Annotated in this window: 91 protein-coding genes and 3 pseudogenes (2 of these 94 cut by a window edge); 37 read left to right on the top strand and 57 right to left on the bottom strand. The window is 72.2% G+C overall.

Translation table 11 applies throughout. The annotated features are described in order from the left end of the window. From IE153_RS14770 to IE153_RS14710, 13 genes are all read right to left on the bottom strand, one after another. Positions 1–423 carry the 5' portion of a phage baseplate assembly protein V gene (locus IE153_RS14770; RefSeq protein ID WP_189590161.1) on the bottom strand. The gene continues 114 nt to the left of window position 1, outside the view, so the window shows 423 of its 537 coding nt (coding positions 1–423); it begins with the start codon at positions 421–423; its stop codon lies beyond the left edge, outside the window. A gap of 48 nt (positions 424–471) precedes the next feature. Beyond that, complete coding sequence (locus tag IE153_RS14765) at positions 472–1,611, bottom strand: hypothetical protein (RefSeq protein WP_189590160.1); 1,140 nt, start codon at positions 1,609–1,611, stop codon at positions 472–474. Beyond that, complete coding sequence (locus IE153_RS14760) at positions 1,604–1,975, bottom strand: hypothetical protein (RefSeq protein WP_189590159.1); 372 nt, start codon at positions 1,973–1,975, stop codon at positions 1,604–1,606. Before IE153_RS14760 ends, IE153_RS14765 begins: the two co-directional genes overlap by 8 nt. Before the next feature lie 8 nt (positions 1,976–1,983). Then, positions 1,984–2,691, bottom strand: a complete 708-nt coding sequence (locus IE153_RS14755) for a hypothetical protein (protein ID WP_189590158.1) — start codon at positions 2,689–2,691, stop codon at positions 1,984–1,986. Next, positions 2,688–3,377: a hypothetical protein gene (locus tag IE153_RS14750; protein ID WP_189590157.1), complete on the bottom strand. Its 690-nt coding sequence runs from the start codon at positions 3,375–3,377 to the stop codon at positions 2,688–2,690. The genes IE153_RS14755 and IE153_RS14750 overlap by 4 nt, the downstream gene beginning before the upstream one ends. Positions 3,378–3,415: 38 nt before the next feature. Further along, positions 3,416–10,231 (bottom strand): eCIS core domain-containing protein, encoded by a 6,816-nt coding sequence (locus tag IE153_RS14745; RefSeq protein ID WP_189590156.1) that lies wholly within the window; start codon positions 10,229–10,231, stop codon positions 3,416–3,418. Continuing rightward, positions 10,228–10,530 (bottom strand): hypothetical protein, encoded by a 303-nt coding sequence (locus IE153_RS14740; RefSeq protein ID WP_189590155.1) that lies wholly within the window; start codon positions 10,528–10,530, stop codon positions 10,228–10,230. Before IE153_RS14740 ends, IE153_RS14745 begins: the two co-directional genes overlap by 4 nt. Next, entirely contained in the window at positions 10,521–12,503 is a 1,983-nt protein-coding gene (locus IE153_RS14735) for an ATP-binding protein (RefSeq protein ID WP_189590154.1), read from the bottom strand. The genes IE153_RS14740 and IE153_RS14735 overlap by 10 nt, the downstream gene beginning before the upstream one ends. A gap of 32 nt (positions 12,504–12,535) precedes the next feature. After that, a complete protein-coding gene (locus tag IE153_RS14730; protein ID WP_189590153.1) occupies positions 12,536–13,432 on the bottom strand; it encodes a Pvc16 family protein in 897 nt (298 codons plus the stop codon). Between the two features lie 106 nt (positions 13,433–13,538). Then, positions 13,539–14,285, bottom strand: coding sequence for a hypothetical protein (locus IE153_RS14725; protein ID WP_189590152.1), 747 nt, complete (start codon positions 14,283–14,285; stop codon positions 13,539–13,541). Beyond that, entirely contained in the window at positions 14,278–15,012 is a 735-nt protein-coding gene (locus tag IE153_RS14720) for a T4 family baseplate hub assembly chaperone (RefSeq protein WP_189590151.1), read from the bottom strand. The genes IE153_RS14725 and IE153_RS14720 overlap by 8 nt, the downstream gene beginning before the upstream one ends. Positions 15,013–15,142: 130 nt before the next feature. After that, positions 15,143–15,667: a phage tail protein gene (locus IE153_RS14715; protein ID WP_067023001.1), complete on the bottom strand. Its 525-nt coding sequence runs from the start codon at positions 15,665–15,667 to the stop codon at positions 15,143–15,145. Positions 15,668–15,714: 47 nt separating this feature from the next. Further along, positions 15,715–17,580: a phage tail sheath subtilisin-like domain-containing protein gene (locus tag IE153_RS14710; protein WP_189590150.1), complete on the bottom strand. Its 1,866-nt coding sequence runs from the start codon at positions 17,578–17,580 to the stop codon at positions 15,715–15,717. Positions 17,581–18,269: 689 nt separating this feature from the next. On the opposite strand from IE153_RS14710, the gene IE153_RS14705 reads away from it, so the two are divergent. Then, complete coding sequence (locus IE153_RS14705; RefSeq protein WP_189590330.1) at positions 18,270–18,758, top strand: hypothetical protein; 489 nt, start codon at positions 18,270–18,272, stop codon at positions 18,756–18,758. Here IE153_RS14705 and IE153_RS41605 read toward each other — a convergent pair. Continuing rightward, positions 18,724–19,182 carry a hypothetical protein gene (locus IE153_RS41605; RefSeq protein ID WP_229829004.1) on the bottom strand — a complete coding sequence of 153 codons (459 nt, stop codon included), beginning with the start codon at positions 19,180–19,182 and terminating at the stop codon, positions 18,724–18,726. The genes IE153_RS14705 and IE153_RS41605 overlap by 35 nt on opposite strands. Before the next feature lie 340 nt (positions 19,183–19,522). Between IE153_RS41605 and IE153_RS14695 the strand changes: the two genes are divergently transcribed. Both IE153_RS14695 and adh read left to right on the top strand, forming a co-directional pair. Further along, positions 19,523–20,746, top strand: a complete 1,224-nt coding sequence (locus tag IE153_RS14695) for a sigma-54-dependent transcriptional regulator family protein (RefSeq protein WP_189590149.1) — start codon at positions 19,523–19,525, stop codon at positions 20,744–20,746. 104 nt (positions 20,747–20,850) lie between these two features. Then, positions 20,851–22,368, top strand: coding sequence for an aldehyde dehydrogenase (adh, locus tag IE153_RS14690; protein WP_189590148.1), 1,518 nt, complete (start codon positions 20,851–20,853; stop codon positions 22,366–22,368). A gap of 17 nt (positions 22,369–22,385) precedes the next feature. On the opposite strand, the gene IE153_RS14685 is transcribed toward adh, so the two are convergent. The 3 genes from IE153_RS14685 to IE153_RS14675 form a co-directional block, all read right to left on the bottom strand. Then, positions 22,386–23,780: a DEAD/DEAH box helicase gene (locus IE153_RS14685; protein ID WP_189590147.1), complete on the bottom strand. Its 1,395-nt coding sequence runs from the start codon at positions 23,778–23,780 to the stop codon at positions 22,386–22,388. Between the two features lie 207 nt (positions 23,781–23,987). Continuing rightward, the gene (locus IE153_RS14680; RefSeq protein ID WP_189590146.1) at positions 23,988–29,210 is read right to left on the bottom strand and encodes a family 43 glycosylhydrolase; all 5,223 of its coding nucleotides are present in this window, start codon (positions 29,208–29,210) and stop codon (positions 23,988–23,990) included. A gap of 228 nt (positions 29,211–29,438) precedes the next feature. Then, on the bottom strand, positions 29,439–29,993 hold the full coding sequence (locus tag IE153_RS14675) for a class I SAM-dependent methyltransferase (protein WP_229829003.1): 555 nt from the start codon (positions 29,991–29,993) through the stop codon (positions 29,439–29,441). 392 nt (positions 29,994–30,385) lie between these two features. Here IE153_RS14675 and IE153_RS14670 point away from each other — a divergent pair, with 392 nt between their 5' ends. From IE153_RS14670 to IE153_RS14655, 4 genes are all read left to right on the top strand, one after another. After that, on the top strand, positions 30,386–30,841 hold the full coding sequence (locus IE153_RS14670; protein ID WP_189590145.1) for a tellurite resistance TerB family protein: 456 nt from the start codon (positions 30,386–30,388) through the stop codon (positions 30,839–30,841). A 152-nt stretch (positions 30,842–30,993) separates the two neighbouring features. Beyond that, positions 30,994–31,209 carry a hypothetical protein gene (locus IE153_RS14665; RefSeq protein ID WP_189590144.1) on the top strand — a complete coding sequence of 72 codons (216 nt, stop codon included), beginning with the start codon at positions 30,994–30,996 and terminating at the stop codon, positions 31,207–31,209. 463 nt (positions 31,210–31,672) lie between these two features. Then, positions 31,673–32,452 carry a polysaccharide deacetylase family protein gene (locus tag IE153_RS14660; RefSeq protein WP_189590143.1) on the top strand — a complete coding sequence of 260 codons (780 nt, stop codon included), beginning with the start codon at positions 31,673–31,675 and terminating at the stop codon, positions 32,450–32,452. A 448-nt stretch (positions 32,453–32,900) separates the two neighbouring features. Continuing rightward, on the top strand, positions 32,901–33,938 hold the full coding sequence (locus IE153_RS14655) for an AI-2E family transporter (RefSeq protein ID WP_189590329.1): 1,038 nt from the start codon (positions 32,901–32,903) through the stop codon (positions 33,936–33,938). 54 nt (positions 33,939–33,992) lie between these two features. Here the strand turns inward: IE153_RS14655 and IE153_RS14650 are convergent, their stop codons facing one another. From IE153_RS14650 to IE153_RS14630, 5 genes are all read right to left on the bottom strand, one after another. Further along, positions 33,993–36,257: an ATP-binding cassette domain-containing protein gene (locus IE153_RS14650; RefSeq protein WP_189590142.1), complete on the bottom strand. Its 2,265-nt coding sequence runs from the start codon at positions 36,255–36,257 to the stop codon at positions 33,993–33,995. A gap of 23 nt (positions 36,258–36,280) precedes the next feature. Further along, the gene (gene ccrA / locus IE153_RS14645; protein WP_189590141.1) at positions 36,281–37,621 is read right to left on the bottom strand and encodes a crotonyl-CoA carboxylase/reductase; all 1,341 of its coding nucleotides are present in this window, start codon (positions 37,619–37,621) and stop codon (positions 36,281–36,283) included. Between the two features lie 64 nt (positions 37,622–37,685). Next, complete coding sequence (locus tag IE153_RS14640) at positions 37,686–38,021, bottom strand: antibiotic biosynthesis monooxygenase family protein (protein WP_037818769.1); 336 nt, start codon at positions 38,019–38,021, stop codon at positions 37,686–37,688. Between the two features lie 44 nt (positions 38,022–38,065). Next, a complete protein-coding gene (locus tag IE153_RS14635; RefSeq protein WP_189590140.1) occupies positions 38,066–39,556 on the bottom strand; it encodes an NDP-hexose 2,3-dehydratase family protein in 1,491 nt (496 codons plus the stop codon). 214 nt (positions 39,557–39,770) lie between these two features. Then, entirely contained in the window at positions 39,771–40,595 is an 825-nt protein-coding gene (locus tag IE153_RS14630; RefSeq protein WP_189590139.1) for an SDR family oxidoreductase, read from the bottom strand. A gap of 81 nt (positions 40,596–40,676) precedes the next feature. Here IE153_RS14630 and IE153_RS14625 point away from each other — a divergent pair, with 81 nt between their 5' ends. Continuing rightward, a complete protein-coding gene (locus IE153_RS14625) occupies positions 40,677–41,690 on the top strand; it encodes a helix-turn-helix transcriptional regulator (protein WP_189590138.1) in 1,014 nt (337 codons plus the stop codon). A 28-nt stretch (positions 41,691–41,718) separates the two neighbouring features. On the opposite strand, the gene IE153_RS14620 is transcribed toward IE153_RS14625, so the two are convergent. Together IE153_RS14620 and IE153_RS14615 are read right to left on the bottom strand one after the other, a co-directional pair. After that, entirely contained in the window at positions 41,719–42,369 is a 651-nt protein-coding gene (locus IE153_RS14620) for an FMN-dependent NADH-azoreductase (RefSeq protein WP_189590137.1), read from the bottom strand. A gap of 110 nt (positions 42,370–42,479) precedes the next feature. Next, a complete protein-coding gene (locus IE153_RS14615; RefSeq protein ID WP_097215199.1) occupies positions 42,480–43,193 on the bottom strand; it encodes a class I SAM-dependent DNA methyltransferase in 714 nt (237 codons plus the stop codon). 208 nt (positions 43,194–43,401) lie between these two features. Between IE153_RS14615 and IE153_RS14610 the strand changes: the two genes are divergently transcribed. Both IE153_RS14610 and IE153_RS14605 read left to right on the top strand, forming a co-directional pair. Continuing rightward, on the top strand, positions 43,402–44,379 hold the full coding sequence (locus IE153_RS14610) for an NAD-dependent epimerase/dehydratase family protein (RefSeq protein WP_189590136.1): 978 nt from the start codon (positions 43,402–43,404) through the stop codon (positions 44,377–44,379). Next, positions 44,376–45,494, top strand: a complete 1,119-nt coding sequence (locus IE153_RS14605; protein WP_189590135.1) for a DegT/DnrJ/EryC1/StrS family aminotransferase — start codon at positions 44,376–44,378, stop codon at positions 45,492–45,494. The genes IE153_RS14610 and IE153_RS14605 overlap by 4 nt, the downstream gene beginning before the upstream one ends. A 92-nt stretch (positions 45,495–45,586) precedes the next feature. On the opposite strand, the gene IE153_RS14600 is transcribed toward IE153_RS14605, so the two are convergent. The 3 genes from IE153_RS14600 to IE153_RS14590 form a co-directional block, all read right to left on the bottom strand. Further along, positions 45,587–46,729 (bottom strand): glycosyltransferase, encoded by a 1,143-nt coding sequence (locus tag IE153_RS14600; protein WP_189590134.1) that lies wholly within the window; start codon positions 46,727–46,729, stop codon positions 45,587–45,589. A gap of 65 nt (positions 46,730–46,794) precedes the next feature. Continuing rightward, positions 46,795–47,598, bottom strand: a complete 804-nt coding sequence (locus IE153_RS14595) for an ABC transporter permease (protein ID WP_031103238.1) — start codon at positions 47,596–47,598, stop codon at positions 46,795–46,797. Then, on the bottom strand, positions 47,595–48,578 hold the full coding sequence (locus IE153_RS14590) for an ATP-binding cassette domain-containing protein (protein WP_189590133.1): 984 nt from the start codon (positions 48,576–48,578) through the stop codon (positions 47,595–47,597). The genes IE153_RS14595 and IE153_RS14590 overlap by 4 nt, the downstream gene beginning before the upstream one ends. A 629-nt stretch (positions 48,579–49,207) precedes the next feature. Here IE153_RS14590 and IE153_RS14585 point away from each other — a divergent pair. Next, positions 49,208–49,705 (top strand): hypothetical protein, encoded by a 498-nt coding sequence (locus IE153_RS14585; RefSeq protein WP_189590132.1) that lies wholly within the window; start codon positions 49,208–49,210, stop codon positions 49,703–49,705. Positions 49,706–49,725: 20 nt separating this feature from the next. Here IE153_RS14585 and IE153_RS14580 read toward each other — a convergent pair whose 3' ends face one another. The 5 genes from IE153_RS14580 to IE153_RS14560 form a co-directional block, all read right to left on the bottom strand. Next, complete coding sequence (locus IE153_RS14580) at positions 49,726–50,139, bottom strand: nuclear transport factor 2 family protein (protein ID WP_229829002.1); 414 nt, start codon at positions 50,137–50,139, stop codon at positions 49,726–49,728. Further along, positions 50,136–51,065, bottom strand: coding sequence for an AfsR/SARP family transcriptional regulator (locus tag IE153_RS14575; protein WP_189590130.1), 930 nt, complete (start codon positions 51,063–51,065; stop codon positions 50,136–50,138). Before IE153_RS14575 ends, IE153_RS14580 begins: the two co-directional genes overlap by 4 nt. Before the next feature lie 372 nt (positions 51,066–51,437). After that, on the bottom strand, positions 51,438–52,217 hold the full coding sequence (locus IE153_RS14570; RefSeq protein ID WP_189590129.1) for an SDR family NAD(P)-dependent oxidoreductase: 780 nt from the start codon (positions 52,215–52,217) through the stop codon (positions 51,438–51,440). A 61-nt stretch (positions 52,218–52,278) separates the two neighbouring features. After that, positions 52,279–53,196: an MBL fold metallo-hydrolase gene (locus tag IE153_RS14565; protein ID WP_229829000.1), complete on the bottom strand. Its 918-nt coding sequence runs from the start codon at positions 53,194–53,196 to the stop codon at positions 52,279–52,281. Positions 53,197–53,198: 2 nt separating this feature from the next. Beyond that, positions 53,199–53,666 (bottom strand): SRPBCC family protein, encoded by a 468-nt coding sequence (locus tag IE153_RS14560; protein ID WP_189590128.1) that lies wholly within the window; start codon positions 53,664–53,666, stop codon positions 53,199–53,201. Between the two features lie 256 nt (positions 53,667–53,922). Here IE153_RS14560 and IE153_RS14555 point away from each other — a divergent pair, with 256 nt between their 5' ends. Together IE153_RS14555 and IE153_RS14550 are read left to right on the top strand one after the other, a co-directional pair. Next, positions 53,923–55,191, top strand: coding sequence for a beta-ketoacyl-[acyl-carrier-protein] synthase family protein (locus tag IE153_RS14555; RefSeq protein ID WP_189590127.1), 1,269 nt, complete (start codon positions 53,923–53,925; stop codon positions 55,189–55,191). Further along, positions 55,188–56,402 carry a beta-ketoacyl synthase N-terminal-like domain-containing protein gene (locus IE153_RS14550; RefSeq protein WP_189590126.1) on the top strand — a complete coding sequence of 405 codons (1,215 nt, stop codon included), beginning with the start codon at positions 55,188–55,190 and terminating at the stop codon, positions 56,400–56,402. The genes IE153_RS14555 and IE153_RS14550 overlap by 4 nt, the downstream gene beginning before the upstream one ends. Before the next feature lie 83 nt (positions 56,403–56,485). On the opposite strand, the gene IE153_RS14545 is transcribed toward IE153_RS14550, so the two are convergent. From IE153_RS14545 to IE153_RS14520, 8 genes and pseudogenes are all read right to left on the bottom strand, one after another. Beyond that, positions 56,486–57,697 (bottom strand): acyl-CoA dehydrogenase family protein, encoded by a 1,212-nt coding sequence (locus IE153_RS14545; RefSeq protein ID WP_229828999.1) that lies wholly within the window; start codon positions 57,695–57,697, stop codon positions 56,486–56,488. Continuing rightward, on the bottom strand, positions 57,694–57,951 hold the full coding sequence (locus IE153_RS14540; RefSeq protein ID WP_189590125.1) for an acyl carrier protein: 258 nt from the start codon (positions 57,949–57,951) through the stop codon (positions 57,694–57,696). The genes IE153_RS14545 and IE153_RS14540 overlap by 4 nt, the downstream gene beginning before the upstream one ends. Before the next feature lie 93 nt (positions 57,952–58,044). Next, positions 58,045–58,989 carry an aromatase/cyclase gene (locus tag IE153_RS14535; protein WP_189590124.1) on the bottom strand — a complete coding sequence of 315 codons (945 nt, stop codon included), beginning with the start codon at positions 58,987–58,989 and terminating at the stop codon, positions 58,045–58,047. Positions 58,990–59,194: 205 nt separating this feature from the next. Next, positions 59,195–61,153 carry a type I polyketide synthase gene (locus IE153_RS42890; protein ID WP_438817920.1) on the bottom strand — a complete coding sequence of 653 codons (1,959 nt, stop codon included), beginning with the start codon at positions 61,151–61,153 and terminating at the stop codon, positions 59,195–59,197. 150 nt (positions 61,154–61,303) lie between these two features. Then, positions 61,304–62,581: pseudogene (locus IE153_RS42885) on the bottom strand (SpnB-like Rossmann fold domain-containing protein); the annotation flags it as partial. Positions 62,582–62,740: 159 nt separating this feature from the next. Further along, positions 62,741–65,493: pseudogene (locus tag IE153_RS42880) on the bottom strand (type I polyketide synthase); the annotation flags it as partial. A gap of 333 nt (positions 65,494–65,826) precedes the next feature. Further along, positions 65,827–68,184, bottom strand: a pseudogene (locus tag IE153_RS14525) (type I polyketide synthase); the annotation flags it as partial. 98 nt (positions 68,185–68,282) lie between these two features. Then, positions 68,283–69,335 carry an acyltransferase domain-containing protein gene (locus IE153_RS14520; RefSeq protein WP_189590121.1) on the bottom strand — a complete coding sequence of 351 codons (1,053 nt, stop codon included), beginning with the start codon at positions 69,333–69,335 and terminating at the stop codon, positions 68,283–68,285. A gap of 178 nt (positions 69,336–69,513) precedes the next feature. Between IE153_RS14520 and IE153_RS14515 the strand changes: the two genes are divergently transcribed. The 5 genes from IE153_RS14515 to IE153_RS14495 all read left to right on the top strand — a co-directional run bounded on the left by IE153_RS14515 (position 69,514) and on the right by IE153_RS14495 (position 75,410). Beyond that, positions 69,514–70,560, top strand: a complete 1,047-nt coding sequence (locus tag IE153_RS14515; RefSeq protein WP_189590120.1) for a ketoacyl-ACP synthase III family protein — start codon at positions 69,514–69,516, stop codon at positions 70,558–70,560. Positions 70,561–70,708: 148 nt separating this feature from the next. Beyond that, entirely contained in the window at positions 70,709–72,166 is a 1,458-nt protein-coding gene (locus IE153_RS14510) for an alpha/beta fold hydrolase (RefSeq protein WP_189590119.1), read from the top strand. A gap of 34 nt (positions 72,167–72,200) precedes the next feature. Beyond that, positions 72,201–73,421 carry an FAD-dependent oxidoreductase gene (locus IE153_RS14505; protein ID WP_189590118.1) on the top strand — a complete coding sequence of 407 codons (1,221 nt, stop codon included), beginning with the start codon at positions 72,201–72,203 and terminating at the stop codon, positions 73,419–73,421. 28 nt (positions 73,422–73,449) lie between these two features. Beyond that, complete coding sequence (locus IE153_RS14500; protein ID WP_189590117.1) at positions 73,450–74,673, top strand: cytochrome P450; 1,224 nt, start codon at positions 73,450–73,452, stop codon at positions 74,671–74,673. Between the two features lie 11 nt (positions 74,674–74,684). Further along, entirely contained in the window at positions 74,685–75,410 is a 726-nt protein-coding gene (locus IE153_RS14495; protein WP_189590116.1) for a class I SAM-dependent methyltransferase, read from the top strand. Positions 75,411–75,461: 51 nt separating this feature from the next. Here the strand turns inward: IE153_RS14495 and IE153_RS14490 are convergent, their stop codons facing one another. The 3 genes from IE153_RS14490 to IE153_RS14480 all read right to left on the bottom strand — a co-directional run bounded on the left by IE153_RS14490 (position 75,462) and on the right by IE153_RS14480 (position 78,336). Beyond that, positions 75,462–76,448, bottom strand: coding sequence for an NAD-dependent epimerase/dehydratase family protein (locus IE153_RS14490; RefSeq protein ID WP_189590115.1), 987 nt, complete (start codon positions 76,446–76,448; stop codon positions 75,462–75,464). Between the two features lie 51 nt (positions 76,449–76,499). After that, complete coding sequence (locus IE153_RS14485) at positions 76,500–77,651, bottom strand: nucleotide disphospho-sugar-binding domain-containing protein (RefSeq protein WP_189590114.1); 1,152 nt, start codon at positions 77,649–77,651, stop codon at positions 76,500–76,502. 67 nt (positions 77,652–77,718) lie between these two features. Next, the gene (locus tag IE153_RS14480) at positions 77,719–78,336 is read right to left on the bottom strand and encodes a dTDP-4-dehydrorhamnose 3,5-epimerase family protein (protein ID WP_189590113.1); all 618 of its coding nucleotides are present in this window, start codon (positions 78,334–78,336) and stop codon (positions 77,719–77,721) included. A 162-nt stretch (positions 78,337–78,498) separates the two neighbouring features. On the opposite strand from IE153_RS14480, the gene IE153_RS14475 reads away from it, so the two are divergent. After that, positions 78,499–79,602 (top strand): winged helix DNA-binding domain-containing protein, encoded by a 1,104-nt coding sequence (locus IE153_RS14475; RefSeq protein ID WP_189590112.1) that lies wholly within the window; start codon positions 78,499–78,501, stop codon positions 79,600–79,602. A 46-nt stretch (positions 79,603–79,648) separates the two neighbouring features. Here the strand turns inward: IE153_RS14475 and rfbA are convergent, their stop codons facing one another. Beyond that, positions 79,649–80,527, bottom strand: a complete 879-nt coding sequence (rfbA, locus tag IE153_RS14470; protein WP_189590111.1) for a glucose-1-phosphate thymidylyltransferase RfbA — start codon at positions 80,525–80,527, stop codon at positions 79,649–79,651. 178 nt (positions 80,528–80,705) lie between these two features. Between rfbA and IE153_RS14465 the strand changes: the two genes are divergently transcribed. From IE153_RS14465 to IE153_RS14455, 3 genes are read left to right on the top strand one after another with little or no spacing between them, the layout of a single operon-like run. Next, positions 80,706–81,923 carry a class I SAM-dependent methyltransferase gene (locus IE153_RS14465; RefSeq protein WP_189590110.1) on the top strand — a complete coding sequence of 406 codons (1,218 nt, stop codon included), beginning with the start codon at positions 80,706–80,708 and terminating at the stop codon, positions 81,921–81,923. Between the two features lie 14 nt (positions 81,924–81,937). After that, positions 81,938–82,924: a dTDP-glucose 4,6-dehydratase gene (gene rfbB / locus IE153_RS14460; protein ID WP_189590109.1), complete on the top strand. Its 987-nt coding sequence runs from the start codon at positions 81,938–81,940 to the stop codon at positions 82,922–82,924. 54 nt (positions 82,925–82,978) lie between these two features. Beyond that, complete coding sequence (locus tag IE153_RS14455; protein ID WP_189590108.1) at positions 82,979–85,303, top strand: helix-turn-helix domain-containing protein; 2,325 nt, start codon at positions 82,979–82,981, stop codon at positions 85,301–85,303. Positions 85,304–85,313: 10 nt separating this feature from the next. On the opposite strand, the gene IE153_RS14450 is transcribed toward IE153_RS14455, so the two are convergent. The 3 genes from IE153_RS14450 to IE153_RS14440 form a co-directional block, all read right to left on the bottom strand. After that, on the bottom strand, positions 85,314–85,982 hold the full coding sequence (locus tag IE153_RS14450; RefSeq protein WP_189590107.1) for a DUF5701 family protein: 669 nt from the start codon (positions 85,980–85,982) through the stop codon (positions 85,314–85,316). A gap of 82 nt (positions 85,983–86,064) precedes the next feature. Continuing rightward, positions 86,065–87,126, bottom strand: a complete 1,062-nt coding sequence (locus tag IE153_RS14445) for an AraC-like ligand-binding domain-containing protein (protein ID WP_189590106.1) — start codon at positions 87,124–87,126, stop codon at positions 86,065–86,067. A gap of 113 nt (positions 87,127–87,239) precedes the next feature. Then, positions 87,240–88,076: an alpha/beta fold hydrolase gene (locus IE153_RS14440; RefSeq protein ID WP_189590105.1), complete on the bottom strand. Its 837-nt coding sequence runs from the start codon at positions 88,074–88,076 to the stop codon at positions 87,240–87,242. Positions 88,077–88,398: 322 nt separating this feature from the next. Between IE153_RS14440 and IE153_RS14435 the strand changes: the two genes are divergently transcribed. Beyond that, positions 88,399–89,337, top strand: a complete 939-nt coding sequence (locus IE153_RS14435; protein WP_229828998.1) for an aminoglycoside phosphotransferase family protein — start codon at positions 88,399–88,401, stop codon at positions 89,335–89,337. A gap of 25 nt (positions 89,338–89,362) precedes the next feature. On the opposite strand, the gene IE153_RS14430 is transcribed toward IE153_RS14435, so the two are convergent. Then, positions 89,363–89,815, bottom strand: a complete 453-nt coding sequence (locus tag IE153_RS14430) for an Lrp/AsnC family transcriptional regulator (RefSeq protein ID WP_189590103.1) — start codon at positions 89,813–89,815, stop codon at positions 89,363–89,365. Positions 89,816–89,926: 111 nt separating this feature from the next. Between IE153_RS14430 and IE153_RS14425 the strand changes: the two genes are divergently transcribed. Beyond that, complete coding sequence (locus tag IE153_RS14425; RefSeq protein WP_189590102.1) at positions 89,927–90,553, top strand: LysE family translocator; 627 nt, start codon at positions 89,927–89,929, stop codon at positions 90,551–90,553. Positions 90,554–90,670: 117 nt separating this feature from the next. Next, positions 90,671–91,039 (top strand): PaaI family thioesterase, encoded by a 369-nt coding sequence (locus IE153_RS14420; protein ID WP_435811878.1) that lies wholly within the window; start codon positions 90,671–90,673, stop codon positions 91,037–91,039. Between the two features lie 48 nt (positions 91,040–91,087). On the opposite strand, the gene purU is transcribed toward IE153_RS14420, so the two are convergent. From purU to glyA, 6 genes are read right to left on the bottom strand one after another with little or no spacing between them, the layout of a single operon-like run. After that, positions 91,088–91,945: a formyltetrahydrofolate deformylase gene (gene purU, locus IE153_RS14415; RefSeq protein ID WP_189590100.1), complete on the bottom strand. Its 858-nt coding sequence runs from the start codon at positions 91,943–91,945 to the stop codon at positions 91,088–91,090. Next, positions 91,945–92,571, bottom strand: a complete 627-nt coding sequence (locus tag IE153_RS14410; protein ID WP_189590099.1) for a sarcosine oxidase subunit gamma — start codon at positions 92,569–92,571, stop codon at positions 91,945–91,947. The genes purU and IE153_RS14410 overlap by 1 nt, the downstream gene beginning before the upstream one ends. Continuing rightward, positions 92,564–95,404, bottom strand: coding sequence for a sarcosine oxidase subunit alpha family protein (locus tag IE153_RS14405; RefSeq protein ID WP_189590098.1), 2,841 nt, complete (start codon positions 95,402–95,404; stop codon positions 92,564–92,566). The genes IE153_RS14410 and IE153_RS14405 overlap by 8 nt, the downstream gene beginning before the upstream one ends. Further along, complete coding sequence (locus tag IE153_RS14400; RefSeq protein WP_189590097.1) at positions 95,401–95,682, bottom strand: sarcosine oxidase subunit delta; 282 nt, start codon at positions 95,680–95,682, stop codon at positions 95,401–95,403. Before IE153_RS14400 ends, IE153_RS14405 begins: the two co-directional genes overlap by 4 nt. A gap of 13 nt (positions 95,683–95,695) precedes the next feature. Then, positions 95,696–96,916, bottom strand: coding sequence for a sarcosine oxidase subunit beta family protein (locus tag IE153_RS14395; protein ID WP_189590096.1), 1,221 nt, complete (start codon positions 96,914–96,916; stop codon positions 95,696–95,698). Further along, positions 96,913–98,211, bottom strand: a complete 1,299-nt coding sequence (glyA, locus tag IE153_RS14390; protein ID WP_189590095.1) for a serine hydroxymethyltransferase — start codon at positions 98,209–98,211, stop codon at positions 96,913–96,915. The genes IE153_RS14395 and glyA overlap by 4 nt, the downstream gene beginning before the upstream one ends. 95 nt (positions 98,212–98,306) lie before the next feature. Between glyA and IE153_RS14385 the strand changes: the two genes are divergently transcribed. The 4 genes from IE153_RS14385 (at position 98,307) to IE153_RS14370 (ending at position 105,049) form a co-directional block, all read left to right on the top strand. Next, positions 98,307–98,999: a GntR family transcriptional regulator gene (locus tag IE153_RS14385; RefSeq protein WP_189590094.1), complete on the top strand. Its 693-nt coding sequence runs from the start codon at positions 98,307–98,309 to the stop codon at positions 98,997–98,999. A gap of 115 nt (positions 99,000–99,114) precedes the next feature. After that, positions 99,115–101,520, top strand: a complete 2,406-nt coding sequence (locus tag IE153_RS14380; RefSeq protein WP_189590093.1) for a SpoIIE family protein phosphatase — start codon at positions 99,115–99,117, stop codon at positions 101,518–101,520. Between the two features lie 159 nt (positions 101,521–101,679). Beyond that, complete coding sequence (locus tag IE153_RS14375) at positions 101,680–102,990, top strand: ATP-grasp domain-containing protein (protein WP_189590092.1); 1,311 nt, start codon at positions 101,680–101,682, stop codon at positions 102,988–102,990. A 19-nt stretch (positions 102,991–103,009) separates the two neighbouring features. Then, positions 103,010–105,049, top strand: a complete 2,040-nt coding sequence (locus IE153_RS14370; RefSeq protein ID WP_189590091.1) for a CocE/NonD family hydrolase — start codon at positions 103,010–103,012, stop codon at positions 105,047–105,049. A 6-nt stretch (positions 105,050–105,055) separates the two neighbouring features. On the opposite strand, the gene IE153_RS14365 is transcribed toward IE153_RS14370, so the two are convergent. Then, entirely contained in the window at positions 105,056–105,979 is a 924-nt protein-coding gene (locus tag IE153_RS14365) for a phosphotransferase family protein (RefSeq protein WP_189590090.1), read from the bottom strand. Positions 105,980–105,992: 13 nt separating this feature from the next. Then, on the bottom strand, positions 105,993–106,529 hold the full coding sequence (locus IE153_RS14360) for a MarR family winged helix-turn-helix transcriptional regulator (RefSeq protein ID WP_189590089.1): 537 nt from the start codon (positions 106,527–106,529) through the stop codon (positions 105,993–105,995). Positions 106,530–106,651: 122 nt separating this feature from the next. On the opposite strand from IE153_RS14360, the gene IE153_RS14355 reads away from it, so the two are divergent. The 7 genes from IE153_RS14355 (at position 106,652) to IE153_RS14325 (ending at position 112,417) form a co-directional block, all read left to right on the top strand. After that, on the top strand, positions 106,652–108,106 hold the full coding sequence (locus IE153_RS14355) for an MFS transporter (protein ID WP_189590088.1): 1,455 nt from the start codon (positions 106,652–106,654) through the stop codon (positions 108,104–108,106). 54 nt (positions 108,107–108,160) lie between these two features. Continuing rightward, positions 108,161–108,538 carry a hypothetical protein gene (locus IE153_RS14350; RefSeq protein ID WP_189590087.1) on the top strand — a complete coding sequence of 126 codons (378 nt, stop codon included), beginning with the start codon at positions 108,161–108,163 and terminating at the stop codon, positions 108,536–108,538. A gap of 192 nt (positions 108,539–108,730) precedes the next feature. After that, entirely contained in the window at positions 108,731–109,972 is a 1,242-nt protein-coding gene (locus IE153_RS14345; RefSeq protein ID WP_189590086.1) for a cytochrome P450, read from the top strand. Positions 109,973–110,022: 50 nt separating this feature from the next. Beyond that, on the top strand, positions 110,023–110,220 hold the full coding sequence (locus IE153_RS14340) for a ferredoxin (RefSeq protein WP_189590326.1): 198 nt from the start codon (positions 110,023–110,025) through the stop codon (positions 110,218–110,220). Beyond that, the gene (locus IE153_RS14335; RefSeq protein ID WP_189590085.1) at positions 110,217–111,395 is read left to right on the top strand and encodes an NAD(P)/FAD-dependent oxidoreductase; all 1,179 of its coding nucleotides are present in this window, start codon (positions 110,217–110,219) and stop codon (positions 111,393–111,395) included. The genes IE153_RS14340 and IE153_RS14335 overlap by 4 nt, the downstream gene beginning before the upstream one ends. Before the next feature lie 136 nt (positions 111,396–111,531). Beyond that, entirely contained in the window at positions 111,532–111,936 is a 405-nt protein-coding gene (locus IE153_RS14330; protein ID WP_189590084.1) for a DUF779 domain-containing protein, read from the top strand. Positions 111,937–111,946: 10 nt separating this feature from the next. Then, positions 111,947–112,417, top strand: coding sequence for an SRPBCC domain-containing protein (locus IE153_RS14325; RefSeq protein ID WP_189590083.1), 471 nt, complete (start codon positions 111,947–111,949; stop codon positions 112,415–112,417). Positions 112,418–112,444: 27 nt separating this feature from the next. Here the strand turns inward: IE153_RS14325 and IE153_RS14320 are convergent, their stop codons facing one another. Beyond that, a complete protein-coding gene (locus IE153_RS14320) occupies positions 112,445–113,071 on the bottom strand; it encodes a chorismate mutase (protein ID WP_189590082.1) in 627 nt (208 codons plus the stop codon). 382 nt (positions 113,072–113,453) lie between these two features. Here IE153_RS14320 and IE153_RS14315 point away from each other — a divergent pair, with 382 nt between their 5' ends. Beyond that, a protein-coding gene (locus IE153_RS14315) for a glycosyl hydrolase 115 family protein (RefSeq protein WP_189590081.1) crosses the window boundary here: on the top strand, positions 113,454–115,343 show its 5' portion. The gene runs 972 nt beyond the window's last position; only the first 1,890 of its 2,862 coding nucleotides appear in the window; it begins with the start codon at positions 113,454–113,456; its stop codon lies off the right edge, out of view.

The raw sequence follows: 115,343 nt of genomic DNA, 5'->3' as shown, positions 1-115,343 counted from the left end.
GATGGAGGCGCCGCCCTGGGCCTGGAGGAGGATGCCCTGTTCGGCGCCGGGTGTGTCGTTCATGACGAGCTTGTGCGCCCCCGGCGTCTGCACCACGACCGGCTTGCTCGGCGAGCCGGCCTGGAGTTCGCGGCGCGCGTCGGGCGGCAGCTCGTCGGCGGCCCCGTACCAGCAGCCCGTCCACACCGGGAAGCTCGGATCGCCCTGCTCGAACTCCACCCAGACGCCCGCGCCGGGCGGCGGCACCACGAACTGTCCCGACTGCGGCCCGGTGAACGGCAGGCAGGGCAGCGCCCAGGTGGACGGCTCGTCGCCGAGCACGTCCGGGACCTCGACGGTGACGCGGCCGATGCGCAGGGGGTCGTCGTTGTCGACGACCCGGCCGCGGAACTTGCCGAGGTAGCGATTGCTGGGTGCCGCCATGCTGAACTGCTCCTGTTTTCCGTTGGGCCGGCTCCTAGGGGGAATCCGCTAGGGCCGGACGTAGTCGCTGCGGGCTTCGAGCCCCTCCCGGGAGAGGGTGAAGTTCTGCTGGAACGAGCCCGGCCGCAGGTTGTGCGTGACGGACTTGACGTAGTAGTCGCCGTCGTAGGCGCGCCCGGCGCCCCGTACGCCGACGAGCTGGCGCGGCTGGAGGATGTAGCCGTGCCGGTTGACGTCGAGGGAGCCGGAGCCGGAGACGACGTCGGCGGAGACGGCCGCGCGGGCGAGCAGCTCGGCCTCGGCCTGCTCGCGCTGCTGCTTGGCGGTGCCGGACAGCGTCCTGCGCTTCAGGGCCGGGGTGGGGCGGCGGCCGAGGGGCGGACGCAGCGGGCTGATCGGCGGCTGCGGCAGCAGGGTGGACTGCCGGGTCCCCGGGTCCTGCCAGCGGGCCTGCGGTTCCTCCCGGGCCGTCCCGTCGTAGGCGAACGTCATCTGGTCGACGGTGGAGTGGGCGTCCAGGTTGACGTTGAGCGCGTGCTGGCGGATGCCGAGCCGGACCTCGGGGCCCCAGCGTGCCGACGACTGGCCGGGGTTGGGGCCCGGCTCCAGGTAGAAGGTGTAGCCGTTGGCGCGGGCGAGCTCGGTGACGTACTGGAGGTCGGTGCCGGTCTGGTAGTGCACCCGCAGGTCCTGGTGCGGGGGCTGGGCGACCTTCTCGGTGTAGACGTCGGGCCGGATGCCGTAGTCGGAGTAGCGGCGCAGGATGGCGAGCACTCGCTCGGACGGCGGCAGGTTGGGGTAGCGGGCGGTGCGCTCCTCCAGGTCCATGAGGAGGGTGAGGTCCTCACCGGTGACCGTGAGGGTGGAGTGGCCCGGCCGGTTGCTGGCGCCGACCTCCTGCCGTACGACGAGCCCGTCGAAGAGCACGGCGGGCGTGCCCCGCACGGTGACGGTCACGATCAGCCGGGTCTTCGGGTCGAAGAACCCCTCGGGCAGCAGCCGGCGGCTGATGATGCCGTTCTTGGTGAGGTCGAAGGCGAGCTGGAAGCCGCTGCGTTCGCCCGCGGTGGCGGTGATCTGGGCGGAGAGCAGGGCCTCGGTGACCTCGGCGGGCACGGGACGGGCGAGTTTGGGCCCCATCAGGAGGGTGATGTGGACGGGGCCCTGCCCCACGGGCAGGTCAAACACGCCGGCCCTCCTGCGGGAAGCCGCCGGCGAGGGGGATGTCGATGACGCGCCCGGCCTCGCCGGTCAGCTCCCGCGGATCGAGTACGGGGTTGGCGTCGGCGATCCGCCACCACTGGCCCGGGTCGCCGAAGTACCGCTGGCCGAGCAGGTCGGGGCGCTCCCCGGCGCCGACGGCATGCGGTGCGGCGTCCTGCCCGGCGTCGTCGAGCGGGGGCAGCAACCGGCGCTTGGTGTAACGCACTTCGGTGCCGTCGGGCTGCCGGTGCACCCCGATCTCGGCGTCGTGGTAGCGGCTGGTGCGCGGGTACGGGTGAGCGCCGGGTATGGCGTCCAGGGCGTTCTCGTACGGTTCGATGTCGGCCATGGTGTGGCTCAGCCCCTCCTGATCGATGCGCTCGCGCCCGCCGCCGTGCCGAGGCCGCCGCCGAGCCCCAGGGCGCCGAGGCTGCCGCCCCGGGCCGCGGCGGCCAGCCGCTCCTTCTGCGCGAGGTGTGCCATGTACAGATCGGCGCCGCGGTGCCCGGCGGGCAGGTCGCTGACGGTGAGGATCTTCATCCCGATGCTGAGCGAGGCGCGGATCGGGTTGAGGTTCACGTCGAACGCGGACTCGTTCACGGACAGCTCCGTCAGCCGCACGGGCATGACCCGCTTGCTCCCCCACGTGAACAGCGTCAGCGGCATCTCGATCGGGCTGATCTCGATGGCGCCCTTCTGCGACAGCCTGCTCGCGGCGCGCAGTTGGGCGGTGGTGGGCTGCACGAGCATCTCCAGCGTGGCCAGCTGGGGATGGATCCCGTCGGGCGCGGCGATCTCGAACTGATCGGTCGCGTCGATCTCGGCGGTGAACTTCCAGGTCTCCTGCGCGGGCCCCTTGAGCCGCAACGCCTCGTTCCGGTCCCCACTCCCGGTCCCCCCGCCTCCGGCGTCACCGCCGTCACCGGCCGACTGGGGGCTGACACTGCGTTCGAGGGTGTCCGGGTTGAACTGGAGCACGATGATGCGCTGCGGGGTACCGGTGTCGGGGTTGACGACGACGATGCCGGAGCGGATGGGTTTGGGGATGTCGGCGTAGCGGGTCACGTGCGCTCCCGGAGGCGGGCCTGCAGGTCCGTGTAGTCGTGGTCGGGGAAGAGACGGGGGAAGACGTCGAGCATTTCTCCCAGCTCGTCCCCGAGACCCACGAAGTCGTCGTCCGCGAAGGAGACGTCGCAGAACAGGAACTGCCAGCCGAACGTCCCTTTGGTGAGCGTGAGGGCGTCGAGATAGCGGCAGTGGTCGAGGGCCATCCGGAAGCCGCCCAGGTTGTAGTGGAAGTCGTGGTACCAGATCTCCGGGGTGGGGGTTTCCGGGGTCAGGCGCAGCGCCGCGAAGGCGCCCGTCCCGCTCACCGGGTGATCGTCCAGCACCCTGAACTCCGCGTACCGCTGCCGTTCGTCCTGGGTCATCAGCTCGGTCGCCGTCGGCGGCGCCTCGGTGGCAACCACGGCCGGCAGGTGCACGACGCAGAACTCTCCGGAGAGGCCGTTCTCCGAATCCTCCATGCTCCAGCTGGCCGAGCACTGCTCGAAACGGACGAAGCAGTCCTTGAGCGCGCTGTCCAGGGAGATACCCGTGGACGCGGTGATGGCGGCGAATGCCGCGTCGATGTCCTCACACGCGGGGTCGACGACACCGGGCAGGGCGTCGTACACCTCGAATGCGGATGCCTCTCGCAGTTCGCTCATCATCATCCGCAGTCGTCGTTCTGCGGGGTTCAGGTCGGTCATGGGCTAGCTCCGTTCGTCGGGCGCGGGCGGCGCCGTGGTCAGTAGGAGATCAGTCCTTCGATATGCCGTGCGCGGATCTCCGCCTTGACCGTGCTGAACTCGCCCTGCAACGGACTGCTGGTCGCCTTCAGGTGTTTCTCGAGCCGCGTGGTGAGATCGCCGACGTTTCGGAACCGCCTCTGGCGGGCCAGCTTCCTGATCTCCGCGGCCATCTTGGTCGATGCCTTGAAGTACTTCGAGAACATGCGGTCCTCTTCGCTCTGCCGGTTCACCTCGATGAACTTCGGCAACGGAATGTTCTCGGTGAAGTGGTGCTTGGGCGCCATGGTCGGCGGCCTTTCCTTCCACGTGTTCCCGGACTTGTAGTGGTAGTTCCACCTGGTCATGACGTTCTCCGGGAAGAACTCGTGCGGATTGCTGCGGAACTTGACCCGGACCGTGTACCAGATCGCCTTGCCCGCCGCCGACCTCGCCGTGTTCGCTTCGTCCTCGACGCCGTAGTGGAATCGCGTGTTGATGTCGCCCGGCGCCGGTACGAGGTTCGATCCGGATGCCAGACCGCCCAGCTTGAAGGGCAGGAGGTGCATCTTGACGAAATGGTTCGGGGCCTGGGAAAGGGCTTGGCTCCACCCGACGGGGTTGGGTGGCTTCTTGTTGTGCAAGCCTGCCGGTTGCCCCTTCGGAATGCCCTGTTGCAGGTAGTAGGCCTTGAAGTTCCGTGCCCGCACGTTGTCCACGAACGGCGGGAACACCGCGGGCGGGATGTCGTTGTTGTTGCTGGTGTCGCGTTCTTCGAGGAGGCGGGCGAGTTTGACCATCGCCGCCTGGAGTCGCTTGTACTGCCAGGACCGGATGTTCGTGGGGATCGGACGGCTGCCGTAGTTGGCGGTCGTGTACCGGGGCGACATGCCGTTCTGCATTCCGTCGACGCTCTGAGCCAGTGCGTCCGCCTTGTTGAGGGCGGTCGTCTGGGCGTTCTTCTCGGTACCGGCGGGCATCGTCGCGATGTCCGACTGCCAGTCGGCGAAGAACGCGCTCATCGCCTGCTGCACACTGCGCACCACGAGGTCGGCGCTCTGCGTACGGCCGTTGAACAGCAGGGTGTGCCGCTCGCCGTCGGCCGTGCGGAAGCGCACCTGGGGCAGCGGCGGCGCCTGCTGTTGCCTGGTCTCCTCGCGCCGCCTGTCGTTGTCGCGGCGCCGCTTGCGGTCCCTGTCACGTGTGCGGTCCCGATCGTGCCGGCGCCGCCATCGGTCGCGCAGTCGGCGCAGCCGGTCGTTCAGCCGGTTGCCGAGCCGGCGGCGGGCCTTCCCGTAGAGCTTGCGCGCCGCCCGGCGGGCGCGGTTGACGGCCGCCTTGACCGTCTGGCGGGTGCGCCGGAGCGGGCTGCGGCGAGGCCGGTCACCGGGCTGACGGTCCCGGTCGAGCGAGCGGCGGTCGGGCGTGCTGTCGGTGTCCCGGCGGCGCTCGTCGGGGCGCCGCCTGTCGGCGGTGCGGCGGTCGCCGGGGCGCGTGTCACGGGCGTCGCGGTCACGGCCGTCCCTACGGTCGGCGCCGGGCCGGCGCCGGTCGCGGAGAGTGTCCCGGGCCGGGCCGCTGCGGTCGGTCTCGCGGCGGCGCTCGTCCCTGTCGTCGTCGCGCAGCCTGCGCTCGGCGTCCCGTGCCCGGCGCCTGGCCGCGTTCACCTCGCGGCCCTCCGCGCGGCGTTCGTCGTCGTCCCGGCGCTTCTTCGGGCGGGTGGCGTGCGAGGGGCGCGGCTTCTTGTCCGGGGAGGAGCGCTTGCCGGGGCGGGGCTTGGGCGAGGGCCGGGAGGTCTTGTCGGACGAGGGCTTGCGCGGGGTGGCGCGGTCGGCCGGCTTGTCCGTGTCGGTGTCGTCGTCCTTGGGCCTGTCGTGCTTCGGCTTGTCGTCGTCGGGCTTGCCCGGTGCCTCCGGGCGGTCCGGTCCGGGCTTGTCCTTCTTCGTGCGGAGCTTCTTCATCATGTCGCCGAGCCGGTCGGCGACCTTGCCCATGAAACGGCCCACGCCCTCGACCAGGAACGTGTAGACCAGCTCGAGCAGGGCGACGACACCGGCGGCGACCGCCTTCGCGAACGGCAGCGCACCGTTGCCGCTCTTGACGGACTTGAGGAAGTCCATGAACAGGCCGAAGGCGGCGAGGATCTCGCTGAGGGCGCCCCACGCGGTCTGGAGGGCGTCGATGATCGCCATGACCCAGCCGGCGCCGGGGATGAGCTTGGCGACGACCTTCTCGACGACCATCACGCCGATGATGACCGGGAGTTGGGGAAGGGCCTCGTCCCAGGCCATCTGCGCCATCTGCTCGACCGTGACGCCGCCGGAGATCAGCTCCTGGAAGTCCTCCATGGGGATGCCGATGATCTCCTGGACCTTCTGGTTGAACCAGGCCCGGACGGCGGTCTTGACCTCCTCGAAGAGGTGCTCCTTCGCACCCGTCTCCGCGGCGGCACCGGCCTTGCTGATCCAGTCGCCCGGGTCGGAGACGATGTCGTTGAAGATGGCCGCCCACTCGCCGAGCGCGGCGACGGCCGCGGCGCCGAACTCCAGCGCGCCGACGGTGACCGTCTCGGCGATGTCGACCGCCGCCAGCAGGCCGCCCTCCAGAGCGTCGAGCCCGGCCAGCAGCGCCCCGCACAGGCCGTCCAGGAGCTTGCCCGCGACCTCCTTCAGCGCGTCCGCGGCCTCGTTGACCTTCTGCACGGCCCAGTCACGGGCGCCGTCGATGGTGTTGCGCCACTTGTCGCGCATCGCCGGGTAGTCGGCGAGGAGTTCGTCGCCGAGGGCGATCAGCGCGTCGGCGAAGGTGTTGATCTGGTCGATGACCCAGTTGCGGGCGTCGTCGATGAGCTTGAAGACCTGCTGCTTGAACTTGTCGATGAGGTCGGTGACGACCTGGCGGGCCTTCTCGAACACGCTCTTGATGGCGTTCTTGAGGGTCTCGAAGAACTCCTTCAGCTTCTCGATGGCCTCTTCGAGCCAGTTGTCGGCGTCGTCCTTGCCGTCCTCCTGCTTCTTCTCCGCCTCCTTCTCGGCGCCCGTCTGCTCGTCGTCGATCTTCTTGTTGTCGTCCTCGGTCCGCTTGTCGACGTCCTTGTCGGTGTCCTCCTCCTTCTTCTTGATGTCGTCGCGGACCTTGTCGTACTTCTTGCCCTTCTTGCCGTCGATCTCCGAGACCTTGTCGTCCTGCTCCTTGCGCCACCGGTCCCGGGAGTCGGCGATGTCGGAGCGGCCCTTGTCGCGGGTGTCGGACTGCTTCTTGCCGCTGGCGGTGACCTCCTTCTGGAGGTCCCGGTCGTGCTGCTCGCGGTCGTCGGCCGCCTTCTTGTCCTTGGTCTGCCGCTCCTCGCCCATCTTCTGGCGGCCCTGGGAGAAGCCCGCCTGGATCTGCGGGCCCCGGTCGTGCTCGGCGACCGCGGAGGCCGACTCGATCGGCACGCCGCCGGACACCGAGCGCGTGCCGCCGCCCTTCGCGCCCTTCTTCCCGCCGGCCACCTTGCCGGTCAGGGTCTCCTTGGGCACGTCGGGGTAGATCTGGTCCTCGCCCATCGGGCGGGCGGCGTCCTCGCGCCCCGACCGGTGCAGTTCGTCCTTCCGCTCGTCGAGCTTCCTGCCCTGCTCGTCGGTGCGCTGCGGGTCGGAGTCGTTCTCCAGCGGAAGCCGCGGGGCGTCGCCCACACGTGCGTTCCGCAGACCCTCGTCCTCGGTCGGCAGGCCCAGGATGGAGTCGATCAGGTCGTCGAGCGGCAGGATCTCCTTCAGGAGCTTGCCGAACAGCTGGGCGCCGATGGTGACGGCGATGTCCCACCAGCTCGGCTCCGGTACGTTCGCGCCCGGAACCTCGCCCTGCGGCTTCTGCTCGCCCTTGATCTCGGGCGTCTTGCCCTGGGCCGCGTCCGTACGGGCGACCTTGGCGTTCGTGTACGTGCCCGGGGCCGCCGCCCGCGGGCCGCCGGGGACCGTGCGCGGGGAGCCGGAGGGCCGCTGCATCTTCGGCGGCGCCTTGCGCAGGTTGGTGCGCTCCTTGTCGACCGAGCGGCCGACCGCGCTGTCGACACCCTTGAGCGTCTCCAGGGCCTGGTGCGGCTTGAGCCCCGCGGCCGTCGACAGGCCGGACTCGGGGGTGGCGTTGGAAACGTCCGGGGGCGGGGTCTCCTTCTTGGCCCCGGCCTTGGAGCCGCCGGACGCGGCGGGGCGGCCTCCGCCACCGGCCCGGCCGCCGGAGCGAACGGCTGCGGGCGCCGGGGACTTGCGGCCGCCGCCTCCACCGCCACCACCGCCGCCACGGCGCGACGCGGTCTTCGCGGCCTTTCGTGCCGCCTGGCGCTTGCTGCCGGCCGGGCGCGAGCGCGAGCCCGTGGCACCGCCGGAGCCCGGGGACTCCGCGCTCCGGGAGGTGTTGGTCTTCGCCTCCGGGCCCGCGGCCATGGGTGAAGGCCCGTTGCCCGGTGCCAGTTTCGGCGCGCTCGCTGGTCCCGGCGTGGAGACCTTGTCCGGGCCGCTCGCCGTGCCGGGAGTGGTGGCCGGGCCCTTGCCTTCGGTGGTCTCCTGGCCACCGGCGGTCGTGTCAGGTGCGGGAGACGTGTTCCCCTGGTCACCGGCGGTGTCGCGTGGACCGGTCGACGCGCCGTCGGGCTTGTCGGCCTGCACGTCCTTGCCCCTGCCCTTGTCCGCTCCGGAGTCCCCCTCCTTGCCGCCACTGCGGTCGGGAGCTCCGGCTTCCGGTTTCCGGGCGGCACTCTGGCTCTGGCTCACGCCGTCCGTCCCGGCCCCGGTGCCCGACGGTGAACCGGCGCTCTGCGTACGGGCGTCCTCGTTCGCCTTGGCCAGCCGGTCGGGTGCGGCCGCCTCACCGGACTGCGGCGCCTCGCCCGACGTGGCGCCGTCGGCGGCCCGGGCCTCCTCGTCGCGCCGTCGGGCGTCGGCGTCCTGGGCGCGGTCCTCCGCCTGCTGCCGGTCCCGGTCGCCACCGGCCGCGGCAACGGCACGGGCGGCCCCGGTGTCCGCCCCCGCCGCCTCGGTGGGCCCGTCGGCCTCGGGCCGCTGCCCCGAGCCCGGTCCGAAGGTGACGGCGTCCGAAACCTCGTCACCCGCCGTCGTCTCCTCGGCGGACGACGGAGCGTCCTGACCGGTCCCGGGCCGTTCGTCCTGCCGCGCACCGTCCGACACCGAGGCGACGTCCGTGGAGGGAAGCGGGGGCCGGGGAGCCGTGCCCTTCTGCCGTTCCTCGACGAGGCTCGCGTTCCTGGCCGCGTCGGTGTGCCCGAGGAGGTCGGCTTCCGATGGGGGTGCATCCTCGGAAGCCGGCGCCTCGTCCGTCCGAGCGGGCTCATCAACCTCGTCCTGCTCGGACTCAGGTTCGAGTCCCAACGGCTCGTCGTCGGCGTCCTGTTCGTTGTCCGGGTCGCCCACCGCACGGGCCGGTCCGGTGCCTCCGCCGGTCCGGGACCTCTCGCCGGGCTCTGCTCCGCTGCGGTCGACGGTGCCCGGGGCGGGGGCCCGGCGGCGGGTCGCCTCGGCCGGAGCCTCGTCCTCGCGCCGTTCCTGTTCGCCGGCCTGCTTCTCGGGCTCCTGGGCCGCCTCGTCCTCGGGGCCGCCCTGGTCCTCCTCGGTGTCACGCTCGTCCTGCTTGTCCTGGTCCTGCTGGTCGCGTTCGGTGTCCGAGGTGTCCTTGCGTTCGTCGGCGGCGTCCTCCTCGGCGTCCCGGCCGGAGGCGTCCTTGTCGTCCTGCTGCTCCTGCGAGCGCTCCTGCTCCTCCTCGGTGCCCTTCTGCTGCCGCCCGGCCGCGCCGGCGCCGCCCTGGGCGTTCTCCCGGTCGGCCTCTGCGGAGGCGGACTCGCCGTCCTGGCTCCCGGCCTCCTCTTCCAGGTCGCCGCCGGGCGTGGGCCGGCCGTCCTGCGGTTTCCCGCCGGGCTCGCCGGGCTGGTTCGGCCGTGCGTCCTGTCCGGGGGCGGGCTCGGTCCCGGAGTCCTCGCGAGCGCGCTCCGCCTCGATCTCCTCCGTCGCGCCGGGCAGCGCGTGGGGAGCCACCGCGGCGTCCAGCGGCAGCGGGCCCGCGTCCTGGGTCTCCTCCACGCTCTCCAGGAGCCGGTCCACGACCGGCGCGGGCAGCCGCAGCTCAAGCCGGTCCAGGACACTGTCCTGCACCTCGGGTGCCATGCGGGCGAGTTGGACGCGCACGCGGCCCGACCGGTCCTCCGGGTCGCCGCGCAGCGAACGCAGCAGGCCGCCCGCGATGCGGTCGACGAGGGTCGCCGGGTCCAGCTGCTCCATGCGGCGGCGGTCGGCGTCGGCGGTCGCGTAGCGGAGCCAGCCGGGGGTGGCCTGCCCCTCCTCGACGTCCGGAGCCGCTTCGGCCGCGCCGGGACCCGTGTCGCGCACCAGGTCCTGCGCCGCCGTCTCCGCCTCCCGCTCGATGGCCTGCTGCGGCAGGCTCACCGCGCCCAGTTCCCGTCCGGCCCGCAACGCACCGAGGCCGTGCGGGTTCTGGACGGTGTGCAGGAGCTCGTGGGCGAGCAGTCGGCGGCCCTCGTCCGTGCCGGGCCGGTACGCCCCCTCGCGGAAGAGGATGTCCTGGCCGACGGCGACCGCGTCCGCCCCGAGCAGCTCGGCCAGCCGGCCGGCGTCCCGGCCGGTGTGCAGGCGTACGCGGCTCAGGTCGTGCCCGAGGCGCTCCTCCAGCTCCCGCCGTACGCCCGGGTCGAGCGGCTGGCCCGCGCCGCTGACGATGTCCCTGGGCTCGGGGGCGCGGGACCTGGCCGCCCGTTCCTTGCGCTTGCGGCGGCGCTGCTCGGCGGACTGCTCCGAACGACCGTCCTGGGTACGGGAGTCGCTCACGGGGTCACCTCCCCGCGGCCACTCAGGCCCTCGTGCACGGCACGCGCCAGTTCCTGGCCGAGCCGACGCGCGGACAGCCCGGCGGGCAGCGGCGGCAGGCCGGACAGGACGTCGGCCGTCCACGGTCCGTCGGCGGGCACGCCGCGCTCACGGACCAGCCGGGTCAGCTCGTGTTCGAAGGCGGCCGCCACCCGGTCGGGGTCGGCGCGGAAGCCGTCGAGGACCAGCTCGCCTATGTCCACGCGGATCTCGCGCGGGGCCGGGCCCCCCGCGGTCCCGCCGCTCTGCGTCACACCCATCCGCGGACCTCCGTCGGCGTCAAGGAGCGTTCCAGCTTGAGGTATTCGGTGCGGGCCGCGGCGAGCATGTGCCGCATCTGCAACGCCTCGCCCTCCTCCGCGGCGAGGAACGCCCCGGACAGGGCGATGTTGCGGATCGAGCCGCCCGCCACCGTCAGCCGCGCGAGCAGCTCCGGGTCGATGTCCTTCACCGGCGCCTGCGGCGGCAACACGCGACGCCAGATCTCGGCGCGCTCGTGCTCGGCCGGGAAGGGGAAGTCGACGACGAAACGGATGCGCCGCAGGAAGGCGTTGTCCAGGGCCTTCTTCATGTTGGTGGTGAGGATGGCGAGGCCGCGGTAGGCCTCCATCCGCATGAGCAGGTAGCTGACCTCGAGGTTGGCGTAGCGGTCATGGCTGTCCTTGACCTCGCTGCGCTTGCCGAACAGGGCGTCGGCCTCGTCGAACAGCAGGAGGGCACCGCCGCGTTCGGCGGCGTCGAAGACCCGGCGGAGGTTCTTCTCGGTCTCGCCGATGTACTTGCTGACGACCTGGGAGAGGTCGACGACGAACAGGTCGAGGCCCAGCTCCTTCGCCATCACCTCGGCGGCCAGGGTCTTGCCGGTGCCGGAGCCGCCCGCGAAGAGCGCGGTGACGCCGAGGCCCCGGCGCAGGGTCGCGCCGAAGCCCCACTCCTGGTGCACCACCGACCTCTGCCGTACGTGGGCGACGATCTCGCGCAGCACGCCCGTCTGCCGCTCGTGCAGCACGAGGTCCTTCCACCCGGCCTGCGGTTCGATGCGACGGCCGAGTTCGTCCATGCCGATGCGGGCCTCGTCCATACCGGCCCGCCAGGCGAGACCGGCGGCGTCGAGCTCCTCCTCGTGGGGCAGTTCACGCCGTACGGTCGCGGCGGCGGACCGCACGACGTGCGGCGGCAGCTGGAACTGGGCGATCAGCGACCGCAGTTCGCCCTCCTCCAGGTCGGCGACGTCGCTGAACGCATCGACCCACAGCGCCAGTTGCTCCTCGTCGCCGAGGCCCGGCACGGTCACCCGGGTGCCGTGCGGACGGTCCGTGCGGCGCGGGTCGGCGCTCGAGACGACGACCGGAACGGCGGCCCCGACGAGGAACGCCTCGGTGGCCGCCTGCTGCTCCCGGTCGGGTTCGCCGAACTCCACGAGCAGGGCGGCGGGCAGCAGGATCGCCTCGCGCTGCCACAGCCGGGCGAACCGGTCGCGCTCGGCGGGGTCGACGGGGATGTCCTCGGCGCTCATCGTGTACAGCCCGAGCCCGGCGCGGGCGGCGGCCGCGGCGGCGATGTCGGCGCGACTGCGCAGATCGCCGCCGACGAGTTCGACGAGCAGCGGCGCGTCGGGGCGGGCACCGTCCGTCCAGCCGCCCGCGACCCGGCTCGCGGCCAGGTCGTACGACGGCGGCAGCCGGTCCGGCACGGGAGTGCGGAGCGCCTGGCCGTGCAGCCTGGCGTCCAGGTAGGGCGAGCCGAGGAGGAAGTGCAGGATGCGTTCGTCTAGCCGGAGCCGGGTGGTCGTCAGCCGTGACGCGTCGTCCGGTTCCAGGATCCGCCAGCGCCGCAGCGGCGACACGGGCGGCAGCGCGCTCCAGTGCGGCTCGTCCAGAGCGGCCAGGGCGAGGGAGAACGTCGGGTGGGCCCGCTCCGGGTCGCCGCAGGCGGCGGCGCAGCGCGCGGCGGCGGTGGGCTCCAGCTCCTGCGCGGCCGTGAGCAGGACGAGGTCCCGCTCGAACGCGGTGAGCCCGAAGCAGGCGACCAGCGCGTCGAGGGGGGCGGTGCCGGGGCCGTCTGCGGGCTCGGGCACGGGGGCCGGCGCCTGGTGTTCCTCGGCCTTCGTGCCGCGCAGCGCGTGAGCGTCGACGCGGGCCAGGACACGCCGGATCTCCGCCGTGAGCGTGGTGCCGTCGCCCAGGGCGGCTGCGGTTCCGCTCTGCGCCGCGGCCGTCGCGTGCGTTCCCATGTCCTCACCTGCCCCCGTCGTTCCCATGTGCCTCAGTTCTCCGTGCCCTCACTGCCGTCCGTGTGCGCTGCCCCGTCCCCGTCCTTGTTCCTGGACGCCGGTGGCGTCCGCGCGGACTTGGCGGCCGTCTTCTTCGCGCTCCTGGCCGGCTGTGCCGCCTTACGGTTCCGGGCCGTCTTCGCGGGCGCCTTCGCCTCGGTCCTGGCCACGGCCTTCGTGGGCGGCTCGGCGGGCTGCTCGGCCTCTTTCGAGGGTGGCGGGGCCGGCTCTTCCCGGACCGGGCCGGGTGACGGCACCGGGCCGGGTGACGGCGCTCCCGGCGCCCCGAACGGCAGCACCCGTACCTCCGGCCGTTCCACCGGCTTCGCCGGCACCGGCGTCTCGCGCCCGTCGATGAGGACCAGCACGGCCTGGTAGACGACCGACAGCGCGTACGGCGTCTGGTGCAGCATCCCCCACAGCTTGGACGTCTCGTCGATGTCCATCGCCGTCGGAGTGAACCGCACCCGCTGCACCGCCTCGGCCAGGTCGCTGCCGTTCAAGTGGGGCCGCCGGCCGGCGAGTTCGATGATGTCCCGGGGCAGCACGGGTATCTCGTGCAGGGTGCGCACCACCGAGCCGATCAGCCGCTGCCCGACCAGCTCGGCCTCCTCGCCGTACGCGCTGATCAGGTAGTGCAGGTCGAGCGCGGCGGCAGGCCTGCGGACCAGGGTGCCGTCGGACGCCCGGGTCGGCAGGTCGTTGTTGCGCTGCGAGGTGTTGGGCGTGACCTGATAGAGGAAGACCGTGATGGTCGGTTCGAGCGGCGGGTCCACCGGCGGCCTGCGCGGCTCGACCTTGACCGCGATGTCGATGTCCGGCGGCAGGTTGGCCTCGATCAGCAGGGCGAGGGCCTGGGTGACGTGGGCGAGGGCAAGTGCGTTGCTCATGGCGTCAGTTCCTCGGTCCCTCTCCTCGTCGTCCCGCTTCTCGCAGCCGACCGGCGTGCTTCTCGTCGTTCCGCTTCTCGTCGTACGTCCGCCCGCCGGCGCCCGCTCACTCGCGCCCCCTGGCCAGGTAGTCCGTCAGGCTGACGGTGGCCCCCGGCCGCTCCGTCCGCCGGGGCCGGGGCGTGCCGCCGCCCTGCGGCGCGCCGCCCGCGGTCACCTCCAGCCGTCCGATCTGCACCTGCACGACCCGCTCGGCCGGTCGCCCCGGGCGCCGGGCCGCGACCTGCCGGACGGCGTCCCGGGCGGCCGCCGTGTCCGCCACGCTGGGGAGCAGCGGGGCGGACACGGCGGGGGGAGCGGCGTCCGCACCAGGGGGGGTTGGTGCGGACGCCGCGCTCAGGGGGGCCGCCCCCTCCGGACGGCCTCGGACAGCCGCGCGGCGCGCGGTGTCGGGGACCGGCCGCAGCGCGGGGCGGACCGGTGCGGCGGGACGCAGCAGCGGCTCCCCGGTCTCGTCCCTCCGGGCCGGACGAGTCGCGGGCTCGGCGGGCGCGGGGGCCTGCTCGGTCCGTACGACCGTCCGCTCCCGTTCCGTACGGACGACCTCGCGGGCCGCCGGGCGCGCCGGGTCCGGCCGGGCTCCCGGCGCCGGGGCGGCGACGGGCCACAGCGGCTCGGCGTCGTCCGGGCCCGGTGCGGTGGCCCGGACCGCCTCGGTCCGTTCGAACGGCCCGGCCAGCCGCGGCCGTACCCGCACCACGCCGGGGCGCTGCGCGGCGGGCGCCGCGTGCCGGGCGAGCAGCCGGTCGAGGAAGTCGGGCTCCGGCCGCCCTCGCGAGGTGGACTCAGACATCCGCACACAGCTCCAGGTAGTAGCGGCGCCGCAGCGGGCTGAGCGCCAGGATCTCCGGCTCGCTCCAGCCGTACGCGGTGGCGAGCAGATGGACGTCGAGCAGGAGGTCCCGGGCCCAGGCGTCCAGTTCGGTCCACAGGTAGGAGGCGATGTCCAGCTCGGCGCGGGTGCCCTCCCCGCATTCGGGGCAGGCGACGGTGAGCGTGACGTCGCCGCCAGGGTCGGCCGCCTGGGCCGCCTCGGCGATCCGGCGCTGCACGGCGGCGGGCAGCGCGTCCGCGGACACGGACCGCCCGTCGCGTACGGCGTCGGTCACGCACCTCGCCAGCAGGGCCCGGCGCGGGTCGGCCGCGCCGGCCGCCGCCGTCAGGTCGGCGACGCCGGGCACCCGGAACTCGACCTCCCAGCCGTCCTCGGCGATCCGCACCAGCGGTTCGCCGCGGTCGGCCAGGGTCCGGGCGAACTCCCCGGCGTCCAGCTCGAATTCCATGTCCGCGCCGCACGCCCCGCACTCCAGGCGCACCTGCATCCGCTCGCCGAACAGGGCCCGGCGCAGGGTGAACAGATCCGCCTCGCGCTCCCCCACCGGCAGCTCCAGCAGGCGCTCCCGGTCACCGCCCAGCTCGGGCCGCGCGGCCCCGTGCAGCAGCAGAGCGCGCCCGGCCGGCCCCTGGGCCACCCCGCTCTCCCAGGTGGCCAGGACGTCGGCCGCCCGCGTGATGGCCATGCCTCCCCCAGTACCCGTGTCTCAGCAGTTTCGGGTGCGCCCCCGATGGGGCGCGGGGAACTGCGCGACCAGCCCCCACGAACCGCAGACGAACGACGACCCACCCCCCGCGGCGCGCCCCAGCGGAGCGCTACGCCGGGTTCAGGAACGAGGGTTCCTCCGGCTCCGGCACCTCGTAGTCCCGCTCCCAGCCCTCGCACTCGAGCTTCAGGGACTGGATGGCCACCGCGTTGGCGTTGGCGTCCAGTTCACCGAGGACCTGGTACTCGCTGGGCCAGGTCCGGTACAGCTTGTGGGAGACGGCGACCTGGCCCGCCTCGTTGAGGACCTGGATCACGATGTCCTTGCGGAAGTCCGCGAGGGACACCTCGGAGCCGAGGCCCGCGCCGACCTGCCAGACCTTGTTGGCCCAGCGGTCGAACTCGGGGTCGTGGGTGACGCCGCGTTCCAGGGTGATGCCCTCGAACTCGGAGCGGCCCGGCGACTTGCGCGGGGAGGAGGGGTCGCCTCCGTGCCGGTGCTTGACGACCTCGGTGGTCCGCTTCAGCGGACTGACCTTGCTGATGCCGGCGACCGTCCGACCGTCCCACAGGACCAGGAACTTGAAGTTCTTGTACGGGTCGAAGCGATGGGCGTTGACCGTGAACTCTGCCATCGAAAATGTCCTCAGGGGTTCCTTGGAGCAGTTCCTTCGAGCGTTCCCTAGAGCGCGAACTGCCCTGACGTCTGCTGGATCTTGACGATCACGAACTCGGCCGGGCGGACCGGCGCGATGCCGACCAGGACGTTGACGACGCCGTTCTCGATGTCCTCGGTGGTCGTGGTGTCGCTGTCGCACTTGACGAAGTAGGCCTCGCGGGGCGTGCCGCCCTTGAAGGCGCCCTGGCGGAACAGCGTGTGCAGGTAGGAGGAGGCGGCGAGCCTGATCTGCTGCCACAGGTTCTCGTCGTTGGGCTCGAACACCACCCACTGCAGTCCCCGCTGGAGGCTCTCCTCGACGTGCAGCGCGAGCCGCCGGACGGGCACGTACTTCCACTCGCTGTCGAGGGCGTCGGAGCCCTCCAGGGTGCGGGCGCCCCAGACCACGGGGCCGGTCACCGGGAACGTGCGCAGGCAGTTGACGCCCAGCGGGTTGAGCAGGCCGGTCTCGCGGTCGGTCAGGTCGACCGCGAGCGAGTGCACGCCGGCGAGCCGGGCCTCGGTGCCGGCCGGGGCCTTCCACACGCCGCGCTCGGAGTCCGTACGGGCGATGACGCCCGCGACGGCGCCGGACGGCGGGAAGGAGCGCAGCCGTCCCGTGAGCGGGTCGGTGAGCTTCAGGTGTGGGAAGTACAGGCCGGCGTGGTTGCCGCGCACGGCGTCGAAGGCGGCGAGCCCGGCGCGGGCGGTGTCGACGCTGACCCAGGTGCCGGGCGCGTCGACGAGGAGGAAGATCCGCCGCTCCTGGCACAGGCGCTGGGCGGCGGAGACCACGGTGAGGGCGTCCTCGGTCTTCTCGTACGCCGCGAGTTCGGGCAGCGCGAGCAGGTTGACGTCGGCGACGCCGCGCAGCGCCTGGATGCCGGACTTGTCGGCCTCGGAGCCGATGAGGTCGCGCGGGCCGGGCGCCTCTCCGTCCTCGCCGCCCTCCAGCGGGAAGACGGGCGGGTTGACCGAGGCCTCCAGGCCCAGGTCGTTGGCGCACTCGCCGAGGAAGCGGACGACGTCGTCGGGGTCGGTGGAGCCCGCGACGACCTGGACGCGGCGGCCGAAGGCGGTGACCTCGGCGCCGGCGAAGGCATGCTTGCCGGGCGCGTCGGGCAGGGCGCGCAGCTTGCGCTCCAGCAGCAGCGCCAGCTCGGCGACGGAGGACGGGGACTCGCCGTCGCAGTCGGGGTCGTAGAGGGTGAACTCCCGCTCGACGTCGCCGATCTTGACGGTGAGGTCGACGGCGAGGTCGGGCAGTTCGTGCCCGAACGGCTTGGAGACGGTGCCCGACGGATCGGGCCGGCCCTCGCCGACGACCTCGACGCGGATCAGCCGGGAACCGGCGTTGACGACGGTCTGCACGAACCGGCCGCCGGCCGGGTCGGTCGACAGGCCGGTGAAGCTCTCGCGGGCCTCGCCCTTGGCGTCGAAGACGCGCAGGTTGAAGGTCTCGTCGGGGCAGGGCGTGTCGTGGTCGACGGCGACCCGCAGCCCGTTGCCCCACACGCCGGGTTCCTTGGCGTGCACCGCGAGGACGTCGCACTCGCTGTGGTTCTCGGTGGACTCCAGCGTGACGCAGGCGGCCCGGCCGCTGCCGGCCTTGGCGACCCGGACGATCACGGCGACGGTGCCGCCGTTGCCGAAGAACTGGTGAACGGCGTAGCCGACGGCGCTCTGGGCGCTCAGTCCCCCGAAGCGGCGCTCGAACTCCGTGAAGCTGGTGACGCGCACCGGCTCGTTCAGCGGGCCGCGGCGGGTGTGGCCCACGAAGGCGGTCACCGACGTGGTCAGGGTCGAGATGGTGCGGGTGCTGCTGGGAAGCTCTTCGACGTAGACACCGGGATACGTCGGCTTGGCGGCGCTCACTGCACTCATCGGCATTCCCCCTCCTATCCCTGTCTCGGGCACCCGAGGAAGGCACCAAGAGGCGGTGAGGGAGGGACGTGACAGCCGTGCGCGAGGACTCTGCCCGGACCGGTCGGCGGTGGGCACGCGCACCTCATCAGTTCCCCCGTCATCCCCGTGCGGTTCGGTTCGCACAGGTCAAGCAGCGCGCTTGTGACTCCTGATGTTCAAGTGCTCAACCCACCTTCTTGCGTGTGGAGTTGACCGAACAAGGCGGGTTCTGGCCAGCACGGAGGGAGGTTTCGTGAAGGCAAAGTTCCCGGATCCGCACATCGCGCCCGCGCGCCGCCGTGAACCGGTCCACACCTCCTGCACGCCGAAGGGCCGGCGGCGCGGACGGCATGCCTGCGAGACCCGCATGTCCGGCGGCGCGCCCCGGCGCTCCTCGAGTTCTCCCCGAGTCGCACACACCCTTCGGTGGCCGAATTCCTCGGAGCGGCATGGATGCGCACGAAGTTGATCGCGGCCTTTCGGGCCGCACCTTCGAGTGCCCTCTTTCGACCGGGACATGCCCGACCCAAACGCCAGACCGCGCCACCCCTTCCGACCCGTAGAAATATCTACGAGCATGGCTACGGCCGTGCGGCACGCGGAACCCCGCGGGTCACCGGCCCGTGTTCAGCGCGCGCCCGACCGCGGCGCCGTCGACTGTGCCTGGGGTGGCCATGCAGAGCGTCATGTGGAAGCAAGCCGTCGAGTGGCTCGCCGCAGCCGCCACGGACCCCCAGGAGTGCAAACGGGAGTGGGACTACGGCGCGGGAACGGTGCTCGTGGAGTCCGGGCGGTACTGGGACGTGCTCAGCGTCCCCGACCGGCTCGGCCTGCTCGCGCTGGACCTCCTGTGGCGCGACCCGCGGAAGGTGCCCGGCCCCACCCTGGTGGACTGCGCGGCCCGCAGAGTGGGGTTCTTCCTGCCGCCCGATCCGGTCAGCGAGTGGGTCGGCTTCGGGGTGCGGCACGTGGGCCGGGGCTCGTGGGTCGCCGTGCCGCCGCCGTACCGGCCCGCCGGTCGCCTGGAGTGGCTCGTGCCGCCGGACGGAACCGGCACCCTGCACACCCCGGGCACCCTCGAGACGGCCCTGCGGGAGGCCAGCGGAACCCTCGCGGTGCTGGCGCCGGTCAGCGCGGAGCCGGTGGCGTCGGACGGCTGGTGAGGCGGGCGCCGGACGGAGGCACCGTCGCCGCGGGGGGACGGCCGGGGCCGGGCCGGGTGCCCGCGGCGCCGACCTGGCCCGGGTGCCGGCCGGCGGCGGGGTGGGGAGTGACGGCCGGGTGAGAAGCGGCGGGCGAGTGAGGACTTGGGGCCGGACGGGGGCCGCCGCCGGGGACGACCGGGCCCATGTGCCGGCCGGCGGCCCATGAGGTGACGGCGGTCCAGGTCTCGCTCTCGGCCGGCGCGGCGAAGGAGACCCACTGGCCGTCGCGGTGCTCCGGGACCGTGTGGCCCCGCGCCTCCCACTCGGCGACCAGGGCCGCGTAGATCGGCGGATGTCCCGCGTACCCGCTGGTGAGTTCGGCGTACGAGCGGGGCGCGGCGTCGTTCCCCGGAAGGCGCCGGGCCGTCTCCGTGCTGTCCATGCCAGGGGAACGCGGCGCCGCACACCGGTGGTACGCGTGCCGGGCCCCGTCCGTCGGGTCGAGTGAACCCGTCACCCGTACGGCGGCACGCCGACACCGGACAAACATCCAGTCAGGCGGTCGCCCGTTCAGAGGCGGGGACGGTTCCCGGCCACACGGCGGTTCCAGGCCAACGGGTCGCCCCCGGCGGCCTCATGTCGCCCCTGGCCGTCTCATGCCGCCCCCCGGCCGCCTCATGCGGAACAGTTCTGCCGGGTCCGACGGAGTTCTCGACCGGGACGGGCCCGTCCGGTCAGACTGACCTCACGCCGAGAATCCGGTACGACGGCAGGGAGAGGCCATGTCACAGCGCCCTGACCTCCACCAGCGCAGGGCCGTGCTGGAGCACGAGTGGTCCCGCTGGGTGCCGAGGCTGAGCGTCCCGGGCTCGCGGCCGGGCGGCACCGCGACGCTGCGCCACGAGGTGACCGAGTCCTGGGCGCGCTCGCTGGGCAGCGTGGACCCGGGCCGGGAGAGCGCCCCGGTCACCGACGGCGGCCAGGTGCACCAGCGCTGGACGTCCTCACCGCTGTACCGGCCGGTCTCCGCCCTCGCCGGGGAGCTGCACAGCATCGCCGAGGACGCCGGGTTCGTCACGGCGGTCACCGACGAGTCCGGCACCATCCTGTGGACCTGTGGCGGCCCGACCATGCGCCGCCAGGCGGAGCGCGTCAACTTCGCACCGGGCGGCCGCTGGGACGAGCAGGCCATGGGCACCAACGCGCTGTCCCTCGCCCTGCGCACCGGCCGCCCCAGCTCCGTCTTCTCGGCGGAGCACCTGGTGTCGGCCCTGCACGGCTGGGTCTGCTACTGCGCCCCGGTGCACGGCCGGGACGGCCGCGTCCTCGGCGTACTGGACCTGTCCACGACCTGGGACCAATCACACCCCCTGGCCATGTCGACCGTACGGACACTGGTGTCCAGCATCGAGGCCCGCCTCACCACACAGGAACCCGGTGCGGGACACCTGCGGCTCAGCTGCCTGGGCGTCGAGCGGGCCGTGCGGGACGGACAGCAACTGCACGTGCGTCCACGCCAGTTGGAGATCCTCGTCCTCCTCTCCCTCGAACCCGGGGGCTTCTCCGCGGAACGACTGCACGCAGCCCTGTACGGCGACCGCCCGGTGACGTCGTCGACCTTCAAGGCGGAGATCTCCCACCTGCGCCGCGCGCTGGGCGGCGCGATCTCCCCCCGCCACTACACCCTCACCGACCCCGTGTCCTGCGACGCCGCCGACGTCCTGCGCGCACTGGAGCAGGGCGACACGGACACGGCCCTGCGCCGTTACGGCGGCCCGCTGCTCCCCCGCTCCGAGGCCCCCGGCATCGAGGAGTGGCGCACGCGCATCGAAGTGGCGGTACGCGACGCCGTGCTGGCGAGCACCCGCCCCGAGCACGCCCTGCGCTACGGCGAACGGGCCCCGTACGACGCGGAGGTCCACGAGCACGCGCTGCGGCTGCTCGGCCCGGGCGACACCCGCCGGGCGATCGCGAGGGGCCGGCTCGCGACGGCCCTGCGCGGCTGACGGACGCCGGATCCGTCACTGCGCCAACCTTGCGCCAACCTCCCGGGAGCACAGTGAGGGCGTCCCAACCCGCCCCGCACCGCACTTCACCGAGGAGAGCCGCCATGGTGTACGCGCAGCCAGGAACCGAAGGCAGCATCGTCACCTTCGCCCGCCGCTACGACAACTTCATCGACGGCGACTGGACAGCGCCCGTCGAGGGCCGCTACTTCGAGAACCCGACGCCCGTGACCGGCAAGGCCTTCTGCGAGGTCGCCCGTTCCACGGCGGCCGACGTCGACCTCGCACTGGACGCCGCGCACCGGGCGGCCGACCAGTGGGGCCGCACGTCCACGACGGAACGCGCGAACATCCTCAACAGGATCGCGGACCGCATCGAGCAGAACCTGGAGAAGATCGCGGTCGCCGAGACGTGGGAGAACGGCAAGCCGGTCCGCGAGACCCTGGCCGCCGACATCCCGCTGGCCGTGGACCACTTCCGGTACTTCGCCGGAGTCGTCCGCGCCCAGGAGGGCAGCATCGCGGAGATCGACGCCGACACGGTCGCGTACCACTTCCACGAACCGCTGGGCGTGGTCGGCCAGATCATCCCGTGGAACTTCCCCATCCTCATGGCCACATGGAAGCTCGCCCCCGCGCTGGCCGCGGGCAACTGCGTCGTCATCAAACCGGCCGAGCAGACCCCGGTCAGCCTTCTCTACGTCATCGACCTGATCGCCGACCTGCTCCCGCCGGGCGTGGTCAACGTCGTCAACGGCTTCGGCGTGGAGGCGGGCAAGCCGCTGGCGTCCAGCCCGCGCGTGGCGAAGGTGGCGTTCACGGGTGAGACGACCACCGGCCGCCTGATCATGCAGTACGCGAGCGAGAACATCATCCCCGTCACCCTGGAGCTGGGCGGCAAGAGCCCGAACATCTTCCTGCCCGACGTCATGGCCGCCGACGACGACTTCCTGGACAAGGCGGTCGAGGGCTTCGTGATGTTCGCCCTCAACCAGGGCGAGGTCTGCACCTGCCCGTCGCGCGCCCTGATCCATGCCTCCATCTACGACGACTTCATGGCCCGCTGCGTCGAACGCACCCGGGCCATCGTCGGCGGCGACCCGCTGGACCCGGCCACCATGATCGGCGCGCAGGCGAGCAACGACCAGTACGAGAAGATCCTCTCCTACCTCGACATCGGCAGGAAGGAGGGCGCCGAGGTCGTCACGGGCGGCGGCCCCCGCGCGGTACCGGGCCTGGAGGGCGGCTACTACATCGAGCCGACCATCTTCCGCGGCACCAACGACATGCGGATCTTCCAGGAGGAGATCTTCGGCCCGGTCGTCTCGGTCACGACGTACGACTCGGTCGACGAGGCCCTGAAGACAGCCAACGACACCCTGTACGGCCTCGGCGCCGGCGTCTGGACCCGCGACGGCAACACGGCCTACCGCCTGGGCCGCGAGATCAAGGCGGGCCGCGTCTGGACCAACTGCTACCACGCGTACCCGGCCCACGCGGCGTTCGGCGGCTACAAGAAGTCGGGGATGGGACGCGAGAACCACAAGATGATGCTGGACCACTACCAGCAGACGAAGAATCTGCTGGTGTCCTACTCGGCGAAGAAGCTGGGGTTCTTCTAGAAGGCCCAGGAAGGGGCTCAGCCGCCGCGGCGCACCCGGGCCGCCTTGCGGGCCTCCGCGAGCTTGCGGGCCTCATCGCTCTTGCGGGACGACCTGCCACCGGAGCCGCTCTTCGCGTCCTTGGTGGTGCCCAGGCCGCGGAACGGGGCGTTGTGGTTCTTGGGCCGGCCTGCGGCGGCCCCGCCGTCGAGCGGCTCTCCGGAGGGGGCCTTGGCGCCGGTGATCCGGCTGAGCTCCGCCTCTCCGGACCGTACTTTGGTGACCTTGGGAGTGACGGCGGCGTCGGTCATGACCTGGCTCGTCTCGCGGCGCTGCCCCGGCAGGACGAGTGTCACGACGGTGCCGAAGCGGCCGGCCCGGGCCGTGCGGCCCGCGCGGTGCAGATAGTCCTTCGGGTCGGTGGCCGGGTCGACGTTGACCACGAGGTCGAGGTCGTCGATGTGCAGGCCGCGTGCGGCGACGTTCGTCGCCACCAGCGCGGCGATCTGCCCGTTCTTGAACTGGGCCAGGGTCCGGGTGCGCTGCGGCTGGGACTTCCCGCTGTGCAGCGCGGCGGCGGCCACGCCGCTGGCCCGCAGGTGCCGCGTGAGCTGGTCGACGCCGTGCTTGGTGTCCAGGAAAAGCAGGACGCGGCCGTCCCGGGCGGCGATCTCCGTGGTCACGGCGTACCGGTCGGGGCCGTGCACGACGAAGACGTGGTGCTCGATCGCGGACACCGCACTGGAGGAAGGGTCCACGGAGTGGACGGCGGGGTCGCGCAGGTAGCGCTGCACCAGCTGGTCGACGTCGCGGTCGAGGGTGGCGGAGAACAGCATCCGCTGCCCGTCGGCACGCACCTGGTCCAGGATCTCGGTGACCTGCGGCAGGAAGCCCATGTCACACATCTGGTCGGCCTCGTCCAGGACCGCGATGCGCACCCGTCCCAGTCGGCAGCCCTTGCGTTCGACGAGGTCGTGCAGGCGGCCGGGCGTGGCGACGACGATCTCGGCGCCGTCCCGCAGCGCGGCGGCCTGCCGTCCGATGGACACGCCGCCCACCACGGTCGCGAGCCGCAGCCGCAGGGCCTCGGCGTACGGGGTGAGCGCCTCACCGACCTGCTGCGCGAGCTCCCTGGTGGGCACGAGGACGAGCGCCAGCGGCTCCTTGGGCTGCGCGCGCCGCCCGGCCGTCCGGGCGAGCATCCCCAGGCCGAAGGCGAGCGTCTTGCCGGATCCGGTGCGGCCCCGGCCCAGGACGTCACGGCCCGCGAGCGCGTCCGGCAGCGTCGCCGCCTGGACGGGAAAGGGAACCGTCACACCGTGCTCGTCCAGCGTCCGCAGAATCTCGGCGGGCAGCCCCAGCTGCGCGAAGGACGCCACCGAGGGCGGCGCCGAGTCCTGCGGCCGGGCATCGTCACGTACTGATTCGCTCACTGAAAGCCTTCCTCCGAAGAAACCGAACCGAGGAAGGCGCGGCGGGGACGCGGTCACCGGCCGGTGACACGGAACAGGGCACCGGCGCGGTGAGCGGCAAACAGCCAACGCTAGCACGGGGCGCTGCGCGGGAGATGCGGAGCGAGGAAGGCCCGGGCCGCCGGGACCGGGCTCTGGGGCCCGGTCCCGGCGACTCACCGAGTGCTCCTACTTGCGGTGTCCGACCGTGATGACGCCCTTGGTCTTCGCACCGGTCCTGTTGTCGTACAGGACATCGCCGGTGGACTTCTTCCAGATCTTGATGCGGAAGGTGTCCGGGCCGTCGGTGGCGGTGACCCTGAAGACGTAGCCGCTCTTGCCGCCCACCGTGCCGGTGCCCTGGTAGACGGCCCGGGAGCCGTTCACCACGAGCCAGTCGGAGCCGGTCGAGCGGAAGGTGAGCCGGGCGGGCCCGAAGACGAACGTGGCCTTGCCCGTGGGGACGGTGGCTCCCTTCCGGTACTGGGCGGCCAGGGTGAACGCCGCCTTTCCGGTCAGTCCCGGCCTGCCCGGGTAGGCACCGGCCGGCGAGGTGATCGTGCCGGCTCCGGCGGCGGGTCCGGCGGACCGGTCGTAGACGATCAGTTCCGCGAGGGTGGTGGTGTCCGTGCCCGCGTCGTCGTCGGTGACCGTGACGACCGGGCGGTGGAGGCCCGCATCGTCGTAGACGTGTGCGGCGCGGCAGCCGGAGCCGGTGACCGTGCCTGTCGTCGGCCGGCCGCCGTCCTTCCAGTCGACCTTGCAGGTGTGGCTGTCGGACGTGCCCGGGTCGTCGAAGGACGCGGTGACCACGGCTGCCTTGCCGGCCGGGAGGGGCGCGCCGGGGCCCTTGGCGGACGTGATCGTCGGGGCGGCGTTGGAGACCTTGACGGTGGTGGTGTCGGTGGAGCGCCCGCCGCTCAGGGTCGCCCGGAAGGTGCCGTCGTCAGTGCAGGTGACGGTCGTGCGGGCCGCCGCGGGGTCGTCGACGGTGCACGGGGCGCCGTCCTCGACGGTCCACTGGGGGGTGCCCGCCCCGGAGACGGTGCCGGCGAGGGTGATCGCCTCGCCCTCGGTGCCGGTGGCGTCCGGCCCGGCGTGGACGACGGTGACCGGGTCGATGCCGCCGAGGGTCGGGACGACCTTCTCGATCAGGCCGTCGGATCCGAACTCCAGCTTGTCGACGGTGGTTTCGCGGTGGGTGCCGTCGCCGCCGGGGATGGCGAAGCGGTGGTAGGCGATGTACCAGTCGTCGGTGTTCGGGACGTGGACGACGGAGTGGTGTCCGGGTCCCTTGATGCCCAGGGACAGGTCCTTCTCCAGGATCACGCCCTGCTTGGTCCACGGGCCGGTGGGCGAGGGACCGGTCGCGTAGGCGACACGGTAGTTCTCGTCCCGGGTGTCGTTCTCCGACCACATGAAGTAGTAGGTGCCCTTGCGCTTGATGACGAAGGTGCCCTCGTTGTAGCCGCTCGGGGTGATGTCCGTGACCTTCGCGGTGTCGATCGAGGTCATGTCGTCGCCCAGCGGGACGACGTAGGCGCGGCCGTTGCCCCAGTAGAGGTACTGCTTGCCGTCGTCGTCGGTGAAGACCGCCGGGTCGATCATCTGGCCGCGGAAGTCACCGGCCTTCAGCAGGGGCTTGCCCAGGGCGTCCTTGAAGGGGCCGGTGGGCGAGTCGGAGACGGCCACGCCGATGTTCGCGTCGGCGCAGAAGTAGAAGTAGTACTTCCCGTCCTTCTCGGTCATCGCCGGCGCCCAGGCCCGGCTGTCCGCCCAGCCGACGTCCGGTCCCAGGTCGAGGATGACGCCGTGGTCCTTCCAGTGGACCAGGTCCGTGGACGAGTAGGCCTTGAACTGCGTGCCGCTCCAGCCCTCGAAGCCGTCGGTGGTCGGGTAGATGTAGAAGGTGTCGCCGAAGCGCACGATGTTCGGGTCGGCGTTCAGCCCCGGCAGGACCGGGGTGTTCATGATCAGCGCCGAGACCTTCCAGGTGCGCTTCTTGCCGTCCGACCCGGTGACCTCGTAGGTCACGGGCTTGGTGAAGTCGTGCACGCTGCCGGATGCGGGGCTGACGGTCGCGCCCTCGGCGAGGGTGAACTCCGGTGCCAGCGCGGTGAGATCGGTGCCCGCCTTCATCGGCAGGGTGATCGTGCCGGCCGCGTTGTCGACCAGCGCGTCGACCTTGAGCGCCGGGTGCGTGGCCTTGGCGATGCCCGCCGTGTTGCCGCTCAGTCGCATGACCTCGGTGCCGGTGAGAGCTCGGCCGTAGATGCGGAAGTCGTCGACCTCGCCGCCGAAGTACGGGTCGGCCGCGTAGAGGGACCGGCCGATGTAGCCGCTGTAGTCCTTGGCCGCGCTGTACAGCTCGGACGGCTTGATGGTGGTCGTGGTGCGGGCCGCCTCGATGCCGTCGGCGTAGAGGACCATCGTGCCGGTGGCGCCGTCCAGCGTCACCGTGACGTGCCGCCACTGGCCGGGCGTGAGCTGCGAGCCGGCCGTGAGCTTCGACTCCGCCGACCAACTCGCCTTCGTGATGGCCGAGTAGAGGCTGGATCCGCCGTTGGACGGAGTGGCGAACAGGTACGTGTCGCTGTCGGGGCCGAGCCCGAACAGCCACTGGAAGCCGCTGCCGCCCTTCCACTTGGCGTACGTCGACACCGTCACGCTGCCGGCGTTCTTCAGCACGCCGTTCGGGATCTTCACGTACGGCGAGTCCGAGCCGCCGGACATCTTGAACGAGCCGCCGTCGACACCGGTGCCGAAGTCGGGCGTACGCACATAGGTGCCGTGGTAGCCGTGCCCGCTGGAGTCACGGGCGATGGTGCCGCCTGTCTCGTCGAAGTCGTAGTGCAGGAGCAGGTCGGCGGGGACGTCCGGTCCTTCCTCGGCCACGGTGACCTCGGCCCGGACCGGGATCGCGGTGCCGTCGGGCAGGCTGCCGGTCACGGTGAAGGTGCCGGCCTGGGCGTACTTCGACACCGGTACGTCCTCCCAGGTGACCGCGATGGGACGCTTGACGCCGTCGGCGTACTCGGCGATCACCGTGGCCGGCAGAACGGGGGCGTCGCCGACCCGGGTCTTCACCGACACGTCCTCGACGCTCTTCACGATCTGGTCGGGCTGGTAGGCGCGCAGCAGCCGGTCGTACTCGGCCTGGGTGACCGGGAGCACGGTGCCGTGGCGGGGCTTGGCGGGCAGGTCGTAGCCGGTGGAAGGGGTCCAGCTGCCGGAGTCGAGGTCGGTCGTCTCGAACGGGATGTAGCCGCGGCCGCCGAACTCGTCGAGGAACGCGTACCACTTCTCCTCGGTGTTGGACTTGAACACCAGCGGTCCCTCGGCGGCGTTCATCGCGCCCTTGCCGATGCCCTCGGCGACGGCGGTCCAGGACGGGTTCAGGATCGAGTCGCTCTTCTCCTCGAAGATGAACTTGCTGTTGGGGGTGGAGGAACTGTTGTTCCGCTCGTCCTTGGACAGCCGGTAGTACGTGCCGTCGTGCCGGATCATCGTGGAGTCGATGACCGAGTAGCCGCGGTCGATCCAGACCTTGGGCTCGCTGAAGGTGTAGAAGTCGCGGGTGGTGGCGTACATCATGCGGTTGTACGTGTCGCCGGAGTGGTCGGCGTCGTCGTACAGCTTCGACGCCCAGAAGACGACGTACTCACCGCGCTCGGCGTCGTAGAACGCCTCCGGCGCCCAGGTGTTGCCCGCGCTGTCGGGTGAGACCTTGACCAGGCGCTGGTTCGTCCAGTGCACCAGGTCGGTGGACTCCCAGACCATGATGGACTTGCTGCCGGTGCGCTGGGAGGCGTCCCAGTCGCCGTTGCCGTAGATCCTGAGGTCGGTGGCGATCTGGTAGAACTTGTCGCCCTCCGGGGAGCGGATGATGAACGGGTCGCGCAGGCCCTTCTCGCCCAGCGTGGAGGTGAGGACCGGCTTGCCGTCGTTCAGTTCGCGCCAATACAGCGGGTCGTTGCCCTTGCTGAGGGCGGCGTAGAGCTGTTCGCCGTCGGAGGTGCCCTCGCCGGTGAAGTAGCTGAACATGTAGCCCTTGAGGGGCGCCTCGGCGGGGAGTTCGGGCACCTTGGCCGTCATGACCCGGGTCGCCTTCGCGTCGCCCTTGGTGACGGTGGCGGTCAGTTCGACCGTCGTGGTGCCGTCGCCGTGCGCGGGGCGGTGGACCCCGCCGTCGGCGGAGACGACGTCCGGCTTCGCGGAGGACCAGGTGACGGCCGTGCCGAGGGCACCGCTCCCGGGGAGGGTGAGGTTGCCGCGGGCGTCGTCGAGGTTGTGGACCGTGAGCGCCTCGGCGGCCTGCCGGACGGCGGCCGCGTCGTCGAGTGCGGGCCGGACCGTGACGTCGAAGGTCTTGGTGCCGGTCACGGTGCCCTTCTTCAGGGTCGCCGTGAGCGTGGCGTGGCCGTCGGGTGAGCCGGCCTCGGGGCGGGTCACTTTGCCGCTGTCGGACACCACGGACGGGTTGTCGCTCTTCCAGCTTATGGCGGAGCCGCCCGCGGGGCCGGTCCTCGGCAGGTCCAGATCCGAGGTGACGCCGCTGGTGTCGCCGAGGCCGAGGGCGTCCTTGTCGTCGGCGACGCCCTGCGTGGCGACGGGGAGGGAGAGCTGCTCGACCTCCGAGCCGTCCAGGGCCCTGTCGTACACCCGGAAGTCGCGTATCCGGCCCTTGAAGAGCTTGTCGCCGTCGTAGACGGACTTGCCGATGTAGTTGGCCTTGGTGGTGCCGGAGCCGATGGCGCCGGGCGTGGTGGTGACCGAGGTGTTGCGGCCGACCTCGACGCCGTCCTCGTAGAGCACGCCCGTGGAGCCGGTCTGGGCGTAGGTGACGTGCTTCCACACGCCGCGGGTCAGGTTGTGGGAGTCGGACGGCTTGGTGGTCTGCTCGGTCGACCAGTTGCCCGTCGCGACGGAGGTGCGGAAGGAGTTGCCGGTGGTGAACAGGTAGCCGTTGCCGGTGCCCGCGTTGGTGTTGCCGAAGCCGTAGAGGAAGTAGGGGGTGCTCTGGGCGGAGTCGATCAGCACGTCCATGGAGACGGTGATCGCGTTCATGCCCTTCATGACGTCGTCCGGCACCTTGATGTAGGTGTCCGATCCGTTGAAGGCGAGCCCCTGGCCGGATGCCGACCAGTCCGCGGTGCCGCTGACCGTGCCGTCCCGGCCGTTGCCGGAGGCGTCGGTGGCGGTGCCGCCCGAGGTCGCGTCGAGCTTGTACCAGAGGGCCAGGCCGTCGGTGATGTCCGCGGCTTCGGCCGCCGGGGCCTTGGGGGCCGTCGGTGCCGCGTGTGCGGAAGCGGTGGGTCCGGCGAGGGTGAGCAGCATCGACGCGGCGGTCAGTCCGGCGAGATGGCCCGCCCGGCGTCTCGCTCGGCTGCGAAGTCGTGCGACGTGCGTCATGTCGGGGTTCCCTGCTGAGGCATGGCTGATGACGGACAAGGCGGAACGAAAAAGGACGAGCGGCCGACGAGGCGACGGCAAGTCCTTGCCGTGGGCCTGCCGTTGCACGCAGGTGACGTGTGTGGCGAGAGTCTCAGCGACGCCCGGGGCAGCGTCAAGAGGTTTCGAACAATGTCCGACAGGTCGAACATGCGTGACGAAGCGACCCGGGTCGCCGAGTGCCGTCGGTCAGCGGGGGATTCGCCTCGCGGGCGTATCAGCCCTCCCCCTCGTCGCCACCACGGCCCAGGTGCGGTGCGGGACGTGGACGACCTCGCCGGGGAAACGGTCACGCAGCACCCGTCCGAGGGCCTCGTCGAAGCGCTCCACCTCGTCCGGCGGCAGGCTGGCACCGACCCCGGCACTGGCCCGGATCCGGCCCCGCCACGCCTCGGGCGGGTACGGCACGTCCAGGTCGAAGGAGAAGGTCTCGATGCCGGTGAAGCCCGAGGTGGCCAGGTCGGTCAGCCAGCGGGGGTACAGGCCGGTGCCGCCGCCCAGCGTCCAGGCCGGATTGAAGGTGAGGATCAGCTCCTCGGTCGCCTCGACCACGTTGCCCGGCAGGGGCAGCCAGTCGAAGTGGGCGATGACCACCCGGCCGCCGGGGCGAAGCAGCCGCCGCATCTCGGCCCCGGCCTTCGGCGCGTCGAACCAGTGCCAGCACTGACCTGCCGTCACCAGGTCGTACGACACGTCCGGCAGCCCCGTCGCTTCCGCCGTGCCCACCCGGTAGTCGATCTCCACCCCGGCTTCCCGGTCGAGTTCCCGGGCCTGTTCGAGCAGGGCCCCGCCGGGTCCAGGCCGGTCACCCGCGCCCCCGCCAGCGCGAACAGCCGGGCCAGGGCGCCGGTTCCGGTTCCGACGTCGAGCACGTCCTTGCCGGGGAAGGCGATGCCGTGCCGGTACAGGTGCGAGACGAGCTGAGGGGGGAATCCGGCGCGGTGGCGACCGTAGTCCCGCGCGGTGAGACCGAAGTCCGGACGGAACGAGCCGGTCATGGCGGGTCTCCGTTCTGCCGGGCTGCCACCCGGGCGCAACAACGGTCGTTCATCGGCGCCGGGAAGCCGGGGCTTTCGCGGACGAGGACTGGTAGCTTCTACAGTGTTGTAGAAGCTACCGACGCTTATGGAGTTCTCATGGCCCTGTGGGACCGTCTCAAGGAATCCGCCTCGACGATGCAGACCCAGCTGATCGCGAAGAAGAACGACCTGAAGAGCGGCGCCTTCCGCGACTCCAGTATGGCCATGTGCGCCCTGGTGGCCGCCGCCGACGGCACGGTCGACCCGTCCGAACGGCGGCGCGTCGCCCAGCTCATCGCCACCAACGAGGTGCTGCAGAACTTCCCCGCCGACGACCTGCGCCGCCGCTTCGAGGACAACCTCGACAAGCTGACCGCCGACGTCGACTTCGGCAAGGTGAGCGTCATGCAGGAGATCGCCAAGGCGAAGAGGAAGCCGGCCGAGGCGCGGGCCGTCGTCCAGATCGGCATCGTCATCGGCGGCGCCGACGGCGACTTCGACAAGGACGAGCAAGCGGTGGTCCGCGAGGCGTGCTACGCCCTCGACCTGCCGCCGCACGAGTTCGACCTCTGACCGAGCGGGCCTGGGGGCCAAGGGGCCAAGGGGCCAACGTGATGTTCCCCGGCTGTGTCGAGCGGCAGGGGCGCGGGGATTCGGCCATGCTGGGGCTGTTCGGCGCTGTTTGGTGCTGTTTGGCACTCCCTCCGCACGACAAGGAGCCCCGCATGCCCACGGACCCGCTCGGACGATTCCTGGCAGCTCTGGACCCGGAGCACCGCCAGGCGATCGGCGCCAGGCCGCGCCAGGAGCAGGAGCGCCTCGCGGCGGCCTGGGAACGGGAACTGGAGGCGGACGACGAGCTCGACACCCTCGACGAACTGTCGCCGCCCGCGGCTGAGGCCGAGGCGGCCCGCCGCGTCCTGGAGCGCGAGACCGACTAGGGCCGCGCCGTGGGGCGGTCGGGGCTTTGCGGGCACGGCCCAGGGCGCACCGGCTGCCCCTCCTTCCCGCCCGGACGGCGTGCGGTGCGACTCCTCCCGTCCGCGTAGGCTCAATACCGTGGTGCTGCACAGGACTTGAGGGGCGGGGAGCACGACACGGGACGAGCCGATCCGGCCGGTGCTGGTGCTGGTGCGGGAGCGCGATTGAACGCCCGAGCCGGTCACCGCCCCGACCCTCCCCGTCCGGGCCTCGCACCCCACCTCCGCGATGGCCGCCGCGGCCGTCCGCGCCTGGATCGAGGGCGGGGTGTCCGCGGACCTGGCGTGAGCGTGCCGAGCGGGCCGTCGGGATACCGCCGAGCAGCAGGATTGTCCGTGATCCGTAACAGACGGATCCGCCGGCCGCCTTCCGCCCTCTTGCCGTATGCACGGGCTCCACGGCGACGGCGAAGGAACAGAGGACATGGTGCGAAACGGCGGGCGGGGATGGTACGCCAAGGTGCTGGCGGCGGCGCTCGGGGTGACCGCGGTGGCCGGCCTGAGCTCGTTCTGGAACGCGCAGGTCGGTTCCGGCGATGAGCGATCCGCCCAGGGCGTCGCGGCGCCCCCCGCCCCGTCGCAGGGCCGGAAGACGGCGCCCGTGGCGGCGGGCATCGTGCACGCCTCGGACGCGGGTGCCCGCGGCGTCAACATCACCATCGACGACGGACCGGACCCCGCCTGGACCCCCGAGGTGCTGCGGGTGCTGCGGGACAACGGCGTGAAGGCCACGTTCTGCATGGTGGGCACGCAGGCCCGCGCCCACCCGGACCTGGTCAAGGCGGTGGTGGCGGCCGGGCACCGGCTCTGCGACCACACGGTCTCGCACGACGTCACCATGGACCGCAAGTCCAAGGCCTACCAGTCACAGCAGATCCTGGACGCCGAACGCATGATCACCAAGGCGTCCGGGGGCGTCCGCCCGCTGTACTACCGGGCGCCCGGTGGAGCCTTCACCCCCTACAGCCGTCACCTCGCCGCGTCCCACGGGATGCGCCCGCTGGGCTGGAACATCGACTCCAAGGACTTCGAACGGCCCGGCACGGAGGCCATGGTGGCCACCGTCAAGAACGAGATCTCCAACGGCCCGACCCTGCTCTTCCACGACGCGGGCGGAGACCGCTCGCAGACCGTCGCCGCCCTGCGAGAGGTCCTGCCGTGGCTGAAGGAGCAGGGGTACTCCTTCGGCTTCCCCGTGCGCTAGCCGACGGTTGGTGAGGCGTTCGGCCGGTTTCGGGGTCCCGGCCACCGTGAGGGCCTCGGAGGTGGCGGCCGTGTCCGTGATGTGGAACGCCCGGATCAGCCCTGGGCGCGTCCGTTCCACCACGGCCAGAGCGTGCGTGGTGGTGAGGGGAGGGGCTCCCCGTCCGGGGCGCTGACGGTGGACTTGCGGTGGGCGGGCCGGGTCGTCGCGGATCGGGCGGTCGCGGATCGGGTGGTCGCGGACCGAGTGGTCGCGGGCCTGGTGGGTGGCGGCGCTGCTCGGAACGCCGCGCTCTGCTGCGCCGTCCGCCGGGCCGGTACCGGCCTTCGGGGGAATTGCGGGCCGGTTCCGCTGTCCGACGGCCGGTGGGTGGTACGGGCATGAGGTGTCGACGCCCCCCGATCCACCCGTCTCGGCGCCGCCGGACCTGAACGACGCCGAGTCGCGCGTGCCGGGCGTCTTGCGGACCGCGGCCGCGTACGCGTGGCGGCTCATCGCGGTCGGCATCGTCGTCCGGGTCGCGTTCTCCCTGCTCGGGCAGTTCCACCGGGTCGCCGTGGCCGTCTTCCTCGGTCTGGTCATCACGGCGGTGCTCCGTCCCGCGGCCGGTCTGCTGGCGCGGTTCATGCCCCGGCCGCTCGCGGTCGCCACCGCCCTCATCGGCGGCATCGTCCTCGTCCTCGGGGCGCTGGCCCTGGTGGGTGAGACCGTGGCGGACCAGCGGACCGGTCTTGAGAAGGAGTTCGTGGCGGGGATCGACCGGATCGAGCGTCGGCTGGAGGACCCGCCCTTCCGGCTGCCCCCGGACGCGTTCGACGATCTCCAGTCCCGGATCGGCAAGCTCCTGTCGGACCACCGCTCCACCCTCATCAGTACGGCGCTCAGCGGCGCGAGCAGGCTGGTCGAGGTGCTGACCGTGCTCGCGCTGGCCCTGTTCTGCGCGGTCTTCTTCACGCACTCCGGCGAGAAGCAGTGGCAGTGGCTGTGCGACCAGTTCCCCGAACGGGCCCGGCATCGGGTCGCGGTCGGGGCCGGGGCGGCGTGGCGGACCTTCACCGGGTACACCCACGGCATCCTGCTGGTGGCGGCGACCAACGCGGTCCTCGTGGGCATCGCGCTGTTCGCCCTCGGGGTGCCGCTCGCCGTGCCGTTGGCCCTGCTGGAGTTCATGGCCGCGTTCATCCCCCTGATCGGCTCGCCCATCGCCCTGGCGGTCGCGGCGGTCGTCGCCCTGGCGTCGAAGGGACCGCTCATCGCCCTGGTGGTCATCGCCCTGATCGTGGTCATCGGCCAGATCGAGGGTCACCTCCTGCACCCCATCGTGATGAGCTGGGCCGTCCGTCTGCACCCGGTGGTGGTCGCCCTGGCGGTGGTCGGCGGAGCGGTGGCGGCGGGGGTGATCGGCGCGGTGGTGGCCGTACCGCTGGTGGCGGTGGTGTGGTCCGTGTACCAGGCGCTGCGGGGACCCCAGGGCGAACCGGCCTGAACACCCCCTCCCGCGGTGCCGTGCCGGGTCGGCACCGCGGGAGGGGGAACCGGATCAGGCGCCGCAGTACTGGCGCAGGTACGCGCCGGTCACGGAGGCGTCGGACTTCAGCAGTTCGCGCGGGGTGCCGGTGAAGACGATCTCGCCGCCGTGCTTGCCGCCGTCCGGGCCGAGGTCGACGACCCAGTCGGCCTGCCGGACGACGTCGAGGTTGTGCTCGATGACCACGACGGTGTTGCCGCGGTCCACCAGCCGGTTCAGCAGGGCGACCAGGGTGTCGACGTCCGACATGTGCAGCCCGGTCGTGGGTTCGTCGAGGACGTGGACGGCCCCGGTGCGGTGCAGGTGCGCGACCAGCTTCAGCCGCTGCCGTTCACCGCCGGACAGGGTGCTCAGCGGCTGGCCCAGGGTGAGGTAGCCCAGGCCCACGTCCAGCAGCCCGGCCAGCTTGTCGTGCACCTCGCGCTCGTGGAAGAACGCCACGGCGTCCTCCGCGGACATCTCCAGCACGTCCGCGATGGACCGGCCGCGCAGGGTGTGCGCCAGCACCTCGTCCTTGAACCGCCTGCCCTCACAGGCCTCGCAGCGTGTGCGCACCGGATCCATGTAGGCGAGCTCGGTGACGATCTCACCACGGCCCTTGCACTCGTCGCAGGCGCCCGCCGAGTTGAAGCTGAACAGGGAGACCGGCGTCTTGGTCGCCTTGGCGAACAACTTGCGGATCGCGTCCATCACGTCGAGGTGGCTGGCGGGTGTGGACCGGGAGGACGCCTTGATGGGCGACTGGTCCACGAACACGGCCTCGGGGTACGCGGCCATGAAGGCACCGGCCATCAGGGAGCTCTTGCCCGAGCCCGCCACGCCCGTGACCGCGGTGAGCGTGCCGGTGGGGATGCCCACGGAGACGTTCTTCAGGTTGTGCAGAGCGGCGTTCTCGACGCGCAGTTCACCGTCCGGCTCGCGCACCGGCTCCTTCACCCCGCCGATGGCGCGCAGTCCGGCACCCGTCGGGGTGTCGGCCTGCCGGAGGGACTCGAAGGACCCTTCGAAGACGACCTCGCCGCCGTGCACACCGGCGCCCGGTCCCATGTCGACGACGTGGTCGGCGATGGCGATGACGTCCGGGTCGTGTTCGACGACCAGAATCGTGTTGCCCTTGTCGCGCAGCTCGCGCAGCATGTCGTTGAGCCGGCCCACGTCCCGCGGGTGCAGTCCGGTGCTCGGCTCGTCGAACACATAGGTCATCCCGACGAGGCTGCTGCTGAGGTGGCGTACCGTCTTCAGGCGCTGCGCCTCACCGCCGGACAGGGACGTCGTCGCACGGTCCAGGGACAGATAGCCCAGGCCGACCGTCTCGATCCGCCGCAGTGCGCTGAGGACGCCCTCGGCGATCGCGCCGGCGACCGGGTCCTCGACGCCGCCGAGGACCTCGATCAGGTCGCTGACCTCCATGCGCGCCCAGTCGGCGATGCTGTGGGACCCGGCCCTGGCCTCGAGAGCCGTCGGGTTGAGGCGGGCCCCTTCGCAGGCCGTGCACACGCCCATGGTGATGAACCGCTCGATGTTGGCCCGCCCCCGCTCGCTCAGTGAGCTCAGGTCGCGCTTGAGGTTGGTGCGGGTGAAGCGCGCCACCACTCCTTCGTAGTTGAGGGTGGCCGTGCTGTTCGCGGTGCTCACCGTGACCTTGCCGCCGCTGCCGTACAGCAGCATCTGCCACTCGTCGTCCGTGTAGTCGCTCAGGACTTTGGCGGTGTCGAAGTGGCCCGAGTTGGCGTACTGCTGCCAGTCCATGCTCCCCACCTTGTGGGTGGGGAGCTGGATGGCGCCCTCGTCGAGGGACTTGGAGCGGTCCAGCATGCGGTCCACGTCGACGCGGCGCGCCTGGCCGAGGCCGTCGCACTCGGCGCACATCCCCTGCGGGTCGTTGAACGAGTAGAGGGACGGCGGGTGGTAGGGGGTGGCCAGGCGGGAGAAGAGCACCCGGACGCTGGAGTAGATGTCGGTCATCGTGCCGACCGTGGACCGGGCGTTCCCGCCGACCGGCTTCTGGTCGACGACGACGGGTGAGGTCAGATTGGCGATGACGTCCGCGTGCGGACGCTGGTACTTGGGCAGCTGGTTGCGGATGAACCAGCTGAACGTGCCGTTCAGCTGCCGCTGCGCCTCCACCGCGATGGTGTCGAACACCATCGAGGACTTGCCCGAGCCGGACACACCGGTGAAGACGGTGATCTTGTTCTTGGGCAATCGTAAGGAGACGTCCTTGAGGTTGTTCTCGCGGGCGCCGACGATGACGATGTCGTCTTCTGTGTTTCGCATGCGACGGTGTACCGGAAGGCCTTTCAGTTCACGGGGACGGAGGGTCGGAACGGGTTGAGGACGGTGGGGCCGCCGAGCGCGCTGCGCCGCTCGGGGTCGGTCACCCCGAGCCCTTCGCGCGGCGCGAGGCACAGGACGCCCACCTTGCCGGTGTGCCGGTTGAGCTGGACCCTGCGGGCCGCCTCGCCGACCTCGTCGAGGGCGTGCACCTCGGACAGCACGGGGACGAGCTTGCCGAGGTCGAACAGCCGGTTGCACTCGGCCTGTTCCATGAGGTTGGCGGCGTGACTGCCGACGACGCGCTTGGAGTGCATCCACAGGTAGCGGTTGTCGAACTCGTGCTGGTAGCCGGTGCTGGAGCCGCAGGTGACGACCGTGCCGCCGCGCCTCAGCACGAAGACGGAGAGCCCGAAGGTGGCCCGGCCGACGTAGTCGAAGACGACCGCCGGGTCCTCTCCGACGGCGTTGCGGATGGCGCGTCCGAGCCGTTTGCCCTGGGCGATGATCTCGTCGCCCGTGCCACCGCCGCCCAGTCCGAGCTCCGTACGGTCGAGGACCACGTCGCAGCCGAGGGCGCGCACCGCGCGGGCCTTGTCGGGTGAGCCGACCACGGCGACGGGTATGCCGCCCGCCTGCTTGACCAACTGCACCGCGAAGGCGCCCAGTCCGCCGGCCGCGCCCCAGATCAGCACGACGTCGCCGAGCTTGATCCGGGCGCCCTTGTCGCTGATCAGCATGCGGTAGGAGGTGGCCGCGGTGAGCATGGAGCTCCCGGCCTCCTCCCAGGTGAGATGCCCCGGCTTCGGCAGCAGCTGGCTCGCTTTCACCACGGCGTAGTGGGCGAGGCCGCCGAAGTTGGTCTCGTAGCCCCAGATGCGCTGGGCCGATCCCAGCATGGCGTCACCGTGGGTCGCCGGTTCGTGGTCGTCGACCTGGACGCAACTGACCACGACGTGGTCGCCGGCGCTCCACCGGGCGACGGCGGCCCCGGTGCGCACCACCACGCCCGCCGCGTCCGAGCCGACCACGTGGTAGGGCAGATCGTGACGTGCCGCGAAACCGCCCTGCCGGCCGAGGCGGTTGAGGAAGCCGAAGGTCGGCAGCGGTTCGAAGGTCGCCGACCAGACGGTGTTGTAGTTGACGGCGCTCGCCATCACGGCCACCAGCACCTCGTCCGGGGCCGGTTCGGGCAGGGGCACGTCGTCGACGCGGAGTGTCTTGCGTACGTCCTTGTCATCGACACCGGTGAAGATCCCGGTGTCCTCGACCCGCAGGCAGGCTGCCCGGTAGCTCTTCGGCAAGGGGGTGTTCAGCAGATCGGCGGGCGGCGCGTCCGCCAGCACTGCCGCGCTCAGCTCGTCCACGGGGACCGCTCCTCTCGTCTCACCGAAGCGTCGGCCGCGACCGGCGCGGTGGGGCGCCCGGGTGTCATGCCGCCGGTGCGCCGTCGCCGAGGTAGCGATGCCGTTCGACGTACAGCTCGGAGCTGGACTCGGCCAGTTGCCGCAGCTCCTCCACGTGCTCGCGGAAGCCCGGCCGGGTGACCGCGGCCCGCAGGGCCGGGGCGTTCTCCCAGCGTGCGATGTTCACGTAGCGCTGGGGGTCGTCGACGTCCCGGGACAGGGTGTAGCCGAGGATGCCCGGCTGCACCGTCATGAACTCGGCGACGCGGGCGAACGCCTTCTCGAAGGCGTCCGGATCGCCGGAGACGGTGAACCTGTTGACGAACGTGACGCTTCCCGCGCTGTCGCCCGGAGCGGCCATGGTGGTCTCCTCTGTGGTGGGGAACGCTGAGGTCGAAACGGTGGTCAGTGTCGGGACGCCGTCTCGAGGTCCGGTCGAAGTCCGGCGGACAGCGCGTGCAGGCAGGCGACGAGGCTGCGGGCCTCGACGTTGAGGTAGTGGCTGTGGCACAGCAGTTCGGAGAGCTGCGCCATGGTCACCCAGCGGTAGCCGGGCCGCGGGGCGTCGTGGTCCTCGCCGCTCTCCACGACGAGGTACCGGTTGCGGGCCTGGAAGAACCGCCCTCCTTCCTCGGCGAGAACGGTGTCGAAGCGGATCTGCTCCGGCCGGGCGGACAGCACCTCGTTCAGGTACGGGGGCCGTGCGCGGTCCGGCAGCACGTCGTAGTTGGACGGTGTGCACTGCACGGTGGGCGCGAGTTCGGCGGTGTCGACGAACCCGGGCTGGGCCTTGGCCTGCACGAGCAGTTCCAGGACCCCCTCCCGTTGCCGTACGAGGAAGGCACACACGCCCTGGTCGCACGGCTCGATCAGGGGCTGGGACCAGCTGCGGACCTCCCGTCCTGCCGCCGAGACGGTCACGCCCATCACGCTGAAGAAGGCGCCGTCCTCGTGCACGATCCTGCCGTCGGCGAGCCGCCACCGGTCCACGTCCCGCAGGGGGACGGGGACGACGCGGTCCTCGCTCCCGGAGCGGATTCCGCTCAGCCAGCCGAGCAGCTCCCGGCTCTCCTGCCGGTCCGTGGCCCCCGGCTCGCAGGACCGGACGAGGGCGGCCGTGAACGGGTCCGGGGCGGGCCCGCCGTTCAGGTCCGAGAGGCCGGCGGCGGCGAAGGGCAGGCAGGACAGCACGGTGCGCGCGTCCATGTTCACCAGATCGTCGACGGCCAGGAGCCGGTGCAGCTGACCCAGGGTCAGCCAGCAGAAGCCGTCCAGCGTCTCCAGGTCCTCGGTCACGAGCACCACCATGTTGCGGTTGCGCTTGCGGTAGAACCAGGCCCCCTGTTCGGACTGGCGGACATCGGCCAGCACATGGTGGCGGGACGTGTCGAGGAAGTGGTCGAGGTAGGGCACCCGACTACCGCCGTGCACCCGCGTGAAGTTGCTGCGGGTCGCCTGCACGGTCGGTGACAGTTGCAGCCCGCCGGGGTTGCCCGGCTCGTTCTTGGCCTGCATCAGGAAGTGCAGGACGCCGTCGAACTCCTTGGCGAGGATGCCGAGGACGCCCACTTCCGGCTGGTCGAGGATGGGCTGGCGCCAGCGGCTGACCGGCGCGCCCGGGGTGTGCACCTCCAGTCCGGTCACGGCGTAGAACCGTCCCGATTCGTGGCGCAGGTCGCCGGTGGCCGGGTCGGTGCGCCAGCCGGCGAGCGCGTCCAGGGGTACCACCCCCACCTCCATCGCGAACCGCCGTCCGCAGTCGGTGAACCAAGCGTGGAAGGCGTCCAGGTCCGCGAGGTGACCGGAGGTCGCCAGGGCGGACCGTGCGATCCGCAGGGACGGGGAGTCCCCGGGGGACTCCGGCCGGCGCGCGGCCGACGGGACGGTTGCGGTCAAGGCGGACTCCCGAAAGATGCCTGATGGCCCGACAGGTCGTCCGCCACGGTGGTCACGGCTGCTCGACGATGCCCACAGCGGTGGTCGAACTCGCGGCGCCGGGCGGAAGGGGGCCGGGCGGGCGGGGGATTCCCGCCCGGCCCTGTCCGGGTGCGGTACCGGCCGGCCCGGGTGCCGTCGGTGCCGCTCGCGGCGCGCTGTGTTCGCGCCGTGGTCAGCCGCCGAAGGCGGCCGCGTTCTCCCGCACCCACTGGGCGAAGGTCCGGGCCGGCTTGCCCGTGACCTTCTCCACCGTCGGCAGCACGGTGTAGCCGGCCTCCGGCGGGTTGGTGCGCATCATGATGAAGAACTCGATGTCCTCGTCCGAGTAGCCCTGTTCGCGCCACTGCCCGACGATCTCGTCCTGGGACAGCTCGACATAGCGCACCTCGCGGCCGAGGGCCTCGGCGATGATGCGGACCTTGTCCGGAGGGGTCAGCGCCTCGGGGCCGGTGAGCCAGTACTCCTGGCCCGCGTGGCCGTCCGCGGTCAGGGCGACCGCGGCGACCGCGGCGATGTCCGCCTCGTGCACCATGGCGCTCTTGGCCTCGGCGAACGCCTCGCGGACGACGCCCTCGGAGGTGATGGACTCGGCCCATTCCAGAGCGTTGGACATGAACTCCACCGGCGAGAGGTGGGTCCACTCCAGGCCACTGGCCTCGACCGCCTCCTCCAGCGGGCTCTTCTCCACATCGCCCTTGAGCACCGTCACCCGGCGGACGCCGGCCTTGCGCGCCAGTTCGGCGATCTCCACGCCGTTCGTCAGCGGGGAGAAGTCCTCGCCGTTGAAGCTGATCAGGTGGGCGGCGCTCACTCCGTCGAAGGCCTGGGCCAGGCTGGCGGTGTCCGCCAGGTTCCCGGCGACGGCCTCGGCGCCGGCCGGCAGATCGGCCTTGGCGGGATTGCGGGTCAGGGCGCGCACCTGGTGTCCCGAGGCGAGCAGCTGCTCCACGAGGGGACGTCCGACGTTGCCCGTGGCACCGGCTACGAGAATGGTCATGGGGGGTCTCCTTCCGTCTGGGAGCGACGTTAGGAGCATTCGCGGTCATCTATTGACCGCCATTGATGCGAAACTCTCGCCATGTTGGAAACCTCGGCGCGGCTGCTGCGTCTGCTCGGGCTGATGCAGACACAACGTGACTGGTCAGGGCAGGAATTGTCGGACCGGCTGGGCGTCAGCGCGCGGACCATCCGGCGCGACGTGGACAAGCTGCGCGCGCTGGGCTACCCGATCAACGCCATCGGCGGTGTGGGCGGCGGGTACCAGCTGGGGGCCGGTGCCTCGCTGCCGCCCCTGCTGCTCGACGACGAGGAGGCGGTGGCCGTGGCGGTGGGGCTGCGTACGGCGGCGTCGGGCGCGGTCACGGGCATCGCGGAGACGTCCGTCAGGGCGCTGGCGAAGCTGGACCAGGTACTGCCCTCCCGGCTGCGCCATCAGATCAACACGCTCGGCGCGGCCATGGTCACCATGCCGACGCCGGGCCGCACGATCGACGCGTCGGCGCTGAGCGCGATCGCCTCGGCCGTGCGTGACCGCGAACGGCTCCGGTTCGACTACGTGTCCTACGACGGGGAACGCACGGTGCGTGACGTGGAGCCGTACCGGCTCGTCCACGACGCGCGGCGCTGGTACCTCTTCGCGTGGGACACCCAGCGGTCGGACTGGCGCAGGTTCCGGGTCGACCGGCTGGAGCTCAGGGTGCCGACCGGGCCGCGCTTCAGCCCGCGGCCGTTGCCGACCGAGGATCTGGTGAGCTATCTGTCGACGGGGCGCACCACCGCGCAGTACCGCTACCGGGCCGTGCTGACGATGCGCGGCTCGGCGACGGAGGTGGCCGACGAGGTGCCGACGACGCTGGGCACGGTGGAGCCCATCGACGACGAGTCGTGCGTGCTGCGCATCGGCTCGGACAGCCTGGACCATCTGGCGGTGTGGGTGGCCGCGTTCGGGTTCGACTTCGTGGTGCACGAGCCGGCGGAGCTGGTGGAGCGGTTGCGGACGCTCACCGGGCGGCTGCAGCGGGCGGCCTGGCCGGAGAGCGACGAGTGGGCCGGCCGCGTCCGCGATCCGGCGGCCGAGGGGCGGCCGGCGTGAGGGGTGTCCCCCACGCGGCCGCTCTCGATCAGGCGCGGGCCGGCACCGCGGCGGTCGTCCGGGCCCGCTCCGCCACCGCGCTCTCCGCCTCCCGCAGCGAGACGGCGGCCTTCTCGTGCTCTCCCGGGTCCTGGGAGGTGAACGGGGCGACGGTGTGCGAGGCGGTGATGATCTCCAGGTCGTAGCCGAGGACCTGACCCAGCACGGTCCGCAGGTACGGCGCGCAGTGGTCCATCGCGTGGTCCGGCGAGGCGGGTCCGTAGTCGCCGCCGTACGCCAGGACGACCGTGGCCGGCCGGCCCGCGAGCGGGTTCACGGACGGGTCGAAGGGCAGGGTGCGGCCCATCAGCAGGGACTGGTCCAGCCACGCCTTGAGGTGGGAGGGGATGGTCCAGTTGTGCATGGGCGCGCTGATCAGCAGCGCGTCCGCGGACAGCACCTCCTCGACGAGTTCGTCGTGCAGCGCGGCGGCGGTGCGCTGGGCGTCGGTCTCGGGGGCGTTGAGAAGGGTGTGGACCCCGTCGGCGTCCAGGTGCGGAAGCGGGGTCGCCACCAGATCCCGGTGGGTGATGTCGCCGTCGGGCAGTTCCTTGGCCCAGGTCTCCCGGAAGACACCGGCGAGGCGGCGCGAGACGGAGTAGGGCGAGGGCGAGGAGTCGATGTGCAGCAGGCGGGCCACAGGCCACCTCTCATGAGGATCGGTGAGCGCCCGGGTCCGGCGCTCGGCTGGACGCATGTTCCGGTGCCGCGCTCGAACCCGGTCGGAGTGCCGCTTGCGCCCCGTCCGCCTCACTCACGGACGCCGGTGAACAGCCCGCGGCCGGACAGCACCCCCGGCACGTACTCGGGCCGCAGGCCGGCCTGCCGGAAGGCGTTCTCGTACTGGTCGCGGGTGAAGAGCATCGCCCGGTGGACCTCGGTGACGTACCGGACACCGCCGTCGGGCGAGGCGATCAGGTAGTGGACGCTCATCCGGGACGCGTCGCCGTCCCGGACGGTGTGCGCGACGCGGGCGATGGTGGTGCCGTCCGCGTCGATGACGTCGCTGGAGACCCAGCGGTCGACGTAGGTCTCGGGGAACCACCACGGTTCGACGGCCACCACTCCCCCGGGCACGACGTGCCGGGCGAAGCACCGCAGCGATTGGTGCAGTTCGTCCTCGGAGCCGACGTAGCCGATGGAGGCGAACAGGCAGGTGACGGCGTCGAAGGTGCGGCCGAGGTCGAAGGAGCGCATGTCGCCGGTGTGCAGCGGGACATCGGGCAGGTCGGCACGGGCGATCTCCAGCATGGGCTCCGAGAGGTCGATGCCCTCGGCGTTGCCGATGAGTTCGGTGAACGCCCCGAGGTGCCCGCCCGTGCCGCAGGCGACGTCCAGCACGCTGGAGGCACCGGGCAGCCGCTCGCGGATCTGCTCGGCGACGAGTTCCGCCTCAGCGGCGTAGTCCTTGCCCCGCGCGGTGTGTTGGGCGTGGTAGATCTTGGCCGAGTCGGCGCCGTACATGCTGCCTCCGTTGCCGGGCGGTGAATGTCCTTCTGACTCCCGGCAGACTCCCCGCTCCGCATCGAGCGCCGCTGGAACCCGGCCGGGGCTTGAGCGAGTCGCGATCGAGACGGTCCACGATGCCCTCGGCACGCCGTCGTCCCTCGGTGGGACAGAACCGCACGGGCACCGACCGGCGACGGCCACAGGCAGCGGAAGGAAGGACACCATGTCCGCGAACGGCAGGGTCGTCGTCCTGGGCGGTACGGGTTTCCTCGGGCGGCATGTGTGCGCCGCCCTCGACGAGCGGGGCGTCGAGGTCGTGTCCGTGGCCCGCGGGGCACCGGCCGATCTCCCGCCCTGGCGCTTCCTCGCCCTCGACCTGGTCACGCGGCCCGCGCGCGAACTGGCCCGTGAACTGGCCCTCGAGCTGGGCGAGACGGGGGCCGGGGTCGTGGTCAACGCCGTCGGGAGCATCTGGGGGCGGCGGGACGACCAGATGTGGGAGGCCGCCGCGGTCCCGACGCTGCGACTGCTGGACGCCCTGGAGACGCTGCCCGTGCGTCCGCGGCTGGTCCACCTCGGTTCGGTGCTCGAGTACGGCCGGATGCGGGAGGGCAGTTCCACGACCGCGGTCGCCGAGACCCGGCCGACCAGCGCGTACGGCCGGGCGAAACTCGCCGCGACCCGGGCCGTGCTGGACCGGTTCCACACCGGGGAACTGACCGGGATGGTGCTGCGGATCAGCAACATCGCCGGGCCGGGCAGCCCGGACGTGAGCCTGCTCGGGCAGGTCGCGGGGCAGCTTCTGCAGGCCCGGGGCGGCCCCGCGGTGATCCGGCTCGACCCGCTGCTGGCGCACCGCGACTACGTGGACGTGCGCGATGTCGCCGAGGCCGTGGTGGCCGCGGCGATGTCGCGGCGGACCGGGGAACTGGTCGACATCGGCAGTGGCGAGAGCACCTCCGTGCGGTCGCTGGTCGACCTGCTGATCCAGCGCAGCGGGCTGCCCGCCGTCGTGGAGGAGCACAGCGGGACCGGGAGACAGCACTCCACCGAGACCTGGTCGCGCGTGGACACCGGTCCCGCGTGGCGGTCGCTCGGCTGGCGGCCGCGGAGGCCGCTCACCGACGCGGTGGAGGCCTATTGGCGTGAGTTCACCGAGCGAGAAGACGTCGCGACGCGAAAAGGAGAGCCGTCGGCATGACGACCTATGTGTGGGACTACCTGCCGGAGTACGAGGCGGAGCGCGAGGACCTGCTGGACGCCGTCGAGACGGTGTTCCGCTCGGGCAGGCTGGTGCTCGGGCCGAGTGTGGCGGGTTTCGAGGAGGAGTTCGCCGCCTACCACGGCAGCGCCCATTGCACCGGCGTGGACAACGGCACGAACGCGGTCAAACTCGGGTTGCAGGCACTGGGCGTGGGCCCCGGCGACGAGGTGATCACCGTGTCGAACACGGCGGCACCGACGGTGGTGGCCATCGACGGGGCCGGGGCGACGCCGGTCTTCGTCGACATCCGCGAGGACGACTTCCTGATGGACACGGACCAGGTCGCCGCGGCCGTCACCCCGCGCACCAAGGCCCTGCTTCCCGTGCACCTGTACGGGCAGTGCGTCGACATGGCGCCGCTGCGCGCGCTAGCCGAGCGGCACCGGTTGGTGATCCTGGAGGACTGCGCACAGGCGCACGGTGCCCGGCACCACGGCGAACGCGCCGGCGCGATGGGGGACGCGGCCGCGTTCTCCTTCTACCCCACCAAGGTGCTCGGCGCGTACGGCGACGGCGGGGCGGTGCTCACCTCCGACCCGGACGTCGACGCGGCGCTGCGGCGGCTGCGCTACTACGGCATGGAGAAGACCTACTACGTGGTGCAGACGCCCGGGCACAACAGTCGGCTGGACGAGGTGCAGGCCGAGATCCTGCGCCGCAAGCTGCGCCGGCTGGACGCCTATGTCGCGGGCCGCCGGGCGGTGGCCGACCGGTATCGCGAGGGGCTGGGCGACCTCGCCGAACACGGGCTGCTGCTGCCGTCGGTGACCGAGGGGAACGACCATGTCTACTACGTCTACGTGGTGCGCCACCCCCGCCGTGACGCGATCATCGAGCACGTCAAGCGTCACGACATCGCCCTGAACATCAGCTACCCGTGGCCGGTTCACACCAACGAAGGTTTCCGGCACCTCGGTTACGAGCGCGGCTCGCTGCCCGTGACCGAGCGGCTCGCCGACGAGATCTTCTCGCTGCCGATGTATCCGTCGCTGCCGGCCGGTCTGCAGGACAAGGTGATCTCGGCCGTGCGGGAGGCCGTGCTCAGCGTCTGACCGCTCGCGGCGGCCGCGGACGACGCGATGGTGCCCACCCCCTCGCAGGGGGTGGGCACCATCGTTGGTTCAGGGGTGCCGCAGAAGGCGTCTCAGACCAGGGCCTCGATCGCCTTGACGACCTCGGCGGGAGCCGGCAGCCCGGCGATCTCGTTGGCGAGATCGCGGGCGCGACGCCGGTAGGAGGTGTCGGACAGCATCTTCGAGATGTCCGCGGCCACTTCCTCGGGCGGTTCCTGGTGCGAGGCCAGCGTGTGCGTGGCGCCGTACTCGTCGACCCGTCGCAGCGGAATCGCCGAGGCCAGGATCTCGGGGAGGACGAGCTGCGGCACCCCGGCGCTCAGCAGCGTCATCACGGTGACGCCGCCGCCGTGGTGGACGGCGAGGTCGAGGGTGGGTGCGATCACGTCCAGGGGGACGAATCCGGCCTTGATCTCCGGGTAGGCCTCCCGGATCTGCCCGGCGAGCGGCTCGCCCGTGGCCACGACGACCTCGATGTCACCGGCGTTCAGGAGCGGGTTGTCGAGCAACGGCCGGAAGAAGTCCATACCGAGCGCGGGAATGAAGGCACTGCGCGAGCCGGAGGTGATGAGCACGCGGGGGCGGTCGCCCTTGGTGTACATCCAGGGCTCGAGCGGTATCTGCGGGTTGCCCGCGGTCCAGCGCATGGCCTGGGCGGGTTCGGCGTGGTCGGGTCGCACGCTGGGCGGGGTGATGTCGACGAAGAGGGCCGCGTCGGGGATCGCGTCAAGGCCGAACTGTGCGAGTTCGGGGCGGAGTTCGTCCGTGGCGCCCTGCCAGTCGACCTCGGTGCGGTCGTAGATGGCCCAGGTGTGACGGACGAGGGGAACGCCCAGTTTGTGGGCGACGAGCGGACCGGCCAGGTTGTACTCGCCGCCGATCACCACGTCCGGGCGCCATGCCTCGGCAAGTTCGAGGGTGCCCGCGAGACCGGCCGCGGACAGCCGGGCGAAGCCGCGTCCTCCGAAGTCCATCTCGTCGGCCTCGCCCGTGGGCATGGGCAGCCAGTTGCCTTCCCGGTCCTTGAGCATGGCATCGGCCATGCCCAGGGCGGTCACGCCGCGGGCGGGCAGACCGAGACCGGTGATGAGGTCGAGGTTCTCCTCGGGCGCGGCCACGATGACCTCGTGGCCGGCCGTGCGGGCCGCGGAGGCGAGCGGCACGCTGGCGTGCACGGGCGCGGCACCTCCCCCGGCGACGAACAGGAATCGCATGCTTCTCCTTCGGATCGTCCGGGGGCCGCCGGCCACGGCGGTTGCCGTGGCCGACGGCCCGCCGTTCACTGGCTCACGGCCTTCTTGTAGCGCTGGACGGCCAGCGGCACGAAGATCGCGAGAATCAGCGCCACCCACAGGAACGAGGCGAGGACCGGGTTCTGCAGGGGCCACACTTCGGGTTCGGGCCGGCCGGCCGGGATGTTCCCGAACAGTTGCCGGCACGCCTCGACCACGGCCGAGACGGGGTTCCAGTCCGCGACCACCCGCAGGACACTGGGCAGTCCCTCGCTCGGCACGAACGAGTTGGAGATGAAGGTGAGCGGCAGCAGCACCATGAGCATGGCGTTGCCGAGCACCTCGGGCGACTTCGCCGTCAGACCGATGGCCGCGGTGATCCACGAGGCGGCGTAGGCGAAGAGGAACAGCAGCAGGAAGGCGATCGCCGCGTCGACGACACCGCCCCGGATCCGCCACCCCATCAACAGGCCGGTGAGCGACATCAGCACGATGACCAGCAGGTTGTTGACCGCGTCGCCGTTGGTCCGGCCGACCAGCACCGCCGACTGCGAGATGGGCAGCGAGCGGAAGCGGTCGATCAGTCCCAGCTTCATGTCGTGGGCGATGCCGACGCCGGTGTTCGTCGCGGTCAGCAGCATCGTCTGGGTGAGGATGCCGATGACCATGAACTCGCGGTAGTTGGAGCCGTACACGTCGATCGCGCTGCCGAAGACGAAGCCGAAGAGCAGGGCGAAGGCGATCGGCGCGGCGCTGGCGAAGACGACGATGTCGGGGTTGCGCAGGTTCTTGATGACGTTGCGCTTGGTGAGGGTGACGCCGTCCTCGACGGCCTGGCTCAGGGCGCTCACTTCACTTCCTCCTTCGCCCGGTCGGCGGCCTGTTCGCCGGCCGGCGGGCGTTCGGTGAGGGCGAGGAACACCTCGTCCATGCTGGGCCTGCGCAGCGTGGTGCCGACCAGGCGCACCGGTGAACGGTCCAGCAGCCGCACGCTGTTCACGAGGGCCTCCGGTCCGTCGGCGACGGGCACGATGACCCGGTTGTTCTCCTCGTCGACGGACGTCTCGCCGCCCTGGGCGATGTCGCGCAGCAGGGTGCCGGCCTCGGCCGCGTCCGAGGCGCTGCCCACGGTGATCTCCAGGCGCTCCCCGCCCACCCGGTCCTTCAGTTCGTCGGGGGTGCCCTCGGCGATGACCCTGCCCTGGTCCATCACGGTGATCCGGTCGGCCAGTTGGTCGGCCTCCTCCAGGTACTGGGTGGTGAGCAGCAGCGTGCTGCCGCCGCGCACCAGTTCCGAGATGACGTCCCACATGGCCATCCGGCTGCGTACGTCCAGTCCGGTCGTGGGTTCGTCGAGGAACAGCACCTGGGGTTTGGAGACCACCGCGCAGGCGAGGTCGACCCGGCGGCGCATACCGCCCGAGTAGCCCTTCACCGGCCGGTCGGCGTCCTTGGTCAGGCCGAACCGCTCCAGCAGGTCGTCGGCCCGCTGCCTGCTCGCCGCGGCGCCCAGGTGATACAGCCTGGCCACCATCCGCAGGTTCTCCCGGGCTGTCAGATCCTCGTCCACGGCGGCGTACTGTCCGGACAGGCCGATCAGCCGGCGCAGTTCGGGCGCTTTGGTCAGCACGTCGAGGCCGGCCACCGTGGCCCGGCCGGCGTCCGGCCTGAGCAGGGTCGACAGCACTCGCACTGTCGTGGTCTTGCCCGAGCCGTTGGGGCCCAGCAGTCCGTGGACCGTGCCCTCCCGCACTGTCAGATCGAATCCGTCCAGTGCCGTGTTGGGGCCGAAGCTCCGCCTCAGCCCCTCGGCAACGATCGCGTTCGTCATTGCTCCTCCCTCACCCGCGTGGCGCGAGCTCGCATTGGTGCCCCGACGGCTCCGCCAAGGCGCTCACACCGTAGGACCGATCGCGGACAGCTTTTGTCCGCCGTCGCCGGGTGCCACGGGAAACCGATGTCTTCCGCGGGATCGAGCGGTTCACATTCTTGGCTGAGCGCACTGGACAGCGAGTCGAATAACGCCGGATCCACGGGCGGGCCGAGGCGGGACCGGCGGTTAACTCACCGGCTACTCGTGCCCGCAGGGGGATTTCGGACGAGGCAAACAGAAGGTAATGCAACGATCAAGGAGAAATTCCCGTTCCGGTCCCCTCCGCGGGCGTTGGAAACCGCAAAACATCCGGCGGTCCCGGGGGAAAGCACGTACCGGGCGTCTGCGCAGGGCCAGGTGAACCGGCCACGGTTCGGCGGGGAAAGCGCCTGCTGCCGACCGGGCACACGGGCGGTGCCGCCCGGTCGAGGCGCAATCCAGGCGGTCCATAGCGCGGAGCCGCACCGTGTCGGCACCGTGTCACGGGCGGCGCGGGGCCGCTCGCCGCCCCCGCCGTCCGTGGCCGGTTCCGTCCACCTCTTGCCGCACCAACGGTCCGTCACGGACCGGGAAACGGATGACTGACGATGAGCCGGAGACTCGGTGCCCTCACCCTCGCGGGCGCGCTCGCCCTCGTGCCTCTTCTCCCCTCGGCCGCGGGAGCCGCGGAGACTCCGGCGGCGCCGCCCGCCGGCCCCGTAGCGCAGCTCAAGGCCGCTCCCGTGGGCGTGTGGAACGGCATCGTGACCTTCCCGACCGGGCAGGTCGAGGCGCGGATGTCGCTCCGGCCGAACGGCACGCTGTGCCTGATCGCCCCACCCCCCGGGCCCGACGGGGGCATCGAGGGGCGGGGGACCTGGCACAGCACCGGCCGCAACACCTTCACCTTCACAGTGAAGGAACGGTTCTTCGACGGCGCGGGGACCACCACGGGCTATCTCACTGCCACCCACCGGGCCACCCAGCGCGGTGACCGCTTCACGACGGTGGGCGAGGGGGCGTTCCTCGACGCGGCCGGACACGAGCAGGACTCGTTCTCCGTCACGTCCCAGATGCGCCGCGAGAGCCGTACCGACGCCTGCTGAACCCGTCCGGCCCGAATCGCTCAGGCCGCCGCGGGCCGGTCCCGGAGCAGCGTCCGGGACCGGGTACGCAGCCGGCCGTCCACGCGGACCAGGACGTCCGTGACGGCGTAGGTCGACTCGAACCTGACCTGGCCCTCCTTGTCCGTGAGCGTCACGAGGGAGCCGTAGGCCACCGTCAGGGAGCCGTCCTCGGCCTGCTCCATCCGGTAGTTGTCGTTCCAGTGCCGGACCACGACCTCCCGGTAGCGGGGCAGGGCCGCGCGGGCGTGCTCGAGCAGGGCTCCCCTGCCCTCCAGCTTCTGCCCGCGGTGCACATGGTGCGTGACGCCGTCCTCGGTGAACGTGTCGGCGTATCCGTCGAGGTCCAGCGAGTCCAGCAGGGCCATCTGCCCCGCGTAGAAGCGCAGCACCTCCACGTAGAGCTCGGTGCTCACCGCTGCCATCCGTTGCCCCCCATCCTGGTCATCAGGTGTCCCGTCCCCGCCGGTTGGCCGATGGGAACGCCGCTCGTCTCCTCGTCACGGCCCGCTCCGGGCACCACCGCGGCCGGAACGGCCTCGGCTCGCATCCGCCGCACCGGTGGCGGCGCCTCCAGGTCCAGTTCGGAGCGCAGAACCGCCCGTTGCAGTTTCTGCAGCCGGACCGACGGCTCCACGCCCAGCTCCCGGTTCAGGGTCTGGCGCAGGTTGCGGAACACCTCCAGTGCCTGCGACTGCCGCCCGGCCCGGTAGAGCGAGACCATGTGGTGGGCGCAGAGGTTCTCGTGCATCGGGTGCTTGGCGGTCAGCACGGTGAGTTCGCTGAGCACGGAGTTGTGCCGGCCGAGCCGTATCTCCGCGCCGATCCGGTTGTCCAGAGCGATGAGCCTGCTCTCCTCGAGCCTGGCCACCTCGATGCTCAGAGGCATGCCCACGCGCACATCGGCGAGCGCGTGCCCCTGCCACTGGTCCAGCGCCCGGCCCAGGTGGCGCGAGGCGGCCTCGTAGTCGCCGCGCTCGATGGCCTGGTTGCCGGCGTCCACCAGCTGTTCGTAGACCCACACGTCCACGTCCTCGGCCGCGACGTCGAGCAGATAGCCGTCGAAGCGGGTGACCAGGACATCCTTGGCGCGGGTCGGCGCTCCCGCCGGCAGGGCCGAGTCGATCAGCCTGCGCAGCTGGAGTATGTAGGTCTGCAGTGTGGTCCGGACACTCATCGGCGGGCGGTCACCCCAGAGTTCCTCGATGAGGGCGGGCACCGAGACAATGCGTCCGGCACTCAGAGCCAGCATGGCCAGAACCTGACGAGGCTTCGCGGCGGTTGGTGTCACCGATCGGCCGTTTAAGGTAGCGTTCAGCTCTCCCAGAAGACGTATGCTCACGAATTCCCCCAGTAAAGTGCAGCTCCACGGATGGTCAGACCGCGGGACGGTGCCGAGCACTTGCACGTTTGGCCACGTCCTGGCTCAAGGCGCTGTATGTGGTGGATCAGGCAACCCCCCGTCATTACCTGCGTCAGCGACGACCGTCAGCCTATGTACGCCCTGTCAGCCGGTCAACCAATCGACCTGGGCGGGCAATGCGTCACCGACGATCGGATTCCTTCCTAAAACCGTCCTGGAATATTCATCAGCCAACTCGAATCTGACTCGATCGGCGTGTTACCCAGGACCCTGGTTGACATGCACAGAACAAATCTTCGGGCCCGCATCCGGCCGGTCCGGGTGCGGGCCCCACGCCGTTCGTATACGCGCTCAGTAGTTACCGAGCCCCCCGCAGACATTGAGCGCCTGCGCGGTGATCGACGCGGCGGAGTCCGTCACCAGATAGCCGACCAGCCCCGCCACCTCCTCCGGGGTCGCGTAACGGCCCAGCGGGATCTTGGCGTTGAACCGGTCGAGGACCTCCTGCTCCGTGATGCCCCAGTGGGCCGCGTAACCCTGCCGTACCCGGACCGCCATGGGCGTCTCCACGTAGCCGGGGCACACCGCGTTCACCGTGATGCCGCGCTGCGCCAGTTCGAAGCCCACGGACTTGGTGAAGCCGACGACACCGTGCTTGGACGCCGTGTACGGAGCCGCGTACATGACGCCCTGCTTGCCGGCCGTCGAGGCGATGTTGACGATGCGTCCCCACCCCGCCTCCAGCATGCCACCGGCCCGCAGCACCTCCTTGGTCACCCGGAACACGCTGGTCAGGTTGGTTTCCAGGACGTCCAGCCAGAGGTCCTCGGCCAGCTCGGCGATCTCCCCGCCACCGCCGCGGCCGGCGTTGTTGACGAGGATGTCGATCCGGCCGAAGCGCTCGGTCGCCGCCGCGACCGCGGCACTGATCTGTTCACCGGAGGTGACGTCGCAGGATGTGCCGTCCGCCGTGCAGCCGGCGTCGCGCAGTTCCTCCACGACCTCGGCGACCCTCTTGCCCTCGCGCGCGCAGCCGAAGACGGCGACGCCCTGGCGGGCCAGCGTACGGGCCGTGGCGAGCCCGATCCCGCTGCTGACGCCCGTGATGAAGGCGGTTCGCGCACTGGTCATGTTGTCTCTCCTTCTCGTCGGCACGTCGGCTCGGGCCGACGGCTCGTCTCCGGGCCACCGGTCAGGCGGCGCAGTGCGGCAGTCCGCCGTTGAACTCGGCCATCTCCCGCAGGGAGGCGCCGACATCGACGCGCTCCCCCGGGGCGAGTCCGTCGAGTTCCGCGTAGGCGCGGTGCAGATTGCCCACCAGGCGCTCGGCGTCGACGAGCGCGGCGAACGGCCCGAGGTCCGCGTGCTTGGCCGTCTCCAGGACGGTCCTGCCCTCCCGCCTGCCGTCCTCGGCCAGCCGGCGCAGCCACCGCAGATACGCCTCGGTGGCGTCGAGGACCTCCGGCCCGCCCGCCGGCCCATGGCCGGGGACGACGATCTCCGGTCCCAGACCGCGCAGTTCGGCCAGGGCCCGCAGGGACCCCTCCACGGAACCCATCAGGACGTACGGGGTGACGCCCGACCAGGCGACGTCCCCGGTGAAGAGCACGCCGCGCCGCGGCACCCAGGCGACCACGTCGCTCGCCGTGTGGGCCGGACCCACCCGTGACAGTTCCACCGTCAGTTCGCCCAGCCGCAGCGTGAGCCGGTCGGTGAACGTCGTGTCGGGCAGAGTGAGTTCGGGCTCGCCCCAGTCGACGTCAGGCCAGATGCCGCACAGGGCGAGGCCCGCTTCCGCCATGTCGGCGCGGGTGAGCTCGTGGGCGATCACGGAGGCACGCGGTGCGAACTGGTCGTTGCCGAAGACGTGGTCACCGTGGAAGTGCGTGTTGACCACGGCGTCCGGCCCGCCGGGGACGACCCGCTCCACGGCCTCGCGCAGGCGTCGCGCCCGGGCCCGGGTGGCAGCCGTGTCGATCAGCACCGCCTGACCGCCGGCCGCGATCAGCCCCGCGTTGTTCACGCACCAGCCGCCCGGCAACTGCTCGTAGACATGGACGCCTTCGGCCACTTCGCGCAGGGCCGGGGGCGCCGCCGTCCCGGCGGCCACGCTCAGACCACCTCCGAGAAGCGCTGCAGCGTCTCGCCTGGGCTCGGCCCGTCCAGCGCCTGGAAGATGCGCTCCGCGTCGGGGCCGTGCTTGTCCAGCCGGACGTGCGCGAGTTCGACCCGGGTGCGGCCGGGGCCGGCCGGTGTGAAGACGACCTCGATCTCGCTGGCCCGCTCGTCGTCCGGCACCGACTGCCACCGGCCGTCCACCCGCCAGGTCAGACGCAGCCCGTGCGGGGGGTTCCACTCGAGCACGGTGCCCCAGTCGATCTCGGTGCCCTCCTCGTCCCACTCGTAGTAGCGGCCGCCGGCCTTCGGCTCCATGGCCAGACCGGCCCGGGGCTTCGACAGCAGCACGTGCGAGGGAGGCCACCAGTCCGCCATTCGCTCGGTGAAGACCTCGAAGCAGCGCTGGGGGTCGGCGTCGACCTCGACCCACTTGCGGACATCGGGTACGGAACCGTGCGGCATGAACTCTTCCTTCCGCCGGGTGCAGGAGTGTGCCGCCACCGTCATCGGGCCGCCTCGACCTCGTGTGGAGCACGGCTCGAACCCCCGGGCCCGCTCATCGGCGCGTGGCGCGTTCCAACGCCACTGGACCGTGAGTCGAGGACCGCGGCGCAGGCTGGCGGGCGAGCACGGTCCGTCCGTCCCGAGTGGTGCCGCGTGCGGCACGGAACGACACCGGCCCGCGCCATCCGACTCATCGTCACCGCGAAGGAGCCTCATGGCCCGAAGGGCAGTCATCACCGGAATCGGCGTCGTCGCGCCGGGAGGGATCGGAACCGAACCCTTCTGGCGGCTCCTCGTCGAGGGCAGGACGGCGACCCGTACGATCACGCAGTTCGACGCGAGCGGACACCGCTGCCGCGTCGCCGCCGAGTGCGACTTCGACCCGCTCGCCCTCGGTCTGACCCCGCAGCAGGTACGCCGCACCGACCGGGTCTCCCAGCTCGCCATGGTGGCGGCCGGCGAGGCCCTCGCCGACAGCGGCCTGGAGATCGACGGTGCGCTCGCCGAACGCACCGGCGTGGCCCTCGGCAGCGCCGTGGGCGGCACCACCACCATGGAGCGCGAGTACTCCGTGCTCTCCGAGGGCGGCCGGAACTGGGTCGTGGACCCGTCGTTCGCGGTGCCCCACCTGTACGACTACTTCCTGCCCAGTTCCATCGCCTCCGAGGTCGCCCGCACCACGGGCTCCCTGGGGCCCGCCTCGGTGGTGTCCACCGGCTGCACCTCCGGCATCGACTCCGTGGGCTACGCGGCCGAGCTGATCCGGGACGGCGAGGCCGACGTGATGGTCACCGGCGCGACCGACGCGCCCATCTCGCCCATCACCGTGACCTGCTTCGACGTCATCCGGGCCACGTCCGCGCGCAACGACGACCCGGCCACCGCGTGCCGCCCCTTCGACCGGACCCGCACCGGCCTGATCCTGGGCGAGGGGTCGGCCGTACTGGTCCTGGAGGAGCTGGAGCACGCCCGGCGGCGCGGGGCGACCGTCTACGCGGAGGTGTCCGGGTACGCGGCGCGCTGCAACGCCTACCACATGACCGGACTGACGGCGGAGGGCCGGGAGATGTCCGAGGCGATCGACCTCGCCCTGGCGGACGCCCGGGTCGATCCCGGTGCGGTGGACTACGTCAACGCCCACGGCTCCGGCACCAAGCAGAACGACCGGCACGAGACGGCCGCCGTGAAGCGGAGCCTCGGGCAGCACGCCTACGACACACCGATGAGCGGCATCAAGTCCATGATCGGACACTCCCTCGGCGCGATCGGATCTCTGGAGATCGCCGCGTGTGCCCTGTCCATGAAGCACGGCGTGGTCGTCCCGACGGCCAACCTGCACGAGCCGGATCCCGAGTGCGACCTGGACTACGTGCCGAACACCGCCCGGGAGAAGCGGCTGGACGCGGTGCTCACGGTGGGCAGTGGTTTCGGAGGTTTCCAGAGCGCGATGGTGCTCACGAGTCTGGAGCGGACCGCAGCATGACCAAGGACGTCGTTGTCACGGGTGCGGACGCCGTCGCACCGAACGGAGTCGGCCTGGAGACCTACTGGGCCGCGGCCCTCAAAGGCGTCTCGGCGATCCAGCCCATCAGCCGGTTCGACGCGACCGGCTATCCGGTGCGGCTGGCCGCCGAGATACCCCCGTCCGACGCGGAGAGCACCTTCCCCAGGAAGCTGCTGCCGCAGACCGACCGGCTCACCCAACTGGCCATGATGTGCGCCGACAACGCGCTGGCCGCCGCCGCGGTCGACCCCGCCGACCTCCCCGAGTTCGGCGCCGGGGTGGCCGTCTCCAGCGCCAGCGGCGGTCTGGAGTTCGGCCAGCAGCAGTTGCAGCGGCTGTGGGGCACGGGCTGGGAGTCGGTCAGTCCCTACATGTCGTTCGCCTGGTACTACGCCGTCAACACCGGGCAGATCTCCATCCGCAACGCGCTGCGCGGCCCCAGTGGTGTGGTCGTCTCGGAGCAGGCCGGTGGCCTGGACTCGATCGCCTTCGCCCGCAGGAGGGTCCGCCGCGGGACGCCGGTCATGCTCACCGGCGGATTCGACAGCGTGCTCTGCCCGTACGGCGTCTCGACCGTGTCCGTGGCCACCGGAGTGAGCCACGGGACCGACCCCGAGCGGGCCTACCTGCCGTTCCACTCCTCGTCCTCGGGGTTCGTGCCCGGGGAGGGCGGTGCCGTCCTGGTGCTGGAGTCCCGTGCGTCCGCCGTCGAACGCGGTGCGCCCGTGCTGGGCTCGGTCGCCGGTCACGCGGCCGCCTTCGACCCGGACCCCTCGGGCTCCGGCGGCGACGGGCTGGCGCGGGCCGCGCGCGGTGCGCTGGCGGACGCCGGACTGCCGGCCGGGGCCGTCGACGTGGTGTTCGCCGATGCCGCGGGCAGCCCGGATCTCGACCGGGCCGAGGCGGACGCCCTGACCGGTCTGTTCGGAGCCGGCGGGGTGCCGGTGAGCACGCCCAAGGCGCTGGTGGGACGGCTGATGTCCGGGGGGTCGGCCCTCGACGCGGTCACGGCCCTGCTCAGCATGCGCGACGGGCTCGTCCCGCCCGTGCCCGGCCTCGCGCCCGAGGAGGTGGACCCGCGCATCGACCTGGTGGTCGGAGAGCCTCGCGGTGGGGAGTTCCGCACGGCGCTGGTGCTGGCGCGCGGCCACGGAGGCTTCGCCTCGGCGATGGTGCTCACGGCACCCTGAGCACACAGGCCTGGGGCCCGGCTCGTACGAGCCGGGCCCCAGGCCTGTGCCGGTCCTCGTGTTCGGCTGCCCGCGCCGGAGGGTCAGCGCCGTTTGCCCGTCGGAACGACGTACCGGGTGAACAGCAGCTCCCGGATCACGTCGTCCCCGCCCTCGACCAGACCGACGTAGCGCAGGTCGCGGACCAGCTTCCCGATGGGGTGCTCGTGGGTGTAGCCGAGACCGCCGAACATCTCGGAGCCGATGGTCGCCACCTGCCAGCCGGCCTGGCCGCAGTACATCTTCGCGGCCAGCGCGGAGCGCAACGTGCCCACCCGGTACAGGGCCCCCGCGGCGTCGCCGCCGGCCAGGTAGCCGTCGAACTCCTCGGCGGCCGCGCGGCACTGGTTGCGCATCACGTCGATCAGCATCTCGATCTGGCCGAGCTTTCCGGCGAAGACCGCGTTGCGTGTGAGCGGCGCGCCGTGCACCCGTTTGGACGCCGCGTACTCCATGGCCAGGTCGCGCACCCGGCGGGCCATGCCGATGGCGGTCGCGGCGATGAGGATGCGGCTGGCGTTGAGCCCGATCTCCAGCAGCCGCAGACCGTTCCCGGGCAGGCGGTGATCGGCCGGTACGGCACAGTCGCGCAGACCGACCCGGTAGGTGGCCGAGCCGCGCATGCCGATCATGTTCCAGCGCTGGGTCAGTTCCACGCCCTCGGTGTGCCGGGGCACCAGGACCACGCCGAAGTCGGCGTCGTCGGCGGCGTCCCGGGCGACGACCAGCAGCAGGTCGGCGGCGTCGGTGTTGGTGGAGAAGTACTTGTCACCGGTGACGACCACGCTGTCCCCGGCGCGGCGGCAGGTCGTCGTGATGCGCCCGAGTTCGCTCCCCGCCTCCTCCTCGCTGGCGAGGATGCCGAGGACGCCGCCGTCCCGGGCCAGACGCTCCAGGTGCGGCCTGGCCAGGTCGTCGGCGCCGGAGAGCTGGAGCATGGTGGTGCCGAGCACGGACAGGAAGGAGCCGAAAGCGAAGCCGGCGTCTCCGTAGGACAGTTCCGAGACGATGTCCACGCTGTCACGCAGCGAGACGCCCGGTCCCCCGTACTCGCCGGGGATCCACCAGTTGGCCAGCCCGGCCTCGGCCAGGCGGACCGAGGCCGGGGTGGGAGCGGGCGGGAGGGTGTCGAAGTGGTCCGCCGCCGGGAGGACCTCGGCGTGCACGAACGTCCGTATCCGGTCGAGGATGTCGGCGGCCCGCGTCCCGGTGGCGGGGGACGCGGGGTGCACCGAAGCGGGCGCGGCCACCGTCACGCGGCCTGCGTCAGGCGGCGGTTGAAGATGTCGAGGAAGTCCCCGGGCGTGTCGAGGCCGGAGGCGTCGTCGTCCCCGAGCTTGACCTGGAAGTGCTGTTCCAGCGCGCTCGTCGTGGCGATGACGGCGAGCGAGTCGAAGCCCAGGTCGGCGAGCGGGGTGTCGAGGATGTCGCCGGACAGGTCGATGGTTTCGTCCTCGCCGACGGCGCGCAGCAGGAATCCCTTGAGTTCGTCGATGGTCAGCTCTGCCATGGGGCTCTCCTCGGTGTGTTTCTCGGGTGGTGGGGTGCGGCACGGATCCCGTGGGCGGGCCGTGTGGGTAGGAGCGGATCCGGCCGGATCCGGTCAGCGGGATTCGGCGAATGCGCGGGCCCTGGCCAGCGTGGCCCGGCTGTTGGAGCTCAGGGAGTGCTGTACGGCGTCCCGGGCGGCCTGGAGGGTGGCGGGGGGCGCGGGAAGGGCGGCGATGCCCTCGGGGTCGAGGAGCACCTGGTGGCGGGCGGTGACCCGGACCGTGCCGTCGGCGGCGTCCTCCACCAGCCACTCGCCGTTGTGGGCGCGGAGCACGGGGGGCAGCTTGGTCTGCTTGTAGACGATCTGCCGCTGCGGGAAGCAGACCCGGCCGGAGACGGTGGTGTGCACGGAGCCGTCCGGTGCGCGGGTGTCCATCTCCATGTACTGCAGGCCGGGCTCCTTCTCCCGCAGGTCCAGCCGGACGACGTGCCCGAGTCGGTCCGGCCACTTCGCCGCGTCGTAAAGGAAGCCGTAGACGTCGGCGGCCGAACCGGTGATCACCTCGGTGTCGGAGAAGTCCAGCAACAGGTCCTCCTCGGTCCCGGACCGCTCGGCCGCCAGGCGCAGGTGGTCCAGCTCCGAGACGCTGTTGGTCTCGACGGCCTCGGCGATGCGCGCCAGGGCGGCCGGGTCGTCGCCGACGGCCCGGTAGTGATGGTCGAGGACCACCGTGCAGGCCTTGTCGCCGCGTTCCCGGACCTCCCAGCGGCCGCCCATCGCGGCCACCGGATCGGCGGGCCTGGTCTGTTCGAAGCGCACGCTGCGCGCGGCGGGGTCCAAGCGGCGCCGGGACTCCCAGGTGCGCACCTCGCCGTGGGCCACGGCCCAGATACGGATGTGTTCGTCGCTGTCGTCGCCCCGCGTCCGTTCGGCGCGCACGGTGGGCGGGAAGTACAGCGGCCACAGGCGCACATCGGAGACGACGCGGTACACGGCGTCCGCCGGTGCCTCGATGTCGATCCTGTGCGTCACCTGCGTCGCCTCGGTGTCGCTCATGACGGGCTCTCTCCTCACCATCGGGTGTCGTCGGGCGCGTTGGGGGCCGGGGGTGGTGGGACCAGGCGCTGTGGGGACCGGCGCGCGTGGGGGGGGCGGCGCGTGGGGGGGGGCGGCGCGTGGGGGGGCGGCGCGTGGGGGGGCCAGCGCGTGGGGGCCGGGGACGGTCGCTCGCCGGTCCGGGCGCCGGCGTTCCGCGGCGGGTTCACACGGTCGTCTCCGGTGCGGTGCCGGGGTGTTCGCCGGTCCTCGCGGCGCGCATGTATGCCGCCAGGGCTTCGGGCGTGGGGTTGTTGAGGACCGCCTCGGCCGGCATCCGCAGGCCGGTGGCCGCGTTTAGCCGGTTGCGCAGGTCCACGCTGAGCAGCGAGTCGAAGCCGAGTTCCTTGAAGGAGTCCGTCGGTGCGACGGTCACGGCCTCGGTGTAACCGAGGACTTCGGCTGCCTGGGCGCACACCAAGTCCACGAGGCTTCCCGTCGCGGGGCCATCCGCCCGGGGTGCGCTGTCCGTGGTGGCCGTGGCCGTGGCCGCCGGGCCGGGCCGGGGGGCCTCCCCCAGCCCGCGGAAGAGGGCGGCGGCACGGGTGCCTGGGCGGATCCGCTCGGGCACGGGGCGGAAGACGGTCACCGCGGGCCGCGGCGACGCCATGGCCTCGTCGAGCAGCCGCAGCGCGCTCTCGGTCGTCATGGGCGCGATCCCGATGGCGGCCAGGGCGGCCACGTCCGTGTCCGTCAGGTGGGCCGTCATGCCGGTGCGGTCCTCCCAGAGCCCCCAGGCCACGGAGGTCGCCGTCAGCCCCTGGGTCCGGCGGTGCTGGGCGAGGGAGTCGAGGAAGGCGTTGGCCGCCGCGTAGTTGGCCTGGCCCGGTCCGCCGATGACCCCGACGGCGGAGGAGAACAGCACGAAGGCCGACAGGTCGAGGTCGCGGGTGAGTTCGTGCAGGTGCCAGGCGGCGTGCGCCTTGGGCGCCAGCACCGCGCGCATGCGGGCCGGGGTCATCGCGCCGATCAGCCCGTCGTCGAGCACGCCCGCGGCGTGGAAGACGCTGCCCGGGGCGTACTCCGCGATCACCTTGGCGAGTGCGTTCCGGTCGGTGACGTCGCAGGCCAGGACGTGGACGGTGGCGCCCAGCCCGGCGCATTGCGCGACCAGTTCGCCGGCTCCGGGCGCGGCGGGCCCGCGGCGGCTGAGCAGCACGACCTCGCGGGCGCCGTGGGCCGTGACGAGATGGCGGGTCAGGACCGCGCCCAGGCCGTCGGCGCCGCCGGTGACGAGGACGGGGCGGCCGGTGTCGAGGGCGCGGGGCATGCTGAGGGCGAGCTTGCCGTGCTGCCTGGCCCGGCTGAGCATCCGCAGCGGCCGCTGCCCCGCGCGGACGTCCCAGGTGCGCAGCGGCAGATGGACCAGGGCCCCGGCGCGGAAGAGGGCGATGAGCTCGTCCAGCACCTCGCCGATCCGCTCGGGGGCGACGCCCAGGATGTTGTACGCCTGGTAGGTGACGCCGGGGTACTGCTCCTGGATCCGGCCCTTGTCCCTGATGTCCGTCTTGCCCATCTCGGCGAAGCGTCCGCCGGGGGCCAGCAGGCGCAGTGAGGCGTCGACGGCCTCGTTGGCCAGGGAGTTGAGGACGACGTCCACACCCCGGCCGGCGGTCGCCTCCCGGAACTCGTGCTCGAAGGCGAGGGAGCGGGAGGACGCGATGTGGTCGCCGGGCACACCCCAGTCCCGCAGGATGCCGTGCTTCGCGGGCCCCGCGGTGGTGAAGACGTCGGCGCCGAAATGGCGGGCGAGCTGGAGGGCGGCGAGGCCGACTCCGCCGGTCGCGGTGTGGACGAGCACCGACTCGCCCGGCCGGACGGCGGCGACGTCCACCAGGCACTGGTAGGCGGTGATGAACACGATGGGCACGCTCGCGGCCTGTGCGTCGCTCCAGCCGTCGGGAACGCGCCGGACCATGCGTTCGTCGGCCACGGCGACCGGTCCGAGGGAGCGTTCGAAGACACCGAAGATCCGGTCCCCGGGCGCGACCCGGGTGACGCCGGCACCGACCTCGGTGACCAGGCCGGCGCCCTCGCTGCCCATGGTCTTCTCCGTGGCGACCAGCCCCAGACCCACCGCGATGTCACGGAAGTTGAGGCCCGCCGCCCGCACCTCGACGCGGATCTCCGACGGGCCGAGGGGCCGGGTGGCCTCCGGGTGCGGGATCAGTGCCAGGTTGTCCAGGGTGCCCTTGGCCGTGACGTCGAGTCGCCAGGCGGAGTGGCCCCGCGGTACGGGCAGCCCGTCGTCGGTCGCCGGCCGCAGCCTCGGTACGTGGACCCGGCCCTGGCGGATCGCGGTCTCGGGCTCCGCCAGCGCGAGGGCCGTGGGCAGGACGGCCGCGGAGGCCGGGTCGTCGTCGATGTCGACCAGTTGGAAGGCGCCCGGGTGTTCGGCCTGGGCCGCCCTCACCAGTCCGGCGACGGCGGCTGCCGCCAGGCCCGGCAGGGTTTCGCTCCCGGTGACGTCCAGCGCTCGGCGTGTCACCACGGCCAGGCGGGCCCGGGTGAACCGGTCGTCGCCGAGCCACTGCTGGAGCAGGTCGGTGACCTCTCCCGTCAGTCGCTCCGACGTGGCGGGCAGCGCGGCCCCGGCATCCCGCGGCACCTCCGGGTGGACGACGAGGACGGGCGGGACCGTCGTGGGCAGTGTCTCCAGGTCCGGGAAGTCACGCCCGGCTCCCAGGCCGGGTGCCGCAAGGCTCGCCCAGTCCGGCAGCGGAGGCAGGTCGTCCACGGCCGCCCGCTCCCAGGTGAGTTCGAGGCTCGTGGCGCCGCCGTCCTGACCGGTGGTGCCGGTCAGGGGACGCAGGACGAGCGAGCCCACCGTGGCGGCCGGCCGGCCCTGTTCGTCCGTGCAGAACACCGAGAGACCTGTCTCGCCGGCCGTCGTGCGCACCCGGAGCGTACGGGCCGTGGAGGGCGGCAAGGTGACGTCCCGCCAGGTGAAGGGGACGTTCAGGTCGTCACCGGCGCCGAGGAGCGCGGCGTGCAGGGCGGCGTCGAGCAGGGCAGGGTGTGCGGTGGCGGACACGCCGCCGGGCACGTCCTGGTCGAGGGTCACCTCGGCGTACGTCTCGTTCCCGCGCGTCCAGGCCCGCCGCAGGCCCCGGAAAGCCGGACCGTAGTGGTAGCCGCGCCGGGCCAGCCGGTCGTACGCGTCGGCCGGTTCGACGGGTTCGGCGTCCACCGGCGGCCACGTGCCCGGCGGCGCCTCGGGGGCGGTGCCCTCGGCGGGGGCCAGGACGGCGGTGGCGTGCTCGGTCCAAGTCGTCCCGTCCGGGGCGCGGCCGTGCACCGAGGCGGCGCGGCGGCCCGACGCGTCGGCGGGCTCCAGCATCACGCGGACCTCCACGGCGCCCTGGCCGGGGACGGGCAGCGGCTGCGCGACGGTCAGCTCCTCGATCCGTGGGCAGCCGACGGCGCCTCCCGCCTCCGCGGCCAGGGACAGCAGGGCGGTGGCCGGGACCAGAGCGGTGTCGCGTACGACGTGATCCGTCAGCCAGGGCTGCCGGGCCGGGTCGAAGGCCGCCGACAGGACGGCCCGGCCGTCCGGCAGGGACACGGGCCCACCGGCGGGGGCCGCATGCGCGGGGCCGGCCGGCGGTGCGCCGGTGACCCAGTACCTGCTGCGGCTGAAGACGAAGCCCGGCAGCTCGATCCGGCGGCCCTCCGGCTGGACCGAGGAGAGGTCGGTTGGAACGCCGGAGGCGTGGGCCGCGGCGGCCGAGGAGAGGAACTGGCTGAGCCCGGTCCCCCGGCGGATCGAGCCGATGACCGTGCCCCGCACCCCGGCGGCGTCGAGGATGTCGGTCAGGGCCATGGTGAGAACGGGGTGCGGGCTGATCTCCAGGAACGTGCGGTGCCTGCGCGCGACGAGCCGTTCCACCGCGGTCCTGAAGCGCACCGTGCCGCGCAGGTTGTCGTACCAGTAGGAGGCGTCCAGGACCGTGGGGTCGACGGCCTCGCCGGCCAGAGTGGAGTACACGGGCACGGCGGAGGGGCGTGGGAGGACGCCCGTCAGCTGCCGGGCGAGCGGTTCCCTGAGGACCTCGACGGCCTCGGTGTGGGAGGCATAGTCGACGTCGATGCGGCGGGCGTCGACGTCCCTGCGCGCACACTCCGCGAGGAGCGTGGTGAGCGCCTCCTGGGGCCCGGCGACGACGGTGGCCCTCGGGCCGTTGAGGGCCGCGACGCCGACGCCGGCGGCGCCGTCCACGGCATGGAGCAGGTCCCGGGTCTCGTCGGCGCCCAGCGGAACGGAGACCATGCCGCCGGTGCCTGCGAGGGTGTGCAGGGCCTTGCTGCGCAGGGCGACGATCCGGCAGGCGTCGGCGAGGCTCAGCGCGCCGGCCACGTGGGCGGCGGCGATCTCGCCCTGGGAGTGGCCGACGACGGCCGCCGGGCGGACACCGACGCTCTCCCACAGCCGCGCCAGCGACACCATCACGGCGAACAGGGCGGGCTGTACGACGTCCACCCGCTCGAGCGCCTCCCCGCGCAGCGCGTCCTGGAGCTGCCATCCGCAGTAGGGCAGGAGCGCTTCGGCGCACCCGGCCATGCTGTCGCGGAAGACCTGGGACTCCTCGCACAGCGCGAGCCCCATCTCCCGCCACTGCGAGCCCTGTCCGGGGAAGACGAAGACCGGGCCGGTGGAGTCGCGGCGGGCCTCGCCGCGGAGCACGGTCGGGGACCGGTAGGTGCCCGGGACGGCCGGGACGGTGTCGCCGCGGGCGAGCCGTTCGAGCCCGGCGGAAAGGTCGTGTGCCGTGTCGGCGACCACGGCGGCGCGGTGGGTGAAGCGGGTGCGGCCGCGCAGGACGTGGGCGACGTCCTGCGGGGCGGTGCCGGGAGCCCGGGTCAGGAAGTCGGCCAGCGCGGACGCCTGCAGGCGAAGGGACTCCGGGCCGGGAGCGGACAACGGCCACACAAAGGGGCCTTCGGCCGGCCCGCTCGCGGGTCCGGGTTCGGCGTCGCCCTCCTCCAGGACGAGGTGGGCGTTGGTTCCGCTGATCCCGAACGAGGACACGGCGGCGCGCCGGGGCCGCTCGCCGCGCGGCCAGGGCCGTTCCTCGGTGAGCAGGGCGAGGCCGCTGTTCTCCCAGTCCACGTGAGGGCTGGGACGGTCGCAGTGGAGGGTGGCGGGGAGGACCCCGGCCCGCAGGGCCTGGACCATCTTGATCACGCCGCCGACCCCTGCGGCGGCCTGCGTGTGCCCCAGGTTCGACTTCAGGGAGCCCAGCCACAGCGGGGAGGCGCCGGTGCGTTCGCGGCCGTAGGCCGCCGCCAGGGCCCGCGCCTCGATGGGGTCGCCGAGAGGGGTGCCGGTGCCGTGCGCCTCGACGGCGTCGACGTCCTCGGCCCGCAGGCCGGCCGCGCGCAGGGCGCGGTCGATGACGTCCTGCTGGGCCGTCATGTTCGGGGCGGTGAGCCCGTTGCTGGCGCCGTCCTGGTTGACCGCGCTGCCGCGGATCACGGCGAGGACCCGGTGGCCCCGGGCGACCGCGTCGGAAAGGCGTTCCAGGAGGAGCAGTCCGGCGCCCTCGGACCACGCGGTGCCGTCGGCGTCGGCGGAGAAGGACTTGCACCGCCCGTCCGGGGAGAGGCCGCCCTGGGCGCTGAAGTCGATGAACATGCCCGGGGTGGGCATCACCGCGACGCCTCCGGCCAGGGCCATGTCGCACTCCCCCTGACGCAGCGACTGCGCTGCCAGGTGCAGGGCGACCAGGGACGAGGAGCACGCCGTGTCCACGGTGATGGCGGGGCCGCGCAGCCCGAACCAGTAGGCGATGCGGCCCGAGGCCACGCTCGGGGTGCTGCCGGTGATGCGGTAGCCGCCGGCGCCCTGGTTGTCCTCGTGCAGCCGCGGTCCGTACTCCTGCGCCATGGCGCCGACGAAGACCCCGACGTCGGCGCCGGCGAGCGACTCGCGCCCGAGTCCGGCTCGTTCGAAGGTCTCCCAGGCGACTTCGAGGAGGACGCGCTGCTGCGGGTCCATGCCGGCCGCCTCACGCGGTGCGATGCCGAAGAACTTGGCGTCGAACAGGTCCGCGTCGTGCAGGAACCCGCCGTGTCGCGTGCTGGACGAGGCGGTTGGGTCGGCGGTGGGCCCACCGGTCGCCTCGAGGTCCCAGCCGCGGTTGTCGGGGAACTCGGTGATCGCGTCGCCGCGCGCGGCGACGAGGCGCCAGAGGTCGTCCGGGGTGGTGACGCCCCCGGGGTAGCGGCAGCCCATGGACACGATCGCGATCGCGTCCTGCTCGCCGTGCGGAGAAGCCGGTTCGCGGTTCATGTGTGCAGCAGGCCTTTCGGTCAGAGCGGCGTGTCCGCGCGCAGCGCCTCGATCAGCGAGGCGGGGGTGGGCCGGTCGAAGAGCAGCGTGGTCGGCAGGGAGCGCCCGGTGATCCTGGCGAGGGTGGTGCGCAGGGCCACGGCCATGCGGGAGTCCAGCCCCAGTTCGCTGAAGGAACGGCCCACGTCGAGGTCCGATTCCGGGCCGAGTCCGAGAGCCTGCAGCGTGCTGGTCACCACGAGGTCGAAGGGGTCCCCCCTCCACTGCGGGCCCGCGGCCGCGGGCGGTGGCGGTGTGGTCCGGTCGGCGGTGTCGAGCCAGTGGCGCCGCCGCTGGAACGGGTACGGGGGGAGGTCGACGCGCCGGGCGGGTCCGCCGAGCACCTGTTCCCAGCGCAAGGGGAGGCCGAACACATGGGCGCCCGCGGCGGTTTCGGCGACGTCCGCGGCCTCGTGCCGGGTGGCCATCGGGGCGCTGAAGCGCTCCGTGCCGTGGCCTACGGTCTCCGCGGCGAGGGTGGTCAGCGCCCTGCCCGGCCCGATCTCGACGAAGTAGCGGGCTCCGAGCCGGTGTGCCGTGCCGAGAGCGGGGCCGAACCGCACGGGAGCGCACACGTGGTGGACCCAGTACTCCGGGTCGGCGAAACGGTGGGGTTCCACCGGCTCGCCCGTGACGGTGGAGATGATCGGCGGACCGGAGGGGAGGTTCCAGGTGAGGCCTTCGGCGACGGACCGCAGCCCCTTCTGGACGGGGGCCATGAGCGGGGAGTGCCCGGCGACGGAGACCCGGAGCCGGCGGGTGCGGCGGCCCAGGTCCTCGAAGTGGGCTGCCGCCTTCAGCGCGGCCGATTCCTCGCCGGACAGGACGACGGAACGGGAGCCGTTGACGGCGGCGATTCCGACGAGTCCCGGGGAACGGTCCACCACCCGGCGGGCCTCGTCCTCCTCGGCCTGCACCGCCACCATGACGCCGCCCGGCGGGAGTTCGCCGATCAGCCGGGCCCGGTGGGCGATCAGCGTGGCCGCGTCCTCGAGGGACAGCGCGCCCGTCAGGTGTGCGACCGCGACCTCGCCGAGCGAGTGGCCGATCAGCAGGTCCGGCACGATGCCGAAGGACTCCAGCAGCCGGTGGAGGGCGACCTCGATCGCGAACAGGGCGGGTTGCGCGTGCTCGGTCCGGTCCACCTCCTGGCGTTCCCACATGGCGTCGGCGAGGTCGGCGCCGAGCACCGGTTCGAGCCGTGCGCACGCCTCGTCGAAGACCTGGGCGAACACGGGGAACTCCTTGTACAACCCCTGTCCCATGCCGAAGCGTTGGGCGCCCTGCCCGGCGAACAGGAAGGCGGTGCGGCCCTCACCGCGCGGTCCCTGGACGAGGCCCCCCTCGCCGTCGTCGGGTGAGCCGTCCGCCAGGGCGCGTAGCCGCTGGGCGAGTTCGTCGGGGTGCGAGGCGATCACGCCGGCCCGGTGGCCGAACGCGGTGCGGGCCGTCGCCGCCGTCCAGGCCAGGTCGGCGAGCGGCAGCGCCCGGCCGGGGCCTTCGACCGCCTCGGCGAGGTCGCGGGCCCGCCTCCTGAGGACCGTGGCCGTCGGGCCGGACAGGACGACGGGCACGGCCGAGACGGGAGCGTCCGTGTGCTCGTGACCGGCCGGGGCCGGTGCCTCGCCGAGCACCACATGGCAATTGGTGCCGCCGAGGCCGAAGGAGGAGACACCCGCGATGCGCGGCGCGTCCCCCGCGGGCCAGGCCCGGTGCCGCGCGCACACCTGTACGCGCAGTGCCTCCAGGTCGATGGCCGGGTTGGCGGTACGGAAGTTGAGGCTCGCCGGAAGCCGGCCGTGGAACAGGGCGAGGGCGGTCTTGATGAACCCGGCGATGCCTGCGGCGGCTTCCAGGTGCCCGATGTTGGTCTTGACCGAGCCGACCAGCAGCGGCCGGTCGTCCGGGCGGCCGTCGCCGAGGACGCCGCCCAGTGCGGCGGCCTCGACCGGGTCGCCCAGCGCGGTTCCGGTGCCGTGCAGTTCGACGTAGCCGACCTCGGCGGGTGTGATGCCGGCCTGCCGGCAGGCCGCGGCGAGGACCTCGCGCTGGGCGGCCTCGCTGGGCGCGGTCAGCGCCGTCCGGGCGCCGTCGCTGTTCATCGCCCCGCCCAGCAGGGTGCAGTAGACGCGGTCGCCGTCCGCGAGGGCCCGCTCCAGCGGTTTGAGGACCACGACGCCCGCGCCTTCGCCGCGTACGATGCCGTCGGCCCGGGCGTCGAAGGTGTGGCAGCGTCCGCGGGGTGACAGGGCGCCCAGCGCCTCCACCACCTCGTCGCCCTCGGCGGTGAGGTTGAGCTGCACACCGCCCACCACGGCCGCGTCGCATTCGCCCCGGCGCAGGGCGTGCACGGCCTGGTGCACGGCGGCCAGGGAGGAGGACTGGCCGGTGTCGACGACGAGGCTCGGGCCGGTGAAGCCGTGGAAGTGGGAGAGCCGGTTGGCCAGGAAGGTGCGGCCGGTGCCGGTCATCGTGTAGGTGGAGGGCGGCCCGTCACCGGCACGGCTGAGGAAGGCGTACTCGTCGGAGCCGGCGCCGACGAAGACGCCGACGGGCCCGGTCGACAACTCGCCCGGCGTGGTGCGGGCGTCCTCCAGCGCGTGCCAGGTGAGTTCGAGGAGCAGCCGCTGCTGCGGATCGAGCGCGGCGGCCTCGGGGGCGGGCACGCCAAAGAACTCGGCGTCGAACAGGTCGACGTCCGGCAGGTAGCCGCCGGGGCGGCGACCGGCGCGGATGCCGGTGCCGGGGCCGATGGCGTCCTCACCCGCCAGCAGCAGCCGCCAGAACGCGTCGAGTCCGTCCGCGCCGGGGAACCGGCACGCCATGCCCACCACGGCCACCGGGGCGTCCTGCGCCCCGGCGGTGGGCCGTCCCGGGCGGGTACGCGCGGCCTCCGGCTCCTGGCCGGGCTCGTGTGCGGGGGTCATGGCTTCCTCCCTGTCTCGGCGGGCGTGCGCGGGTGCGGGCCTGTCACCGCGCCGGCGGGTACGGCCGGCCCGGACAGCACGCACCAGGCCTGCTCCACGGACCGGATGTCGGCCTCGTCGCCGCGGGCACGGTCGGGCAGGAGGGGCAGGACCGCGCTGTTCCGGCCGGCGATCGCGCGCTGCCGCCTGGCGAGGGTCGACAGGCTGTTGCCGGGCCCCGCCTCGACGAGCAGGCATCCCGGGTGGTCGTCGAGCACGGCCGTCAGGGTCGGGGCGAAGTGGACGGTCTCGGCGGGCTGCCGGGCCCAGAACTCCGGGTCACGGGCCCGGTCCGGGTCGAGCGGGCCGCGGGTGTAGGCCGAGTAGAGGGGCAGTCGCGGCGCGGCGAGGCGCACGGCGTGCCAGGCGCGGAGCGAGGCGTCCACGGCGGGCGCGACGACGGGGCTGTGGAAGGCCTGGTGGGCGCGGACGTCCTGGCAGACCAGTCCGCGCCCGGTGAGGATCCGTGCCGCCTCGTCCAGCGGGGCGCGCTCGCCCGCGAGCAGCAGCTGCCGGGCGGCGTTCACCGCGGCCAGGTGCACGGTGGGCCCCAGGACGTCGGCGACCTCGTCGACCGAGGCGGCGACCGCGAGCATCCCGCCGGGCGGGGTGTCGGCGAACAGGGCCATGCGGTCGCGCATCAGCCGCATGCCGTCGGCGAATTCCAGGACGCCGGCGAGTGTCGCGGCGACCAGCTCGCCCACGCTGTGCCCGAACAGCGCCGCCGGCCGCAGCCCCTGCTCCAGCAGCATGCGGCCCAGGGCGTGCCCCACCGCGTAGAGCAGGGGCTGCGCCACGGTCACGTCGTCGTACTCGGGTGCCGGTGCGGGGGCGAGCCACTGCTCCCGCAGGCGCGGACCGTCCGGTCCGAGGAGCCGGAACGCCTCGTCCATCCAGGCCGTGAACGTCTCGTCGTGCCCGTGGAGTCCGGCCGCCATCCTCGGGTGCTGCGCGCCCTGACCGGCGAACATCAGGACGACGGGCCTGGCCCGCCCTGCCGTGTCCGGCATCTCCACCCCTTTCCTCGTGTCGAGCCGACGGTCGTTCCCGGGGGTCGAGGCGCGCCGGAGGCCCGTTCGAACCTCGGTGATCCGTCGCGGCTCGAGCCTGCTTCGACACCGCGGACCGACACTCCCCCCTCGGTGGCGGACGGCCGCCGCGGATCCGAGCGGTACACGGGGGAGGACTGTGGACGTCGCGGATGTGTACGTGTCCGGGGTCGGGCTGCATCTGGCCCGGCGCATGCCGGTCGGCGAGGTCGTCGAGCGGGGCATCGCCGACCTGCGGACGGTGCGCCGCTCGGGGATGGTCTCGGTGTGCGTCGGGGAGCGGTCGGGGCCGGAGATGGCCGTGCTGGCCGCCCGGGCCGCCCTGCGTGGGTCGGGGCGGGTGCCGTCCGACATCGGGGTGGTCCTGCACGCGAGCACCTGGTTCCAGGGGCACGACCTCTGGGCGCCGGCGTCGTTTGTGCAGCGCGAGGCGGTGGGCAACGACTGTCTGTCCCTGGAGGTGGGGCAGTTGTCCAACGGCGGCATGGCGGCGATGGAGATGGCCGTGGCCTGGCTGCGGGCGGACACCGACGAAGGTCCGCGCAGTGCGCTGATCACCACCGGGGACCGCTTCTGCCTGCCGGGTTTCGACCGGTGGCACACCGACCCCGGCACGGTCTGCGGGGACGGCGGGACCGCGCTCGTGCTGTCGCGGGGCACGGGTTTCGCCCGGCTGCGCAGCCTGGTGACGGTGTCCGACCCGTCCCTGGAGGCGATGGGCCGCGACGACGACGGCTTCGCCCCGGCGCCGCTGACCGCCCGGGCGCCGATCGGTGTCGCCGCGTCACGGGAGCGGCTGGTCAAGGAGATCGGGCTGACCCGGTTGCTGGATCTTCTCCAGGCGGGTCAGCGGGCCGCGTTCGACCGGGCGTTGGAGGAGGCCGGTGCCAAGGCGTCCGACGTCGCCTGGTTCGTCCTGCCGAACCTCGGACGCCCCAAGATGGACGCCCAGTTCTTCCAGGTGCTGGACATCGACCCCGAGCGCACGACCTGGCTCTGGGGCTCGGGGGTGGGCCACCTGGGAGCCGGTGACCCCTTCGCCGGCCTCGCCCGGCTGGCGGGCACCGGGGCCCTGCGACCGGGGCAGTTGTGCGCGCTGATCAGCGCGGGCGGCGGCTTCGCCTGGTCGGTCGCCGTCCTTGAGGTGACCGCCGAGCCCCCACCGACACCGTCCTTCGAGGAGTGAACGGGTGCCCGCCGCCCTGTCCCGACCGGCCGGGTCCACCACCGCCCTCCGGCTTCATCAACCGTCCTTCCACGCCGATTCCAGTGCCCGCCCCGAGACTTTGAGCCGATCACCGCACGTCCCGCCGACACGGAGGCCCTCCGACGACATGACGACCAGTCACCTCTCTCCGGACGCCCTGAACGGGTTCCGCGGCCGGCGACCCACCTGGTCGCCCGCGCCCTCGGGCGACGGCAGTGAACAGTGCACCGTCGAGGTGCCGCTCGACTACGCCCGGCCCGACGGGCCGCGGATCTCCCTGGCCCTGACCCGCATACGGGCCAAGGACCCGGCCCGGCGCCGCGGCATCCTGCTCGCGCTCAACGGCGGCCCCGGCGGCTACTTCGGCCTGGGCCGGGGCTTCCCCGCGGTCCTGGCCCGCACCCGTCTGCCCGAGGCGTACGACCTGATCGGGTTCGACCCGCGCGGCACCGGCGCGTCCACTCCGCTGACCAGCGAGATCACCCCGCCCAAGGCGCCGTTCGACTCGCGGCTGCCCGACGCCGACTTCCCCCTGCTCGCGGAGGACGCGCGGATCCGCGAGGAGGGCAACCAGCGGCTGGGCGGCGAGGCCCGCCGTCACCACAACACCCCCAACGTCGCACGGGACATGGACGTGATCCGGCAGGTGCTGGGCGAGGAGAAGCTCACCTTCGTCGGCTACACCTACGGCACGTACCTGGGCGCGGTCTACGGCGCCCTCTTCCCCGAGCGGCTCGACCGCTGCGTCCTCGACTCCTGCGTGCACCCGGACTGGTCCTGGCGGGAGCAGTTCATGGCCCAGGGCCGGGCCAACCGGGCCAACGTGGACGCGTGGGCGGCGTGGGTGGCCGACCGCGACGGGGAGTTCCGGCTCGGAGGAACCCGGGAGGCGGTGCTGGCGGCCGTCGAGGAGGCCGCGCGCAACACCGCCGAGCGGGCCGGCACGCAGCTGCGCACCCTCTTCGACGGAGCCATGGGATCGCGCTCGGCGAACCGGGCCCGCTGGGCCGAACTCGGGCATCTCGTACGCGAGTTGCGCGCGGGCGACGCGGCGGTGGCGGGTCGGTGGCTGTCCGACGAGCGGGTGTGGCCCCCGGCCGAGACGGAGGGCACCACACGGTGCGGTGTGCTGGACGCGGTCACCCTGGAGAAGGACTGGCCCACCGACCTCGAGGTCTACTACGAGGACATGCGCCGCTTCCGCGAGAACCACCCCTACGGGTACGGCATGTTGCGCGCCGCGCCGTGGGTGGGCGCCTTCCGTGCCTTCACTCCCCCGCAGCCGCCCGTGCGGCCGACCGGCGAGGGTCTCTCCCCCGGGCTGGTGGTGCACGCCGACGGCGACCCGACCGACCACTACGAGGGCGGGGCCGCGATGGCGAAGCGGCTCGGCTACCGGCTGATCACCGTGGCCGACTCCGGCCAGCACGAGATCTACGGGCTGGGCGGAAATCCCGCGGTGGACGCCCTGGTCGACGCGTACCTCGTCGACGGCGTCGTGCCCGAGGACACCGTGTGCGCGAGCACGGTGCTCCGCCCCGACCTCCCCTCCGACGGCACGCCCGGGGCCACCGGCCGCGCCTGATCCGGACCGGGTCCGACAAGCGAAGGAAGAACCCATGGCACGCGCACTCGTGATCGGCGCAGGCATCGCCGGCACGGTCACCGCGATCGCACTGCAGAAGGCCGGCCTGGATCCGGTCCTCTACGAGGCGTACGACCGGACCGCCGACGGCATCGGCAACTTCGTCAACATCGCTCCGAACGGGATCGACGCCCTGGACAGCATCGGTCTGGGCCATCTCGTGCGCGAGCACGGCTTCGACACCCCCGGGATCGCGTTCTACAGCCACACGGGACGGGCGCTGACCGGCGACGTACGCACCGACCGGCTCGCCGCCGACGGTCAGATCATCCAGACGATCCGGCGCTCGGACCTGTACGTGTCGCTGCGGGACGAGGCCGCGCAGCGCGGGATCCCCATCGAGTACGGCAAGCGGATCGTGGACGCCACCACGGCGGGAGGCACGGTCCGGGCCGTCTTCGCGGACGAGTCGCAGGCCGAGGGCGACCTGCTCGTCGGCGCCGACGGGCTGCGCTCCCAGGTGCGCCGCATCATCGACCCGGCCGCTCCCCTGCCTCGCTACCTCGGCGTGCTCAACGCGTTCGGCTGCGCGCGGGGCTTCCCCGCCGAGGGCCCGCCCGGGGTGATCCGGATGTTCTTCGGCAAGAAGAGCTTCTTCAGCTACACCAAGCACCCCAACGGCGACCTGTGGTGGTTCGCCAACCCGCCCTGCGCCGCCGAGCCCGACGGTGCGCAGCTGAAGGCCCTGCGGCGGGACTGGCGCCGCTATCTGCTGGAGCTGTTCGCCGGTGACCGGACCCCGGCGGCGGCGATCATCGCGGCCACGCCCGATCCCGCGCCACCCTCCCCGACGTACGACCTGCCCCGGGCGCCGCACTGGTTCCGGGAGGGGCTCGTGGTGATCGGGGACGCGGCCCACGCCGTCTCGCCCACCGCGGGCCAGGGCTGTTCGGTCGCCATGGAGGACGCCGTGGTGCTGGCCAAGTGCCTGCGCGACGCGCCCGGCGTCGACCGGGCGTTCGTCACCTACGAGGCGGTGCGGCGCAAGCGCGTCGAGGACATCGTGGCCCAGGGCAAATACAACAACGAGGGCAACATGCGCCGCGGCCCGGCCGGCCGCTTCCTGCGCAACTACTTCATCGCCCGGGCCTTCAAGAACGCCGGTGGCTCCGATCCCACCTGGATGAGCAGCCACCACATCGACTGGCACGCACCGGCCGACGGCGACGGGCGCGGACTGCGGACCTCGTCGTGACCCGTTCAGCAAGCAGAGGAGACACCTGATGACCAGCACCGCGGACGTCTCGGGCGCGCCGGAGACCTTCCCCTTCGTCCGTCCCGGCCCGTTCACCCCTCCCGAGCAGTACGCGGGCATGGTGGCGCAGGGCGTCACTCCGGTGACCCTCGCCAACACCGGTCTGCGCGTCTGGACGGTCACCGGGCACGAGTCGGTGCGCCGGCTGCTGACCGACCCGCGGGTCAGCGCATCACGCAAGCACCCGGGCTTCCCGTTCTACTTCGTGGCACCGCCCGAGGCCCGGACGGAGACCTCCTTCATCGGCTACGACCCGCCCGAGCACACATCCGCGCGCGGCAAGGCGGCCGCGGCGTTCACCTACCAGCGGGTGCAGAAACTGCGCCCGCGCATCCAGGAGATCGTCGACGAGCACGTCGACCGGCTGCTGGCCCTGGCGCCTCCGGTGGACTTCCACCGCCTGTTCTCCCTGTCGCTGCCCACGACGATCATCTGCGACATGCTGGGCATCCCCCAGGGCGACCACGACTTCATCATCGAGCACAGCAACAACATGTTCGGCATCCACAGCACGCCCGAGCAGCGGGTCGCGGCGATCGTGGAGGTCAACGCCTATGTCGAGAAGCTGGTCGAGGTCCGGGAGGCCGAGCCTGGCCAGGACCTGACGAGCCACATCATCGCGGAGTACCGGGCGTCGGGCGAGGAGTACACCCGGCGGGACCTGGTGAACATGGTCCGGATGCTGATGAACGGCGGTCACGAGACCACCGCGAGCATGCTGTCCCTGGGCACGGCGTGCCTGCTGGAGCACCCGGAGCAGCTGGCGGAGCTGATGGCCGACCCGGAGACGCTGATCGGCCCGGCGACCGAGGAACTGCTGCGCATGGTGACCATCGGGGACATCGGGGTGCCCCGGGTCGCCCTGGAGGACATCGAGATCGACGGCACGGTCATCCCGGCCGGCGACGGCATCCTGTGTCTGCTGCTGACGGCCAACCGCGACCCGGAGGTCTTCCCGGAGCCGGAGAAGCTGGACCTGCGCCGTGGCAGCCGCAAGCAGATGGGGTTCGGCTACGGCGCGCACCTGTGCATCGGCGCCGAACTGGCCCGGCTGGAGATGCAGATCGCCTGGACGACGCTGTTCCGGCGCATCCCCACCCTGCGGCTCGCCGTGCCGCTGGACGAGGTGCCCCGCAAGGAGGGCGCCATCGTCTACGGGGTGCGCGAACTGCCCGTCACCTGGGACGTGTGAGGGGCGGCGGGATGCAGCAGGAAGCGTACGGCCCCCAACTGGCGGAGATCTACGAACTCGTCTACGCCGCGCGCGGCAAGGACTACGCCGCCGAGTCGGCCGAGGTGACCGCGCTGATCCGAGGCCGCAGGCCGGACGCCTCGTCACTGCTCGACGTGGCGTGCGGGACCGGCGGCCATCTGAGGTTCTTCCAGGAGCACTTCGCGACCGTGGAGGGACTGGAGCTGTCGGAACCGATGATCGCCCAGGCGGCGGGCCGGCTGCCCGGGATCCCCGTGCACCCGGGCGACATGCGCGACTTCACCCTCGGCCGCCGCTACGACGCGGTCAGCCTGATGTTCAGCTCGATCGGCTACACGCGGTCGGTCGACGAACTGGAGAGCACGCTCGCCAGTCTGGCCCGGCACCTCACCCCGGGCGGGGTGATCGTCCTGGAACCCTGGTACTTCCCGGAGGCGTTCCTGCCCGGCTACATCGCGGACGATCTGGTGCGCACCGAGGACCGGGTCACCGTGCGGGTCTCCCACTCCCAGCGGCACGGGGACGAGGTACCGATCGTCGTGCACTACATCGACGCGCGGAAGGAGGCGGGCATCCGGCACTTCACCGACGTCCACCGCATGCGGCTGTTCACCAGGGAGCAGTACGAGACGGCCTTCGAGAAGGCCGGCTGCTCGGTGGAATACGTGGGTCCGGGGCGGTTCAGCTGCGGTCTGTTCGCCGGCGTACTGAAGTGACACCGACGTGACGCCGGCGCCCTGAGGCGCGGCAGGGGCGAGCGGCCCCCTTCAGGCTTCCGCCTGGAGGGGGCCGTCCGTCGTCGCCGCGGTCCACATGGCGGCGAGGGACTCCGCGAGACCGATGCGGGGGTGCCAGTCGAGCAGCCGCCCGGCGAGCCGGATGTCGGCTCGGGTCCAGGCGCCGCCGAGGCCGGAGACGTCCCGGGTGCGTTCGTCGATCAGGTCGGTGGAGTGCCCGGCCGAGGTGACGAACAGCCGGACCAGGGTGCGCATGTCGGTCGCCCGGCCGCTGCCGATGTTGAGCGCGTGCCCCGTCGCCGGGGCGTGGACGGCCCTGACGACGGCGTCGGCGAGGTCGCGGACGTCGACGAAGTCCCGCCGGGCCCCGGTGAGGACCACCGTCATGGGCTCCCCGGTGCTCAGGGCCCGGCGCAGCATGCCGACCAGCTTGCCGGGGAAACTCGCCGGTGAGGGATGGGGCCCGCAGACGTTGGCCGCCCGCAGCACCAGTCCGTCGGTCCGGCCCGCGCGCACGGCGTCGAGCACGGCCTGCGACCCGGCGAGTTTCGTCAGGGCGTAGGCGCTGCCGGGGCGCGGGGGGATCCGTTCGTCGATGAGCGTCCCCGGAGGGACGTCGCCGTACTCGTGCAGCGTGCCGAGGTGCACGATGCGGGACCGCCAGGGCAGTTCGTCCAGGGCCGTGAGCAGCCGGTGCACGAGGGCGACGTTCACGGCGTCCAGGTCCTCGTCGGCCCGGGCCCAGCCGTCCGTCGCGTTGAGGGCGTCCGTCGCGTTGACGACCGTGTCGATCCGGCGGGCTCTCAGCAGCTCGGTGATGCGCTCCCGGCCGACGTGGGCGAGGTCGAGGGGTTCGAAGGCGTACGGGCGGATGTGGGGCGCCGGGTGGCGGGCGACGACGAGGACGTCGTCGCCGCGGCCGGCCAGGGCGGCGCACACGTGCCGCCCCACCCAGCCCGTTCCGCCGAGGACGGCCACGCGTCGCCGTGGGTCCGCGGGCCGGTGCGGTGTGGTCATGCCGTTCTCCCCGTCCTGCGGGCGGCCGGTGGCCGGCCGCCCGGTTCCCCCTCAGGCGCCGGCGGCGTGCCCGGTGACGAGTTCCTCCAGTACCGGCACGGTGAGCCCCGGGGACGGCTGGCGGGCGATGTCGTCCGCCACGGCCCGGGCCCGGTGCGCGTGCGCGGGGTCGTCCAGCAGCGCGCGGACGGCCTCCAGCATCGACTCGGGTGACAGCTCGGGCGGGTGGATACGGCGTACCGCGCCGAGGTCGGTGAGGCGGGCGATGGCGTCGAGCGGCTTTCCGCGTCCGGGCACCACGACCTGCGGCACACCGTGCACGAGGCACGCCATCATCGTGCCGGGGCCGCCGTGGTGGACAGCGGCGTCGCAGCCCGGCAGCACGGAGGTCAGCGACTGCCAGCCGGTGGCGATGACGCTGTCGGGCAGCTCGCCGAGTTGTCCGACGAGGTGGTCCGCCACCGCGACGACCAGGTCCACGTCCAGCGCTCCGAGCGAGCGGACGATCTGCCCGAGCATCGGGGCGCCGCCGATCTGCGGCTGCACGGACCCGAGGGTGACCAGCAGCCGGGGGCGGGTGCGGGGGCGCAGCACCCACTCGGGCACGGTGCCCGGCTCCCCGTAGGGCACGTAGCGCAGCGGCCTCGTGCCGGGGGCCGGATCACCCAGCAGGGGCGGGCAGTTGTCGAGTATCAAGGCGGGCTCGGGGAGGGCGCCGAGTCCGAGTTCCTTGAGTTCCGGGGCGAGTTCGTCGGCGATCCAGGGGTCGACGGGCAGGTCGCCGGGGCCCACGACGTGCTTGACCCAGGGGATGTCGTGCCGGGCGGCAGCCGCAGCGGCGGCGGCGTAACCGTACGACTCGGCGACGATCAGGTCCGGGCGCCAGCGTTCGACGAGCTGGGCCGTGCCCTCCAGGGTGCGGGCGGCGAGCCGGCCGAAGCCGCGGCCGATGCCCTCGGCCATCTCCTCGTCGGTGTCGGGCACCTGGACGCGCCCGCCGTCCCGGTCCTTGGCCATGACCTCACCCATGTCGAGGGGGCCGTAGACCGGCGCCATGGGCAGGCCGGAGCCGCGGACGGGCCCCTCAAAGCTCTCGGGAGCCGCCACGAGCACCTCGTGGCCTGCCGCGCGCAGCGCCCACGCGAGGGGCACGATCGGGTAGTACAGCGGGTGAGCTGGGCCGGTGGCCACCAGTGTCTTCATGCCCGGGAACGTAGGAGGGCGGGCCGGAATGGCGCTCGAATCCGGCTGGGACGGTCCGGGCGCGCGATCAGGCTCCGGCGCGCGGTGCCGTGAGGGCGTCCTCGAGCTTCAGGCACTCCTCGTAGTCCGGCAGCAGTCCGGCGTCCCGGGCCTGGGCGAGGGTGGGGGCCACCCGGTCCCGTTCGGAGACGATCGGCCGGACGTCCCCGGGCAGCGGCAGACCGAGCTCGGGGTCGAAGAGGGACAGAGCCAGTTCGTTGTCCGGGTCGTATTCGAGGGAGAGGGTGTACGCCATGGCGGTGTCGTCCTGGAGCGCCACGAAGGCGTGTCCGACGCCGACCGGGAAGTACACGGCCCGGAAGCCCACCGGGTCGAGGACGACGGCGTCCGAGCGGCCGAAGGTGGGCGAGCCGAGGCGGAGGTCCACGACGATGTCGAGGGCCTTTCCCCGGACGCAGTACACGTACTTCGCCATGCCGGGCGGGGTGCGGGTGAAGTGCACTCCGCGGACGACACCGCGCCGGGAGAAGCTGCAACTGGTCTGGGCCACGGGGAAGAGCGGCCGGCCGGTCGTGCGGACGAACGCCTCCGACTGGAAGGGCGACACGAACAGCCCCCGGTCGTCCCGGAACACCTCGGGGGTGAAGACGCGCGCACCGGCGACCTCGAGCTCTCTCGATTCCATGGCTGGGGACTGTGGTCCGGCCGCCTCGAAGCGCGCTACAGGTCCGCTCCAGGCAGTCGCCCTATCGCGGTCAGCGGCTGACCGCGATCGAGGCTAGGTTGGCCGGGCGGGACACCGACTGCCCGTCGCCGTGCTCGGCGCGTACACAGGCGAAAGGACGCCATGGCCGAAGTTCTCACGCGCCGGGCCCTCAACCGGGCCACGCTGGAACGCCAGTTGCTGACGGGGCGCACGGACCTGTCCGCCCCTGCCGTCATCGAGCGGCTGGCCGGTCTGCAGGCGCAGGATCCCGATCCGCCCTACATCGGGCTGTGGAGCAGGATCGAGGGCTTCCGGCTGGACGAGCTGACGAAGCTGCTCGAGGAGCGTGCGGTGGTGCGCGCGACCCTGTTCCGGGGGACCCAGCACCTGGTCACGGCGGAGGACTATCTGTGGGTGCGGCCGCTGCTGCAGCCGATGCTGGACCGCTGGCAGAAGGCCGCCTTCGGCAAGCAGACGGCGGGTGTGGACCTGGCCGAGCTCGCCTCCGTGGCCCGGTCGGCCCTCGTCGGCGGCTCGCTCGCGCGGCCGGAGCTCGGCCGGCTGCTGGCGGAACGCTGGCCCGGACGCGACCCGGTCGCTCTGGCCCGCTCGGTGCAGGGGCTGCTCGCGATCGTGCATCCGCCGCCGGACGGCACCTGGGGGCGCCGGGGCACGACGCCGTTCACCCTGGCGGAGGAGTGGCTCGGCCGTCCGCTCGCCGGAGATGCCTCCCGGCGGCAGCTCGTGCTGCGGCATCTCGCCGGATTCGGGCCGGCCACCGTGAAGGACGTCCAGGCATGGAGCGGCACGACGCGGCTGCGGGAGGTCGTCGAGGAGCTGCGGCCGGAGTTGCGTGTGTACCGGGGTGAGGGCGGTGAGGAGCTGTTCGACCTTCCCGGGGCGCCGCTGCCCGACCCGGACACGGTGGTGCCGGTGCGGTTCCTGGCCGCGCTGGACAACGTGGTGCTCGGTCACGCCGACCGCTCCCGGCTGATGACCGACGACCAGCGCCGGCACATCATCGTCGAGGCGGCGGTGCTCGTGGACGGCCGCGTGCGGGCCCTGTGGGTGATCAAGCGGGAGGGGCGAGGCAGGACGACGGCGGTGCTGACCGTGAAGTGCTTCTCCCCGCTGAACCCGCGCGAAGAGGCGGAGGTCACGGCGGAAGGCGAACGCCTGCTGCGATTCGCGGCCGAGGACGCCGAGCGGCACGACATCCGCTTCGTCCCGGTGGCGGACGGCTGAGCCCGCCGGCGCCTGCTCCGGTCTGCGGCAGCAGGCGCCGGCCGCCTCAGCCGTCCGCCAGTTCCATCGCGATGGTCCGCACGTACGCCCCGTACTCCGAGGGACCGATCCGTACGCCCAGCCGGTAGCACTCGTCGCTGTCGATATAGCCCATGCGCAGGGCGACTTCCTCGATGCAGGCGATGCGTACGCCCTGCCGGGCCTCCAGCGTGCCCACGTACTGGCCGGCCTGGAGCAGGGACTCGGGGGTGCCGGTGTCGAGCCAGGCGAAGCCCCGGCCCAGGTTGACGAGCCGGGCCGCGTCCCGTTCCAGGTACCAGCGGTTGACGTCGGTGATCTCCAGTTCGCCGCGTTCCGAGGGCCGGAGGGTGCGCGCGACGTCGATCACGTCGTTGTCGTAGAAGTACAGCCCGGTGATCGCCGTGTTGGAGCGGGGCTTCTCGGGCTTCTCCTCGATCGACAGGAGTCTCCCGTCGGCGTCGACCTCGCCCACGCCGTACCGCTCGGGGTCGTGCACCGGGTAGCCGAACAGCACACAGCCGCGCACGTCCGTGCTGTGCTCGGCCAGGACGGAGTAGAAGTGGTGGCCGTGGAAGATGTTGTCGCCGAGGATCAGGGCGACCGAGTCGTCACCGATGTGGTCGGCGCCGATGACGAACGCGTCGGGCAGGCCCGCGGGCCGGTGCTGGGCCCGGTAGGTGAGGGACAGGCCGAGCTGGGAGCCGTCGCCGAGCAGCCGCTGGTACTGCGGCAGGTCGAACGGCGTGGAGATGACGAGGATGTCCCGGATGCCCGTGAGCATCAGCACGCTGAGCGGGTAGTAGATCATCGGTTTGTCGCCGACCGGTAGCAGCTGCTTGGAGACGCCGAGGGTGAGCGGCCTCAGCCGCGTTCCCGAACCGCCCGCCAGAATGATCCCCTTCACGGGTGTCTCCCGCCCTCCGCTCGCGGTGAAAAGGTACGCCGCTCATTCAGTCACCCGGTATTCGAGGGCGCCTCGACGACGACTCGACAGGGATTCCGCCGACCGGCGGCACCGGAAATTCCAACGGCATCTAGCAGGCGTCTAGTTCCTTTCAAGGAACCCGTCCTAGCGTGCGAGCATGACCACTTGCCGAGTCTGCCGGAGTTCCGTCACCGAGTTCTTCGATTTCGGTCGCCAGCCGCTGTCCGACGCTTTTCGCCGACCCGAGGAGAAGTCGGAGGAGTTCTTCTACCGACTCGCGGTCGGCGTCTGCGAGGAATGCGCCATGGTGCAGCTCATGGAGGAGGTCCCGCGGGAGCGCATGTTCCGTGAGGACTACCCCTACCGCTCGTCCATGTCGTCGGTGATGCGGGAGCACTTCACCACGACCGCGCGTCGACTGCTGGCGAACGAGTGCCAGGGCGAGGACCCCTTCGTGGTCGAGGTCGGGTGCAACGACGGCGCCATGCTGAAGACCGTCGCCGCCGCCGGCGTCCGCCACCTGGGCGTCGACCCCTCGCGCGACGTGGTGGAACTGGCGGCCGCCCAGGGCGTGCGGGTGCGCTTCGACTTCTTCCAGGAGTCCACCGCCCGGGAGATCAGGGCCGCGGAGGGGCCGGCGGACGTCATCTACGCCGCCAACACCATGTGCCACATCCCCTACGTGGACTCGGTGTTCCGAGGCGTGGACGCGCTACTGGCCACGGACGGCGTGTTCGTCTTCGAGGACCCGTATCTCGGCGACATCGTGGAGCGGGCGAGCTTCGACCAGATCTACGACGAGCACTTCTACCTGTTCTCCGCCTCGTCGGTACAGGCTGCGGCCCGGCAGTACGGCTTCGAACTGGTCGACGTGGAGCGGCTCCCGGTGCACGGCGGCGAGGTGCGCTACACCCTGGCCCGCGCGGGCCGCCGGCAGCCGAGCCCGGCCGTGGCCGAGCTGACCGCCGAGGAAGGGCGCCGACAGCTCACGGACAGCACGATCCTCGAACGGTTCGGCATGCAGGTGAAGCGGAACTGCGAGGAGCTGACCGCGCTGCTGCACCGACTGCGCGACGCCGGGCACACCGTCGCCGCGTACGGGGCCACGGCGAAGAGCGCCACAGTGACGAACTACTGCGGCATCGGCCCCGATCTGATCCCCGCGATCTACGACTCGACGGCCGCGAAACAGGGCCGGCTCTCCCCCGGTGCGCACATTCCCGTGAAGCCGATCGAGGAGTTCTCGGCGCCCTACCCTGAATACGCGCTGCTCTTCGCGTGGAATCACGCCGAGGAGATCATCGCCAGGGAGAACGCTTTCCGGGAGCAGGGCGGAAAATGGATCCTCTACGTGCCGGACGTCCGCGTCGTCTGAAAGCGCGAACTGCCATGACCAGAGTGCTCGTCACGGGCGGAGCGGGTTTCATCGGCTCCCATTATGTGCGTACCGTCCTCGGCCCCGGCGGCCCGGGTGACGTCACCGTCACCGTGCTGGACGCCCTCACCTACGCCGGCAACCGGGCGAACCTCGCGCCGGTGGCGGACCATCCGGGGCTGACCTTCGTCCAGGGGGACATCTGTGACACCGAGTTGGTCGACGCGCTGATGCGGGCGCACGACCACGTGGTGCACTTCGCCGCCGAGTCCCATGTCGACCGGTCCATCGACAGCGCGGCGGACTTCGTACGGACGAACGTGACGGGTACGCAGGTCCTGCTGGACGCCGCGCTGCGCCATCGGGTCGGGCCGTTCGTCCACATCTCCACCGACGAGGTCTACGGGTCCATCGACCAAGGCGCGTGGGGCGAAGACTCCCCGGTCCGGCCGAACAGCCCGTACGCGGCGTCCAAGGCGGCCGGGGACCTGCTCGCCCTCGCCCAGCACCGCACGCACGGCCTGGACGTCCGGGTCACCCGCTGCTCCAACAACTACGGCCCGTACCAGTTCCCCGAGAAGCTGATCCCGCTGTTCATCACCCGGCTGCTCGACGGCCGGGAGGCCCCGCTGTACGGCGACGGGGGCAACGTGCGGGACTGGCTGCACGTAGAGGACCATGTCCGGGCCGTGGAACGGGTGCGGACGCGGGGGCGCCCGGGCGGGACCTACAACATCGGCGGCGGTACACCGCTGGCCAACCGCGATCTCGTCGACCGCCTGGTGCGGGCCTGCGGCGCCTCGTGGGAGCAGATCCGCTGGGTCGAGGACCGAAAGGGCCACGACCGGCGCTACTGCGTCGACCACTCCAGGATCACCCGCGAGCTCGGCTACGGACCGACCGTCCCGCTGTCGGCGGGTCTGGCCGAGACGGTGGCGTGGTACCGCGCCAACCGCGCGTGGTGGGAACCGCTCCTGCGCCCCGCGGGCCGCGCCGTGTGACCCCTGCGACCTGCGCCCGAAGGGTGCGCGGGCCGCCGGACGTATCATCGCGCGGTGGGCACTGGGGTGGGGATCGCGGCGCCGTTCGGCCGGCTGCTGCGCGGATTGCGGCAGAGTCGCCGGCTGACGATCGAGGAACTGGCCGAGGCGTCGGGCATCTCGGGGCGGGCCATCGGGGACATGGAGCGGGGCCGGAGCCGGCGTCCGCACCGGGGCACCATCACCGCGCTCGCCCAGGGCCTGGATCTGGACGAGGCGGCGCACGCCGACCTCCTCGCGGCCGCCCGGGCGGCCCGTCCCGGCGCGCGGCCCGCCGAGTTCGCCAGGGCCTCGCCCCACACACTGCCGCGGGGTGTACGGGACTTCGTCGGCCGGCAGGCGGAACTGGCCGTGCTGCGCGCCCTCGCCCACGAGGCCGCCGAGGGGCGAGGGGTCGCGCCGCCGGCGGCCGTGGTGTCGGGTCCGCCCGGCAGTGGCAAGACCTCGCTGGCCGTCCGGCTGGCCGAAGAGCCGGGGTGGCCCTGTCCCGACGGGGCGTTCCTGGTCGACATGCGAGGACTGGACGAGCGGCCGCTGCCGGCGGAGCAGGCCGTGGCCGGGCTGCTGGGCTCGTGGGGCGTCGGGGACGCCGAGCTGGCCCGGCTGACCTCCGAGGAGCGCCTCGCGCGCTTCCACGAGATCGCCGCCGGGCTGCGCGCGGTCCTGGTCCTGGACAACGCGGGCAGCGAGGCCCAGGTCAGACCGCTGCTGCCGCGGGCCGGGCGGCTGCTCGTGGTGGTGACGAGCCGCCGTACGCTCACCGGTCTGGAGGGAGTGCGGCGGGTCGAACTCGGGGCGCTGAGCCCGCAGGAGTCCGCCGCACTGCTGCGTGCCGTCGTGGGCGCCGGGCGGGTGGACGCCGAGCCGGGGGCCGCGGACGTCGTGACCGAACGGTGCGGGCATCTGCCGCTGGCGCTGCGGGTGGCCGCGAACTGGGCCGCCACCCGCACCAACTGGAGCCTCGATCGGCTCGCCGGCCGGCTCGCCGACGAGGACCGCAGGCTGGACGCGCTCAGCGCGGGCGATCTGCGGGTCAACTCCGCCTTCGCGCTGTCCTGTTCCCGCCTCGCGCCCGAGGCCGCCCGGACGTTCCGACTGCTGTCGCTGCTGCCCGGCGGGGACTTCGGCGCGGCCCCGGCCGCCGTGCTCGCGGACGTGCCCCTGGCCGACGCCGAGGACCTTCTGGAGGAACTGCTGGAGGCCGGGCTGCTCATGACGTCTCGTCAGGACCGTTACCGGCTGCACGACCTGCTGCGCCTGTACGCGGCCTCCCGTCGCCGTGCCGAGGAGGGAGAGGAGGCCTCGCGCGCGGCGCGCTCGCGGTTGCGGCACTGGCTGCTGGACACGGCCGTCCTGGCCGGCCGCTGGCACGAGCCGGACTACGGCATGCCACCGGCGGACCCCGGCCGGCTGGTCGCCCTGGACGACCGTGAGCAGGCGGCGCGCTGGATCAAGACCGAGGGCGACACGTGGCTGGCCGCGTTCCGCGAGGCCGCGGCGCACGGCGAGCACGCGCGGGTCGCCGAGGTCGCGGAGGCCATGCACTGGTTCTCCGACCACTGGGTGTCCTGGGGCCACTGGGTGGAGGTCTACGAGCGGGCCGCCGCGGCCGGGGCCGCCCTGGGCGACGCCGCGCTGGAGGCGACCCACCGCAACTACCTCGCCTGGGCGTACTGGGCGTGCGCCCGCCGGCACGACGAGGCGGTGGAGTCGGCCACGACCGCACTGCGTCTCGCCGGGACGGCCGGCGACGTCCGCCAGCAGGCGTGGGCCCACGCCTATCTCGGCTGGCTGCGGGACACCGCCGACGATCTGGCGGCCGCGGCCGACCACTATCACCGGGCGGCGGAGCTGTTCACCGAGGCGGACGACGTCAACGGCTATCTCCAGGTGTCCTGCGGGATGATCCGGGTGCTGCGCGGAGCGGGGCGCGCTCAGGCTGCCGTGGAGACCTGCCGGGGCATCATGGACACGCTCGCGGATCCCCGCCACCGGGACCGGATTCCGTCCAACGTACGGGAGTTCACCGCCCTGTCCGCCGTCTACGCGGTGTCGTTCGTCCATCTCGACGAGGGGCGGTGGGAGGAGGCCGTCGAGGCGCTGCGGTCCATACGCGGGCAGTTCGACGACCGCGGGTGGCACAAGCAGGCGGGCAAGGTCCACCTGCATCTGGCGCATGCGCTGGCCCGGCTCGGCGAACGGGCCGAGGCCGCCGCCGAGTACCAGGCCGTGCTCGCGCTGGAGAGCCGCGTTCCCGCGGACGTGCGGGACGAGGCGCACACCGGCCTCGCCGCGCTGACCGCGGGCCGGCCGGTGCCGCTCGTCCGGTTCGTGCAATGACCGACCCGCTTCAGCCTCTGCGGCCCGTCGTGGACGCGAAGCCCAGCCAGGTGTGCCGGTTGTTCCACCAGCACCAGCCGACCTTGGGGGCGTTGCGGCGCTCGCGGCCGTCCCGGCCGGTGCCGTTGCTGATCCAGATGGCCGGGGTGCGGGCGTCCAGGGTGCCGTTGGGCTTGCGCAGCCGGGAGCCGATGGTCATGAAGCAGAGGTTGCGCTCCAGGGCCTCGGGTTGCTGGAGCACCCAGTGGATGCCCTCGGTGAGCACCAGCGGGGTGCGGTCCTCCTTGGTGAGGGCGGGCAGGGCCTCGTCCGGGGACCAGTTGGACATGTGGTCGCCGCGGTCGATGCCGGAGACCAGGTAGAGCGGTGCGTCGGGCAGTTCGAGGGAACAGGGGGTGAACTCGTCGACGTCGGGCATGTCGACGACGACGAAGCCCGGCTTGCCGTCGCGGCGGAGCAGCGGTGCGAGGGCGGAGGCGGGGGCCCGGTCCGGGTGCACGGCCAGCAGGGCACCGTCGCCGTCGGCACCGGCTGCGGCCTGCGCGGCGAAGGTGCGGATCTCGTCGGCGGGCAGGCCGGCCCTCTCGTGCACCCCCAGCTCGATCAGCCGCTCGGCCTGCGCGCTCAGGTCCGGGAGTGCGGGGAGGACGGTGGACGGGTCGGGCGTGGTGTCGGGCACGATGCTCCTCGGGTGGGCGACATGGGGCGAACTCGAAAGCGGGACGAAGTCTCCCGCCGGGCGACTTCGGACCTGCGCGAACTCATGGGCAACGAGCCGGTCCGCCGGGACGTTCCCGCTCCGCCGTGTACGGTGCCCCCACGCCTGCCCCGTCGCCCGTCCCCTCGCCGTCACCGCCGCCGGTCCCTTCGCCGGACAGCCCGTTGATCTGCCACGCGCGGGGCGTCGTCCCGTAGGCCGCCCGGAAGGCACGGCTGAAGTGGCTGGGGCTCGTGAATCCCCAGCGCCGGGCGACGGCCGCGACCCCGTGCCCCAGGGCCGGAGCGCGCAGCAGATCCCGGCGGCACGCCTCAAGCCGCTGCGTCCGGATCCACTCCCCGACCGTGACGCCCTCCGCCTGGAACAGCTTGTGCAGGTAGCGGACCGACATGAAGTGCGCGGCGGCGATCCCGGGCGGTGCCAGGCCGGGGTCGGCGAGGTGGCGCCGGATGTGGTCCTTGACCCGCACGAGGGTGGCCGCGGCGGTCTCCGGGCCCTGGGGGGTGAAGCGGCCGCTCCGCTCGTTGATCAGCAGCGCCAGCAGGTCGAGCGCCGTGGCGGCGAACTGGCGGCCGGCCAAGGCGTCGAGATGCCCCGCCTCACGTGCCAGGCGCGCGAAGTAGGTCCCCACCAGGGCGGCGCTGCCCTCCCGGCCGGAGAACGCCGTGGCCGTCAGCGCCCGCAGGTCCTCGTCGCGCACCCGGAGATCCTCGCGGGGGAAGTGGAAGGAGGTGAAGCTGAACTCGTCCTGCACCTTCTTGCGGAACAGCCGCGAGGAGTCGGAGAGGGAGAAGTCGCCCGGCCCGATGCGGGCCTGTCTGCCGTCCTGTTCCTTGAATGCGCTGCCCCGCCGCTGCAGGGTCAGGATGAGGAACCGCTTGCCGTCCCGGGCGATCAGCCGCCTGCTGCGCGTCACGACCTGCGGGCCCGCCTGGACCCGCGAGACCTGTAAGGAACCCAGCCGGTGGCTGACGATGCTGCCGGGCGACGGATCGTCCTCCAGGAGTCGTACGTCGAGCGGGATGAAGGTCCGGGACACGGCGTGGTGCCAGCGCTCCCCCCGGTCGGCCGCCGGCAGTGACGCGGTGGATAGGACGACGGACACCTGGACTCCCCCTGGGCATGATCAAGGGCCGGCGGGCGGGATCCGCTGCCGGCCCTGACGATGTCACCATGCCGCCCCGGGGCGGTCCAGGAAGAATCGGGGGAAGAATCGGATCACTTCGCCAGGAAGGCGAGCAGTGCCGCGTTGACCTCCTCCGCGTGGGTCCAGAGCAGACCGTGCGGGGCGCCCTCGATCTCCACGTAGTCCGCCGACGGCAGGGCCTTGCGGAACGGTCGCGCCGTCCCCTCGACGGGCAGGATGCGGTCGCCCGTGCCGTGCAGGATCAGGGCCGGCACGTCGATCGCGGGGATGTCGGCGCGGAAGTCGGTGTACCAGGTCGCGGGCGCGGCGGACGCGGCGAAGAATCCACCGCCCGCGGCGACGTCCCAGCTGTGGCGGACGGCCTCCTCGCTGATCCGGGTGCCGAGGTTCTCGTCGAGGTTGTAGAAGTCCTTGTAGAACTCGGTGTAGTAGGCGTAGCGGTCGGCCTTCACCGCCGCCACGACCCCGTCGAAGAACTCCTTCGGGGCGACCCCGTCCGGGTTGTCGTCGGACTTCAGCAGGCAGGGCTCCAGGGAGGCGAGGAAGGCGACCTTGGCGACCCGGGCCGAGCCGTACCGGGCCACGTAGCGGGCGACCTCGCCGGTGCCCATCGAGAACCCGACGAGGACGGCGTCCCGCAGGTCGAGGGTCTCCATCACGGTGTTCAGGTCGGCCGCGAAGGTGTCGTAGTCGTAGCCGGTCGTCGGCTGGGAGGACTGCCCGAAGCCGCGCCGGTCGTAGGTGATCACGCGGTGTCCCGCCTCGAGCAGGACGGCGGTCTGCCGCTCCCAGGAGTGCCCGTCGAGCGGGAAGCCGTGGATGAGGACGACCGGCTGCCCGGATCCGTGGTCCTCGTAGTACAGGTCGATGGCGGTGGAGTTCTCCTGGCCCACGGTGATGTACGGCATGTGCTGCTTCCTCGTTTCCGAGCGGCTGGTGCAAGGGACCCGGCCACGCTAGGACGGACGCGGAGCCGCCGATTGCCGTACAGCGCACAGGTGGTTGACCGGGGGTGCACAAACGGGCCGGGCATCGACAGGTCCTGGGGCCCGTCAGCGCCGAGTCGAGCGCCCGGAGCTGCTTGCGGCGCTCGAGCAACCGCCGGTTCTCGGACGTGGGTTGCCGCAGGCGTTCATCTGCCGACAGCAAGGCAGGACGGGGAAGCTGACGGTCGATATCCACGAGAAGTGAGCACCTGCCCATGACACCATCGGGGCCATGGAAGGCTTCTTGACACCTGATCAGATGTCCGCCCGCACCTCCCGCGCCCTCGCCGCCGCCGTCGCCGCCGGGCGGGAGCTGGGGCTCGACGTGGGTGACGCGAGGGTCATCTACGACGTGTTCTCGGTCGTGGTGCACCTGGCTCCGTCACCCGTGGTGGTCAGGGTGCCGACCGTGTTGCCCTCGTACACCGACGCCGAGTCCCAGGCCGCCCGGCAGCGGCAGGAGCTGGACGTGGTGGGATGGCTCGCGGATCACGGGCATCCGGTGATCCCGCCGAGTCCGCTCGTGCCCCGGGAGCCCGTGACGCGCGACGGGTTCTCGATGACGTTCTGGCAGTTCGTCGAGCTGGACCAGAGCGCCGAGCCCGACTATGTGCGCCACGCCGGCCTGGTCGCCGACCTGCACGCCGCGCTGCGCGCCTACCCGGGCGAGCTGCCGTTCCTGTCGGCGGCCGAACCGCGGTTCGTCACCGACGGGCTCGCCGTGCTCGAAGGCCGCCCCGATCTCCTGGATCCGGCCGATCTCGACCGGGCGCGGCGCGAGTGGGAGGTACTGGAGCCGGTCGTCGGCTCACGCGCGGGGTTCGAGGCCGTGTTCCCCGGCGTCGGGCTCCAGCCGGTCCACGGGGACGCCCCGGCGGCCAACATCGTCTCCGGGCCGGACGGCGCACTGTACTCCGACTTCGAACTGACCACGCTCGGGCCGGTCGAGTGGGATCTGGCGGCCTTCGGCCCCGAGTGCGAGGCCGCGTACGACGCCGCCGCCGGGCGCCTGGGGCTGCGCCGGCTGGACCAGGACGTGCTGCGGGTCGTCAACGCGGTGGGCATGTCCCGCGCGGTGGCCTGCCTCGCCCTCGCGCCGCAGCTGCCCCTGCTGGTGGACGCGCTGAAGCCGGCCGTCGAGAAGTGGCGGGCGATGCCGTTCGCCGGAGGGCTGGAGGGCTGAGGCCCGCCGCACGTGCGACGGCCGCTCACCCGGGCAGCGGGCGGTCGTCGACGATGTGCTTCATGACGAGGGTGGAGTTGAGGCGCTGCACGCCGGGCAGCCGTGCCAGCTGCTGGTCGTAGAGCTGCTGGAAGGCGCCCAGGTCGGTGGTGGCGACGCGCAGCAGGTAGTCGGGGTCGCCGAACAGGCGCTGGGCCTGGAGCACGTGCGGGACGGCGGCCACGGCCTCTTCGAACGCGGAGACGGTGTCGGCGTCCTCCCAGCGCAGGGTGACGAAGACCAGGGCCTCGAAGTTCAGGCCCACGGCGGCCGGGTCCACCATCGCGCGGTAGCCGCGGATCGCACCCTCGCGTTCGAGATCGCGCAGCCTGCGGTGGCAGGGCGAGACGCTCAGCTGCACGCGTGCGGCCAGCTCGGTGACCGTGAGACGGCCGTCCAGCTGCAGCTCGGTAAGAATTTTCCGGTCCAGGGCATCCATGGAGAAGATTCTGCCCCGGATCCCGCGATCAAGGGGTAAAGAAGGGAACACCTTCGGGCCGATCCGGCCTAGCCTTCCTCTCGCACCACAGCACGTGAGAGGGAACGATCGATGGATACGACCACGCTGGCGGCCTTCCTGGCAGTGGATCTGCTGCTGATATTCACGCCGGGCGCGGACTGGGCCTACGCGATCACGGCGGGCCTGCGGGACCGGTCGGTCGTGCCGGCGGTCGCCGGGCTGGTGGCCGGATACGCGGGGTACACCCTGCTCGCGGTGGCCGGACTGGTGGTGATCGTGGCGAGCTCCGGGACGCTGCTCACCGCGCTCACCGTGGCCGGGGCCGGCTACCTGGTGTGGCTCGGCTGGGGAGTGCTCCGCCGGCCGGCGACCTTGACGGCCTCGGAGGCGGAGGTGGGCACCGAGGGCTCCTCCCGGCTGCGGGTCGTGCTCAGAGGAATCGGGATCAGCGGCCTGAATCCCAAGGCGCTCCTGCTGTACTTCTCCCTGTTCCCGCAGTTCATCGATCCCGCGGGGGCGTGGCCGGTCGCCGGTCAGACCGGTCTGCTCGGCTCGCTGCACATGACCGCGTGCGCCGTCGTCTACCTCACCGTCGGAGTCCTCGCCCGCACGGTCCTGAGGACCAGGCCCTCCGCGGCCCGGGCGGTGACCCGGATCTCCGGTGCGATGATGATCGTCATCGGCGGGTTCCTGCTCGTGGAACGCCTGGCCGGCTGACGGACCCGAGCATCCTGCCCTGTCGAAGGAGCGTACGTGGACGAGCAGCCCCTTCAGGAACAGGCGAGCCCCGGGACGCAGGCACGCGTCCGGGACAGCTTCACCCGCCAGGGCCTGATGGCCCACCTCGGCGCCCGGATCACCCGGATCGCGCCCGGATGTGTCCACATCGAGCTGCCGAGCCGCCCCGAAGTCACCCAGCAGCACGGCTACTTCCACGCGGGCGCGACCAGCGCCGTCGCGGACAGCGCGGGCGGCTACGCGGCCCTCACCCTGTTCCCCGAGGGGGCCGACGTGCTCACCGTCGAGTACAAGATCAACCTCCTGTCACCGGCCGTCGGCGACCACTTGGAGGCGATCGGCACGGTCCTGAAGTCCGGACGGACGCTGACCGTGTGCCGGCTGGAGGTGTTCGGCGTCGAGGACGGCCGGCGGGGGCTCGTCGCGACCGGGCAGCAGACCCTCATCCGTATCGACCGGCCCTGACCGATCCTTGTCGACGTGCCCTCAACGATCCGTCGACCGGCTCTTGCCTCAGCGGAGGATCACCGTGCGGCGGCCCTGGACGAACACCCGGCCCTCGCAGTGCCAGCGCACCGCCCGCGCCAGGGCCGCCGACTCCGCGTCGCGGCCGATGGCGGCGAGGTCCTCGGGCGTGTGGCTGTGGTCGACGTCGATGACCTCCTGGGCGATGATCGGGCCTTCGTCGAGGTCCGCCGTGACGTAGTGGGCGGTCGCGCCGACGAGTTTGACGCCGCGTTCGTGGGCCTGGTGGTAGGGCTTGGCGCCCTTGAAGCTCGGCAGGAACGAGTGGTGGATGTTGATCATCCGGCCGGGCAGCCGGGTGCACAGGTCGTCGGAGAGCACCTGCATGTAGCGCGCCAGGACGACCAGTTCGACGTCGAACGAGTCGACGATGCCGAGAAGCCGGGCCTCGGCCTCCGGCTTGGTCGCGGCGGTGACGGGCACGTGGAAGAACGGGATGCCGTGCCAGGTGACCAGCGCCTCGTGGTCGCGGTGGTTGGAGACCACCGCGACCACGTCGATGGGCAGATCCCCGCTACGGGTACGGAAGAGCAGATCGTTGAGGCAGTGGTCGTAGCGGGACACCATGATCAGTACGCGGCGGCGGGTGCCGACCGGTTCGAGGTGCCAGCGCATGGCGAACGGCGCGGCCACGGCGGTGAATTCACGGCGCAGGAGCTCTGTGGTGTCCTCGCCGCCGGGTGCCGCGAAGCGCACCCGCATGAAGAAGTGGCCGTCCCGGCGGTCACCGAACTGGTGGTTGTCGATGATGTCGCTGCCGTGGTCGAGCAGGAACCGCGAGACGGCGGCGACGATGCCGGGCGATTCGGGGCAGTCGAGGGTGAGGATGTGCTCGGCCGGTTCCATCACGGCACCTCCGGTCGGCTGAACTCGCTCATCGCGTCGACGAGCCAGCGCGCCAGGTAGTCGGCGAACGAGGAGCGCGGCAGCAGCCGGTACGTCGGTGCGTCGTCGACCTGCCAGAGCAGTACGGCGACGGGCCCCACCGTGGTCGACATCGCCCGGCCCGGACCGAAGGCCCGGGGATGCAGGTCGAGCGGGCACCCCTTCTCCAGGACCTGCCGGGCGCTGGGGCCGCTCAGCTCCAGCGTGGTGCGGTTCGCGGAGACGTCCACGACCGACCCCGGATCCGACCCCAGCGCGTCCCGCAATGCGACGGCCTCCGGCTCCCGCGACGCGGCGGCCTCCTCGGGCGGGGAGAGCACGAGCCATTCGTCGGGGCCCAGCCAGAGGATCGTGCGGGGGCCGGACGCGGCGGTGTCACCGCACCGGCGCGGGAGCGGCGCCCCCAGGGCCGTCTCGATCCGGCCGGCCGTCTCGGAGGAGGGGTCGACGCGCAGGTTGACCATGGTGAGGAACGGCAGTTCGGTCAGCGTGACGCCGCGTGCGCCGGTGACGGCGGCCTCCCGCATCCGCTCCTCCAGAGGGGCCAGGGGGCTCCGGCGCAGCGTCTCGGGGCCTGTCTCAGCCATCACGCTTGGTCCCTTCGGGGTCGTAGAGGACGCAGTCGGTCACCTCGACGGGCACCAGGTCCTCGCCCACCGGGGCGAGCAGGGTCTCGCCGATCCTCGCCCGTCCGCCGGAAACGAGGGCGAGGGCGAAGGGGCGGCCGAGTGCCGGGCTGTGGTAGCTGGAGGTGACGTGCCCGAGCATCGGCACCGGCACCGTCTCCAAGCAGACGTCCGGCGCGACGAGTTGGGTGCCCTCGGGGAGCCGGGTCGTGCGGTCGCTCGGGAGCAGGCCGACCAGGTGCTTGCGGTCGGTGCGAGCGGTGTCAACGCGGGAGAAGGACCGCTTGCCGATGAACTCCTTCTGCTTCGACACCACCCAGGACATGCCCGCGTCCTGCGGGGTGACCGTGCCGTCGGTGTCCTGTCCGACGATGATGTAGCCCTTCTCCGCCCGCAGGACGTGCATCGTCTCGGTGCCGTACGGGGTGATGCCGTACGGCTGCCCGGCCTCGTGGACCTGCTCCCAGACGGCCAGGCCGTACCACCCCGCGACGTTGATCTCGTAGGCCAGTTCGCCGGAGAAGGAGATCCGGCAGATGCGTGCCGGGACGCCGCAGGACAGGGTGGTCTCACGGAAGGCCATGAACGGGAACGCCTCGGCGGACAGGTCGACATCGGGCGCGAGCCGGGCCACGACCTCCCGGGACTTCGGGCCGACCACGGCGATCGTCGACCACTGCTCGGTCACCGACGTGCAGTGGACGTCGAGTTCGGGCCACTCGGTCTGGAGCCACTCCTCCAGCCAGTCCAGGACGCCGGCGGCACCGCCCGTCGTGGTGGTCATGAAGTAGCGGTCCTCGTCGAGGCGCAAGGTCACGCCGTCGTCGAAGATCATGCCGTCGGGCTTGCACATGACGCCGTAGCGGGCGGTGCCCGGCTTCAGCTTCTTGAAGGCATTGGTGTAGATCCGGTTGAGGAACTCGCCCGCGTCCGCGCCCCGGATCTCGATCTTGCCGAGGGTGGAGGCGTCCATGAACGCCACGCCCTCGCGGGCCGCGCGGCACTCACGGGCCACGGCGGCGTCCATGTCCTCCCCCGGCCGGGGGTAGTACCGGGGGCGCTTCCACTGCCCGACGTCCTCGAACTCGGCGCCGTGTGCCACGTGCCAGGCGTGCAGGGGCGTGGTCCGCTCCGGGTCGAAGAGGTCGCCGCGTTCCCGCCCGGCCAGGGCGGCGAAGGCGATCGGTGTGTAAGGCGCCCGGTAGGCCGTGGTGCCGATCTCGCCCATCGAGCCCCCGAGGGCCTCGGCGATGACGCCGATCGCGTTGACCCCGGACGTCTTGCCCTGGTCGTTCGCCGTGCCGAGGGACGTGTAGCGCTTGACGTGCTCGACACCGCGCATGCCCGCGCCGGTGGAGCGCCAGACGTCGGCGACGGTGACGTCCCGCTGGAGGTCGACGAAGTGACGGTCCCAGGTGCCGGGTTCGCCGTCGGGGCCGGGGACCAGCCACAGCGCGCGGGTCGGGCCGGCGGGGAGCGGTGCGCCCTCGGGCGGTAGGGCGACCGGGAACCCGGCCTCCGTCGCGGCCACCGCGCCCGCCCGGGCCCCCTCGGCACGGCAGCCGCCGACGTCGTACGTCCCGCGCGCCGCACCGACGACCTGCTGGCCGCGCACGGCACCGTCGGGCACGAAGGCCACCAGCGTCTCGTCCCAGCGCAGCCGGCCCTGCCGCTGGCTGTGCAGATGCACCACCGGACTCCATCCGCCCGAGACGGCGAGCAGGTCGCAGTCGAACCGCTCCGGTGCGCCGGTGAGCCGGCCGTCGGTGTCGAGGGCCCGGACGGTGACACCGGTGAGCCTGTGACCGCCCTCGGTGTCGACCACCGCGCTGCCCGTCAGCACCCGCACCCCCGTGACCCCGGCCACCTCGGCCGCCCGCCGGGACGGTTCGGGCCGCGCGTCCACGACGGCCGCGATGTCGATCCCGGCCGCGTGCAGATCGGCGACCGTGTCGTAGGCGCTGTCGTTGGTTGTGCTCACCACGGCCCGCGATCCGGGCACCACGGCGTACCGGTTGAGGTACGTCCGCACGGCCGAGGAGAGCATCACCCCGGGCCGGTCGTTGCCGGCGAAGACCAGCGGTCGCTCGTGCGCACCGGTCGCCAGCACCACCCGGCGGGCCCGGATGTGCCAGAGCCGCTGGCGTGAGACTCCCTCGGGGGCGGCGGTTCCCAGGTGGTCGGTGCGGCGCTGGAGGGCGAGCACGTAGTTGTCGTCGTAGGAGCCGAAGGCCGTGGTGCGGGGCAGGACGACGACCTCGGGGGCGGCGTCGAGGGCCGCCCGGACAGCGGCGACCCACGCGGTGTCCGAGTACAGCGAACCACCGGGCTCGGGCTGGTCGTCGACGAGGATCACCCGCGCGCCGGACCCGGCGGCGGCCGCGGCGGCCGCGAGTCCCGCAGGTCCCGCGCCGACGACCAGGACGTCGGTGTGGACGTACTTCTTGTCGTGGACCGCGGGGTCGGGTGCCGGGTCGAGCCGGCCCATCCCGGAGAGGGTCGTGGCGGACAGGCCGTCGTACAGCTCGACGGTCGTGGCCGGGAGCATGCCCTCCGAACAGGGGCCGTCCAGCTGTACCAGGGCGTTGGGCTCCTCGACACCCGCGGCGACGATGCCGCGCGGGCGGCCGCGGTAGAGCGACGGGCCGGCCTCGACGCGTCCGTTCGCCAGCATCGCGGAGGCGAGGGTGTCGCCGGGGTGGCCGGTCGACTCCCGTCCGTCGACGGTGAAGCGCAGCACGGTGCCGCGGTCCACGCGGCCCCCCTGCGGGAGCCGGAAGGGCTGGTCGGTCATCGGGTCCCTCCGGGGCGCGGCTCGTCGAGCCGGTAGGTGGTCAGCACCTCGTGGGTGGCGGTGTCGCGCAGGACGTTGAACCAGCGGCGGCAGCCGGTGCCGTGCATCCAGCGTTCGGCGAAGGGGCCCTTGGGGTTGTCGCGGTAGAAGACGTACGCGGCCCACTGCTCGTCGGAGAGGGCGGCCGGGGTCTCGGGGTGGGGGACGTGGGCCTGTCCGCCGTAGTGGTACTCGGTCTCGTCCCGCGGCCCGCACCACGGGCAGGTGATCAGCAGCACGGTGGAGTCCTCCTCAGTGGGCCACGGCCGCTGCGCCGTGTTCGTCGATCAGGGCGCCCGTGGTGAAGCGTTCGAGGGCGAAGGGGGCGTTCAGCGGATGCGGCTCGCCGGTGGCGATGGTGTGCGCGAAGGTCCAGCCGGCGGCCGGGGTGGCCTTGAAACCGCCGGTCCCCCAGCCGCAGTTGACGTACAGACCCTCCACGGGGGTGCGGCCGATGATCGGTGAGGCGTCCGGGGTGACGTCGACGATGCCGCCCCAGGTGCGCAGCACGTGCGCCCGGGCGAAGACGGGGAACAGTTCGACGGCGGCGGCCATCTGCCGCTCGATGACGTGGAAGGAGCCGCGCTGGCCGTAGCCGTTGTAGGAGTCGACGCCCGCGCCCATCACCAGCTCGCCCTTGTGGGCCTGGGACACGTAGACGTGCACGTGGTTCGACATGACGACCGTGGGGTGCACCGGCTCGTGCAGCTCGGAGACCAGCGCCTGGAGCGGGTGGGACTGCACCGGCAGCCGTACGCCCGCCCGTTCGGCCAGCACGCTGCTGTGCCCGGCGGCGGCGAGTCCGACCCGGCCCGCGTGGATGCGGCCCCGGTTGGTGTCGACGCCCACGACCCGGTCGCCGTCCTTGAGGAAGCCGGTGACCTCGCAGCCCTGGATCAGGTCCACGCCCAGCTCGTCGGCGCGGCGGGCCAGCGCCCAGGCGACGTGGTCGTGCTTGGCGATGCCGGCCCGGGGCTGGAAGGTGCCGCCGAGGACCGGATAGCGGGTGCGGGGCGAGACGTTGAGGATGGGGCAGACCTTGGCGACCTGGTCGGGGTCGAGCCACTCGGCGTCGACGCCGTTGAGGCGGTTGGCGTTGGCCCGGCGCATGCCCTCGCGGACGTCCTGGAGGGTGTGGGCGAGGTTGAGGACGCCGCGCTGGCTGAACAGGAAGTCGTAGTCCAGTTCCTCGGGGAGCCGCTCCCACAGCTTGAGCGCGTGCTCGTAGATCGCGGCGCTCTCGTCCCAGAGGTAGTTGGAGCGGATGATCGTGGTGTTGCGGGCCATGTTGCCGCCGGCCAGCCAGCCCTTCTCCAGGACGGCGACCTTGGTGATGCCGTGGTTCTTGGCGAGGTAGTAGGCGGTGGCCAGGCCGTGGCCGCCCGCGCCGACGATGACGACGTCGTAGGAGGAGCGCGGCTCGGGGTTGCGCCAGAGGAATTCCGGGTGCTCCGGGAGCGGTCGGGCGGTCATGCCGGGGCTCCGTCCGGGTAGAGGGGGAAGGCGGCGGCGAGCCTGTCGACCCGTTCGCGCAGTGCGTCGTCCGGCTGTTCGCCCTTCAGGGCCTCGGCGATGATGTCGGCGACCTCCCGGAACTGTGTCGCGCCGAAGCCGCGGGTGGCCAGGGCCGGGGTGCCGATGCGCAGGCCCGACGACACCATCGGGGGGCGTGGGTCGAACGGCACGGCGTTGCGGTTGACGGTGATGCCGATGCGGTGCAGCCGGTCCTCGGCCTGCCGTCCGTCGAGCGCCGAGTGGCGCAGGTCGACGAGGACCAGGTGGACCTCGGTGCCGCCGGTCAGGACGGTGATGCCGGCCTCGGCGACGTCGTCGGCCAGCAGCCGTCCGGCGAGGATGCGGGCGCCGTGCAGGGTGCGCTGCTGGCGTTCCCTGAACTCCTCCCCCGCCGCCACCTTGAACGCCACCGCCTTCGCCGCGATCACGTGCTGGAGCGGCCCGCCCTGCTGGCCCGGGAAGACCGCCGAGTCGATCTTCTTGGCGAGGCCGGCCCGGCTGAGGATCACGCCGCCGCGCGGGCCACCGAGGGTCTTGTGGGTGGTGGTCGTGACGACGTCGGCATACGGCACCGGGTTCGGGTGGAGGCCCGCGGCGACCAGACCGGCGAAGTGCGCCATGTCCACCATGAGGTACGCGCCCACCGCGTCGGCGATCCGCCGGAACGCGGCGAAGTCCAGCTGCCGCGGGTAGGCCGACCAGCCGGCGACGATCATCTTCGGCCGGTGGGTGAGGGCGAGCCGCTCGACCTCCTCCATGTCGACGCGCAGGTCGGACTCGCGCACGTGGTAGGGCACGACGTCGTACAGCTTGCCGGAGTAGTTGATCCGCATGCCGTGGGTCAGGTGACCGCCGTGCGCCAGGTCGAGGCCGAGGATCGTGTCGCCCGGCCGGAGCAGGGCGAACATCGCGGCGGCGTTGGCCTGCGCTCCCGAGTGCGGCTGGACGTTCGCGGCCTCGGCGCCGAACAGCTCCTTCACGCGGTCGACGGCGAGCCGCTCGACGACGTCGACGTGTTCGCAGCCGCCGTAGTAGCGGCGGCCCGGGTAGCCCTCGGCGTACTTGTTGGTGAGGACCGAGCCCTGGGCCTCCAGCACGGCGGCCGGGGCGAAGTTCTCCGAGGCGATCATCTCCAGCGTCGACTGCTGGCGGTGCAGCTCGGCCCGTACCGCGGTGGCGACGTCCGGGTCCAGTTCACTGAGCGGGAGGGCGAGGGGGGGCGCGAGTGTGCTGGTCGACGGGCTGGTTGCCATGGGTGCACCATCCTGGGAGCCAACTAATGCGCAACTGATATATCAGACTGTGCGGTACGGTATGGGAGCTCGCCGGACAGGTCAAGGGGGCATTCATGCAGCAGCTGGCGACCGAGCCCATGAGCGGGGATTCCCGGAGCCCAGAGCCCGGCGGCGAGGAGCTGTCCCTCGCCGAGCGCGCCTACCGCGCCATCCGCGACCGGCTCGTCATGCTCGAGATCCGCCCGGGCGCCCCGATCCACGAGGAGCAGCTCGCGCAGTCCCTCGGCGTGGGGCGGACACCGGTCCGCGAGGCGCTGAAGCGGCTCCAGTACGAGCGCCTGATCACGACCTACCCCCGGCGCGGCACCTTCGCCACCGAGGTCAACATCACCGACCTCGCCCATATCTCCGAGGTGCGCCAGGAGCTCGAACCCCTGGCCGCCGCCCAGGCCGCGCGGCGTGCCACGGTGGCGGACCGGGCGGTTTTGACGGCCCTGCGGCAGGAGCTGGAGCACGCGGATCCCGCCCGGCAGGACGGCGAGCTGATGCGCCTGGATCTCCAGGTCCACCGCGCGGTCTACGCCGCCGCGCACAACCCGTACCTGGAGGACACCCTCGTCCGCCACGACAACCTCGCCACCCGCATCTGGTGCCTGTTCCTCGACCGCCTGTCCGACATGGCGGGACACGTCGAGGAGCACGGGCCGCTGATCGAGGCGATCGTCGCGGGTGAGCCGGAGCGGGCGGCGCGGCTCGCCCGGGGCCACGTCGAGGGGTTCGAGCAGGCGATCCGCGCGGCCATCTGAGCGTTCGCGCTGGTCACCGAGGCGCTTCTCGGCAGACGAGCCCCAACGGGCCGGGAGCGGGACAATCGGGTGCAGGGACTGGTGGGCAGGCCGGGGCGGCACATCCGGAGGCACCGTGCAGGGACGCGTACCGGAGGACTTGGCGTTCGTCGTCGACGCCGGTGGAGTGATCACGGTGTGGAGCGACGGGGCCCGCCGGCTGCTCGGTTACGAACCCGCCGAGCTCGTGGGCAGGCCCGTCGACGACCTGCTCGCCGCCCGTCTCCCGGAGTCCACGCGGCGGCACACGGCCGAGGGCCGGCGATGGGCCGGTGAGGTGGCCCTGCGGCACCGCGACGGCAACCGGGTCGTGGTACGGCTGCAGGGGACACCGCTGCTGGACGCCGAGGGCGGCCGGCTCTGGCTCGTGACCGGCACCGTGCCGGTGTACCCGGGCGCGCGGGAGGAGCACGGGGCCCCGTCCCTGTGGGACCTCACCCTCGCCCAGCTCCCCGTACCGGTGGCGGTCTACGACCGGGACGCCCGGCTGGTGGGCGCCAACGAGATCATGACCGAGGTGATGGGCAGGTCCGAGGAGGAGATGAAGGGCCTGACCCTGTGGGAGATCGAGCCGAACCCGCCCTTCGACACCTACGACCGCCTCCAGCGGGAGGTCCTGCGCACCGGCGAGATGATCTTCCACGAGGAGCACGGCAAGGCCCCGGGCGAGGTCCGGACGCACGCCTGGTCCATGTTCATGTCGCCGCTGAAGGACGAGGCCGGCGTGGTCCAGGGCATGTCGGCGACCGTGTTCGACACGACGGAGCAGTACTGGGCCCGGCGCCGGCTGGCGGTGCTCAACGAGGCCAGTCTGCGCATCGGGAGCACCCTGGACGTGACCCGGACGGCCGAGGAGATGGCGGAGGTGGCCGTCGCCGGGGGATTCGCGGATTTCGTCACCGTGGATCTGCTGGAGTCCGTCGCCCGGGGCGACGAGCCGGGACCGCTGCCGACGCGCACGCCGGCCGTCGTGCGGCGCACCGCCCAGCGATCGGTGCTGGAGGGCTGCCCGGAATCGGTGGTGGCCACGGGCGGCACGATCGGCTACCCGGTGGGGACGTTGCCGCTGCGGGTCCTGGCCGCCGAGCGGGGCGCCCGGCACCGGCCGGGGGATCCGGAGCTGCTGGAGTGGCTCGAGTCCTCCCCCGCCCGCGCCCGGACCGTGACCAGGTACATGATCCACTCGGTGATGATGGTGCCGCTGCGCGCCCGCGGCGTGACCCTGGGCCTGGTGCACTTCCTGCGCCACCGCACCCACGACTCGTTCAGCGAGGACGACCTGCTGCTCGCGGAGGACATCGTCGCCCGGGCCGCGGTCAGCGTGGACAACGCCCGCCGCTTCACCCGGGAAAGCCGCACAGCCCTGGCGCTCCAGCGCAGCCTGCTGCCCGAGCGGCTTCCGGAGCTGGCGGCGATGGACATCGCCTACCGTTATCTGCCCACCGGTGCCGGTGCGGACATCGGCGGCGACTGGTTCGACGTCATCCCGCTGTCCGGCGCGCGCGTGGCCCTGGTCGTGGGCGACGTGGTGGGACACGGCATCCAGGCGTCGGCGACGATGGGCCGGCTGCGGACCGCCGTACGCACGCTCGCCGATGTCGATCTCGCCCCCGACGAGCTCCTCACCCAGCTGGACGACCTGGTCATCCGGCTCGACCGGGAGGAGGGCCCGGAGGTGCGCGGGGCGGAGGAAGCGTCGGGGCAGGTCGGCGCCACCTGTCTGTACGCCGTGTACGACCCGGTGTCCCGCCGCTGCACCATGGCCCGCGCCGGGCATCCGCCGCCCGCGCTGGTCACGCCCGGCGGCGGCGTCCGGTTCGTGGACCTGCCGGCCGGGCCACCGCTGGGCCTGGGTGGCCTGCCGTTCGAGGCCGCCGAGGTGCAGTTGGAGGAGAACAGCCTGCTCGCCCTCTACACCGACGGTCTGATCGAGGCGCCCGGCCACGACATCGAGATCGGGATCTCCCTGCTGCGCCAGGCACTCGGCGGGCCCGTGGTGGCGCTCGAGGAGACCTGCGAGCAGGTGCTGAACACGCTGCTGACCGGCCGGCCCGCCGATGACGACGTCGTACTGATGCTGGCGCGCACGGCCGTGCTCGACGCCGGGAAGGTCCGCACCTGGCAGCTGCCCCCGGACCCCGCGGCCGTGGCCCGGGCCCGCAAGATGGCGGGCGAGCAGTTGGCCGAATGGGGGCTGACGGAGGCGGAGTTCGCCACCGAACTGATCGTCAGCGAGCTGGTCACCAACGCGCTGCGGTACGGCGGCGCCCCCATCGAGCTGCGGCTGATCCGCGACTCGACCCTCATCTGCGAGGTGTCCGACGGCAGCAGCAGCGCCCCGCATCTGCGCCGGGCCCGGGTCTTCGACGAGGGCGGGCGGGGACTGCTGCTCGTCGCCCAGCTCGCCGAACGGTGGGGCAGCCGCCAAACGGCGACGGGCAAGACCATCTGGGCGGAACAGGCCCTGCCGACCGGGGTGTGAGCCGGCACACGCGTGCCGACCGTGTCCGGCTCAGGGCGGGCATGTTCCCCGCCGTCCGGTACGGGCGCGGTGTCCGGAGCGGCATGCCGGCAGGTGGCAGGGGTACTCCGACGATCTTGCAAGCCGGCCTTCGGGCCGTACGTCGTCGGAAGGAGAGCCGTGTCTGACGAGACGGTGAAGAACGTCTTCGTGATCGGGCTCGACGAGGCCAACCTGCCCACGCTCCACCAGGTCCCGGGAGCCGACCAGCTGCGTTTTCACCAGCTGCTGACGATCGAGGAGCTCCAGGTCGGCGAAGTGGACCTGCCCAAGCTGCTCGACAAGGCTCAGGACGTGCTCGACGCGTTCGACGGGAGCATCGACGCGATCGTCGGCTACTGGGACTTCCCGGTCAGCACCCTCGTCCCGATGCTGAGCGAACGTTATGGCACCCGCAGCACCAGCCTGGAGTCGGTCGTCAAGTGCGAGCACAAGTACTGGAGCCGGCTGGAGCAGCAGAAGGCCACCGACAGGCACCCGCCCTTCGGCCAGGTCGACCTGTCGGCCGAGCCTCCACGCCCGCCCGAGAGCGTGAGCTATCCGATGTGGCTCAAGCCGGCCCTCTCGTACTCCTCCGAACTCGCCTTCGGAGTCGGTGACGAAGAGGAGTTCCGCACGGCGGTCGCCGAGATCCGCGACGGCATATCCCGCATCGGCCGCCCCTTCGAGCACGTCCTCGAACGCATCGACCTGCCGCCGGAGATGAACGGCGTGGGAGGCCGGGTCTGTCTCGCGGAGGGGGCCATGTCCGGTGTCCAGGTGGCCGTCGAGGGCTATGTCCACCAGGGCGAGGTGACCGTCTACGGGGTCCTGGACTCCATCCAGTACCCGGACTCCCCCTGCTTCCTGCGCCACCAGTACCCCTCGATGCTGCCGCCCCCGGTCATCGCGCAACTGCACGACGTCAGCGAGCGCGTGATGCGGCAGATCGGCATGGACTCGGCCACCTTCAGCATCGAGTTCTTCTACGACCCGCGGACCCGGGAGATCAACCTGCTGGAGATCAACCCCCGGCACTCCCAGTCGCACGCGGAGCTGTTCCAGTACGTCGACGGCGTGCCCAACCACCACTGCATGGTCCGTCTCGCCCTCGGTGAGGACCCGCACATGCCGCACCGCCAGGGCTCGTACGCGATGGCGGCGAAGTGGTACCACCGCTGGTTCACCGACGGTGTGGTGCGCCGGGTGCCGGGCCCCGAGGAGATCGCCCGCATCGAGCGGGAGACACCCGGGGTGCGCATCGAGGTGATCCCCGCAGAGGGCGACCGGCTCTCGGACCTCCCCGGGCAGGACAGCTACAGCTACGAGCTGGCGCACATCTACACCGGCGGAGCGGACGAGGCGGAGTTGCGGGAGAAGTTCGACCACTGCGTGGCCGCCCTGGGCCTGGCCTTCGAGGACGCCCCGGCCGAGGCCGACGCCACGCGTTAGTGAGGAGCACGTCACTTCCATGCGTTACGTGACAAATTTGCCGTACGAGACGAAGGAAGAAGAGCACGTCACGATCCCGATGTCCGACGGGGTCCGGCTCTCCGCGCACATCTGGCGGCCCACCTCCTCTGACCAGGAGCCGGTCCCGGCGGTACTGGAGTACATCCCGTACCGCAAGCGCGACCTGACGGCCGTACGGGACTCGATCCACCACCCCTACCTCGCCGGGCACGGCTACGCCTGCGTCCGCGTCGACCTGCGCGGAACCGGTGACTCGGAGGGCGTGCTGCGCGACGAGTACCTGGAACGGGAGCAGGCGGATGCCGAGGAGATCCTGGCCTGGCTGGCGGAGCAGCCCTGGTGCGACGGCGGCACGGGCATGATGGGCATCTCCTGGGGCGCGTTCGCCGCACTCCAGGTGGCGGCCCGCCGTCCGCCGTCCCTGAAGGCCATCGCCATCGCCTCGTTCACCGACGACCGGCACGCCGACGACATGCACTACATGGGCGGCGCCCTGCTGTCGGACAACCTGGCCGAGGCGGGCACCATGTTCGCCTACGGCACCTGCCCGCCCGACCCGGCCGTGGTCGGCGAGCGCTGGCGCGAGATGTGGCACGAGCGGCTGGAGAACACCGAGCCGTGGGTGCTGGAGTGGCTGCGCCACCAGCGGCGCGACGACTACTGGCGGCACGCCTCGGTGTGCGAGGACTACACGAGCGTGCGCTGCCCGGTCCTGGCCTCCAGCGGCTGGGCGGACGGCTACTCCAACGCCGTGACCCGGCTGCTGGGGAACCTGGACGTGCCCCGCAAGGGGCTGATCGGGCCCTGGTCGCACAAGTTCCCCCACCTCGGGGAGCCCGGCCCGGCGATCGGCTACCTCCAGGAGCTCGTGCGGTGGTGGGACCACTGGCTCAAGGGCGTCGACAACGGCGTCATGGACGGCCCCATGCTGCTGGCGTGGATGCAGGACAGCGTGCCGCCCTCCACCTCCTACGAGGAGCGGCCGGGCCGCTGGGTCGGCGAGCCGCACTGGCCGTCCCCGCACATCCGGCCCGTCACGCACCCGCTCACCCGGCACACGATCGGAGCCGCGCAGGACGCCACGGCTGCGCCCAGCGAGGGCGGCGCGGCCATGACCGTGCGCTCGCCGCTGTCCGTCGGCCAGTTCGCGGGCAAGTGGGCCTCCTACAACGCTCCCCCGGACCTGCCCTACGACCAGCGGGAGGAGGACGGCGGTTCCCTCGTCTTCGACAGCGAGCCGCTGACCGAGCCGGTGGAGATCCTCGGCTCGCCGAGCGTGGAGCTCGACCTGTCGGTCAGCGAGCCGGTGGCCCTGGTGGCGGCGCGGCTGTCCGACGTGAGCCCCGACGGCGCCGCGACGCGCGTCTCGTACGGCATCCTGAACCTGACCCGCCGTGACAGCACCGAGTCACCCGAGCCGTTGGAGCCGGGCCGGCGCTACCGGGCCACCATCCCGCTCAACGGTGTGGCGCAGGCGTTCCCGCCGGGCCACCGCATCCGGCTGTCCCTGTCGACGTCCTACTGGCCGCTGGCCTGGCCGGCGCCGAAGCCTGCCCTGCTCAGCGTCCACGAGCACTCCAGCACGCTCACCCTGCCGGTGCGGCCGGTGGAGGAGCCGGACGAGGTGCCGTCGTCGCCCTTCGGCGAACCCGAGGGCACTCCCCCGCTCGCCATGACCCAGGTGACGCCCCCGGAGGAGCGCTGGGACGTCAAGCGGGATCTGATCGACTACCGCTCCGAGCTGGACATCGTCAAGGACCGGGGCACGGTCCGCTTCGAGGACATCGGCATGGAGGCCGGCCGCCGCGCCCGCGAGCGCTACACGGCGGTCGCCGACGACTTCACCTCGGTCGGCGGCGAGACCACGTGGACCATGCGGTTCCGGCGGGACGACTGGGACGTACGGGTGGTCACCCACACCCGGCTCACGTGCGACGAGACGGACTTCTTCGTCGACGCGACCCTCGACGCCTACGAGGCCGACCGGCGGGTCTTCTCGCGCACCTGGAACGAGAAGGTCCCCCGCGACCTGCTGTAGTGCGCGTCACCGCAACAGGGCGGCGCACCAGCGGAAGTGCCCGTCGTGCGGGCCCGTGCCGAAGAGGTCGTACGTGATGAGGGCGTAGGCCTTCCGGTAGAGGTCCAGGACCTCTTCGGCATGGCCCAGTTCGCGGGCGAACAGACGGGTCAGCTCGGTGGTGTGGTGTGCGGCGTCGGGTCCGTACATGTCCCAGACGGCGGCCGTGACGGCGGCCTCGAAGGCGGGGTCGCCGGCGGTGGTGCAGAACCCGAAGTCGAGGACGGCGACCGGGTGCCCGGCCTCGTCCAGGTGGATGTTGGGCGGCACCAGGTCGCCGTGGACGACGCTCTCGGGCCGGTCGGGCAACGCCCGCAGCGAGGCGACGGTACGGGACACGACGTCGGCGAGTTGCGGCACGTGCGCGGCGAGGGCGTCCCGGTTGCGGCCGGCGGCCCGTTCCACGAGGGCGGCGAGCGCGTCGCAGAAGCGGGAGTGGCCCTGCCACAGCGGCCGGTCGTCCCCCTGGATCACCAGGCGCCGCATGACGTCGCTGCCCGGCACGGAGGCCAGTGCGCGCAGGACGGTGAGCAGGGCGTCGGTCTCCCGGCGGGGCAGGTCACGGGCGGGCCGCCTGCCGTCTCCGTCGGAGCGCAACGGGCGTCCGCCGAGCTCGCGTTCATAGCTGACGAGCACCCCGCCGTACTCCTCGGCGTCGAGGATCCTCGGCGTGCCGAAGGGCAGGGGGTGCCGGGCGATGTCGGCGTAGAGCCGTCGGGTGAGGTCGAAGTCCTCGGGTGCCCGCCCGGCCCACACCTTCGCGACGGTCCCTTCCCGGAGCCGGTAGACGGTCCCTTCCATGCCGGAGGCGAGCCGCCGGGCGCCGGGGTATCCGCGCCGGGCGAAGTACTGGACCCAGCGGTCGGGCCCGTGCGCGTCGGTCTCGGTCATGCCCGGCATTCAATCAGCGTCCGTGATCGGCTTCCCGGCCGGGCGGCAGGGCCGCGGGACGGTCGTGGATCTCGATCTCGGCGTGCCGGACGAAGTCGTCGACGAGCCGGCCGAACAGCCCGGCCAGCCGTCCCAGGTCCTCGGACGACCAGGCGGCGAGGGTGGCGTCCATGCCCCGGCGGCGCACCTCCCGCATGCGCTCGACCGCGTCCAGGCCCGCCTCGGTGAGCTGGACGCGCTGGGCGCGCCGGTCGTCCGGGTCCGGGACGCGGACGACGTGGCCGGCCTGCTCCAGCTGCCGCAGCTGCCGGGTGACGTGGGACGCCTCCACCGACAGCCGGACGGCGAGGACCCCCGGGCGCAGCGGCTCGCTCTCGGCGATGTGCCGCAGGATCGCCACGGCGGCCCGGTCCAGGGACAGGCCCGACTCCGCCATCAGACGCTCGTGCTGCCGGGAGCGGCCCGCCAGGTAGGTGATCCGGTTGAGGGCTCGCTCGATCTCTACCGTGGCCGACCGGGCGGGATCCTCGCGGTGGTGCGGCGTGGACATGCGACCACCCTAGAGGTGCTTGCCTAAGTTAAGCAATGCGCAAAGTTGCTTGACTTCGGCAATGGACACCTGCTTGCCTAAGTCAAGCAATTTCGCTCCCCCGTCAGCACGGAGTCACGTCCATGTCCCACACCCTTACCCGCCGCCGCCAGACCGGTCCCTCCGCCCCGAGCAGACCGAACGGCGTCGTCGCCGTGCTCGCCCTCGCCGGGATCGTGGTCTCGCTGATGCAGACCCTGGTCATCCCGATCGTTCCCGAGCTGCCGAACTACCTCGACGCCTCCGCGGCGAACGCCGCGTGGGCGGTCACCGCCACCCTGCTGGCCGCCGCCGTCGCCACCCCGGTCGTCGGGCGCCTCGGCGACATGTTCGGCAAGCGCCGCCTGCTCCTGGTCAGCATCGTGCTGCTGGTGTCCGGCTCGGTGGTCTGCGCGCTGAGCGACTCGCTCGTCCCGATGATCGCGGGCCGGACGCTCCAGGGCCTGTCGGCGGCGGTCGTCCCGCTCGGCATCAGCATCATGCGCGACGTGCTGCCCGCCGAGCGGCTCGCCGGCTCCACCGCGCTGATGAGCGCATCCCTGGGCGTGGGCGGCGCGCTCGGACTGCCCGCGGCCGCCTTCATCGCCGACCGCTACGACTGGCACATGCTGTTCTGGATCTCCGCCGTCCTCGGTGTCGTGGCCCTCGCGCTCGTCGGGCTGATCGTGCCCGAGTCGACGGTCCGCACCGGTGGCAGCTTCGACCTGCTCGGCTCCCTCGGCCTGTCCACCGCCCTGGTGTCCCTGCTGCTGGCCGTCTCCAAGGGCGGCGACTGGGGCTGGACCAGCGGCACGACCCTGGGGCTGTTCGCCGGCGCGGCCGTGGTCTTCCTCGCCTGGGGACGGTACGAACTGCGCACCGGCCGGCCGCTGGTGGACCTGCGCACCACCGCCCGCCGCCAGGTGCTGTTCACCAACCTCGCCTCGGTCGCACTCGGCTTCTCGATGTTCGCCATGTCGCTCGTGCTGCCGCAGGTCCTCCAGCTGCCCGAGCAGACCGGCTACGGCCTGGGCAGGTCGATGCTGGCCGTCGGCCTGATCCTGGCGCCGCAGGGGCTGGTCATGATGGCCATGTCCGCCGTGTCCGCGGGCATCACGAGGGCCAAGGGACCGAAGGTCACGCTGATGATCGGCGCTCTCGTCGTGGCCGCCGGGTACGGCCTGAGCATCGTGCTGATGTCCGAGGTCTGGCACATCGTGCTCGTGGCCTGCGTCATCGGCGGCGGTGTCGGCTTCGCCTACGGCGCCATGCCCGCCCTGATCATGAGCGCGGTGCCCGCCTCCGAGACGGCCGCGGCCAACAGCCTCAACACCCTGATGCGTTCGATGGGCACGTCGTTCGCCAGTGCCCTCGCCGGCGTCATCCTGGCGCAGCTGACCACCGACTTCGGCGGCCACGCCCTGCCCTCGGAGAACGGCTTCAAGTCGGTCATGGCCCTCGGCGCCGGCTCGGCCGTCCTCGCCTTCGCGCTCGCCTCCTTCCTTCCGCGCCGGCGAACGGCCGTCGAACCGGCGGAATCCTCCGACGCGCAGGCCTGAACCGCCCTCCTGCCAGCCCCTCCTCCCCCACGCCCCGCCAAAAGAGGTGCCTCCATGTCTCCGTCTCCCTCCGCCGCCAAGTCCGTCGTCGCCGACCTGCTGCTCTGGGCCTTCTTCGGCGCCGGACTGGCCGCCGCCCTGGGCGCCGGTGCCGTCCTCGACGGCACGCAGCAGGGCGTGGCCACGATCGCCGGGTCCGCCGTCGCGCTCGTCACCGGTACGCGTCTCGCCAGGAAGCCGGGGATCTCGGCCTTCCTGGCCAGGCCCGGCACGCTGTGGTTCCTGTTCCTGTTCAACGGCGGTGCGGCCACGGCGATGTACGTCGCCCTGGACGGGGTGAAGGGCACCGCCGCCGCCGCCGCGATGGGCCTGGTCGCGCTCGGCGCGGCGGGCGGGATCGTCGCACGGCGCCGCAGAGTGGCCCATCCGTAGACACGGCCGAGGGCCACCTTCCCGCGTGCGACGTGGGCCAGGACCGCCTCACGTCAGGGAGCCGACCGGACGATGCCGGCCCGCTCCGCTTCCCCACCGGTGGACCAGTTCTTCCACCGCCTGCGCGCCGACTCCGGCCTTCGGGAGTCCGATCCCGCCGGAGCCCCCCACCGCACCTCACCAGGAGATGCCATGTCCGATGTCCTGTCCTGCCCCGTCACCGGTGCCTCCGGGCCGCTGCCCGAGTATCCGCTGCCGCGGGCGGCCGAGTGCCCGCTCGCCCCTGCCCCGGCCACGCAGGAGCTGCGGGCCGAGAATCCGATCACGCGGGTGCGGATCTGGAACGGCAGCACGCCCTGGCTGGTCACCCGGCATGCCGACCAGCGGGCCCTGCTGCCCGACCCGCGTGTCAGCGACGACGACCTCGACCCCGGCTTCCCGTACGTCAACGCGCACCGGGCGGAGATCGCGCCGGTCACACCGCGGCTCATCACCAACACGGACGCCCCGGAGCACACGCGGCTGCGGCGGACCGTCAACGGTCCGTTCGTGGTCAAGCGCATCGAGAAGATGCGGGAGCCGGTCCAGAAGATCGTCGACGAGCTCGTCGACCGGATGCTGGACGGCCCCAACCCGGTCGATCTGCTCCAGGCGTTCGCCCTGCCGGTGCCGTCGCTGGTGATCGCCGAGCTGCTCGGAGTGCCGTACGCGGACCATGACTTCTTCCAGCGCAGCAGCAGCCTGGTGCTGGACGGGGCGGCTCCGCCGGAGGAGGCCCGGCGGGCCGGCGGCGAACTGGCCGCCTACCTCGACGAGTTGCTCAAGCGGAAGACGGCCGACCCGGGCGAGGACGTGCTGTCGGAGATGGCCGGCCGGGTGCGGGCCGGGGAGATGGCGCACACCGAGGCCGTGCACATGGGAGTCGCCATGCTGATCGCCGGTCACGAGACCACGGCGACGATGATCAGCCTCGGCACCATCGCCCTGCTCCAGCACCCCGACCAGCTCGCCCTGCTGCGCGGGAGCGACGACCCGAAGCTGATCGCCAACGCCGTGGACGAGGTGCTGCGTTACCTGTCCATCGTCCAGACCGGCGTGCGCCGGGTCGCCAAGGACGACATCGAGATCGGCGACGTCGTCATCCGCAAGGGCGACGGCATCATCTTCGACCTGCACGCCGCGAACTGGGACCCGGAGGTCTTCCCCGAGGCCGAACGGCTCGACCTCACCCGCCCGGCCCGGATCCACCAGGCATTCGGCTACGGCCCTCACCAGTGCCTGGGCCAGAACCTGGCCCGGCTGGAACTCCAGGTCGTCTACGGCACCCTCTACCGCCGCATCCCCACCCTGCGGCTCGCTGTGCCCGTCGAGGAGCTGGAGTTCGACCACACCGGTACCACCTACGGCGTGCACGGCCTGCCGGTGGCCTGGTGACCCCTCCCACCCCCACTGATCCCCCCACCGAGAGAACCGGGATGACAAGCATGCGTGTGGAACTGGACGTACCGAAGTGCGTGGCGTCGGGCCAGTGCGTGATGGCCGCCCCCGACGTCTTCGACCAGCGCGACGACGACGGCGTCGCGATCCTGCTGGAGGAGACGCCGGGCGAGGACCTGCTCGACGATGTGCGCGAGGCCGTATCCGTCTGCCCGGCCGCGGCGATCCGGCTGGTTGAGCGGTGAGGTGCGTCGTGGTCGTCGGCGCGTCGGCCGCGGGGCTCGCGGCGGCCGAGACGCTCCGCCGGACCGGCTTCGACGGCACACTGGCCCTGGTCGGCGACGAACCCCACGCCCCCTACGACCGGCCCCCGCTGTCCAAGCAGATCCTCTCCGGCGCGTGGACCACCGGGCAGCTCCCGTTGCGCCCGCAGGCCGACCTCGACGCACTCGGCCTCGACCTGCGGCTCGGGACGGCGGCGACGGGCCTCGACCTGACGGACCGTACGGTGCGGCTGGCCGACGGCTCGCACCTGCGCTACGACGGGCTGATCGTGGCCACGGGCGTCCGGCCCCGGCGGCTGCCCGGTGACCGGGGCGCGCATGTGCTGCGCACCCTGGACGACGCCCTCGCGCTGCGCGAGCGGCTGCGCCCCGGCCGCCGTCTGGTCGTGGTGGGCGCCGGGTTCCTCGGTGCCGAGGCCGCCGCGGTGGCCCGGGGGCTGGGCGCGCGGGTGACCCTGCTGGAACCGGCTCCCGTGCCGCTGGCCCACGCCGTCGGCACCGAGGTCGGCCGGCTGCTCAGCTGGACACACCTCGACCACGGCGTGGAACTGCGCACCGGCGTCACCGTGACCGGGATGACCGACGGCGGCGTACGGCTGGCCGGCGGTGAGGTGGTCGAGGCCGACGAGGTCCTGGTCGCCGTCGGTTCGCTCCCCAACACCGAGTGGCTGGCGGACAGCGGACTGCCGGTCGGCGACGGCGTGCTGTGCGACGCGTACTGCCAGGCGGCACCGGGTGTCTACGCGGCCGGTGACGTGGCCCGCTGGGACAACCCGCTGTTCGGGACGTCGATGCGGATCGAGCATCGCACCCACGCCGCCGAGCAGGGCATGGCCGCCGCCCGCAACCTGCTCGCCGCACCGGAGGGCCGCCGGCCGTTCGCGCCGGTGCCCTACTTCTGGTCGGACCAGTACGGCACGAGGATCCAGGCGTACGGCTTCCTGCGCGGACACGACGAAGTCGCCGTTGTGGAAGGGGACTTGGCCGAGCAGCGGTTCGTGGCCGCGTACCGCAGGGGTGACCGGCTGACCGGCGCCCTGGCGATGGGCGTGCCGCCCAGGGCGGTGCGCGCATGGCGGCAGGCCGTCGCCGGCGGAGCGGCCTGGCGGGAGGCGGTGGGGGCCGCGGCGGCCTGATCCGTACGCCCGGCGGGGCGGGAGCGGACAGGTGTACCGCTCCCGCCTTGTGGCCCTCCCCCCTACGGCGGCGGATACTGGGGGACTCGCGATACGGACCGGTCCCCGACCCCACCGGCACCGCCAGGAGGAACTCATGACCGTGCGCACAGGACGTGTCGAACTGACCCCCGCCGCCGAGGACCTGCTGCGGCGGCTGACCGGGACGCACGGGCCGGTGATGTTCCACCAGTCCGGCGGCTGCTGCGACGGCAGCGCCCCGATGTGCTACCCGCGCGGCGAGTTCCGGGTCGGCGCCTCGGACCTCCTGCTGGGGCACGTGGCCGGGGACACCCCGTTCTGGATGAGCGCGGACCAGTTCACGTACTGGTCGCACACCCATCTCACCGTGGACGTGGTCCCCGGCCGGGGCAGCGGCTTCTCCCTGGAGGCCCCGGAGGGCGTCCGCTTCCTGCTCCGCTCCCGCCTCCTCACCGACGAGGAACTGCGCCGCCTCGACTCGGAACCGCCGCTGCCGAACGGGGCCGACCACACCGCCTAGGGTGGGGCCCATGTACACGTCCCGGGTCTCCGGCCATGTCGACGCTCCCCGTGCCGCCGTCTACCGGGCGCTGCTGAGCGCGGAGGCGATCGCGCGCTGGCGGGTGCCGACCGGGATGCGCGCCGAGGTGCACGCGTTCGACGCCCGCGAGGGCGGCGGGTTCCGTATCTCGCTCACCTACGAAGCAGCGGACGCCTCCGGGAAGTCGGCCGCGCACACCGACACCTACCACGGGCACTTCGCGCGGCTCGTGCCGGACGAGCAGGTGGTCGAGGTGCTCGAGTTCGAGACCACCGACCCGGCGCTGGGCGGCGCCATGACGCTGACGACCACGCTCACGGACGCCGAGGGCGGCGGCACCGAGGTCCTCATGGTCCACGAGGGCCTCCCCGACGCCGTGCCCGCCGCCGACAACGAGACGGGCACGCGCATGGCCCTGGCGAACCTGGCCCGGCTCGTCGAGGCCGACGGCCCCTTCTGAACCGACGGCCCCTTCCGAGCGGCGGGGCTACCGGGAGCCGGCGCACACCGACGGCAGCGCCCGACCGAGTCCCTCCAGGTGCAGGGCGTCGAGCCGGTGGGTGTACGCGGACCAGCCGGCGGCCACGGCCAGGCGCGGACCGCACGACGGCACCGCCCGGTCCCGATCCGTCTCGGCCAGCGCGGCCAGCAGTCCGGTGGTGATGCGGTCCAGGGCCGGGCGGACCTCCTTGGCCAGGTCGGGGCGCTCGGTGGGGCGCTCACCCGGGTTCGCGTCCCAGCGGGCGTGGAGACCGCGCTGCACCAGCTTGTTGGCCTCGATCTGGTCCCGGAAGACAGCGGCCACGGCGTCCGGGTCGAGGCCGAGGCCGGCCGCCCGGGACCGGACGTCGGCCAGGATCTGCGCCTCGCGCGCCGGGTCGTCGATCGGCGTGTCCGTGCCGTACTTGGCGGCGGCGACCTTGTCGGCCAGCAGCAGCCGCTGGGCGAACAGGTCGGTCACCGAGGCGAGGCCGTGGGCGGTGGCCGACTGGCGTGCGGGGGCGGGCCGCTGGGTGTCGGCGGTGGCCGGGCCGGCCTGGCTGAGGGCCAGAGTGGCCGCCGTCGCCACTGCGCCGAGAAGGGTGAGAGCGGAACGGAGACGTCGAGGGCGCACCGGGTTGGCCTTTCGTGTGGGGGGCGAGGCAAGCGCCAACCTATCGATCACCCTCGGGGCCCCGGACGGCACCCACCCCGGCACGCACACGCCCCGGTGGCTCATGTCTCGCCGTCCACACCGGTGTTGGCCGGGACGCTCATGACGGAAGCGGGTGCCACGGCGGACCCACCGCCCCCATCTGGACGCCCTCGCGTGGCCTCGCCTAGGGTGCAGCGGCAAGCGCTTTCTAGCCTGCCCATGCCCAGCCCCTCCCCTGTGCGCGCAGCCCCGTCGACGGCCCGTACGTGAGGAACCGTCGCGGGGCCGGCGCGGAAAGGCAGTGCCCGTGCCGCAGAGACCGTCGCTCCCGTCCGTGACCCGCAAGTCCTTCTTACGGGGAATGGCAGCCGCAGGCGCCGCTCCCCTGCTCCCCGTCACCGCCGCCGAGGCCGCTCCCTCGGCCGACCGCACCGGCTTCACCCTGCTCCGGGACGGCACCGCCGTGGACGTGTTCGTGGACGCGGCGGACGACCCCGCCGTCATCCGCGCGGCCGGTGACCTCCAGGCGGACGTGGAGCGGGTCGGCGGCGTCCGCCCGAGGCTCCTGCACACCGTGCCGCGGCGCGCCGAACTCCTGGTCCTGGTGGGGACGATCGGCGCGAGCCCGATGATCGACCGGCTTGTCGCGCAGCGGCGCCTGGACGTCTCCCGGGTGAAGGGCCGCTGGGAGGCGTCCGTCACCCAGGTCGTGGACCGCCCGCTGCCCGGCGTGGGACGTGCCCTGGTCATCGCGGGCAGCGACCGCCGCGGCACGGTCTACGGCGTCTACGACACCTCGGAACGCATCGGCGTCTCGCCCTGGTACTGGTGGGCCGACGTCCCCGTGGCCCGCCGTGACACCGTGACGGTCCCGGCCGGCCCCCTCGTCCGCCCGGAGCCGGCCGTCCGCTACCGGGGCATCTTCATCAACGACGAGCAGAACCTCACCACCTGGTCCCACCGCACCCAGGAGCCGGACAAGAGCATCGGCCCGAAGACCTACGAGCGGGTCTTCGAGCTGCTGCTCCGCCTCAAGGCCAACTACCTCTGGCCCGCGATGCACCCCTACTCCGACTTCTTCAACAAGCACCGCGAGAATCCCGAACTGGCCCAGCGCTACGGCATCGTGGTCGGCTCCAGCCACCCCGAGGCCATGCTGCGCAACGGCGTCCACGAATGGGAGCCGTGGGCCGAGGAGCACCGGGCCGAGGACGGCACGCTCCCCCTCTACGACTACACGGTGAACCCCTCGGTCATCTCCGACTACTGGCGGGCCCGGGCCCGCCAGAACGCCGCCTACGAGAGCAGCTGGACGATCGGCATGCGGGGCCTGCACGACTCCGCGCTGGAGACGAAGTACGCCACCACCGTCCCGGAGAAGGTCGCGGTGATGAACGACATCATCGCCGACCAGCGCCGCATCCTGGCCGAGGAGGTCGGCCCGGCGGCCGAGCCGCAGATCTTCATCCCGTACAAGGAGGTCCTGGAGCTGTACAACGCGGGCGTCCAGGTCCCCGAGGACGTCACCCTGATCTGGCCGGACGACAACCACGGCAACATGCGCCAGCTTCCGAACGACGCCGAACGGCGCCGCCCCGGCGGCAACGGCATCTACTACCACCTCTCCTACTGGGGGCGCCCCCGGAGCTATCTGTGGCTGGACACCACGCAGTTGAGCAAGGTCTGGCAGGAGCTGCGCCGGGTCCACGAGCACCGGGTGGACCGCATGTGGATCTTCAACGTCGGTGACGTCAAGTCGATCGAGACGGGCCTGTCCTTCTGCCTGGACATGGCCTGGGACGTGGACCGCTGGGGCCCCGGCGACGTCGAGGACTTCCTCGTGGAGTGGGCCGGCCGCCAGTTCGGCCGTCGGTACGGCGCGGAGATCGCCGCGATCCGCACCGAGTACTACCGCCTGGCGGCGCAGCGGCGCCCCGAGTTCATCGACCGGGCGGTCTTCTCGACGGTGCACCACGGCGACGAGGCGGGCCTGCGCATGACGGCCTACGAGGAGTTGCTGGACCGGGTACGGCGGCTGGGTGCGAAGCTGCCCGAGGCCTACCGGGACGCGTACTACGAGCTGGTCGAGTACCCGGTCCACGGCGCCTGGCTGATGAACCTGAAGTACTACTGGGCGGACCGCAACGCGCTCGCCGTCCGCCAGCGCCGGGGGGCGGGCACGAACCGCTTCGCGGACCTGACCGAGGCGGCACACGCCGAGGAGCAGGAGATCACCCGGCGCTACAACACC

The sequence above is a fragment of the Streptomyces massasporeus genome (assembly GCF_014648995.1).
Classification (GTDB): Bacteria; Actinomycetota; Actinomycetes; order Streptomycetales; family Streptomycetaceae; genus Streptomyces; species Streptomyces massasporeus.
The sequence above is the reverse complement of the archived record's forward strand: the minus strand, read 5'-3'. Positions and strand labels throughout refer to the sequence as shown.

Coding starts and splice junctions, on each gene's coding strand:
- IE153_RS14760 (WP_189590159.1), bottom strand. CDS start 1,975: ATGGCCGACATCGAACCGTACGAGAACGCCCTGGACGCCATACCCGGC.
- IE153_RS14750 (WP_189590157.1), bottom strand. CDS start 3,377: ATGACCGACCTGAACCCCGCAGAACGACGACTGCGGATGATGATGAGC.
- IE153_RS14740 (WP_189590155.1), bottom strand. CDS start 10,530: ATGGGTGTGACGCAGAGCGGCGGGACCGCGGGGGGCCCGGCCCCGCGC.
- IE153_RS14735 (WP_189590154.1), bottom strand. CDS start 12,503: ATGGGAACGCACGCGACGGCCGCGGCGCAGAGCGGAACCGCAGCCGCC.
- IE153_RS14730 (WP_189590153.1), bottom strand. CDS start 13,432: ATGAGCAACGCACTTGCCCTCGCCCACGTCACCCAGGCCCTCGCCCTG.
- IE153_RS14725 (WP_189590152.1), bottom strand. CDS start 14,285: ATGTCTGAGTCCACCTCGCGAGGGCGGCCGGAGCCCGACTTCCTCGAC.
- IE153_RS14720 (WP_189590151.1), bottom strand. CDS start 15,012: ATGGCCATCACGCGGGCGGCCGACGTCCTGGCCACCTGGGAGAGCGGG.
- IE153_RS14715 (WP_067023001.1), bottom strand. CDS start 15,667: ATGGCAGAGTTCACGGTCAACGCCCATCGCTTCGACCCGTACAAGAAC.
- IE153_RS14710 (WP_189590150.1), bottom strand. CDS start 17,580: ATGCCGATGAGTGCAGTGAGCGCCGCCAAGCCGACGTATCCCGGTGTC.
- IE153_RS14705 (WP_189590330.1), top strand. CDS start 18,270: ATGCAGAGCGTCATGTGGAAGCAAGCCGTCGAGTGGCTCGCCGCAGCC.
- IE153_RS41605 (WP_229829004.1), bottom strand. CDS start 19,182: ATGGACAGCACGGAGACGGCCCGGCGCCTTCCGGGGAACGACGCCGCG.
- IE153_RS14695 (WP_189590149.1), top strand. CDS start 19,523: ATGTCACAGCGCCCTGACCTCCACCAGCGCAGGGCCGTGCTGGAGCAC.
- adh (WP_189590148.1), top strand. CDS start 20,851: ATGGTGTACGCGCAGCCAGGAACCGAAGGCAGCATCGTCACCTTCGCC.
- IE153_RS14680 (WP_189590146.1), bottom strand. CDS start 29,210: ATGACGCACGTCGCACGACTTCGCAGCCGAGCGAGACGCCGGGCGGGC.
- IE153_RS14670 (WP_189590145.1), top strand. CDS start 30,386: ATGGCCCTGTGGGACCGTCTCAAGGAATCCGCCTCGACGATGCAGACC.
- IE153_RS14665 (WP_189590144.1), top strand. CDS start 30,994: ATGCCCACGGACCCGCTCGGACGATTCCTGGCAGCTCTGGACCCGGAG.
- IE153_RS14660 (WP_189590143.1), top strand. CDS start 31,673: ATGGTGCGAAACGGCGGGCGGGGATGGTACGCCAAGGTGCTGGCGGCG.
- IE153_RS14650 (WP_189590142.1), bottom strand. CDS start 36,257: ATGCGAAACACAGAAGACGACATCGTCATCGTCGGCGCCCGCGAGAAC.
- IE153_RS14640 (WP_037818769.1), bottom strand. CDS start 38,021: ATGGCCGCTCCGGGCGACAGCGCGGGAAGCGTCACGTTCGTCAACAGG.
- IE153_RS14630 (WP_189590139.1), bottom strand. CDS start 40,595: ATGACCATTCTCGTAGCCGGTGCCACGGGCAACGTCGGACGTCCCCTC.
- IE153_RS14625 (WP_189590138.1), top strand. CDS start 40,677: ATGTTGGAAACCTCGGCGCGGCTGCTGCGTCTGCTCGGGCTGATGCAG.
- IE153_RS14615 (WP_097215199.1), bottom strand. CDS start 43,193: ATGTACGGCGCCGACTCGGCCAAGATCTACCACGCCCAACACACCGCG.
- IE153_RS14610 (WP_189590136.1), top strand. CDS start 43,402: ATGTCCGCGAACGGCAGGGTCGTCGTCCTGGGCGGTACGGGTTTCCTC.
- IE153_RS14605 (WP_189590135.1), top strand. CDS start 44,376: ATGACGACCTATGTGTGGGACTACCTGCCGGAGTACGAGGCGGAGCGC.
- IE153_RS14600 (WP_189590134.1), bottom strand. CDS start 46,729: ATGCGATTCCTGTTCGTCGCCGGGGGAGGTGCCGCGCCCGTGCACGCC.
- IE153_RS14590 (WP_189590133.1), bottom strand. CDS start 48,578: ATGACGAACGCGATCGTTGCCGAGGGGCTGAGGCGGAGCTTCGGCCCC.
- IE153_RS14585 (WP_189590132.1), top strand. CDS start 49,208: ATGAGCCGGAGACTCGGTGCCCTCACCCTCGCGGGCGCGCTCGCCCTC.
- IE153_RS14570 (WP_189590129.1), bottom strand. CDS start 52,217: ATGACCAGTGCGCGAACCGCCTTCATCACGGGCGTCAGCAGCGGGATC.
- IE153_RS14560 (WP_189590128.1), bottom strand. CDS start 53,666: ATGCCGCACGGTTCCGTACCCGATGTCCGCAAGTGGGTCGAGGTCGAC.
- IE153_RS14555 (WP_189590127.1), top strand. CDS start 53,923: ATGGCCCGAAGGGCAGTCATCACCGGAATCGGCGTCGTCGCGCCGGGA.
- IE153_RS14550 (WP_189590126.1), top strand. CDS start 55,188: ATGACCAAGGACGTCGTTGTCACGGGTGCGGACGCCGTCGCACCGAAC.
- IE153_RS14540 (WP_189590125.1), bottom strand. CDS start 57,951: ATGGCAGAGCTGACCATCGACGAACTCAAGGGATTCCTGCTGCGCGCC.
- IE153_RS14535 (WP_189590124.1), bottom strand. CDS start 58,989: ATGAGCGACACCGAGGCGACGCAGGTGACGCACAGGATCGACATCGAG.
- IE153_RS14520 (WP_189590121.1), bottom strand. CDS start 69,335: ATGCCGGACACGGCAGGGCGGGCCAGGCCCGTCGTCCTGATGTTCGCC.
- IE153_RS14510 (WP_189590119.1), top strand. CDS start 70,709: ATGACGACCAGTCACCTCTCTCCGGACGCCCTGAACGGGTTCCGCGGC.
- IE153_RS14505 (WP_189590118.1), top strand. CDS start 72,201: ATGGCACGCGCACTCGTGATCGGCGCAGGCATCGCCGGCACGGTCACC.
- IE153_RS14500 (WP_189590117.1), top strand. CDS start 73,450: ATGACCAGCACCGCGGACGTCTCGGGCGCGCCGGAGACCTTCCCCTTC.
- IE153_RS14495 (WP_189590116.1), top strand. CDS start 74,685: ATGCAGCAGGAAGCGTACGGCCCCCAACTGGCGGAGATCTACGAACTC.
- IE153_RS14490 (WP_189590115.1), bottom strand. CDS start 76,448: ATGACCACACCGCACCGGCCCGCGGACCCACGGCGACGCGTGGCCGTC.
- IE153_RS14485 (WP_189590114.1), bottom strand. CDS start 77,651: ATGAAGACACTGGTGGCCACCGGCCCAGCTCACCCGCTGTACTACCCG.
- IE153_RS14480 (WP_189590113.1), bottom strand. CDS start 78,336: ATGGAATCGAGAGAGCTCGAGGTCGCCGGTGCGCGCGTCTTCACCCCC.
- IE153_RS14475 (WP_189590112.1), top strand. CDS start 78,499: ATGGCCGAAGTTCTCACGCGCCGGGCCCTCAACCGGGCCACGCTGGAA.
- IE153_RS14465 (WP_189590110.1), top strand. CDS start 80,706: ATGACCACTTGCCGAGTCTGCCGGAGTTCCGTCACCGAGTTCTTCGAT.
- rfbB (WP_189590109.1), top strand. CDS start 81,938: ATGACCAGAGTGCTCGTCACGGGCGGAGCGGGTTTCATCGGCTCCCAT.
- IE153_RS14440 (WP_189590105.1), bottom strand. CDS start 88,076: ATGCCGTACATCACCGTGGGCCAGGAGAACTCCACCGCCATCGACCTG.
- IE153_RS14430 (WP_189590103.1), bottom strand. CDS start 89,815: ATGGATGCCCTGGACCGGAAAATTCTTACCGAGCTGCAGCTGGACGGC.
- IE153_RS14425 (WP_189590102.1), top strand. CDS start 89,927: ATGGATACGACCACGCTGGCGGCCTTCCTGGCAGTGGATCTGCTGCTG.
- IE153_RS14420 (WP_435811878.1), top strand. CDS start 90,671: ATGGCCCACCTCGGCGCCCGGATCACCCGGATCGCGCCCGGATGTGTC.
- purU (WP_189590100.1), bottom strand. CDS start 91,945: ATGGAACCGGCCGAGCACATCCTCACCCTCGACTGCCCCGAATCGCCC.
- IE153_RS14410 (WP_189590099.1), bottom strand. CDS start 92,571: ATGGCTGAGACAGGCCCCGAGACGCTGCGCCGGAGCCCCCTGGCCCCT.
- IE153_RS14405 (WP_189590098.1), bottom strand. CDS start 95,404: ATGACCGACCAGCCCTTCCGGCTCCCGCAGGGGGGCCGCGTGGACCGC.
- IE153_RS14395 (WP_189590096.1), bottom strand. CDS start 96,916: ATGACCGCCCGACCGCTCCCGGAGCACCCGGAATTCCTCTGGCGCAAC.
- glyA (WP_189590095.1), bottom strand. CDS start 98,211: ATGGCAACCAGCCCGTCGACCAGCACACTCGCGCCCCCCCTCGCCCTC.
- IE153_RS14385 (WP_189590094.1), top strand. CDS start 98,307: ATGCAGCAGCTGGCGACCGAGCCCATGAGCGGGGATTCCCGGAGCCCA.
- IE153_RS14370 (WP_189590091.1), top strand. CDS start 103,010: ATGCGTTACGTGACAAATTTGCCGTACGAGACGAAGGAAGAAGAGCAC.
- IE153_RS14365 (WP_189590090.1), bottom strand. CDS start 105,979: ATGACCGAGACCGACGCGCACGGGCCCGACCGCTGGGTCCAGTACTTC.
- IE153_RS14360 (WP_189590089.1), bottom strand. CDS start 106,529: ATGTCCACGCCGCACCACCGCGAGGATCCCGCCCGGTCGGCCACGGTA.
- IE153_RS14355 (WP_189590088.1), top strand. CDS start 106,652: ATGTCCCACACCCTTACCCGCCGCCGCCAGACCGGTCCCTCCGCCCCG.
- IE153_RS14350 (WP_189590087.1), top strand. CDS start 108,161: ATGTCTCCGTCTCCCTCCGCCGCCAAGTCCGTCGTCGCCGACCTGCTG.
- IE153_RS14345 (WP_189590086.1), top strand. CDS start 108,731: ATGTCCGATGTCCTGTCCTGCCCCGTCACCGGTGCCTCCGGGCCGCTG.
- IE153_RS14340 (WP_189590326.1), top strand. CDS start 110,023: ATGCGTGTGGAACTGGACGTACCGAAGTGCGTGGCGTCGGGCCAGTGC.
- IE153_RS14330 (WP_189590084.1), top strand. CDS start 111,532: ATGACCGTGCGCACAGGACGTGTCGAACTGACCCCCGCCGCCGAGGAC.
- IE153_RS14325 (WP_189590083.1), top strand. CDS start 111,947: ATGTACACGTCCCGGGTCTCCGGCCATGTCGACGCTCCCCGTGCCGCC.